Annotated in this window: 102 protein-coding genes (2 of these 102 running past the window's edge); 54 read left to right on the forward strand and 48 right to left on the reverse strand. The window is 71.3% G+C overall.

Features of this window, described 5'->3' with window-relative positions:
- The 3 genes from J5X86_RS12710 to J5X86_RS12720 form a co-directional block, all read left to right on the forward strand.
- On the forward strand, positions 1–174 hold the end of the coding sequence (locus J5X86_RS12710) for a dihydroxyacetone kinase subunit DhaK (RefSeq protein ID WP_208516846.1). The gene continues 825 nt to the left of window position 1, outside the view; 174 of the gene's 999 nt are visible here — the last part of the coding sequence; the start codon falls outside the window, past its left edge; the stop codon is at positions 172–174.
- Positions 175–236: 62 nt separating this feature from the next.
- A complete protein-coding gene (locus J5X86_RS12715; protein ID WP_208516847.1) occupies positions 237–938 on the forward strand; it encodes a DAK2 domain-containing protein in 702 nt (233 codons plus the stop codon).
- 171 nt (positions 939–1109) lie between these two features.
- Positions 1110–2195 (forward strand): acyltransferase family protein, encoded by a 1086-nt coding sequence (locus J5X86_RS12720; RefSeq protein WP_208516848.1) that lies wholly within the window; start codon positions 1110–1112, stop codon positions 2193–2195.
- Between the two features lie 67 nt (positions 2196–2262).
- Here J5X86_RS12720 and J5X86_RS12725 read toward each other — a convergent pair whose 3' ends face one another.
- Positions 2263–2910, reverse strand: coding sequence for a bifunctional 2-polyprenyl-6-hydroxyphenol methylase/3-demethylubiquinol 3-O-methyltransferase UbiG (locus tag J5X86_RS12725; protein WP_208516849.1), 648 nt, complete (start codon positions 2908–2910; stop codon positions 2263–2265).
- A 90-nt stretch (positions 2911–3000) separates the two neighbouring features.
- Between J5X86_RS12725 and J5X86_RS12730 the strand changes: the two genes are divergently transcribed.
- Positions 3001–3597, forward strand: a complete 597-nt coding sequence (locus J5X86_RS12730) for a helix-turn-helix domain-containing protein (protein ID WP_208516850.1) — start codon at positions 3001–3003, stop codon at positions 3595–3597.
- Positions 3598–3623: 26 nt separating this feature from the next.
- On the opposite strand, the gene J5X86_RS12735 is transcribed toward J5X86_RS12730, so the two are convergent.
- Together J5X86_RS12735 and J5X86_RS12740 are read right to left on the reverse strand one after the other, a co-directional pair.
- The gene (locus J5X86_RS12735; RefSeq protein ID WP_137963902.1) at positions 3624–3869 is read right to left on the reverse strand and encodes a hypothetical protein; all 246 of its coding nucleotides are present in this window, start codon (positions 3867–3869) and stop codon (positions 3624–3626) included.
- A 131-nt stretch (positions 3870–4000) separates the two neighbouring features.
- Complete coding sequence (locus tag J5X86_RS12740; protein ID WP_208516851.1) at positions 4001–4516, reverse strand: cupin domain-containing protein; 516 nt, start codon at positions 4514–4516, stop codon at positions 4001–4003.
- Positions 4517–4612: 96 nt separating this feature from the next.
- Between J5X86_RS12740 and J5X86_RS12745 the strand changes: the two genes are divergently transcribed.
- From J5X86_RS12745 to J5X86_RS12785, 9 genes are all read left to right on the forward strand, one after another.
- Complete coding sequence (locus J5X86_RS12745; RefSeq protein ID WP_078638440.1) at positions 4613–5023, forward strand: Rrf2 family transcriptional regulator; 411 nt, start codon at positions 4613–4615, stop codon at positions 5021–5023.
- Positions 5020–5976, forward strand: a complete 957-nt coding sequence (locus tag J5X86_RS12750; protein ID WP_208516852.1) for a DsbA family protein — start codon at positions 5020–5022, stop codon at positions 5974–5976. Before J5X86_RS12745 ends, J5X86_RS12750 begins: the two co-directional genes overlap by 4 nt.
- A 349-nt stretch (positions 5977–6325) precedes the next feature.
- Positions 6326–7903, forward strand: coding sequence for an ABC transporter substrate-binding protein (locus tag J5X86_RS12755; RefSeq protein WP_208516853.1), 1578 nt, complete (start codon positions 6326–6328; stop codon positions 7901–7903).
- The gene (locus J5X86_RS12760) at positions 7900–8919 is read left to right on the forward strand and encodes an ABC transporter permease (protein WP_208516854.1); all 1020 of its coding nucleotides are present in this window, start codon (positions 7900–7902) and stop codon (positions 8917–8919) included. Before J5X86_RS12755 ends, J5X86_RS12760 begins: the two co-directional genes overlap by 4 nt.
- A complete protein-coding gene (locus tag J5X86_RS12765) occupies positions 8916–9839 on the forward strand; it encodes an ABC transporter permease (protein ID WP_208516855.1) in 924 nt (307 codons plus the stop codon). Before J5X86_RS12760 ends, J5X86_RS12765 begins: the two co-directional genes overlap by 4 nt.
- On the forward strand, positions 9817–10893 hold the full coding sequence (locus J5X86_RS12770; protein ID WP_208516856.1) for an ABC transporter ATP-binding protein: 1077 nt from the start codon (positions 9817–9819) through the stop codon (positions 10891–10893). Before J5X86_RS12765 ends, J5X86_RS12770 begins: the two co-directional genes overlap by 23 nt.
- Complete coding sequence (locus J5X86_RS12775; RefSeq protein WP_208516857.1) at positions 10890–11942, forward strand: ABC transporter ATP-binding protein; 1053 nt, start codon at positions 10890–10892, stop codon at positions 11940–11942. Before J5X86_RS12770 ends, J5X86_RS12775 begins: the two co-directional genes overlap by 4 nt.
- Positions 11943–11985: 43 nt before the next feature.
- Positions 11986–13116 carry an LLM class flavin-dependent oxidoreductase gene (locus J5X86_RS12780; RefSeq protein WP_208516858.1) on the forward strand — a complete coding sequence of 377 codons (1131 nt, stop codon included), beginning with the start codon at positions 11986–11988 and terminating at the stop codon, positions 13114–13116.
- A gap of 110 nt (positions 13117–13226) precedes the next feature.
- Complete coding sequence (locus tag J5X86_RS12785) at positions 13227–14444, forward strand: S1 family peptidase (protein ID WP_078638448.1); 1218 nt, start codon at positions 13227–13229, stop codon at positions 14442–14444.
- Between the two features lie 356 nt (positions 14445–14800).
- On the opposite strand, the gene J5X86_RS12790 is transcribed toward J5X86_RS12785, so the two are convergent.
- Genes J5X86_RS12790 through J5X86_RS12805 form a run of 4 tightly spaced genes read right to left on the reverse strand, consistent with a single transcriptional unit; the run spans position 14801 to position 19606 of the window.
- On the reverse strand, positions 14801–16903 hold the full coding sequence (locus J5X86_RS12790) for a xanthine dehydrogenase family protein molybdopterin-binding subunit (RefSeq protein WP_208516859.1): 2103 nt from the start codon (positions 16901–16903) through the stop codon (positions 14801–14803).
- A complete protein-coding gene (locus tag J5X86_RS12795) occupies positions 16900–17898 on the reverse strand; it encodes a xanthine dehydrogenase family protein subunit M (protein ID WP_208516860.1) in 999 nt (332 codons plus the stop codon). The genes J5X86_RS12790 and J5X86_RS12795 overlap by 4 nt, the downstream gene beginning before the upstream one ends.
- On the reverse strand, positions 17895–18521 hold the full coding sequence (locus J5X86_RS12800; RefSeq protein ID WP_208517017.1) for a 2Fe-2S iron-sulfur cluster-binding protein: 627 nt from the start codon (positions 18519–18521) through the stop codon (positions 17895–17897). The genes J5X86_RS12795 and J5X86_RS12800 overlap by 4 nt, the downstream gene beginning before the upstream one ends.
- An 8-nt stretch (positions 18522–18529) precedes the next feature.
- Positions 18530–19606, reverse strand: coding sequence for an NAD(+)/NADH kinase (locus J5X86_RS12805; RefSeq protein ID WP_208516861.1), 1077 nt, complete (start codon positions 19604–19606; stop codon positions 18530–18532).
- A 191-nt stretch (positions 19607–19797) separates the two neighbouring features.
- Here J5X86_RS12805 and J5X86_RS12810 point away from each other — a divergent pair, with 191 nt between their 5' ends.
- A complete protein-coding gene (locus J5X86_RS12810; RefSeq protein WP_208516862.1) occupies positions 19798–21135 on the forward strand; it encodes a radical SAM protein in 1338 nt (445 codons plus the stop codon).
- Between the two features lie 33 nt (positions 21136–21168).
- Here the strand turns inward: J5X86_RS12810 and J5X86_RS12815 are convergent, their stop codons facing one another.
- Positions 21169–23178: an amino acid transporter gene (locus tag J5X86_RS12815; protein WP_243980161.1), complete on the reverse strand. Its 2010-nt coding sequence runs from the start codon at positions 23176–23178 to the stop codon at positions 21169–21171.
- 119 nt (positions 23179–23297) lie between these two features.
- On the opposite strand from J5X86_RS12815, the gene J5X86_RS12820 reads away from it, so the two are divergent.
- The 4 genes from J5X86_RS12820 (at position 23298) to J5X86_RS12835 (ending at position 28865) form a co-directional block, all read left to right on the forward strand.
- Positions 23298–23891 carry a hypothetical protein gene (locus J5X86_RS12820; protein ID WP_208516864.1) on the forward strand — a complete coding sequence of 198 codons (594 nt, stop codon included), beginning with the start codon at positions 23298–23300 and terminating at the stop codon, positions 23889–23891.
- Positions 23892–24085: 194 nt separating this feature from the next.
- A complete protein-coding gene (locus J5X86_RS12825) occupies positions 24086–25228 on the forward strand; it encodes a cation diffusion facilitator family transporter (protein ID WP_208516865.1) in 1143 nt (380 codons plus the stop codon).
- Positions 25229–25304: 76 nt separating this feature from the next.
- Positions 25305–25541, forward strand: a complete 237-nt coding sequence (locus tag J5X86_RS12830) for a hypothetical protein (RefSeq protein WP_208516866.1) — start codon at positions 25305–25307, stop codon at positions 25539–25541.
- Between the two features lie 213 nt (positions 25542–25754).
- Positions 25755–28865, forward strand: a complete 3111-nt coding sequence (locus J5X86_RS12835) for a glycoside hydrolase family 2 TIM barrel-domain containing protein (RefSeq protein ID WP_208516867.1) — start codon at positions 25755–25757, stop codon at positions 28863–28865.
- A 72-nt stretch (positions 28866–28937) separates the two neighbouring features.
- On the opposite strand, the gene J5X86_RS12840 is transcribed toward J5X86_RS12835, so the two are convergent.
- The 5 genes from J5X86_RS12840 to J5X86_RS12860 form a co-directional block, all read right to left on the reverse strand.
- Positions 28938–30269 carry a S1 family peptidase gene (locus tag J5X86_RS12840; RefSeq protein ID WP_308124543.1) on the reverse strand — a complete coding sequence of 444 codons (1332 nt, stop codon included), beginning with the start codon at positions 30267–30269 and terminating at the stop codon, positions 28938–28940.
- Positions 30270–30407: 138 nt separating this feature from the next.
- Complete coding sequence (locus J5X86_RS12845; protein ID WP_014058130.1) at positions 30408–30770, reverse strand: hypothetical protein; 363 nt, start codon at positions 30768–30770, stop codon at positions 30408–30410.
- Entirely contained in the window at positions 30767–32188 is a 1422-nt protein-coding gene (locus tag J5X86_RS12850) for a serine/threonine-protein kinase (protein WP_208516868.1), read from the reverse strand. Before J5X86_RS12850 ends, J5X86_RS12845 begins: the two co-directional genes overlap by 4 nt.
- A gap of 103 nt (positions 32189–32291) precedes the next feature.
- Complete coding sequence (locus J5X86_RS12855) at positions 32292–33773, reverse strand: VCBS repeat-containing protein (RefSeq protein ID WP_243980163.1); 1482 nt, start codon at positions 33771–33773, stop codon at positions 32292–32294.
- 118 nt (positions 33774–33891) lie between these two features.
- Positions 33892–34497 (reverse strand): histidine phosphatase family protein, encoded by a 606-nt coding sequence (locus J5X86_RS12860; protein WP_208516870.1) that lies wholly within the window; start codon positions 34495–34497, stop codon positions 33892–33894.
- A gap of 258 nt (positions 34498–34755) precedes the next feature.
- Between J5X86_RS12860 and J5X86_RS12865 the strand changes: the two genes are divergently transcribed.
- The 7 genes from J5X86_RS12865 (at position 34756) to htpG (ending at position 41301) form a co-directional block, all read left to right on the forward strand.
- Positions 34756–36294, forward strand: a complete 1539-nt coding sequence (locus J5X86_RS12865; RefSeq protein ID WP_208516871.1) for a Rieske 2Fe-2S domain-containing protein — start codon at positions 34756–34758, stop codon at positions 36292–36294.
- A gap of 70 nt (positions 36295–36364) precedes the next feature.
- The gene (locus J5X86_RS12870) at positions 36365–37072 is read left to right on the forward strand and encodes a dienelactone hydrolase family protein (protein WP_208516872.1); all 708 of its coding nucleotides are present in this window, start codon (positions 36365–36367) and stop codon (positions 37070–37072) included.
- A gap of 187 nt (positions 37073–37259) precedes the next feature.
- Positions 37260–37916: a hypothetical protein gene (locus J5X86_RS12875; RefSeq protein ID WP_208516873.1), complete on the forward strand. Its 657-nt coding sequence runs from the start codon at positions 37260–37262 to the stop codon at positions 37914–37916.
- A 172-nt stretch (positions 37917–38088) separates the two neighbouring features.
- Positions 38089–38283, forward strand: coding sequence for a hypothetical protein (locus J5X86_RS12880; RefSeq protein WP_208516874.1), 195 nt, complete (start codon positions 38089–38091; stop codon positions 38281–38283).
- A 168-nt stretch (positions 38284–38451) separates the two neighbouring features.
- Positions 38452–38898: a nitroreductase family deazaflavin-dependent oxidoreductase gene (locus tag J5X86_RS12885; protein ID WP_208516875.1), complete on the forward strand. Its 447-nt coding sequence runs from the start codon at positions 38452–38454 to the stop codon at positions 38896–38898.
- A gap of 143 nt (positions 38899–39041) precedes the next feature.
- Positions 39042–39197 carry a hypothetical protein gene (locus J5X86_RS12890; protein WP_208516876.1) on the forward strand — a complete coding sequence of 52 codons (156 nt, stop codon included), beginning with the start codon at positions 39042–39044 and terminating at the stop codon, positions 39195–39197.
- 157 nt (positions 39198–39354) lie between these two features.
- Positions 39355–41301, forward strand: coding sequence for a molecular chaperone HtpG (htpG, locus tag J5X86_RS12895; RefSeq protein WP_208516877.1), 1947 nt, complete (start codon positions 39355–39357; stop codon positions 41299–41301).
- Between the two features lie 57 nt (positions 41302–41358).
- On the opposite strand, the gene J5X86_RS12900 is transcribed toward htpG, so the two are convergent.
- Entirely contained in the window at positions 41359–42009 is a 651-nt protein-coding gene (locus J5X86_RS12900) for a TetR/AcrR family transcriptional regulator (RefSeq protein ID WP_208516878.1), read from the reverse strand.
- Between the two features lie 35 nt (positions 42010–42044).
- Here J5X86_RS12900 and J5X86_RS12905 point away from each other — a divergent pair, with 35 nt between their 5' ends.
- Positions 42045–42995, forward strand: coding sequence for a serine/threonine dehydratase (locus J5X86_RS12905; RefSeq protein WP_208516879.1), 951 nt, complete (start codon positions 42045–42047; stop codon positions 42993–42995).
- Positions 42996–43086: 91 nt separating this feature from the next.
- Here J5X86_RS12905 and J5X86_RS12910 read toward each other — a convergent pair whose 3' ends face one another.
- The gene (locus J5X86_RS12910) at positions 43087–43569 is read right to left on the reverse strand and encodes a VOC family protein (protein ID WP_208516880.1); all 483 of its coding nucleotides are present in this window, start codon (positions 43567–43569) and stop codon (positions 43087–43089) included.
- A gap of 57 nt (positions 43570–43626) precedes the next feature.
- Positions 43627–44361, reverse strand: a complete 735-nt coding sequence (locus tag J5X86_RS12915) for a MerR family transcriptional regulator (protein ID WP_208516881.1) — start codon at positions 44359–44361, stop codon at positions 43627–43629.
- Between the two features lie 134 nt (positions 44362–44495).
- On the opposite strand from J5X86_RS12915, the gene J5X86_RS12920 reads away from it, so the two are divergent.
- A complete protein-coding gene (locus J5X86_RS12920; RefSeq protein WP_208516882.1) occupies positions 44496–46745 on the forward strand; it encodes an excinuclease ABC subunit UvrA in 2250 nt (749 codons plus the stop codon).
- An 86-nt stretch (positions 46746–46831) separates the two neighbouring features.
- Here the strand turns inward: J5X86_RS12920 and J5X86_RS12925 are convergent, their stop codons facing one another.
- The 3 genes from J5X86_RS12925 to J5X86_RS12935 are packed head-to-tail and all read right to left on the reverse strand — an operon-like array spanning position 46832 to position 50467.
- Entirely contained in the window at positions 46832–48385 is a 1554-nt protein-coding gene (locus J5X86_RS12925; RefSeq protein WP_208516883.1) for a PTS ascorbate transporter subunit IIC, read from the reverse strand.
- Between the two features lie 23 nt (positions 48386–48408).
- Positions 48409–49230, reverse strand: a complete 822-nt coding sequence (locus J5X86_RS12930) for a PTS sugar transporter subunit IIA (RefSeq protein ID WP_208516884.1) — start codon at positions 49228–49230, stop codon at positions 48409–48411.
- Between the two features lie 28 nt (positions 49231–49258).
- Entirely contained in the window at positions 49259–50467 is a 1209-nt protein-coding gene (locus J5X86_RS12935; RefSeq protein ID WP_243980166.1) for an MFS transporter, read from the reverse strand.
- 56 nt (positions 50468–50523) lie between these two features.
- On the opposite strand from J5X86_RS12935, the gene J5X86_RS12940 reads away from it, so the two are divergent.
- Positions 50524–51099, forward strand: coding sequence for a CGNR zinc finger domain-containing protein (locus tag J5X86_RS12940; RefSeq protein ID WP_308124529.1), 576 nt, complete (start codon positions 50524–50526; stop codon positions 51097–51099).
- A 25-nt stretch (positions 51100–51124) separates the two neighbouring features.
- Here the strand turns inward: J5X86_RS12940 and J5X86_RS12945 are convergent, their stop codons facing one another.
- The 3 genes from J5X86_RS12945 to J5X86_RS12955 form a co-directional block, all read right to left on the reverse strand.
- A complete protein-coding gene (locus J5X86_RS12945) occupies positions 51125–52714 on the reverse strand; it encodes a cation acetate symporter (RefSeq protein ID WP_208516885.1) in 1590 nt (529 codons plus the stop codon).
- Entirely contained in the window at positions 52711–53061 is a 351-nt protein-coding gene (locus J5X86_RS12950) for a hypothetical protein (RefSeq protein ID WP_208516886.1), read from the reverse strand. The genes J5X86_RS12945 and J5X86_RS12950 overlap by 4 nt, the downstream gene beginning before the upstream one ends.
- Before the next feature lie 168 nt (positions 53062–53229).
- Complete coding sequence (locus J5X86_RS12955) at positions 53230–54531, reverse strand: CdaR family transcriptional regulator (RefSeq protein ID WP_208516887.1); 1302 nt, start codon at positions 54529–54531, stop codon at positions 53230–53232.
- 282 nt (positions 54532–54813) lie between these two features.
- Between J5X86_RS12955 and J5X86_RS12960 the strand changes: the two genes are divergently transcribed.
- Positions 54814–55257: a nuclear transport factor 2 family protein gene (locus tag J5X86_RS12960; RefSeq protein WP_208516888.1), complete on the forward strand. Its 444-nt coding sequence runs from the start codon at positions 54814–54816 to the stop codon at positions 55255–55257.
- Between the two features lie 97 nt (positions 55258–55354).
- Here the strand turns inward: J5X86_RS12960 and J5X86_RS12965 are convergent, their stop codons facing one another.
- Positions 55355–55783 (reverse strand): spore-associated protein A, encoded by a 429-nt coding sequence (locus J5X86_RS12965; RefSeq protein ID WP_374229249.1) that lies wholly within the window; start codon positions 55781–55783, stop codon positions 55355–55357.
- Between the two features lie 211 nt (positions 55784–55994).
- On the opposite strand from J5X86_RS12965, the gene J5X86_RS12970 reads away from it, so the two are divergent.
- Positions 55995–56915 carry a lytic polysaccharide monooxygenase gene (locus J5X86_RS12970; RefSeq protein WP_208516890.1) on the forward strand — a complete coding sequence of 307 codons (921 nt, stop codon included), beginning with the start codon at positions 55995–55997 and terminating at the stop codon, positions 56913–56915.
- 10 nt (positions 56916–56925) lie between these two features.
- Here J5X86_RS12970 and J5X86_RS12975 read toward each other — a convergent pair whose 3' ends face one another.
- Genes J5X86_RS12975 through J5X86_RS13000 form a run of 6 tightly spaced genes read right to left on the reverse strand, consistent with a single transcriptional unit; the run spans position 56926 to position 63951 of the window.
- On the reverse strand, positions 56926–57789 hold the full coding sequence (locus tag J5X86_RS12975; RefSeq protein WP_208516891.1) for a TauD/TfdA family dioxygenase: 864 nt from the start codon (positions 57787–57789) through the stop codon (positions 56926–56928).
- A 14-nt stretch (positions 57790–57803) separates the two neighbouring features.
- Positions 57804–59108: an NAD(P)/FAD-dependent oxidoreductase gene (locus J5X86_RS12980; RefSeq protein WP_208516892.1), complete on the reverse strand. Its 1305-nt coding sequence runs from the start codon at positions 59106–59108 to the stop codon at positions 57804–57806.
- A complete protein-coding gene (locus J5X86_RS12985; protein ID WP_208516893.1) occupies positions 59105–60868 on the reverse strand; it encodes a prenyltransferase/squalene oxidase repeat-containing protein in 1764 nt (587 codons plus the stop codon). The genes J5X86_RS12980 and J5X86_RS12985 overlap by 4 nt, the downstream gene beginning before the upstream one ends.
- 35 nt (positions 60869–60903) lie before the next feature.
- A complete protein-coding gene (locus tag J5X86_RS12990) occupies positions 60904–61902 on the reverse strand; it encodes a UbiA family prenyltransferase (protein ID WP_208516894.1) in 999 nt (332 codons plus the stop codon).
- Between the two features lie 4 nt (positions 61903–61906).
- On the reverse strand, positions 61907–62935 hold the full coding sequence (locus tag J5X86_RS12995; protein ID WP_208516895.1) for a polyprenyl synthetase family protein: 1029 nt from the start codon (positions 62933–62935) through the stop codon (positions 61907–61909).
- Positions 62932–63951, reverse strand: coding sequence for an aminotransferase class I/II-fold pyridoxal phosphate-dependent enzyme (locus tag J5X86_RS13000; RefSeq protein ID WP_243980168.1), 1020 nt, complete (start codon positions 63949–63951; stop codon positions 62932–62934). The genes J5X86_RS12995 and J5X86_RS13000 overlap by 4 nt, the downstream gene beginning before the upstream one ends.
- 297 nt (positions 63952–64248) lie before the next feature.
- Between J5X86_RS13000 and J5X86_RS13005 the strand changes: the two genes are divergently transcribed.
- Positions 64249–65175, forward strand: a complete 927-nt coding sequence (locus tag J5X86_RS13005) for a LysR family transcriptional regulator (protein ID WP_208516897.1) — start codon at positions 64249–64251, stop codon at positions 65173–65175.
- Positions 65176–65238: 63 nt separating this feature from the next.
- Here the strand turns inward: J5X86_RS13005 and J5X86_RS13010 are convergent, their stop codons facing one another.
- Complete coding sequence (locus J5X86_RS13010; protein WP_208516898.1) at positions 65239–66246, reverse strand: sulfotransferase; 1008 nt, start codon at positions 66244–66246, stop codon at positions 65239–65241.
- 242 nt (positions 66247–66488) lie between these two features.
- Between J5X86_RS13010 and J5X86_RS13015 the strand changes: the two genes are divergently transcribed.
- A complete protein-coding gene (locus J5X86_RS13015) occupies positions 66489–67397 on the forward strand; it encodes an endonuclease/exonuclease/phosphatase family protein (RefSeq protein WP_208516899.1) in 909 nt (302 codons plus the stop codon).
- Positions 67398–67510: 113 nt separating this feature from the next.
- Here the strand turns inward: J5X86_RS13015 and J5X86_RS13020 are convergent, their stop codons facing one another.
- The gene (locus J5X86_RS13020; protein ID WP_208516900.1) at positions 67511–68707 is read right to left on the reverse strand and encodes an MFS transporter; all 1197 of its coding nucleotides are present in this window, start codon (positions 68705–68707) and stop codon (positions 67511–67513) included.
- A 292-nt stretch (positions 68708–68999) separates the two neighbouring features.
- Here J5X86_RS13020 and J5X86_RS13025 point away from each other — a divergent pair, with 292 nt between their 5' ends.
- A complete protein-coding gene (locus J5X86_RS13025; protein WP_208516901.1) occupies positions 69000–70061 on the forward strand; it encodes a mechanosensitive ion channel family protein in 1062 nt (353 codons plus the stop codon).
- Between the two features lie 5 nt (positions 70062–70066).
- On the opposite strand, the gene J5X86_RS13030 is transcribed toward J5X86_RS13025, so the two are convergent.
- Together J5X86_RS13030 and J5X86_RS13035 are read right to left on the reverse strand one after the other, a co-directional pair.
- The gene (locus J5X86_RS13030; RefSeq protein WP_243980172.1) at positions 70067–70792 is read right to left on the reverse strand and encodes a response regulator transcription factor; all 726 of its coding nucleotides are present in this window, start codon (positions 70790–70792) and stop codon (positions 70067–70069) included.
- Entirely contained in the window at positions 70789–72054 is a 1266-nt protein-coding gene (locus tag J5X86_RS13035) for a sensor histidine kinase (protein ID WP_208517022.1), read from the reverse strand. The genes J5X86_RS13030 and J5X86_RS13035 overlap by 4 nt, the downstream gene beginning before the upstream one ends.
- A 330-nt stretch (positions 72055–72384) precedes the next feature.
- Between J5X86_RS13035 and J5X86_RS13040 the strand changes: the two genes are divergently transcribed.
- The 5 genes from J5X86_RS13040 (at position 72385) to J5X86_RS13060 (ending at position 77954) form a co-directional block, all read left to right on the forward strand.
- Entirely contained in the window at positions 72385–73176 is a 792-nt protein-coding gene (locus J5X86_RS13040) for a class I SAM-dependent methyltransferase (RefSeq protein ID WP_208516902.1), read from the forward strand.
- Positions 73177–73405: 229 nt separating this feature from the next.
- A complete protein-coding gene (gene tgmA / locus J5X86_RS13045; protein WP_014058169.1) occupies positions 73406–73597 on the forward strand; it encodes a putative ATP-grasp-modified RiPP in 192 nt (63 codons plus the stop codon).
- Positions 73598–73612: 15 nt separating this feature from the next.
- The gene (tgmB, locus tag J5X86_RS13050) at positions 73613–74551 is read left to right on the forward strand and encodes an ATP-grasp ribosomal peptide maturase (protein WP_208516903.1); all 939 of its coding nucleotides are present in this window, start codon (positions 73613–73615) and stop codon (positions 74549–74551) included.
- Positions 74552–74794: 243 nt separating this feature from the next.
- Positions 74795–76627 (forward strand): glycoside hydrolase family 15 protein, encoded by a 1833-nt coding sequence (locus J5X86_RS13055; protein WP_208516904.1) that lies wholly within the window; start codon positions 74795–74797, stop codon positions 76625–76627.
- A gap of 40 nt (positions 76628–76667) precedes the next feature.
- Complete coding sequence (locus tag J5X86_RS13060) at positions 76668–77954, forward strand: DUF1266 domain-containing protein (protein ID WP_208516905.1); 1287 nt, start codon at positions 76668–76670, stop codon at positions 77952–77954.
- An 18-nt stretch (positions 77955–77972) separates the two neighbouring features.
- Here J5X86_RS13060 and J5X86_RS13065 read toward each other — a convergent pair whose 3' ends face one another.
- Entirely contained in the window at positions 77973–79592 is a 1620-nt protein-coding gene (locus J5X86_RS13065) for a GMC oxidoreductase (protein ID WP_208516906.1), read from the reverse strand.
- A 361-nt stretch (positions 79593–79953) separates the two neighbouring features.
- Between J5X86_RS13065 and J5X86_RS13070 the strand changes: the two genes are divergently transcribed.
- A complete protein-coding gene (locus tag J5X86_RS13070) occupies positions 79954–83331 on the forward strand; it encodes a pyruvate carboxylase (RefSeq protein WP_208516907.1) in 3378 nt (1125 codons plus the stop codon).
- 46 nt (positions 83332–83377) lie between these two features.
- Here J5X86_RS13070 and J5X86_RS13075 read toward each other — a convergent pair whose 3' ends face one another.
- Entirely contained in the window at positions 83378–84040 is a 663-nt protein-coding gene (locus J5X86_RS13075; protein WP_208516908.1) for a TetR/AcrR family transcriptional regulator, read from the reverse strand.
- Between the two features lie 125 nt (positions 84041–84165).
- Between J5X86_RS13075 and J5X86_RS13080 the strand changes: the two genes are divergently transcribed.
- Entirely contained in the window at positions 84166–84585 is a 420-nt protein-coding gene (locus J5X86_RS13080) for a Dabb family protein (protein ID WP_208516909.1), read from the forward strand.
- On the opposite strand, the gene J5X86_RS13085 is transcribed toward J5X86_RS13080, so the two are convergent.
- Positions 84525–86006, reverse strand: coding sequence for an MFS transporter (locus J5X86_RS13085; RefSeq protein WP_208516910.1), 1482 nt, complete (start codon positions 86004–86006; stop codon positions 84525–84527). The genes J5X86_RS13080 and J5X86_RS13085 overlap by 61 nt on opposite strands.
- Positions 86003–86593 carry a TetR/AcrR family transcriptional regulator gene (locus J5X86_RS13090; RefSeq protein ID WP_208516911.1) on the reverse strand — a complete coding sequence of 197 codons (591 nt, stop codon included), beginning with the start codon at positions 86591–86593 and terminating at the stop codon, positions 86003–86005. The genes J5X86_RS13085 and J5X86_RS13090 overlap by 4 nt, the downstream gene beginning before the upstream one ends.
- Before the next feature lie 247 nt (positions 86594–86840).
- Here J5X86_RS13090 and J5X86_RS13095 point away from each other — a divergent pair, with 247 nt between their 5' ends.
- Positions 86841–87689 (forward strand): hypothetical protein, encoded by an 849-nt coding sequence (locus tag J5X86_RS13095; protein WP_208516912.1) that lies wholly within the window; start codon positions 86841–86843, stop codon positions 87687–87689.
- A 70-nt stretch (positions 87690–87759) separates the two neighbouring features.
- On the opposite strand, the gene J5X86_RS13100 is transcribed toward J5X86_RS13095, so the two are convergent.
- Positions 87760–88272, reverse strand: a complete 513-nt coding sequence (locus J5X86_RS13100; protein WP_208516913.1) for a MarR family winged helix-turn-helix transcriptional regulator — start codon at positions 88270–88272, stop codon at positions 87760–87762.
- Between the two features lie 169 nt (positions 88273–88441).
- Here J5X86_RS13100 and J5X86_RS13105 point away from each other — a divergent pair, with 169 nt between their 5' ends.
- Together J5X86_RS13105 and J5X86_RS13110 are read left to right on the forward strand one after the other, a co-directional pair.
- Positions 88442–90064, forward strand: a complete 1623-nt coding sequence (locus J5X86_RS13105) for a metallophosphoesterase family protein (protein ID WP_208516914.1) — start codon at positions 88442–88444, stop codon at positions 90062–90064.
- Between the two features lie 37 nt (positions 90065–90101).
- Complete coding sequence (locus J5X86_RS13110; RefSeq protein ID WP_208516915.1) at positions 90102–90503, forward strand: DUF3662 domain-containing protein; 402 nt, start codon at positions 90102–90104, stop codon at positions 90501–90503.
- 4 nt (positions 90504–90507) lie between these two features.
- Here J5X86_RS13110 and J5X86_RS13115 read toward each other — a convergent pair whose 3' ends face one another.
- Positions 90508–92964, reverse strand: a complete 2457-nt coding sequence (locus J5X86_RS13115) for a GH92 family glycosyl hydrolase (protein ID WP_208516916.1) — start codon at positions 92962–92964, stop codon at positions 90508–90510.
- Positions 92965–93094: 130 nt separating this feature from the next.
- On the opposite strand from J5X86_RS13115, the gene J5X86_RS13120 reads away from it, so the two are divergent.
- Positions 93095–94057 (forward strand): nitrous oxide reductase family maturation protein NosD, encoded by a 963-nt coding sequence (locus J5X86_RS13120; protein WP_208516917.1) that lies wholly within the window; start codon positions 93095–93097, stop codon positions 94055–94057.
- 76 nt (positions 94058–94133) lie between these two features.
- On the opposite strand, the gene J5X86_RS13125 is transcribed toward J5X86_RS13120, so the two are convergent.
- The 6 genes from J5X86_RS13125 to J5X86_RS13150 all read right to left on the reverse strand — a co-directional run bounded on the left by J5X86_RS13125 (position 94134) and on the right by J5X86_RS13150 (position 100294).
- Positions 94134–94928, reverse strand: a complete 795-nt coding sequence (locus tag J5X86_RS13125) for a sugar phosphate isomerase/epimerase (RefSeq protein ID WP_208516918.1) — start codon at positions 94926–94928, stop codon at positions 94134–94136.
- A gap of 4 nt (positions 94929–94932) precedes the next feature.
- Positions 94933–95793, reverse strand: a complete 861-nt coding sequence (locus tag J5X86_RS13130; protein WP_208516919.1) for a carbohydrate ABC transporter permease — start codon at positions 95791–95793, stop codon at positions 94933–94935.
- Positions 95783–96736: a carbohydrate ABC transporter permease gene (locus J5X86_RS13135; protein WP_208516920.1), complete on the reverse strand. Its 954-nt coding sequence runs from the start codon at positions 96734–96736 to the stop codon at positions 95783–95785. The genes J5X86_RS13130 and J5X86_RS13135 overlap by 11 nt, the downstream gene beginning before the upstream one ends.
- A 12-nt stretch (positions 96737–96748) precedes the next feature.
- On the reverse strand, positions 96749–98062 hold the full coding sequence (locus J5X86_RS13140) for a sugar ABC transporter substrate-binding protein (RefSeq protein WP_208516921.1): 1314 nt from the start codon (positions 98060–98062) through the stop codon (positions 96749–96751).
- Positions 98063–98100: 38 nt separating this feature from the next.
- On the reverse strand, positions 98101–99231 hold the full coding sequence (locus J5X86_RS13145; RefSeq protein WP_208516922.1) for a mandelate racemase/muconate lactonizing enzyme family protein: 1131 nt from the start codon (positions 99229–99231) through the stop codon (positions 98101–98103).
- 76 nt (positions 99232–99307) lie between these two features.
- A complete protein-coding gene (locus tag J5X86_RS13150; RefSeq protein WP_208516923.1) occupies positions 99308–100294 on the reverse strand; it encodes a hydroxyacid dehydrogenase in 987 nt (328 codons plus the stop codon).
- Between the two features lie 114 nt (positions 100295–100408).
- Between J5X86_RS13150 and J5X86_RS13155 the strand changes: the two genes are divergently transcribed.
- The 6 genes from J5X86_RS13155 to J5X86_RS13180 all read left to right on the forward strand — a co-directional run bounded on the left by J5X86_RS13155 (position 100409) and on the right by J5X86_RS13180 (position 105006).
- A complete protein-coding gene (locus J5X86_RS13155; protein ID WP_243980175.1) occupies positions 100409–101359 on the forward strand; it encodes a LysR substrate-binding domain-containing protein in 951 nt (316 codons plus the stop codon).
- A gap of 126 nt (positions 101360–101485) precedes the next feature.
- Positions 101486–102304, forward strand: a complete 819-nt coding sequence (locus J5X86_RS13160; RefSeq protein WP_208516925.1) for a DUF4142 domain-containing protein — start codon at positions 101486–101488, stop codon at positions 102302–102304.
- Positions 102305–102806: 502 nt separating this feature from the next.
- Positions 102807–103238, forward strand: coding sequence for a hypothetical protein (locus J5X86_RS13165; RefSeq protein ID WP_208516926.1), 432 nt, complete (start codon positions 102807–102809; stop codon positions 103236–103238).
- Positions 103235–104071, forward strand: coding sequence for a transcriptional regulator (locus tag J5X86_RS13170; RefSeq protein WP_208516927.1), 837 nt, complete (start codon positions 103235–103237; stop codon positions 104069–104071). Before J5X86_RS13165 ends, J5X86_RS13170 begins: the two co-directional genes overlap by 4 nt.
- Before the next feature lie 37 nt (positions 104072–104108).
- Positions 104109–104546, forward strand: coding sequence for a roadblock/LC7 domain-containing protein (locus J5X86_RS13175; protein WP_208516928.1), 438 nt, complete (start codon positions 104109–104111; stop codon positions 104544–104546).
- A gap of 85 nt (positions 104547–104631) precedes the next feature.
- Positions 104632–105006 carry a hypothetical protein gene (locus J5X86_RS13180; protein WP_208516929.1) on the forward strand — a complete coding sequence of 125 codons (375 nt, stop codon included), beginning with the start codon at positions 104632–104634 and terminating at the stop codon, positions 105004–105006.
- A gap of 98 nt (positions 105007–105104) precedes the next feature.
- Here J5X86_RS13180 and J5X86_RS13185 read toward each other — a convergent pair whose 3' ends face one another.
- The 3 genes from J5X86_RS13185 to J5X86_RS13195 form a co-directional block, all read right to left on the reverse strand.
- Positions 105105–106433, reverse strand: coding sequence for an enolase C-terminal domain-like protein (locus J5X86_RS13185; RefSeq protein WP_208516930.1), 1329 nt, complete (start codon positions 106431–106433; stop codon positions 105105–105107).
- Between the two features lie 45 nt (positions 106434–106478).
- Positions 106479–107801, reverse strand: coding sequence for a gluconate:H+ symporter (locus J5X86_RS13190; RefSeq protein WP_078638520.1), 1323 nt, complete (start codon positions 107799–107801; stop codon positions 106479–106481).
- A 181-nt stretch (positions 107802–107982) separates the two neighbouring features.
- Entirely contained in the window at positions 107983–109161 is a 1179-nt protein-coding gene (locus tag J5X86_RS13195; protein WP_208516931.1) for a mandelate racemase/muconate lactonizing enzyme family protein, read from the reverse strand.
- Positions 109162–109312: 151 nt separating this feature from the next.
- Between J5X86_RS13195 and J5X86_RS13200 the strand changes: the two genes are divergently transcribed.
- The 4 genes from J5X86_RS13200 to J5X86_RS13215 all read left to right on the forward strand — a co-directional run.
- Entirely contained in the window at positions 109313–110215 is a 903-nt protein-coding gene (locus tag J5X86_RS13200) for a LysR substrate-binding domain-containing protein (protein ID WP_208516932.1), read from the forward strand.
- 5 nt (positions 110216–110220) lie between these two features.
- Positions 110221–111507, forward strand: a complete 1287-nt coding sequence (locus tag J5X86_RS13205; RefSeq protein ID WP_208516933.1) for an MFS transporter — start codon at positions 110221–110223, stop codon at positions 111505–111507.
- Between the two features lie 52 nt (positions 111508–111559).
- On the forward strand, positions 111560–112087 hold the full coding sequence (locus J5X86_RS13210) for a DUF2867 domain-containing protein (RefSeq protein WP_208516934.1): 528 nt from the start codon (positions 111560–111562) through the stop codon (positions 112085–112087).
- Positions 112088–112171: 84 nt separating this feature from the next.
- Positions 112172–112674, forward strand: partial view of a cytochrome P450 gene (locus J5X86_RS13215; protein WP_208516935.1) — the 5' portion only. It continues 754 nt past the right edge of the window; the window shows 503 of its 1257 coding nt (coding positions 1–503); the start codon lies at positions 112172–112174; the stop codon falls past the right edge of the window.

Below are 112674 nucleotides of genomic sequence, written 5' to 3' on the forward strand. Positions count from 1 at the left end.
CACGCGGTCGCCAAGGCCCTCGACGACCGCGGTGTCGGCCTCGACCGGTCCCTGACCGGCACCTTCGTAAGCGCCCTGGACATGCGGGGCTTCTCGCTGACCCTGTTCGCCACCGACGCGGAGGCGCTGCGGCTGTGGGACGCCCCCGCCCACACCCCCGCCTGGCCCCTGTGATCCCGTCCGGCCCCATCGACCCGCCACTGACCCCGCCACCGCCCCGAGGAGTTGCCCCGCTCATGTCCGACCAGCCCGGCCCGAAGGGCCTTACGCACGCCGCCGTCATGGACTGGCTGACGCGGTTCGCCGCCACCGTACGCTCCGTGGAACCCGAGCTCACCGCGCTCGACCAGAAGGCGGGCGACGGGGACTTCGGCGGCAATCTGGTCACCGGGATGGACGGTGTCCGCCGTGCGCTGGACGCCCTGGCGGCGGGCGCGGGGAACGGCGAGAGGGGGCGGAGGGGCCCGGACGCGCCGCTCGACGCCGCCGCGCGGGTCTTCCTCGACGATGTCGGCGGCACCAGCGGTCCCCTGTTCGGGCTGCTCTTCCAGGAGCTCGCCGACGCGCTGGGGGTGGCCGCCGACCCGCCCGGGACCGCCGCGCTGGCCCTGGGCACCGCCGCGGGGACGGCCGCGATCCAGCGGGTCGGCGAGGCCGAGGTGGGCGACAAGACGATGGTGGACGCCCTCGTCCCCGCCGCGCGGGCCCTCGCCTCCTGTGAACCCACCGCCGACCCCGCGTACGCGCTCCATGTGGCCGCGGTGGCGGCCCATCGGGGCGCCCGGTCCACGACCGATCTGCGCGCCCGGCGCGGGCGTGCCAGCTATACCGGCGACCACGCCCGTGGCGTCCCGGACCCGGGCGCCCTGACCGTCGCTTTGCTGTTCGCCTCCGCACACGCCGAGCTGACCTCGCTGAGCCGGCTCCCCGTGTCCTGAGGAGGAAGGCCGAGCTCATGAGGGGATCCCCGCACGTGCCGCCCGCCGGTGAACGCCGCGGCCGGGCCGCACGTACTGGGATCCGAGTCCTGGGCCCGCATGGGACGGGCAGAGCGGGGCAGACGACCAGGATTCGACTGTCGGCTCGATCGAAGGGGTCCGGGAGAAGCTGTGCAGCAGGAGACCGACACCCGTGTGACCACACCCCCGGCCGTCGTCCCACGACCGCGCGAGGGCGGCGCGTCGGGCGGCCGGACGCGCGACCCGTACTTCGACAACGCGAAGTACCTCACCATCGTGCTGGTGGCATGTGGCCACGCATGGGAGCCGCTCACCTACGACAGCCGGGCGGCCACCGCGATCTACCTGCTGGTGTACGCGTTCCACATGCCCGCGTTCGCCCTCATATCGGGCTACTTCTCGCGGAGTTTCGATATGGCGCCGGGCCGGGTGAAACGGCTGCTCACGGGTGTCGTCGTGCCGTATGTGGTCTTCGAGGTCGCGTACACGCTCTTCTACCGCTGGGCACAGGACGATCCGGACTATCCGATCAGCCTGCTCGACCCCTGGTATGTGATGTGGTTCCTGGCCGCGCTGTTCATCTGGCGGATCACCACCCCGCTGTGGCTCGCGCTGCGCCACCCGGTGCCGGTCGCGCTTGCGGTGGCCGCGCTGGCATCCATTTCGCCCGAGGCCGGTGGGGATCTCGGCCTGCAGCGGGTGCTGGCGTTCCTGCCGTTCTTCGTGGTCGGACTCACCTTGCGACCGAGCCACTTCACCCGGCTGCGGACCCGGCGGACCCGGCTGATCGCCCTTCCGGTGGCGGCCTTCGCCCTGTGCACGGCGTACGCGGTGGCGCCCTGGCTGGACGCGGAGTGGTTCTACCACCGCAAGAGCGTGGCGGCGCTGGACGGCGTACCGTCCTGGGCCGGTCTGCTCACCACGCCCGCCCTCTTCGGTCTGGCGCTGGTGCTGACGGCCTGCTTCCTGGCCTGGGTGCCGGGGCGCCGGACCTGGTTCACCGCGCTCGGTTCGGGGACGCTGTACGGCTATCTGCTGCACGGCTTCATCATCAAGTCGTCCCGTTTCTGGGACTGGTACGACCATCCGTGGCTGCACACCCCGCTCGGGGAGCTCGCCGTCACCGCGGCCGCGGTGCTCATGATCACCGTGCTGTGCACGGGACCGGTGCGACGGGTCCTGCGCTCGCTGCTGGAGCCACGCATGGACTGGGCCTTCCGGCGCACCGGTTCCTGAGGCGGGCCGTTTCCTGGGGCCGGTTCCTGAGGGCGGGCCGGTTCCCGAGCCGGACGCGGTTCTGCCGTCAGCGGCGGCGGACCTTGAGGGTGTTGTCGGTGCGGGTGGCCGGCTGTCCGTCGGGAGCGGTCATGTTCTCCACATGGACATCGCTGACGAGGACGTCCCACTCCCCGTCCGCGAGGTCGAGCCCGGCGAGCACCTCCTCGGGCGTGGGGAAGTGGAACTCCGGACCGGGGTCCGGCGCCCAGGACGGGAATGCGGCGTGTCCGGTGATCAGCAGCACGCCGCCCGGTGCGACGGCCGCCGCCGCGGTGCGCAGGATCTGGTCCCGGGGCAGTTCCAGCCGGGAGTGGAAGAAGTAGGCGGAGACAAGGTCGAAGGTGCCGGCCGGGAAGGACTCGGACAGGTCGTGTCGCTGCCACTCGATGTGGTCGCCGACACCTTCCGACGCCGCGTGTCCGGCGGCGCGGTCCAACGCGACCTGTGAGACGTCGACGGCGGTGACCCGCCAGCCCTGCCGGGCGAGCCAGATCGCGTCGCCGCCCTCACCGCAGCCGAGGTCCAGCGCGCTGCCAGGAGTCAGCCCGGTGGTCTCGCGCACCAGAGCGGCGTTGGGCCTGCCGCTCCAGACGCGGTCCTCGGCACTGTAGAAGGTGTCCCAGAACTCCTCGGGCGAGGTGTCGGGCGAGATGGTGTGCGGGTCGGTGGTCATGTCAGATGCGCTCCCTTCTTTCCGGACAAGAGAGTGCACACGGCCGCGGCCACTTGACAAACTTCTTTGCCGGGGTAGCAAATGAAAGGTATGGCTGACGAAGACCTCACCGAGGTACTGACCGCCGTAGGACCCCGGCTGCGGGCGTTGCGGCGCACCCGTGGCACCACACTGGCCCAGCTCAGCGAAACGACCGGGATCTCGCTGAGCACCCTGTCGCGACTGGAATCGGGGCAGCGCAAGCCGACCCTGGAGCTGATGCTGCCGCTGGCCAAGGCGTACGGAGTGCAGCTGGACGAGCTGGTGGGGGCGCCCGCCACCGGAGATCCCCGGGTCCATCCGCGGCCGTTCACCCGACAGGGCCAGACGTTCGTTCCACTGACCCGCTATCTGGGCGGGCTGCACGCCTACAAGCAGATCATGCCGCCCCGGCCGCAGGGCGTGCGCGATGAGCCGCTGGAGCAGCGGGTGCACGAGGGCTATGAGTGGCTCTATGTGCTCTCGGGGCGGCTACGGCTGGCGCTGGGTGAGCACGACCTGGTGCTCACGTCCGGTGAGGCCGCCGAATTCGACACCCGTACGCCCCATGGCTTCGCCAACGCCGGGGACCAGCCGGTGGAGTTCCTCTCCCTGTTCGGGGCGCAGGGCGAGCGCATCCATGTCCGCGCCCGCCCTGCCGGTACCTGACCCGCCCCGTATCTCGCCGGGGGCGTTCACCCCGAGGGCTCGTCCGGGACGGGCCGCTCGGGGTGCACGCTTCCGGTCTGCGGCTTCCCCTGCCGTCCCGTGCCGGACTCGTCCGTCTCGGGGACGTCGTCCCCGAGATCCGGCTCCTGGCCGGCGCCCGCCACGTCCAGGTGGTCGGGGCCATCCTGCGCCTGCTGGTCGGGGAGGTCCCTGGGGATCCCGCCCCGGTCCTCGCGTTCCTCTCGTTCCTCCGGTCGCCGGTCGTCGCTCACGATGCCGCTCCTTTCGTCGATTCGTCGATGGAGGGGGCACAGCAGGGGCGATTACCCGCGAGCGTCGGCGGAATGCATGGTCAGCGCCGATGGGATGCGGCCACCTTTACGCCACGTGTCCGCGCGGGCGGCTACTCCCCCGGCTCCAGCACATACAGTTCCGGCAGGTTGACCACGATGGCCTCCTGGGTGCTGCGGGCGATGACCACCACCGCCTCGTCGTCGGGGTCCGGGTTCTCCTCCCGGTGCGGCACAAACGGCGGAACGAAGATGTAGTCGCCCGGGCGGGTGCGCAGCCGGACCTCCTCGACATGTCCGTCCCGCTCCTCGGCGAAGACGAACTCGGGGTGGCCCCGCACCACGAAGATGGCTGTCTCGGACTCGCCGTGGTGGTGGTTGGCGGAGGCGGTGTCCGGCGCCACATGAGTCTGGCCCATCCAGAGCCGCTCGGAGCCCACCGACTGACCGCTGATCGCGGCGAACCGCCGCATGCCCTCGGTCTGGGCGGTGCCGGGGTCGACGTCCTCGGTGCGGATGTGGTGCAGACGCATCCGCAACGGACTGTCGGGGGCGGTGGCCTTCAGATCCTCCAGATGCGGATGGAACGCGTCATGCTGCTGCGCGGGGTCGCCGCCGGGCGTCGTCATGACACCGACCGTAGAAAGCCCGGGTAATGGATGTCAACAGGTATCCTTTCCCCCACCAGGCACAACACCATGAAATCCACGCTGCATAATGGCCGTATGCAGATCTCGGCGAAGGCGGACTACGCGGTCCGGGCGCTGGCGGAGCTGGCCGCGGACGCGGGCAGGCCACTCACCTGTGAGGCGATAGCCACCTCCCAGGGCATCCCCTTCCGGTTCCTCAAGGCGGTCTTCCGTGATCTGCGCCAGGCCGGTCTGGTGCGCAGTCAGCGCGGTTGCGAGGGTGGCTACTGGCTCGCCCGCGACCCCGCCGAGATAACCCTCGCGGACATCGTGCTCGCCGTGGACGGGGCGTTCCTGACGCTGCGCGGTGAGCGGCTGGACGACCTCGGCTACCACGGCCCGGCGGCCGGACTGCCCGGGGTGTGGCGCGGGATGGAGGACCATGTGCGCCAGGTGCTGACCGCCACCGCCCTGAGCGATCTGGTCCGCGAGCGGCTGGCGGCATGACGCCGCCCACGAGCCCGGACCGGTCCCGGAGCACCGGGGCGGACGGCGGCGGGGCCGTCGAGATCGTGGAGTACACCGATCCGGCCTGCCCGTGGGCGTGGGGTTCCGAGCCCGCGTTCCGCCACCTGCGGGCCCTCACCGCGGGGCGGGCCCGCTGGCGCCGGGTGTTCGGCATCCTCTTCGACGACGGCGACGATCCGGCGCCGGACCCCGCGGCCGAGACCGCCTGGTACAGCCGCTATATCGCCGATATCGCCCGCCATACGCGGGCGCCCTACGCTCATCGGCTGCGATGGGTGGCGGCCACCAGCCGGCCGGCCTCGCTCGCCGCGAAGGCGGCCGAGCGGCAGGGCGCGATCGCCGCGGAGCGGGTGCTGCGGCGACTGCGCGAGACCACGTTCGTACTGGGCACTCCGGCCGATACGGCCGAGCGGGTGCTCGGCGCCCTGACGGGGCTCGACGGTGTCGATGTGGGGCGGCTGGGCGCGGAGATGGGCGAGCCGTCGGTGGTGGCGGCCGTCCGGCAGGACCACGCCGAGGCCCGCGACCCGATCCCGGAGGCGTATGCCTTCCACGCCCCGGGGCCGCATGGCACGGGCGTCAAGGAAACCGACGACGGGGTGCGCTACGCGCTGCCCACGCTGGTGTTCTCCGGCCCCGGCGGGCGCATGGCCGCCCCAGGGTGGCGGAGCATGGCCGAGTACACGGCGGCGCTGCGCACGGTGGCTCCCGGTCATCTCTGGCAGGCGGCCCTCATCGGCGCCGAGGAGGCCCTGGCGGAGTACCGCAGCCTGACCGGGCCCGACCTGTCCCTGCTGACGGGCCGGGCCACTCCCCCGCCCACGGCCGTACGGGTGGAGACGGCGGGCGGGCCGCTGTGGCTGCACCCTGACGAGGCCGCCACCCATCCGGCGCTCGCCGCCCCGTCAGAACTCAAAAGCCCCAGGTCGTAGCCGTCTTACCCCATGAGACACCTAAAGGTGTCCATTGACTTCGCCGCCCCTCGCCCCGCACCATGGGCACATGCTGACGACGCACCCCGGTGTGGTGTGCCGATACGTGGACTTCCGGCGCACCGCCAGCGCCATCTGTCGCTGATCGCCCCCTTTCGCCGACGCGATCTGCCACGTCCCGAGCGCCTCGCCCCGCTCGTTCCCTTCGCTTTCCTCCCCGGGCCCCACCGCCTCCGGCCTTCATGACCGCTGCCCGTCCGCGTGTCCTCGCTGTCGTGTGCGGCCGTGTACGGCCGTGTGCTCACGGCCGTCCGGGGGCAGTTGACACCACGAAAGGCGACGTCCCGTCATGACTTCCGCCGCCCCGCCACTTCCCGTCCGCCGTCCGCCCGATCCACCACCGCGCCCCGCTCCGGACCGGCGCTCCGTGCTCGGGCTCGCCCTGGGGGCGGGGGGCTCCTTGCTGCTGTCCGCCTGCGGCGGGGTGGCGACGACCGGGGCGGGCGGCGGGGGCGAGACCCTGCGCTGGGGCTGGGATCTGCCCTCCAGCTGGGACCCGGTGTTCTCGTCCAAGGGCTGGGATGTCCACCTGCTGTCGCTCGTCTACTCCGGGCTGACCCAACTCGATGCCAAGGGAGGCGCCAAGCCCGCGCTCGCCTCCTCCTGGCGCTACTCCCACGACGGCCGGCGCCTCACCTTCACCCTCCGCCGTGGCCTGCGGTTCGCCGACGGCACCCCGGTGAACGCCGAGGCCGTCAAGAAGAGCGTCGAGCGCGGCAAGAACCACCCCAAGTCCCTGATCGCCTCCCAACTGACCAGCATCGACACGGTACGGGCCCCCGACGCGCACACCGTGGTCCTCGAACTCACCGAGGCCGACTACCAGTTGCCCGCACTCCTGGCAGGGAAGACCGGCATGGTGGTCAGCCCCACCGCGTTCGGGAAGGACGAGGAGCGGCTGGCCACCAGGCCGGTCGGCCACGGCCCGTTCCGGCTGGTGTCCTACACCCAGAACTCGATGGCGAGCCTGCGCCGCGACCCCGCCTACTGGAACGCCGAACACATCGCCGTCGAGCGCTTCGAGGCGTATCCGAAGCCCGATGAGACCACGGCGCTCGCCGCGCTCCAGTCCGGGCGGCTCAATGTGGCCCAGATCCCGTTCAGCCAGGTCGAGGCGGCACGTGAGGCCGGTTTCACGGTGCAGCTCATCCCGTCGATGGTGGTGCGCGTCCTGGATGTGAACACCGCCATGAAGCCCTTCGACGACCCCGCCGTCCTCAAGGCCCTGAAGTACGCCGTGGACCGCCAAGCCCTGCTGGACAGCGAGCAGTTCGGCCATGGCGAGGTGGACCACCAGCCCTTCCCGCCCGGCTATACGGGCTTCGACCCGGCGCTCGGCGCGGTGTACCGGCACGACCCGGAGCGGGCGCGCGCACTGCTGCGGGAGGCCGGACACCACGACGGCGTCGAGGTGACCATCACCACCGCCCAGCCGCAGGGCGCTCCCGAGCAGTTGCAGGCGCAGCTCAACCGGGCCGGGTTCCGGGCCCGGATCGAGGTCATCCCCGAGGCGCGGGCGTCCCAGGTGGTGTACGTCCAGCACTCCCGTGCCCTGTACCTCGACCAGTTCGCCGGGCGGGAGTCGCCGGTGCAGGCCATGCAGGTGCTCTTCGGCGCGGAGGGGCTGATGAACCCCTCCCGCCGTACGACGCCCGAACTGGACGCGGCCGTGGCCGCGGTGCGCCGCACCCCCCTGGAGTCGCCGCGCTATCCGGAGGTGCTGCGGGCGGCCACCGCGGTGGCGGTGCGCACGATGCCGAATGTGTTCCTCTACACGGTGCCGCGCGCCCTCGCCCGTACACCCTCCGTCTCCGCCATCCCCTCGCTCCCGGTGGTGCAGCGGTTCGAGGGGGTGACGGCCGGATGACCGCGCTCGCTCCGCATCTCGCGGACACCCGGCGGAAGCCCGTACGGGCGGGCCGTCTCCCGCGCTCGCTCGGCCGCGTCCTCGCCACGGCGGGCACGGTGTTCCTGCTGTCCTCCGCGCTCACCTTCGGTCTCGGCGCGCTCTCCGGGGCCAATCCGGCGGCGGCGGTGCTCGGGGAGACGGCGACCCCCGCCGACATCGCCCGGATGAACCATCAGTTCGGCCTCGACCGGCCGCTGTGGGAGCAGTACGTGTCGTGGCTGGGGCATGCCTTCACCGGGGACCTGGGCCGCTCGTGGTTCACCACGGTCCCGGTGGCCGACAGCATCCGGCAGGCGATGCCGGTGGATCTGTCCATCGCCGGGCTCGCGCTGCTGATGGCCGTGGTGCTGGGCGGAACCGCCGGTGTCGCCGCCGCGCTCCGGGCCGGCGGACGGCTGGACCGCGCCGTCACCGCGCTGTGCGCGCTGCTCGGCACCCTGCCCGGTTTCGTCGTGGCCATCGCGCTGGTCACGGTGTTCTCGCTGAAGCTGGGTTGGCTGCCGTCCGGTGGCTATGTGCCGCTGGACATGGACCCCGCGCAGTGGCTGCGGTACACCGTGATGCCCGCGCTCGCACTGAGCCTGGAGGCCGCTGCCGCCATCGCCCGTCAACTGCGCACCTCGCTGGTGGGGACGTTGCGGGAGAACTATGTGACGGGTGCGGTGATGCGCGGACTGCCCGCCCGGCGCGTGGTGTTCGGCCATGCCCTGCGCAACGCCGCGGGACCGGCGCTGACGGCGCTCGGGATGAGCGTGCCGATGCTGCTCGGCGGTGCGGTGGTCACCCAGCAGATCTTCGCGCTGCCCGGTCTCGCCCAGCTCACCCTGCAGTCGGCCGAGCAGCACGACATCCCGGTGATCCAGGGGACGCTGCTGGTGACCATCGCGGTGGTCCTGGTCGTCAACGTGGCCGTCAACGCGGCGCTGCTCGCGCTGAATCCCGCCGCCCGGCGCCGGGAGGTGACGCCCCGATGAGGACGTTGCGACGGGCATGGGGACATCCGTCCGCCAAGGTGGCGTTGCTGGTGCTGCTGGCCATCGCGCTGCTGGCGGCGTTCGGCGGCCGGCTCGCGCCGCATGACCCGCTGGCCCAGCACCCCCGGAACATGCTGCGCGGCCCCGGCCCCGGCCATCTTCTGGGCACCGACTATCTGGGCCGCGATGTGCTCAGCCGGCTGCTGGAGGGCAGTGGCCGCTCGGTGGCGGGCGCCGTGGAGGCGGTCGCTGCCGCGATGGCAGTGGGGGTGCCGACCGGACTGGCCTCGCTGTGGATGGGGCGCGTGGGCGAGTGGATCGCGCAGCGCGCGGTCGACGCGCTGATGACGCTGCCGTTCACCGTGTTCGCCATCGCGGTCGTGGGCGCGCTGGGCAACGGGATGCACCAGGCCATGCTGGCGCTCGGGGTGCTCTACGCCCCGCTGTTCTTCCGGATGACCCGCGCCGCCGCGCTGAGCCTGCGGCACGCCCAGTACGTGGAGTCGGCCGAGCTGTTCGGCGCCTCGGTCGGGCGGGTGCTGCGCACCCACATCTGGAGCAAGGTCCTGCCGACGGTCATCGTCACCGCCGCCCACGCGCTGGCCACCTGTCTGCTGGTGGTCTCCTCGCTGACCTTCCTCGGGGTCGGTGTGCAGCCCCCCGCAGCCACCTGGGGCGGCATGCTCGCCACCGACCTGGGCTTCCTCACCCAGCAGATCTGGGCACCGCTGTTCCCGGCCGCGCTGATCGTCGTCACCGCCGGTGCGCTCAACCTGCTGGCCGACGCCGTACGGGACGCCGGGGCGGACGAGTTGCTGCCCGGCGGCGCACCGGAGACGGCCACCGGCTCCCTGGGCGCCACCGCCGACACCCCCGACACCTCCAAGGAGCAGGCCGATGCCGCACTCCCCGCCGCCTGACCCCGCCACGCCCGGCGGCCCCGGCGGCCCCGGCGCCCTGAGCCAACGGCCCGCCGCGCTGGCGGTCGAGGGGCTCGGCGTCACCGTCGCGTCCGGACGGCTGACGGCCGTACGCGATGTGTCGTTCACCGTGGGCCGCGGTGAGGCCGTCGGCCTGGTCGGCGAATCCGGCAGCGGCAAGACCCTCATCTGCCGGTCGGTGCTCGGACTGCTGCCGCCGGGCTGCGCGGTGTCCGAGGGCGAGATCACCCTGTCCGGTGAGGCGCTGACCGGGCTGTCGCGCCGGGAGTGGGACCGCGTACGCGGCACTCGGGTGGGCGCCGTCTTCCAGGACCCCGCCTCGTATCTCAACCCCGCGCTGACCGTGGGGCGTCAGCTGACCGAGGTGCTGCGGGTGAAGCTGGGGCTGGACCGCGCGCGGGCCGGTGAGCGGGCCGTCGAGCTGTTCACCGCGGTCGGGTTGCACGACCCCGCCGAGGTCGCCCGGCGCCATCCGCACGAGCTGTCCGGCGGGATGCTGCAGCGTGTGCTGATCGCCGTCGCGGTGGCCTGCGCCCCGGATCTGCTGGTGGCCGACGAGGCGACCACCGCGCTGGATGTGGTGGTCCAGGCCGAGGTCCTGGAGCTGCTGGCCCGGATGCGCGCCGAGCAGGATCTGGCGTTGCTGCTGGTCAGCCACGATCTGGCGGTGATCGCCGAGGTGTGCGACCGCATCCTGGTGGCGTACGCCGGGGAGCTGGTCGAGGACGGCCCGGCCGAGCGGGTGCTGAACGACCCCCTGCATCCGTACACCGAGGCGCTGTTGCGCGTGGCCACGGTCGGCGACTGGGAACGGCGCGAGCTGGAGGTGATCCCCGGCGCGCCGCCCGAGGTGGGCGCGCGGCTGCCGGGCTGCCGGTTCGCCGACCGCTGCGCGTTCGCCGCGCCCGAGTGCCTCAGCGGTCCGGTGCCGCTGCGCGAGACGGCCGACGGGCGGCGGGTGCGGTGTGTCCGCGGCGAGGAGATCGAACGGTCGCGGGCCGGTGCGCGCGGCGCCCGGGAGGTGGCGGTATGAGCGGGCTGCTGGAGATCTCCGGCCTGACCGTGGCCTTCGGCCGGCGGGACGCGCGGCCGGTGCTGGACGGTGTGGAGCTGTCCGTGGGCGAGGGGGAGATCGTCGGGGTCATCGGGGAGACCGGCTCCGGCAAGACCACGCTGGCCCGTACGGCCGTGGGCCTGGTCCCGCCGCGCTCGGGCCGGGTGGTCTTCGACGGGCGCGAGATCTCCGGGCTGCGAGGGCGCGCGCTGCGGGCGTTCCGCCGTTCGGGGCGGCTGAGTTACGCGTTCCAGGATCCACTGCGGGCCCTGGACCCGGAGCTGACGGTCCGGCGGGCGGTGGCCGAGCCGCTCGCGGTCGCGGGGGATCTCGGCGGCACGGAGATCGCCGCACGGGTGGACGAGGTGCTGGAGACGGTGGGCCTGGACCCGGCGCGCCTCGGCGATCGGCTGCCGGGCGCGATCTCCGGCGGTCAGCGCCAGCGGGTGCTGCTCGCGCGGGCGATCGTCACCCGGCCCCGGCTGCTGATCGCCGATGAGCCGGTGAGCGCCCTGGACGCCTCCAACCGCAACCGGGTGCTGCGGCTGCTGGACCGGCTGCGCACCGAGCGCGGGATGGCCGTCGTCGTCATCTCGCACGACCTCAGCTCGCTGGCGGGCATCGCCGACCGGGTGGCGGTGCTGTACCGCGGCCGGGTGGTGGAACAGGGGCCCGTACGGGAGGTGTTCGGTCGGCCGCTGCATCCGTACACCGCGCTGCTGATCGCCTCCGCGCCGAGCGTACGCGCCGGGGGCGGGCCGGGCGCGGCGGCGCTGCGCCCGGCGGCGGAACCGCCCGCCTGGACGGCGCGGGAGGGCTGTGTCTTCGGCCACCGCTGCCCGTTCGTCATCGGCTCCTGCCGCACCGCGCCCGCGCCGGCCCCGGTGGGCCAAGGGCGCACCGCCGCCTGCCACCGGGTGCCCCAGTGGCGTGAGCTGGTGGCCGGGGCGGCTCCCCCGGTCACCGCGAAGGGGCCGCCGGAGCTGGTGGCGGCCGCCGGAGAAACAGACAAGGAAGCCGGGCGGTGACCATCCCCCCGGCCACATCCCGCCCCTCGGAGAAAGGCTGACGATGTCCGTCGAGTTCATCGGAATGATCGGCACCCATGAGGTGTCCGAGATCCACCCGGCCCGTGGCCCCGTCGTGGACGCCGAGTACACCCTGCGGTTCGCCCGCGCCCATGAGGACGCGGGCTTCGACCGGGTGCTGATCGGCTATGGCTCCGCCACCCCGGACGGCGCCCAGGTGGCCGCGTATGTCGCCGCGCGCACCGAGCGGCTCGGGCTGCTGGTGGCCCATCGGCCCGGCTTCGTGGCGCCCACCCTGGCCGCCCGTACGTTCGCCACCCTCGACCAGTTCTCCGGCGGGCGGGTGGCCGTGCACATCATCAGCGGCGGGCGCGACGCCGAGCAGCGGCGGGACGGCGACTATCTGGGCAAGGACGACCGTTACGCCCGCACCGATGAGTATCTGGAGATCCTGAAGCGGGCGTGGACGGATGAGGAGCCGTTCGGACACGACGGCCGCTTCTACCGCTTCGAGGACTTCCACGCCGAGGTCCGCCCCCATCAACGGCCGTGCATCCCGCTGTACTTCGGGGGCTCCTCCGAGGCGGCGTACGCCGTGGGCGGCAGGCACGCGGACACCTTCGCGCTGTGGGGCGAGCCGCTGGCCGAGACGGCGGAGCAGATCGCCTCCGTGCACCGGGCCGCCAAGGCCGCGGGCCGGACCGAGCCGCCCGGTATCAGCGTGTCCTTCCGGCCCATCCTCGGCGCGACCGAGGAACAGGCGTGGGAGCGGGCGCACCGGATCCTCGACACCATCAGGGCCCATGGCCCGGCGGGCTCCTTCACCTCCTCCCGGTGGGGCCGCGAGGCGCTCGGCTCACCCACGACCGGGGGCACCGACCCGCAGAACGTCGGTTCCCAGCGGCTGCTGGCCGCCGCCGCCCGGGGTGAGCTCCACGACCGGGCGCTGTGGACGGCGACCGCGGCGGCCACCGGGGCCGCCGGGAACTCCACGGCGCTGGTCGGCACCCCGGAGACGGTCGCGAAGGCGCTGCTGGACTACGTGGACATCGGCGTCACGACCCTGCTGATCCGCGGTTACGACCCGCTGGACGACGCCGTCGGCTACGGCCGTGAGCTGCTGCCGCTGGTCCGCCAGGAGCTGGCCCACCGGGCCGGTGGGGGCGCCGCGTAAAGATCTCCTCAATCTCTCTGAACACAACTCGTGCGCCGCCCGTATCCACTGCCGGGTCGTGCTCGTCGCGGATGAGCGGATCCCGTAACCCCCCAACAGGAGGTCATGAGTTGAGCCATAAACGCGTACCCAAGCGAAAGATCGTGTTCGCGGGGGCCGGGGCCGCCGCCGTCGCGGCGGCCGCGATACTGCTGCCCAACGCCAACGCCTCACAGGACGACAAGACCGAGGCCGCCCAGCCCAAGAAGGTGGACGCCGCCTCGGCGGCGGACATCGCGGCGCAGCTCGCGTCACAACTGGGCGAGGCGTTCGGCGGGGCCTACTACGACAAGGACAAGCAGCAGGTCATCGTCAATGTCGTCGGCGACAACAACAATGTGAACGTCGAGGTCAAGAGCGCCGGCGCGGTGGCCAGAAGCGTTGACAACAGCACCAAGGCGCTGCAGACCGCCGCGAAGACGCTCAAGACCAAGGCCACCATCCCGGGCACCGCCTGGTCGGTGGACCCCAAGACCAATGAGCTGCGGGTCACGGCTGACTCCACCGTCACCGGGGCGAAGTGGGACACCCTCGAGTCCACCGTGAAGTCGCTGGGCGATGGCATGGCCACCCTCAAGAAGTCCACGGGCGAGTTCAAGCCCTTCGTCGCGGGCGGCGACGCCATCTTCGGCGGCGGCGCGCGCTGCTCGCTGGGCTTCAACGTCACCACGGACAGCGGCGCCCCGGCGTTCCTCACCGCCGGCCACTGCGGCGTCGCCGCCGAGCAGTGGTCGGACTCCCAGAACGGCGCGCCGATCGGCACCGTGCAGGACGCCACCTTCCCCGGTGACGGTGACTTCGCGCTGGTCACCTATGACGACGCCAACACCGAGGCCCCGTCCACGGTGAACACCGGCGACCAGAACGTGGACATCGTCGGGGCCGCCGAGGCCGCGGTGGGCCAGCAGGTACAGCGCATGGGCAGCACCACCGGGCTCAACGACGGCTCGGTCACCGGTCTGGACGCGACGGTCAACTACCCCGAGGGCACGGTCAGCGGGCTCATCCAGACCGATGTCTGCGCGGAGCCCGGCGACAGCGGCGGCCCGCTGTTCAGCGCGGACGGCAACGCCATCGGCCTGACCTCCGGCGGCAGCGGTGACTGCACCTCCGGCGGTGAGACCTTCTTCCAGCCGGTGACGACCGCGCTGGAGGCGGTCGGTGCGCAGATCGGGGACGGCGGCGCGGCCGGAGGCGGCGGCGCGGCGGACGGCGGCGCCGATGACGGCGGGGCCGCCGGGGACGGCGCGGGCGCGGACGGCGCCGGTGGGGCTGCCGAGAACGGCTGACCCCACGCGACCCGGGGTGTCCCGCGCCGTCACCGCGGGACACGCCGGGAGCCGCGATGGGGCCGGGCGGCCCCGGGAGCGGCGACAGGCCGGGGCCCGGAGCGGCGACAAGCCGGACAGCCCCAGGAGCGGCGACAGGCCCGGGCCCCGGAGCGGCGACAGGCCGGGCAGCGCCCGGAACCACTGGCCGGGCGGCCCCGGAAGCCCCGCCCGCCCGGACAGCCCCAGGAGCGGCGACAGGCCCGGGCCCCGGAGCGGCGACAGGCCGGGCAGCCCCCGAGCCACTGGCCGCCGGGCGGCCCCGGAAGCCCCGCCCGCCCGGACAGCCCCGGGAGCCACGACGGCCGCGCGGCCGCTCAGTGGGCGGGCAGCCCCGCGCGCACCCGTTCCAGCGTGATCGGCAGATCGCGGACCCGCACCCCCGTGGCGTGGTACACCGCGTTGGCGATCGCCGCCGCCGTGCCGACGATGCCCAGCTCCCCGACGCCCTTGCTGCCCATCGGGTTGAGCTCGCCATCGTGCTCATCGATCCAGTGCGCCTGGATGTCCCGCACATCGGCGTGGGCGGCGATGTGGTATGAGGCCAGGTCGTGGTTGGCGAAGTCGCCGAACCGCGGATCCACTTCGAGCCCTTCGTGCAGCGCCATCGAAAGCCCCATGCACATGGCGCCGCGCAGCTGCGCACCGGCCGTCCGGGGGTTGATGATGCGTCCGGCGGCGAACATCCCCAGCAGCCGGTCGACCCGCACCTGACCGGTGACGGCGTCCACCCGCACCTCCGCGAATTCGGTGCCGTAGGCGTGGCGCGAGAACTCCCGGCGCGCCGCGACGTCCTCGGCGGTGTCCGCCCGTTCCTCCAGGCCGCCGGGCGGGATCGCGCCGGCGGACTCCTCCAGCCGCTTGGCCAGCGCCCGGCACGCCTTGGACACCGCCCATCCCCAGGAGCTCGTGCCCATCGAGCCACCCGCGAACGGCGCCTGGCCGTAGGCGCTGCGGCCGATGTCGAGGGTAACCCGGCCGATCTCCACACCGAGTTCGTCCGCCGCCACCTGGGTCAGCGCGGTACGGGCCCCGGTGCCGATGTCGGCCGCGGCGATCCGTACCGTGAACGCGCCGTCGGGCTCGACACGGGCGGTCGCGGTGGCGGGCCAGGTGATGGCGGGGAAGAGGGACGCCGCCACTCCGGTGCCGACCAGCCAGCGCCCCTCCCGGCGGCGCCCCGGGGCCGGGTCGCGGCCCGCCCAGCCGAAGCGCGCCGCGCCCTCCCGCAGACATGCCACCAGGTTGCGGCTGCTGAACGGATGGCCGGTCTCGGGGTCCACGGACGGCTCGTTGACCACCCTCAGCTCGATGGGGTCCATGCCCAGCCGCACGGCCAGTTCGTCCATCGCGCTCTCCAGCCCGAACATCCCGGGTGCCTCGCCGGGGGCCCGCATCCACGACGGCGTGGGCACGTCCAGCCGCGCCAGGCGATGGGTGGTGCGGCGGTGGGGCGCGGCGTACATCGTGCGGGCGGGGGTGGCCGTCTGCTCGCAGTACGGGGCGAGGGTGGAGCTCTGCTGCAGCGCGTCATGCCAGACGGCGGTGAGCCGGCCGTCCCGTTCGGCGCCGAGCCGGACGCGCTGCAGGGTGGGTGTGCGGTACGAGACCATGGTGAACATCTGCTGCCGGGTGGCCGCCACCTTGACCGGCCTGCCCACCGCGCGGGCGGCCAGCGCGGCGAGCACCGCGGGCGGGCGGGGCACCGCCTTGGAGCCGAAACCACCACCCGTGTGGTCGGCGACGACCCGTACCGCGCCCTCGGGCAGGCCGAACAGCCCGGCCAGTTTGGTGGCCGTCATCCAGGGGCCCTGATCGCCGTTGTAGAGAGTGAGCGAGTCCCCGTCCCAGACCGCGATGGTGGCGTGCGGTTCCATCGCGCAGGTGTGCTCCGGGGGCGTGGTGTACGTGGCGTCGAGGACGACCGGCGCCGCGGCGAGGGCGGCCTCCACATCGCCGGTCTCGGTGTGCCCCGGATAGCCGCCGTTGACCGTGTCGGGGACGACGATGCGCGGATCGCCGTCCGTCAGCTCGGAGTCGTGGTCGTCCACGTCGTACTCGATCCGCACCGCCGCCGCGGCCTGACGGGCCGTCTCGAAGGTGTCCGCCACCACGGCCGCCACGATCTGCCCCCGGTAGGCGACGTCGGCGGATTGCAGAACCGCGAGTTCGGGATCGTCGGTCGGGTGCAGCCGGGGCGCGTTGCGACTGTCGAGCACGGCGATCACCCCGGGCAGGGTCCGGGCCGCTCCGGCGTCGACGGCGCGCACCCTGCCGCGCGGGATGGTGGACTGCACCGCCCACGCGTACAGGGCGTCCGGCACCGGGTACTCATAGGCGTAGAGCGCCGTGCCGGTGACCTTCTCGCGTCCTTCGACACGGGTCACCTCCGCGCCCACGGTCCGCTGGAGCGTGGTCATCGACGCTGCCCTCCCACGAGGTCGCGCACGGCCGAGGTGATGACATCCACGGCGAGGTCGATCTTGAACGCGTTCTGTGGCAGCGGGCGCGCCGAGGCGAACTCGGCCCGTGCCGCCTCCCGCAGGGTCTCCTCGGTCGGCCGCCGGCCGAGGAGCAGCCGCTCGGTCCCGCGGGCCCGCCAGGGGCGGGTGCCCACACCGCCGAGCCCCAGCCGGATCTCCCGCAGTGTGCCGTCGGGGTCCGTGGCGGCCACGGCGGCCACCGACACCACCGCGAACGCGTAGGACCAGCGGTCGCGGACCTTGCGGTAGGACATGACGGCGCCCTCGGGGGGCGGTGGCAGCTCGACACCGGTGATCAGATCACCCGGTTGCAGCACCGTCTCGCGGTCCGGTGTGTCACCGGGGAGCAGATAGAAGTCGTTCAGCGGCACCGCACGGGGGCTGCCGTTCACCCGCCGCAGATGGATGACCGCGTCGAGCGCGGCCATCGCCACCGCCATGTCCGAGGGGTGGCTCGCCACGCAGAAGTCGGAGGTGCCGAGCACGGCCAGGTCGCGGTGGAGGCCCTGGATGGCCGAACAGCCGGTTTCCGGCTGCCGCTTGTTGCAGGGTTTGGTGACGTCCTGGAAGTACACACAGCGGGTGCGCTGCAACAGATTGCCCCCGGTGGTGGCCACCGTCCGCAGTTGCCCGGAGGCCCCGGACAGCAGCGATTCGGCCAGTGCCGGGAAGCGCTCGCGGACGCCGGGGTCTCCGGCGAGCCGGCTGCCCGATACCAGCGCGCCGATGAGCACGCCGCCGTCGGGGCGGTGCTCGATGGTGTCGTACGGGAGCTGGGTGATGTCGACGAGCATGGCGGGCTCGGTCACCCCCAGCTTCATCAGGTCCACCAGGTTGGTGCCCCCGGCCAGATACACCGTCTCGGTGGAGTCGGCCACGAGCGTGGCGGCGGCCTGGGGGTCGGTGGCGCGCTCGTAGGCGAACGGCTTCATCGCGTGCCTCCCGCCGCGCCGGCGCGCGCCGGGGTCCCGTCGCCGTCGGCCCCGGCGACCTCGCGGATGGCGGCCACGATGCCGGGGTAGGCCCCGCAGCGGCACAGGTTGCCGCTCATCCGCTCCCGGATCTCGTCGGCGTCCAGGTCGCCCGGCGCGCCGACCCCGGCCGCCACGTCCTCGGTGACATGGCTGGGCCAGCCGCGCGCGGCCTCGGTGAGCGCGCCGATCGCCGAACAGATCTGCCCCGGTGTGCAGTAGCCGCACTGGAAACCGTCGTGTTCCAGGAACGCCCGCTGCAGCGGGTGGAGTTCCTCCGGGGCGGCGAGCCCCGCGACGCCCTCGATGGTGGTGATGTCGCGGCCCTGGGCGGCCACGGCGAACACCAGGCAGCTGTTGACCCGCTCCCCGTCGATCAGGACGGTGCAGGCCCCGCACTGCCCGTGGTCGCACCCCTTTTTGACCCCGGTCAGTGCCAGGTGTTCGCGCAGGGCGTCCAGCAGGGTCACCCGGTGGTCGAGGGTGAGGGGGCGGTCAGCACCGTTGATACGCAGCGTGAGATCGCTGTGAAACGCGTGAGCTGTCACATCACTCAGCCTGGCATCGGGGTGGGCGCCCCGCATCTTCGGCGTCACTCCCCGTGTTCCGCCTCCGGAGGCAGGGGCTCCAGGGCCAGCCGCAGATGCGCCAGGTCCGGGGGGACCGGGGAGCGGGGGTGGTAGAACGGCGGGGCCGCGTCGGCGGCGGGCGAGTCGGCCAGCCGGAAGCGGTCCCGCAGCCGGTGGTAGAAGCGCGTCGGCGCGAGCCGCACCAGCCGCAGCCGGTTCGGTGCCCGGTAGGCGGCCACCCAGTCGCCCGGATCCAGCACCCCGCGCAACTGCCCGTCGAGGCTGACCGCCACCTGCCCCGAGGTCGGCAGGACCCGCACGGCGATGGCCTCGTCCACCGCGGCCACCACGGTGCGGTCGAAGGCGATGTGCGGGGCGACCGGGGTGAAGACCACCGCGTCCATATGCGGGGAGACCACCGGGCCGCCGGCGGCGAAGCTGTAGGCGGTGGAGCCGGTCGGGGTGGCCACGATGATCGCGTCGGCCGAGTACGAGGCGAGCAACTGCCCGGACACATACACCCCCAGCCCGGCCTGGCGGTCGCGGGCGAGCTTTTCGAAGACCACGTCGTTGACGGCGATGACATCCAGCGGAATGCCCCAGCCGACCTCCTCGGGCCCGCGGCCGGGGCGGACCCTGGGGGGCGGCGGCACGGGGCCCCGCCCGTACCGCAGCAGCGCCTCCATGCCCTCGGGCATCTCCAGCGGCCGGGACGCCCGCAGGGTGAGCAGCATCCGCTCTTCGATCGTGGCACGGCCGTCGTGGACGGCGTCCAGCGCGTCCTCCACCTGATCGACGGTGATCTCGGTGAGGAAGCCGACCCGCCCCACGTTCACTCCCAGCGCCGCGGCCCCGTTCACGGCGGCGAGCCGGGCGCCGCGCAGAAAGGTGCCGTCGCCGCCGAAGGTGACGATCAGGTCGGGGTGGCCCGCGGCCGCGGCCTCCTCCTTGGCGCTGCGCCGGGGCTGGTCGCCACGCCAGACGTCCAGTTCGAAGCAGGAGATGCCGTGGGCAGCGGCCCATGCGCGGGCGGTGTGCGCCGCCGCGACAGCGGTGGGGCGGGCCTGGTGGACGACCATGCCGAGCCGGTTGACAGCCATGGCCCTTCCACCGTAGATCGGCCGGCCCCGAGGCGCCCGCCAGGCCGGCAGGCGGTCATGGCGACCGGCCGAACGTGGCGAGGCCAGGCACCCTGGAGCTGAACATCCACGCTGATCTATGGTGTTGACCGGCAGATGGCCTGCAGGGGGAACCACACCGCATCCATACGGAGCCAGGGATGGTGCAGCAGATGGCGAGCCAGAGACGAACCGAGCTGGTCGAGGGCCTGATGGCGAACTTCCCCCAGGTGCCCCGGGAAGCCGTGATCAAGGAGGACCTGCTGCGCGGCGGCATGGCCTTCGACGAGTCCGCGCTCAGCGGCAACGGGGACGGCGACGTCAAGCCGAAGTCGTATTTCATCTTCTCGTTCGACCACCGCACCCTTCCGGAGCTGGGCGCCGCGGCCCTCAACCGGCCGCCCGAGGAGATCGTGCTCACCGGCGGGCCGTACGACCTGCGCCGCACCGTGGTGTCCGTCCGCGTCAACCCCGCGTCGCCGTATGTGGTCCGGGCCGGGGAGGACGGTGCGCTGGGCCTGTATCTGGACGGTGCGCGCATCGCCGATGTCGGGCTGCCCCCGATGCCGGACTACTACCGCCACACCCTGTCGAACGGGAAGTCGGTGATGGAGGTCGCGCCGACCATCCAGTGGGGCTATCTGGTCTATCTGACGGTCTTCCGGGTGTGCCAGTACTTCGGCGCCAAGGAGGAGTGCCAGTACTGCGACATCAACCACAACTGGCGTCAGCACAAGGCGGCGGGCCGCCCGTACACGGGAGTGAAGCCGGTCGAGGAGGTGCTGGAGGCGCTGGAGATCATCGACCGCCATGACACCGCCCGCACCTCCCAGGCGTACACCCTCACCGGCGGCGCGATCACCTCGCATATCGGCGGCCGGGACGAGGCCGACTTCTACGGCCAGTACGCGAAGGCCATCGAGGAGCGCTTCCCGGGCCGGTGGATCGGCAAGGTGGTGGCGCAGGCGCTGCCCAAGGACGACGTCCAGCGGTTCCACGACTACGGGGTGCGGATCTACCACCCCAACTTCGAGGTGTGGGACCGGCGGCTGTTCGAGCTGTACTGCCCGGGCAAGGAGCGCTACATCGGCCGCGACGAGTGGCACCGCCGGATCCTGGACTCGACCGAGGTGTTCGGCGCGCGAAATGTGATTCCCAACTTCGTCGCGGGCGTGGAGATGGCCGAGCCGTTCGGCTTCTCCTCCGTGGCCGAGGCGATCGACTCCACCGCCGAGGGGCTGCGGTTCTTCATGTCGCACGGTGTCGTGCCCCGGTTCACCACGTGGTGTCCCGAGCCGACGACACCGCTGGGCAAGGCCAATCCGCAGGGCGCCCCGCTGGAATACCACATCCGGCTGCTGGAGACCTACCGGGCGACGCTCGAGGACTTCGGGCTGGCCTCGCCGCCCGGGTACGGCCCGCCGGGGCCGGGGCGGGCGGTGTTCTCGGTGAGCTCGTTCATGGACAGCCTGCCGGCCGCGGAGCCGGAGCAGGAGCCGGTGGCGCCCTGACGCCTACGGCCGCCCCCGGCTCGGGGAACCTCGTCAGCCGACGTGGACGTGGGGGCGGCGGCCCCGGTCGGGTTCGGCCTCGCGGAGGACCTCACGGGTGACGGGGGCGACCTCTCCCTGGCCGAAGAGGAAGAAGCGCAGGAAGTGGGCCAGTGGATGACCCTCCGTCCACTCGAAGTAGATGTGCGGGCGCTGCCCGGTGGCGTCCCGCACCCACAGCAACAGCGCCGCCAGCGCGTTGGGGATGGTGGCGCTCTGCAGGGTCAGCACCCGGTAGCGGCCGTGCACCACCTCTCCGCACACCTGCAGCTCGCTTTCGAACTCGGACGGGTCGGCGACGGTGACCTCGACGAAGATGATGTCGTCCTCGGGCGGGATGTCGTTGTCCGCGCGGATCTGGTGCTGCTTCTCCCGGTATTCGGCCAGGTCGCGGCGTTCCGGCTTATTGGCGATGAAGCGGATCCTGCGATGGGCGGTGTCGCGCATGAACCGCTCGGCCAGGGGGTCGAACGTCACGCTGGTGACACGTAGCTCGAACGCCCTGGCGACCCGGGACAGCAGCGATACGGCCAGGATGCCCGCGATGAAGCAGGCGCCGATCTTGACGCCGTCGGGCCGTTCGATGACGTTGACCGCGGTGGTGTACAGGAAGATCACCGCGATGACGCCGAAGCCGATGGTCCAGCCGCGCTGCCGGGCGCGCCGGGCGGCGATGGTCACGGCGATGGCGGCAGAGGTGATGAGCACGAGCACACCGGTGGCGTAGGCGCCGCCCTGGGCGTCCACATCCGCCTTGAAGAGCCAGGTCACCAGGAACGCGACGGCGATGAACACCAGCACCATCGGGCGGACCGCGCGCGCCCAGTGGGGTGCCATGCCGTAGCGCGGCAGATAGCGGGGCATCAGGTTGAGCAGTCCGGCCATGGCCGAGGCGCCGGCGAACCAGAGGATGGCGATGGTGGAGGCGTCATAGACGCTGCCGAACGCCGAGCCCAGGTGCTCATGGGCGAGATAGGCCAGGGCGCGCCCATTGGCCTCGCCGCCCGGTTCGAACTCCCGCTGCGGGATCAGCAGGGTCGTGATGAAGCTGGAGGTGATGAGGAAGATGCTCATGATCACCGCGGCGGTGGTCAGCAGCTTCCTGGCGCCCTGGATGCGTCCGGCGGGGCGCTCCGGGGTGTCGCCCGGCTTGCCCTCGATATGCGGCATGACGGCCACGCCCGTCTCGAACCCGGACAGGCCGAGGGCCAGCTTCGGGAAGATCACCAGCGCCACGCCGATCATCACCAGGGGACTGCCGCGCTCGGCGACCAGCGCCTGGGACCAGTCGGGGATCACATGGGGCGCGGTGCAGATATTCCACAGCCCGACCGCCACCACGACGGCGTTGAGCAGCAGATAGGCCGCGACCAGCACCACGGCGATCCCGATGGCCTCGGTGAACCCCTTGAGGAACACCGCGCCGAGCAGTCCCACCAGGATCAGGGTGACGGCCACCTCATGACCGTGCAGGGTCGAGGTGAGATGCGGATTCTCCACCAGGTGGGCGGTGGCGTCGGCGGCGGAGAGGGTGATGGTGATGAGGAAGTCGGTGGCCGCGAAGCCCAGCAGGGTGAGGACGAACAGCTTGCCCTTCCAGAAGGTCAGCAGCCGCTCCAGCATCGCGATCGAGCCCTGGCCGTGCGGGCTCTCCTCGGCCACCCTGCGGTACACCGGCAGCGCGCCCACCAGGGTCACCACCACCAGCACGACGGTGGCCACCGGGGAGAGCAGCCCGGCCGCCAGGGCGGCGATACCGGGCTGGTAGCCGAGGGTGGAGAAGTAGTCCAGACCGGTCAGGCACATGACCCGCCACCACGGCCGGCCGTGGTGTGCGCTTTCCGGCTCGGCGTACGGGCCGGGCTGGCGCTTGGCGATGTCGGTCAGGCCCGCCAGCAGCCATCCGCGCAACCGGTGCCGTGCCCCGCCGTCGGAGGCGCCGCCGCCAGAGGTGGACGAGACCACGGGGTACTCCCGTCGTACAGCGAAGAGGTCCCCCGCCATCGGTGAGACCCTTCGGTCAGCGTATGCGGGCCGGCCGGCCACCACCCGGCCGGTGCCGCCGGCCGAAGGACATCGCTTTCTCAGTGGGTTTTCATCTTCGGTCCGTACGGTTGCGGCACATGGACACCACCAAGACCGACCAACCGACCGACACCGCTGTGCAGCCCGCAGAAGGCGAGGAAGAAGCCACGGCGGAGGGTGCCCCGAACGCTGTTCCGGACCCGCAGGAAACTTCGGACCCGCACGAAGCACCGGACCTCGAGGAAGATTCCGACGACATCGGAACCCCTTCCCCGGCCACCACGCCGAGCGTCGTCCCCGGCGCCGCCTCGGTCGTCGCCGCCGGCCTCGGGCTCGCCTCGCTCTCCGGCACCTGGCTCGGCACCATGCTGCAGGAGCGCAAGCAGCTGACCGGCCAGATCAAGGCCCAGTCCGGGGCGGCCGCCGATCAGATCGCCACGGTGTACGGCACTCCGTGGCACACCACGGCCCTCGTCAACGGGCTCTTCGCGCTGGCCGCCGTGGTGATCGCCGGTGTGGTGCTGCTGCGGCAGCGGCGGCCCGTCACGACCGGGGCACCCTGGGTGACCGCGGTGGCCTGGGGAGCGGTGGCGCTCGGCGTGATCGGTCTGCTGATCGCCGCCGCCATGGGGCTGGACATCTTCAGCGAGCTGCCGAAGGTGCCCGCCTCCCCCAACGCTCCGGCCGGCTGACCCGATCCGAGCGCGCCCCGTGGTCCGGATGGCTCACGCGGGGCGCGCTCCGTCGGCGGGGCGTGTCGCGATGTGCATGTCACGATTGAGCTCCCGGCATCGGGACACCCGCGAGAGGGACAGGCCGTCCGGCCGCCCCCGGCAGAGAGCGCCACCAGGACGGCACGGACTTCCGCCTACGGAGTTTCCCGCCGATGAGCCGTTCCTCAACGTCCCCCTCCGACCGGCACGGGACACCGCGCACACCGCATACGCCGGACCCACCGGAGCCCTCGCGCGCACCGGAGGCACCGGACAGCCGACCTGAGCCGGACGGGCCCAACGCACAGGGGGACAAGGACGCCCGGACCGCGGTCACCGTCTTCGTCGCGCTCGGCGCCAATCTGGTCATCGCGCTGGCCAAGGCCATCGGCGGTGTCTTCGCCGGTTCCCCCGCGCTGCTGTCCGAGGCCGCCCACTCCGTCGCGGACAGCCTCAACGAGGTGTTTCTGCTCGCCTCCCTCAAACGCAGCAAGCGGGCGCCCGACGACCAGCACCCCTTCGGCTACGGCAAGGAGCGCTATTTCTGGGCGCTGCTGGCCGCCGTCGGCATCTTCGTCATGGGCGGCTGCTTCTCCTTCTTCCAGGGCGCCGAGGCGCTGAGCGCGGGCAGTTCCGAGGACCACAGCGGCTATCTGGTGGGCCTCGCGGTCCTGGGCCTGGCGCTCCTCGCGGAGGGCTCCTCGCTGGTCCGGGCGCTGTTCCAGGTCCGCGGGCACGCCCGGGAAGCGGGCCGTGGCATGGCGGCCGAACTGCGCAGGGGCGACGACCCCACGCTGCGCACCGTCCTGGCCGAGGATTCCACCGCCTGTCTCGGTGTGGTGTTCGCCCTGCTCGGCATGTGGCTGCACATGGTCACCGGCGAGGTGGCCTACGAGGCCACGGCCTCCTTCCTGATCGGGGCGCTGCTGGTCTATGTGGCCTACCGGCTGGCCAGGGAGTCGCGCGCGCAGCTCATCGGCGAGGCGATCGACCCGGTCCAGCGCCGGGAGCTCCGCCGGTTCCTCGAGGGACAGCCGGAAATCGACACCGTGACCAGTCTGCTGACGATGCGTCTGGGCAACGATTCGACGCTGGTGGCGGCCCGGGTCGATCTCTTCCCCGGTCTCGACAGCGAGGAGGTCGAGGAGGTCCTGGTACGCGTCAAGACGGCGATGGCGGAGATCTGGCCGCACGCCGACCAGATCTTTCTCGATGTCACCGACGCCTCGGCCAGGGACCGGGCGAAGGCGCGCGAGGACCGCCAGGCGCTCGATGAGACGGTGGCGGCCGTGGAGCGGGAGGACCGCGGGGCGTGAGATTGGCCCCGGCGGGCCTGGGTACCCGGGTGAAGACCAGCCCACAACAGCGAACTCATGTACGGAGGCAGAACTGATGGGCCTCGGCGGTTGCATATTGATGATCGCGGTGGGAGGGATTCTCACCTTCGCCACCGACTGGAACGCCAGCGGCTTCAACGTCCACTTGGTCGGCCTGATCCTGATGGCCGTCGGCATCATCGGCACGTCGGCGTATGTGAGTGTGTACAAGCGCCGACGCGTCGTCGAACCGACCGCAGTGGCGCCTCCCGTGGTCCAGGAGACCGACCACCACCGGCACCACCACTACTGAGTACCGGTCAGCCCCTTTCCGACGAGGTGGCCACCGCCGTGGGCGGTGGCCACCTCGTCGTCGCACAACTCCCCGGGCGCGGCTGGGCGTTGAGCCCTCTGCGGGACCCTTGACAGTTCCCTGTTTGAAACTGTCAGAATCTGTTGCGCGAAGGGTCGTTGTGGTCGGTCACGTGCCCTTCGCCACCACACAATCGAAGAAAAGGGGATCGCGATGGCGGTCACGCGCAGATCGATATTGATCGCAGGCACCGCCGCCCCGATGGCCGGGGCACTTGTCACGGCCAGTCCCGCGCAGGGCGCCACCGCGTCCCGCGCCATGGGAGGACGGACGATCCCGCTCACGGACGACTGGCGCTTCGCCCTCGTCAACCCCGGTGGGATCACGGACCCGACCGGCGCGTACGAGACCGCCCATGACCCGGCCTACGACGACTCGGCCTGGCGCGAGGTCGCCGTCCCGCACGACTGGAGCATCGAGCTCTCCCCCACCACCGACCACGGCACCAGCGGCGGCACCGGATTCCTGCCCGGCGGCCTCGGCTGGTACCGCACCGCCTTCACCCTGCCGCGCACCCTCGAGGGCAAGCGGATCTCCGTCGAATTCGACGGCGTCTATATGGACTCGTCCGTGTACTGCAACGGACGGCTCATCGGTGAACACCCCTACGGATACACCGGCTTCGCCCTCGACCTCACCGAGGTGGCCCACACCGACGGCGCCACCCCCAACGTCCTCGCCGTCAAGGTGCGCAACCGCCTTCCCAGCAGCCGCTGGTACTCGGGCAGCGGCATCTACCGCCACGCCCGGCTCGTCGTCACCGACCCGGTCCATGTGGCCCGGTGGGGCACGTACCTCACCACCCCCGGCCTGGCCACCGACCTGCGCGCCGGACATGCCACGGTGCGGGCGCGGACCCTCGTCGTCAATGAGTCGGACGTCCGGAAGCCGGTGACCGTGGTCTCCACCGTCAAGGACCCCGACGGGCGCATGGTGGTCCAGGCGCACTCCACCGTCACCGTCGGGGCGGGTGACACCCGTACCGCCACCCAGGAGCTCAGAATCGACCGGCCGCGGCTGTGGTCGTTCGAGACCCCGGAGCGCTATGTCCTGGAGACCGAACTGCGGGTCGGCCAGGACACCACCGACCGGTACCGCACCCCCTTCGGGCTCCGCCATGTCACCCTCGACCCCGACCGCGGATTCTCGCTGAACGGCGAGTACGCCAAGCTCCAGGGCGTCGATCTCCACCATGACCTGGGCGCGCTCGGCGCCGCCGTCAACACCGACGCCGTGCTGCGCCAGATGACCATCATGAAGAGCATGGGCGTCAACGCCCTGCGCACCTCGCACAATCCGCCCTCACCGGAGCTGATCGAGGTCTGCGAGCGGCTCGGCATCGTGATGCTGGTGGAGGCGTTCGACTGCTGGCGCACCGGCAAGAACACGTACGACTACGGGCGCTTCTTCGACGAGCACTGCGAGGCGGACATCACCGAGATGGTGCGCGCCGCCCGCAACTCCCCCGCCGTCGTCATGTGGTCCATCGGCAACGAGATCCCCGACTCCACCAGCGCCGCGGGGCTGGGCATGGCCCAGCGGCTCATCGACGCCGTCCGCGCGGCCGATGACACCAGACCCGTCGTGATCGGCTCGGACAAGTACCGCGGTCTGCCCGCCGAGGGCTCCCCGGCCGACCTGATGCTCGCCAAGCTGGACGGGCTCGGCCTCAACTACAACACCGCCGCCTCGGTGGACGCCCTGCACGCCCGCTACCCGCGGCTGTTCCTCTTCGAGTCCGAGTCCTCCTCGGAGACCTCCACCCGCGGGGCCTATCAGGAGCCCGAGCACCTCAACACGGGCGAGAACCACACCCCCGGCAGGCGCGAGACCTCCAGCTACGACAACAACCTCGCCTCCTGGACGATGAGCGGCGAGTACGGGCTGAAGAAGGACCGGGACCGGAGGTTCTTCGCCGGGCAGTTCCTGTGGTCGGGCATCGACTACATCGGCGAGCCCACGCCGTACGACGTGTTCCCGGTGAAGGCGTCGTTCTTCGGCGCGGTGGACACCGCCGGCTTCCCCAAGGACATGTACTACCTGTTCAAGAGCCAGTGGACCAGCGAACCGATGGTCCATCTGGTCCCCATGGACTGGACCGGCCACCGGCCGGGCGAGACCGTGGAGGTGTGGGCCTACTCCAACGTCGGCACGGTGGAGCTGTTCCTGGGCGGCCGGTCGCTGGGAGTCCGCGAGTTCGACGCCAAGAAGACCACCGACAGCCGCGCCTACCTGGAGACCACCGAGCCCACCGGCGACGACAAGACCGTCACCTCCGGCCCCTACCCCGGCAGCTACACCAGTCCGGGCGGCAGCGCCGGAAAGCTCCACCTCACCTGGAAGGTGCCGTTCGCACCGGGTGAGCTGAAGGCCGTGGCCCGGCGCGGCGGCCGGGTCGTGGCCACCGATGTGCTGCGCACGGCGGGACGCCCGCACGCCGTACGGCTGACCCCCGACCGCGAGACCGTCGACGCCGACGGCCGCTCACTGTGCTTCGTGACCGCCGAAGTCGTCGACGCCCACGGTGTGGTGGTGCCCGACGCCGGCCATCCGATCGCCTTCAAGGTCACCGGAGGCTCCCTGGCCGGGGTCGACAACGGCCGCCAGGAGAGCGCCGAGCGCTACCAGGCGAGCACCCGCACCGCCTTCCACGGCAAGGCCCTGGCCATCGTCCGCTCCGGTACCAAGGCCGGGCCGCTGACCATCACCGCCCGGTCGGCGGGGCTGCGCACCGCTACCACCACCGTCCGCGCCACCGGCGGGACATCGGAACCGGTCACCCGCCCGGTGTCCTTCGCACCCGACCCCGGCCCCGGCGCCCCGGACGAGCCACGCGCCGACGCGAGCTATTCGGGTGCGCCGACGACCCTGCCCTCGGCCATGCTGGACGGCGATCCGGCCACCGGCTGGTCCAACGCCTTCCACAAGCCCGCCACGGCGCTGCTTCCCGCCTTCGACGGCGCCCGGAAGGCCGACTGGGTCTCGGTGACCTGGAGCGGGAGGCGGCGGCTGCGCCGCGTCGAGGTGTCCTTCACCGTCGACGCCACGCACACCCTGCCTGCCTCGATCGAGGTCTCCGCATGGGACGGCCACGCCTACGTCCCGGTGCGCGGGGCGTCCGTCGACTGGGCCACCGCCTCCGGCACCCCGACGGTCATCACTTTCGACCCGGTCCGCACCTCCCGGCTCCGGCTGGACCTCACCAGCCGTCATCCGGGCGTGGCCGACGGCGCCCAGCGCATCGTCGCCTTCGAGGCCCGGTGACGGCCGGGTGAGCCGCTGAATCCGACGGCGCCATGCCGAAGGGGCCACGAGCGGGGCCGCCACCTCACCGGCTCATCCCCAGCCGGCGGGGTAGCGGCGGTAGCGGCGGCTCCGGGGCCGGATGGCCAGCGTGGACAGCAGGCCGACGAACCCCACCACGATGACCACCAGGCCGGGGCCGAAGCTCTGGGCGTACGCCACGACGTCGTCGAGCGTCGAGACACCGTCGTCGACCCCGGAGGTGCCGGGCGCGGCGCCCGTCTGGCCGCCGGACGCGATGGACGGGTTGGCGCTCTGGGCCTTGGCGCCCGGGATGCTCACCCCGAGCGCGGTCAGCGCCTTGGTCACGGGCTGGAAGAAGGTCACTCCGCCCTTGGTGCAGTCGCCGCTGCCGCCGGAGGTGACGCCGAGCGCCACGCCCTGGGCGAAGAGCGGCCCGCCGCTGTCGCCGGGCTCGGCGCACACGGTGGCCTGGACCAGCCCGGTGACCGTGCCCTCGGGGTAGTTGACCGTCGCGTTGAGCCCGGTCACCTTGCCCGAGCGCAGCCCGGTGGTGCTGCCGCTGCGGAACACCTCCTGGCCCACGACGGGGTCGGCCACGCCGGTGACCCGCACCACCTGGCCGCCACCGACGTTGAGCACGCTGCTCTGGTCCAGCGAGGTGTTGTCGTACCGCACCAGCGAGAAGTCATTGCCGGGGAAGCTGGTCTGGGCCGTAGTGCCGATTTTGGTGCGGCCGGTGGCGTCGGTGAACCAGGGGGTGCCGGGGGGACCGCAGTGCCCCGCCGTCAGGATGAAGCCGGTCTGGCCGTTGGTGACATTGAAACCGGCCGAGCAGCGGCTGCCGTTGGTGAACATCGGGGAGGCGCCCGCGGTTCTGGTGGTGAAGGAGTCCGTAGTCCGCTGCGTGCGCACCTCGTCGCCCACCTCCGCCGCGAGGTCCTTCATCCTCGACCAGCGGGCGGTGGAGACGGTGCTGTCGCCGACCAGCACGACCTGGTTGGACTTGGGGTCCACCATCCACGCGGTGCCCGCCACCCGGGGCGCCGAGCGCAGCTTCTCGGTCGCGGAGGCCAGCTGCTCCATGCTGTACCGCACCCGTTTGGCGGTGGCACCGGCCCGGCTGACCTCGCCCGCCGCCGTATCGTCCGTCACCGCGACCACCGGACGGCCGTCGGCGCCGATCCAGTTGCCCGCCGTACGGGAGGTGCCGAGCGCGGACACCAGCCGTCCGCCCACATCGTCCGTCTGGCGCGCGGTCAGGGCTCGCGAACCGTCGCTTCCGGTCGTCCCGTGGGCCGATCCGCCCGGCACGGCCTGCGAGACCATCACCCCGCCACAGACCAGCGCCCCGACAGCCGCGAACCGCACGACCCGGCGCACGCCTCGCCGCATGTGCTTCACCACCCTGTCTCCTTACGTCGATCCAGCCGGGGCCTCGGACGGCGAAGGCCCTCCCCCTCATACGTAAGGAAGCGGCGTCCTGCTCACTCCCCGGACGGAGCGGCGGCCACGGCTGCCGCGGCCCGCGGGAACCGGGGATCAGCGCCGGTCGCCGTAGCGCTTGCCGAGGAACCCCCCGACCAGCGCGGCCGTGCCGCCGCCGAGGATGGCCGCACCTTGCGTGGCGGCATCATGGGCGAGGAAATACGTGGCCACCCAGATGTACGCCACGACCGTGCCCGCACCGAGCAGCGAGCCGAATGCCTGCAGTCCCGTGTGGACCCAGTCCATGCGGCGGCGGTGCTCGCGTTCCCGCTGGAGTTCGGTGAGCATCCACTCCACCGTGCCGGGCCTGACCGCCTCCCACTCCTTGGCCTGTTCCACCGGCAGCCGGTCGCCCCAGGGCACCGCCGTCTCCGGAGGGCTGCCCGGGGCGGGGTTCTCACTCGCGTTCTCGGTCATGGCGCCTCCCCCGGACGGTTCGGACGGGATGGGGGATCCGCGGCCGCGGACCGTGGCGGAGGCGGACCGAGCGCGGTGAGGAAGTCGGCCATGTCCCGCTCCATCTCTCGCTCCACCGGACGTCGCGCGCGCCGCGCCGGGGGCTGAGGGATCGCCAGGGACGCCAGATATCCCTCGCGCAGCGCCTGCCAGGGCGCGGTGGGCCGGTGGGCCGCCTCCCCGACATCCGGGCGCAGGGCGTCGAGCCACCGGGCCTGCCGGTCCTGCTGTCTGGCCCACGCGAAGCCGCGCGCCGCGAGCGCCAGCCACAGCAGGCCGAGACACCCGGGCCCCACCCATCCGGGAACGTCGTCCAGGGAGCCGGGGCGCAGCGAGGGCAGGGCCACCGCCCCCGACACGGCTAGGAGGATCCCCAGCACGATGACGATCGGGGCGAGCGCTCCGGCGCCCACAGTTCTCGCACGGGGAGGAGCCGACCACGTGGCTTCCGCGGCCCGCGCGGGGGCGGGTAGGGCCGCTGCCTCGATCCTCGGGGTGGACATGGCCTCTCCTCGGGCCACGGTGCGCAGCAGCGCCTCGGCCTGCTCGGCCGTCAGCCGCCGTTCCGGGTCCTTGACCAGCAGACCCTCGATCAGCGGTCGCAACGGGCCCGCGTATCTCATGGGCGGCGGCGGGTCGTTGAGCACCGCGCTCATCAGCTCGCCCACGCTCTCCCCCTGGAACGGCACGACGCCTTCGACGGCCTCGTACAGGGTCACGCCCAGTGACCACAGATCGGCCTTGAGCATCGCTTCCGCGGTCGCCTGATACGGCGAGAGCGTGAAGCGCTCCGGCGCCATGTAAGGGGGCGTTCCGACCACCGTGTCCTCGTCCACGAAGGTCAGGCCGAGATGGTCCACCAGTACCGCGGGGCCGTCCGGGCGGAAGAGAATATTGCGCGGTTTGACGTCCCGATGGGCGACCCCCGCCGCGTACAGGGCCCGTAACCCGCGCAGCGCCTCCAGGCCGATCCGGGCGATCTCGGGCGCGTACGGCCGTCTGTCCCACTCACGCATCCGGTCCGCCAGCGAACGCGGATCGAGGCGCTCCATGACGATCCAGACCCGGCCGTCTCTCTCGCCCAGGTCATAGATGGCGGCCAGATGCGGATGCACGGTCGCGGCGAGGACGCGGACCTCACGGCGCAGCCGATCGAGCCACCGCCGGTACGCCTCCGGGCCCGGATCGCCGCCCGGGCGCAGTTCCTTGACGACGACGGGGCGACCGCTCGCCACGTCGTAGGCGTCCCAGACCAGGCTCATACCGCCCGCGCCCAGGCGCCCGCGTAACTCGTACCGGCCGCCGAGCACGCTCCCGTGGGGCGATCCCCCCTCGGAGCCGTGCTCGTGCCGATCGCCGCCGGATGTACCCCCGGTCATCCCCATCCGCCACCCCCTCACCAGCCGACTGATGCCCACAGTAGGGCGTCGGCCGGGCCCGGCGAAGGGGGCCACGGACACGAGTGCGGTGGCGCACCGCGGCTCAGGAGGCGCCCTTCTCGTACGGCGCGCTGGTGAACACCACCTTGTCGCGGGTGCCGTCGGTCACCCAGAACCGTTGCGGCTTCTCCCCGTAGAGCGCGAAGAGCGGGTCCGGTCCCCAGGCCAGCACGACCTCGTCCTTGCCGTCGTGGTCGAAGTCCGCGGCGTCGAAGAGCTTGACGGCGCGCTGCTTCTTCGGCACCTTGCGGCCGTCCGCGCGGGCCTGGACGGTGCGGTCGAGGGTGCGGCGGTGGGCGATCTCGCCGGGGGCGTCCGGGCGGATCGTCAGCAGTTCGGTGCCGCCGGTGCGCAGCGAGACGGCCAGCTCGTCGGTGCCGTCTCCGTCGGTGTCGGCCGCGGCGAGGACATCGCCGCCCAGGGCGGGGATTTTGATCGGCGAAGGCGTCGATCCGGCCGTGCGCTTGGTGTACACGCTCACCGACTGGTTGACGTCCGCGGGTTCGGTCTCGTAGCCCGGTTCGTCGTTGCGGCTGCCGGTGTCGGCGACCGCGACATCCCGCTTTCTGTCGCCGTCGAAGTCGCCGAAGGCGATGGCGTTGCCCTTGCGGAGGGTGCGGCCGGTGGTGGCGAGGCCGTCCGGGCCCGCCGTGAGGAGCGCGGACTCCATCTGGTCGTCGTCGCCCTGCGCGTGCACCACCAGGTCGGTGGGCCGGTCGCCGTCGATGGCGTCGGCATACAGCTCCGCGATCTGACCGCTGGGCCCGAGCGGATTGGCGTACGTCTCGGTGCGGGCGGGCTTGCCATCGCGGCCGAACGGGCCGTACATCACGTGGAAGTCCTTGCCGCTCTGGCGCACGGCGGCCAGATCGTGGTGTCCGTCCCCGTTGAAGTCACCCGCCGCCAGAGGCCGCGGGATCTCCAGGCCGTCGTCGGCGTCGGCCAGCCGCACCGGAGTGGCGGAGGCTCCCCGGGGCGGCCCCTCGGGGCCACCCCAGGCGATGTAGGGGAGCGTCTGGGTGGAGATGTGGGTGCGCTCGCTGCCGGCCGGGTCGCGCTCCTTGGTGGCGGCGGCGATCACATCGGCGAAGCCGTCGCCGTCGAGGTCCGCGGTGGTCACGGAGTGCATCTCGCCCGCGGTGCGCTCCTGCCACCCGGCGCCGGTGGGCAGACCGAGGTCCGCACGGCCGAGCACGGTGCGGACGGCGGGGTCGACGCCCTTCGCCGCGCCGTACACGTAGGCGATATGCCGCAGGCTGCCGAGTTCCTGCCCGGAGGCGAGGGGAATTCTGAGCTCGGGGCGGCCGTCGCCGTTGAGGTCGTCCGGCAGCGCGCTGCCCTTGCCCCGGGCGACGGGAGCGGTCGCGGTGGGGGTGACGACGGGTGAGGCCGTGCTCTTCCCGGTCCCGTCGCCGCCCTTCTTCGCGTCGTCTCCGCCGCCACCGCCGCACGCGGTGAGCAGCGCCAGCGCGGCGGCGCAGAGGGTGGCGGGGACGGGGCGGAGCCTGGTGGTGGGGGATGCCATCAGGCCACGACAGCGTATTCGGGGGAGCCACGCCATCGGAGAGATCATTTCGTTACGGCACGCCCACCCTTAGGGCTCGCCCACCGTTAGGGCACGCGACCCGTCACGGCGCCCCCCGTTACGACACGCTCCCCGCCAGCGGGTATCCGCAGCGCAGATTCCACCGGCCCGCACGGCCGCTGAGCTCCGTCGCGGTCAGCGGGGCGACGTCCAGCCGCCAGAACGCGGGCGCGGGGAAGCCGAGAGCGTGGACGAGCGCGGCCCGGACCACGGCCGGTTCCACGACGGCGAGCAGCCGCCCCTCACGGGCGGAGGCGGGCGGCGCGGCCGGTGACGGGCTCTCCCGGTGCGCCTCCAGCCAGGCTCCGATCCGCTCCACCAGCTCCAGCAGCGACTCGCCGCCGTGCGGCGCCGCGGCCGGATCGGACAGCCACGCGGCGACCTCCTCCGGCGCCTCCTGCCCCACCTCGTCCAGCGAACGGCCCCGCCAACGGCCCACGTCGAGATCGCCCAGCTCAGGCGCCACGGCAACGTCGAGCCCCAGGGCCCGGGCGGTACCGCGGCAGCGCGCGGAGGGCGCGGTGAACGCCGTGTCGTGGTGGGGCAGCGCCGCGGCCGCCGTCTCGGCCCGGCGCACCCCGGCCGGGTCCGGCGGCGCGTCGTCGAACCGCACTTGCCGCAGCGCCGCGTTGACGGCGGGCGCGACCAACGTGATCCGCACCACCCAACCCCCTCATCCGCACCATTCGCCCACGTAGAGGCGCACCTTCCGGCATCCGCGCCGTAGCGGCGGACGACCGTCGCGCTACGGTCTCATGACAAGACGGCGGCGTGCCGGAAGCCCGGTGAGATTCCGGCACACCGGGCGTGACCCGGGTGGCGGATCCCGCCACCCGGCAAGCGCAGCCGCGGATGCGCATCACCACGAACCCCCACACGGTGGAGATATTGGACATCACCGACCGGGTTGGGGTGCTGTGGTATGCGCGTGACCGGACTTGGACATGCTGGGCTGTTCATCGAAACCGCGGCGGGGTCGGTGCTCTGCGACCCATGGGTGAATCCCGCCTTCTTCGGCTCGTGGTTCCCGTTCCCGGACAACACCGATCTGGACTGGGCGCACTATGGGCGCGCGGCGGACTATCTGTATGTCTCCCATCTGCACCGCGACCACTTCGACGCGGAGAATCTGCGCCGGAACGTGCGCAAGGACATCACCGTGCTGCTTCCGGCCTTCGCCACCGATGAGCTGGAACGCGAGCTGAGCACGCTCGGCTTCACGAACTTCCTCCACACCCGCGCGGGCACACCGGTCGAGCGCGACGGCCTGCGCATCATGATCACCGCACTGACCGGCCCCGGGGACGGCCCCATCGGCGACTCGGCGCTCTCGCTGGACGACGGCGAGACGGTGCTGCTCAACCAGAACGACGCGCATCCGCTGGACATCGCGGCGATCCGGGAGTTCGGCGAGGTGGACGCGTACTTCGTCCAGTTCTCCGGGGCGATCTGGTATCCGATGGTGTACCAGCTGCCGGACTCCGCCAAGAAGGAGTTCGCCGCGCGCAAGCGGCAGGGGCAGTTCGACCGGGCGCTGCGCTATATCGAAGCGGTGGAGGCCAAGCATGTGTTCCCCAACGCGGGTCCGCCGTGCTTCCTCGACGACGAGCTCTTCGAGCACAACGGCACCGGCCGGGACGGCGAGAGCATCTTCGTGGACCAGCTGGAGTTTCTGCGCCAACTGGGCCGGGCGCGCCCGGGGGTGCGGGCGCATCTGCTGCTGCCGGGGACGGTGGCGGAGCCGGAGGACACCGCGTGCAAGCTCACCCACCGCTACACCGAGTCGGAGATCGAGCACATCTTCGGCGAGAAGCGCGCGTATCTGCGGGACTTCGCCCGGCGGCAGCAGCCCGTGCTCGCCGCCGAGCGCGCCTCGCGGGCCCCGGCGCTGCCGCGCGAGCGGCTGCTGGCCGAGCTGAAGCAGTGGTGGGAACCGCTGTTGACGCGGGCCGACCGGATCTGTGCGGGCGTCGGCGGCCCGGCGCGGCTGGACGTGGGCGAGGTGCCGATCGTGATCGACTTCCCGGCGCGGGAGGTCCGCCTCTGGGACGGTGAGCGCTGCCGCTACACGCTGTCCACTTCGGCCGATCTGGTGGCCACCAACATCGACCGGCGCGAGGTGGACTGGTCCAACAGCCTGCTGCTGTCGCTGCGGTTCACCGCCAGCCGGATCGGGCCCTACAACGAGTTCCTGTATGTGTTCTTCAAGTGCCTGTCCATGGAGCGCATCGAGTACGTGGAGAACTACTACGACTCATGCCAGGACGACGGCCAGGACATCGTGCTGGACGGCTGGCGGGTGCAGCGGCGCTGCCCCCATCTGCGCGCCGACCTCGGCCGGTTCGGACAGATCGAGGGCGAGGTGCTCACCTGCACCCTGCACGGCTGGCGCTACGACCTGACCACGGGCCGCTGTCTGACCTCGGACGGACACGACATCCGCGCGTCGGCCACGTCGTAACCCGTGGCCGGACCCTGACCCGCGGCCGGAGTGGGACCGGCGACAATCGGTATGACAGGAGCAATGCCGCATGCCCGAGGCCCCGAGGCCGACCGGCTCGCCCGCCCGTCGACACGTCACCTTCCCCAGCGCGGACACCACCGCCCACGGCTATCTGGCGCTGCCGCCCTCCGGGCAGGGGCCCGGGGTGATCGTCATTCAGGAGTGGTGGGGGCTGGACCACCACATCGCCGATGTCACCGACCGGCTGGCCCGCGAGGGCTTCGTCGCGCTGGCACCCGATCTGTACGGGGGCAGCGTCGCCCATGACGCCGAAGAGGCCCACCGGTTGATGGCGGATCTGCCGGTGGAGCGCGGCGTGGAGCTGCTCTCCGGGGCGGTCGGCCATCTCCTCGGCCGGCCCGAGGTCACCTCCGCCACCCTGGGGGCGGTCGGGTTCTGCATGGGCGGCGGCTTCGTGCTGTATCTGGCCGCCACCGATGCGCGGGTCGGCGCGGCGGTGCCCTTCTACGGCGTCATTCAGGGCGATCTGCCGGACTTCTCGGGGCTGCGGGCCGACATCCTGGGCCATTTCGGGGAGAACGACAGCACTGTGCCGCTGGACGGTCTGGAGCGGCTGCGCCTGGCCATCCGGGAGCAGTCCGGGGTGGAGCCGGATTTCCGGCTCTATCCCGCCGGTCACGCCTTCTTCAATGACGAGCGGCCGTCCTATCACGCGGAATCCGCCGCGTCGGCCTGGCGGAGCACGGTGGACTTCCTGCACCGGCGGCTGGGCTGAGGAAATCGGCTTACGCCCGAAAGGGCCTTAAGGCTTCATGAAGCCTTAAGGCCCTTTTAAGGTGAGGCCCGGAAGGCTCCCCCACCGTTCAACCCTCAATCACATTCGTCAAAAAAATTCCGCAGGTCATGAGACGACTTCGGCATCCGCCCGTATGGGATGACGGACAGCCCGAAAAGGAGTCGAAATGACACGCAAAAGGACACTCAGCGGCAAGAAGAAGCTCGGCCTGCTGGTCGGTGCGCTGGCGCTGGCGGGCACCGGCGCCGGGGTCCTGGCGGCCACCAGCAACGCCAGCACGGACGGCACGGCACAGTCCTCCACGGCCTGCACCGGACTGGAGCAGGCGCTGGCCAACAACCAGAAGTTCATCGCGGACCAGCAGGCCAACCCGGACGCACAGTCGGAGGCGCGGATAGCCAATCGTCAGGCCGTCATCGAGGAGATCAGGCGAAAGCAGCAGGCGTCGGGGTGCGCCGTCGACGAGGCGGCCGGCCAGGGGGAGGCGGCGGCCCCGGCCGACGGCGGCGCCTCGGCCTCGGCTCCCGCTTCGGCCACCCCCTCGGACTCCGGTGCCGGTGATTCCGGCGCCTCCGGCGAGGTCGTCTGCGCGGGGTCGACCGTCACCCTGTCCGGTGAGGGCGGGGCCCCGGCCGCCTCCAGCAATCAATTCCCGGTCGGCACGAAACTCAAGGTGACCAATCTGGACAACGACAAGTCGACAACGGTCTCCGTCGCCTCGACCTCGGGAAGCTGTGCCCTGCTCAACAACGCCGCTTTCGAACAGGTTCGCGAGCCGGGCAAATTCCTGATCCGCAACGCGCGCATCGAACGCGTGGGCTGAGCCGGCGGCACCGAGGGCAGGCCGTGGACGCGTCGCAGATCGCCGACGTCTCCACGGCCTGCCCTCACCCGGGTGTGAACCGCGCCGAGGCGTGAACCGCCGATCTGACCGCCATGTCCGACTGTGACCGGTATCGCAGGGTGAGCCAGCGGCGCCGGGGTACCCGCCGCCTATGAACAGAAATGAGCAGCCTCTGCTCACTCCCGATCTGCCGCCGGTCGTCGACGTACCGGACCTGACCTTCCCTGCTCGTGGACGTCAGTCCGATGAGGCGAAGCGCGCGGCGGAGCGGAACGGTGACAAGGAAACTCCCACCTCTGCCCCCACCCCCACTTCCTCCCCGGACCAGCGCCGCATGGCGGCGTAACGGACGTCTTCCACGTCGCCGCCCCGACGGCCGGAGCCCATCGGGATGATCTCGCGTACTCCCCGTGTTGTCGGGATGATCTCGCGTACTCGCCGTGTTGAGGATGAGCACGGGGAGACGTCAGGCGAGTCTTCGCATCAGGGACAACGCAGCAAGGGGACGGACATCATGCCGTTGCAGGGTGAGTACGAGCCGAGCCCGACGAAGTTCGTACGGGATCAGGTCGAGCTGTTCGAGAGCTCCGGTGGCACCGAGGGAACGACCATGCGGGGCATGCCCGTGGTCCTCCTGACCACGCGGGGCGCGAAGAGCGGAAAGATCCGCAAGACCCCGCTGATGCGGGTGGAGTACAACGGCGCCTATGCCGTCGTCGCCTCGCTGGGCGGCTCCCCCAAACATCCGGTCTGGTACTACAACGTCCAGGGCGACCCGCGGGTCGAGCTGCAGGACGGCCCGGTGCGGCAGGACATGACCGCGCGCGAGGTCACGGGCGAGGAGAAGGCCCTGTGGTGGGAGCGCGCGGTCGAGGCGTACCCGGACTATGCCGATTACCAGACGAAGACCGACCGCCAGATCCCGGTCTTCATCCTGGAGCCGACGCCCGCCGGGCACTGACCTGCGGGGCCCGGCGCCTCCCACCGCGCCGGGCCTCTGTGGATCGCCGGGAACCCCTGTGTGATCTACGCCAAAGCATGACTGTTTGATAGATCGGGTAGCCGGGGGCTGACCCGGAATCCGCAGCCAAGGAAGTGCGCCACATGACCGCGACCGACAAACCCGACTTCGTGCCGATCTACGACAGCCTCGTGGCGGAGCACGGCGACGTCCCCGCCGAGGCCCGGGAGGCGGCCGAGGTCATCCAGCGGGAGGCCGCCGAGGCCCTGGACTGGAGCAGGGTGCGCGCCGGCGGCTGACGCACCCCGGCCCCCTCGCCCGGGCCACCGTATCCGTGTCCCGTGAGCGGCCGTCCGTCATCTACCCGGAAGGCCGCTCGGCACCCCTCACCTTCGATAAGCTGCTGATGACGCAGGTGCTTGATGGCGTCGACACTTATCTCATGAGGGGAAACAGTTGACTACAGGGGTCGAGACTTTCGAGTTTCAGGTCGAGGCGCGGCAGCTTCTGCAGTTGATGATCCATTCGATCTACTCGAACAAGGACGTCTTCCTGCGCGAGCTCATCTCCAACGCTTCCGACGCGCTGGACAGACTGCGGCTCGAATCGCTCCGCGACGGAAACCTTCAGGCGGACATCTCTGATCTCCATATCACCGTTGAGGTCGACAAGGAGTCCCGCACACTGACCGTCCGCGACAATGGCATCGGCATGTCGCATGACGGAGTCGTGGAGCTCATCGGCACGATCGCGAACTCCGGCACCGCCACATTCCTCAAGGAGCTGCGGGAGTCGAAGGACGCGGCCGCTTCCGCGGACCTCATCGGGCAGTTCGGGGTGGGTTTCTACTCCAGCTTCATGGTGGCCGACGAGGTGACCATGCTGACCCGTCACGCCGGGGAGAGCCAGGGCACCCGCTGGGTTTCCAGCGGCGAGGGCACTTACACGCTCGAAGCGGCCGACGACGCCCCCCAGGGCACCTCCGTCACGCTGAAGCTCAAGCCGGAGGACACCGAGGACCATCTCTACGACTACGCCTCGCCCTGGAAGATCCGGGAAATCATCAAGCAGCACTCGGATTTCATCACCTGGCCCATCAGGATGGCCCCCGCCCAGGCCCCGGTCACGACGGACGAGACGGACGAGGCCGAGCAGGGCGAGGAGAAGGCGCCCGAGCTCGAGACCGTCAACTCGATGAAGGCGCTGTGGGCCCGCCCCAAGGACGAGGTCACCGACGAGGAATACCACGAGTTCTACAAGCACATCAGCCACGACTGGGTCGATCCGCTCGAGACCATCCGCATGCAGGCGGAGGGCACCTTCGAATACCAGTCGCTGCTCTTCATTCCGGCCCGCGCACCGCAGGACCTGTATATGCAGGACCGCAAGCGGGGTGTGCAGCTCTATGTCAAGCGCGTCTTCATCATGGATGACTGCGAAGCGCTGATGCCGGAATATCTCCGCTTCGTCAAGGGCGTGGTGGACGCCGCGGACCTCTCACTGAACGTCTCGCGGGAAACCCTTCAGCAGGACCGCCAGATTCAGCTGATGCGGCGTCGCCTGGTGAAGAAGGTGCTCTCGACGGTGAAGGACATCATGTCCTCCGACGCGGAGCGCTACGCGACCTTCTGGACGGAATTCGGCCGCGTTCTCAAGGAAGGTCTCCTCAGCGACCTGGAGAACCGCGAGGCGATCCTCGAGGTGTGTTCGTTCGCCTCGACACATGACGCCGAGCAGCCGACCACCCTGCGCGGTTACACCGAGCGCATGAAGGACGGGCAGGAGCACATCTACTACATGACGGGCGAGTCCCGCTCGATCGTGGAGAGCTCGCCCCATATGGAGGCGTTCCGGGACAAGGGCTTCGAGGTGCTCCTCCTCACCGACCCCATCGACGAGCTGTGGGTCGACGCCGTGCCGGAGTTCGAGGGCAAGCAACTGCGTTCCATCGCCAAGGGGCAGGTCGACCTCGACTCCCAGGACGAGAAGGACGAGGAGGCGGAGGCCGAGCGCGAGCAGCGACAGAAGGACTTCGCCGAGCTGCTCTCCTGGATGACGACGTCGCTGAGCGAGCAGGTCAAGGAGGTGCGGCTGTCCACGCGGCTGACCACCTCCCCGGCCTGCATCGTGGGTGACACCTTCGATGTCACCCCGGCCCTGGAGAACATCTATCGCTCCATGGGCCAGAACCTGCCCCAGATCAAGCGCATTCTGGAGCTGAACCCCACCCATCCGCTGGTCAGCGGGTTGCGCAAGGCCCACGGTGAGCGCAAGGACGACAGTGGTCTCGCGGAGACGGCCGAGCTGCTCTACAGCATGGCGCTGCTCGCCGAGGGCGGTGAGCTGAGCGATCCGTCGCGTTTCATCAAGCTGGTGGCGGAGCGGGTGCAGCAGACGCTGTAACCACGCCGCGGCGCGAAGCGGGGCGGGCCCTGTCGGGGCCCGCCCCGCGGGCGCCGGTCACCGTCCGGCGCAGACCGTCGCGGAGGCGTCGATCAGCTGCCGCAGCGCGCCGCGGTAGACCTCGTGGTCGGTCAGCGCGGGCACGACGACGCCGAGGTTCCCGGTGAGGGCCGGGAATTCCTCGGGGTCCAGGGCGGCGAGCGCCGTGCGCGCGGCGGTACGCACCTTCTTCGCGTCGCGGTGGTCGACGAAGGCGACGGCGCCGAGGGTGAGCAGATACAGCCGCCGGTAGACCCGGACCGCCGCCTCGGGCGCCATTCCGGCGGCGATGCTGTGCGCCAGCTGCGGCTCCACGAGGCGGCTCAGCAGATGCGGGCCCCACCAGGCGCGGCCCGACCGCAGCGCCACCAGCCCGGGATGCTCGATCAGCACCTCGTAGAACGCGGAGAAGCGGGCCTCGGTGGCGGTGGCCCAGTCCAGGTCCTGCCCCACCCGCGGCATCCGCGCGGCCAGCCGGTCCGCGCACGCGTTCACCAGACCGTCGAAGTCGCCGCAGCGGCGGAAGACCGTGGCATGGGAGACGCCCAGCAACTGCGCCACCCTGCGGAAGCTCAGCGCCTCGGGCCCCTCGTCGTCGACGACGGACAGGGCGGCCTCGGCGATGGCCTCCAGGGTGGGCTGATCGGCTCGGTCCCGATTGCTTCGCACAGGCCGAGCGTACCAGTGGTTGTTACAGTGTTTCAGTGACTCTTTCCATCGAGGACGTACGAGCCGCGACCCAACGGGTCGCGGGACATATCCGGCCGGTGGCGCTCGCTCCGGTGGAGCAGGGGGGATGGGGCGCCGCCGAGGGCTGGCTGGCCCTGGAGTTCCTGCAGTACACGGGCACCTTCAAGGCGCGCGGCGCGTTCAACTTCGTCAGGGCCCACCGGGAGGCGGGCACCCTGCCGGACACGGGCGTCACCATCGCCTCCGGCGGAAACGCCGGGCTCGCGTGTGCGTGGGCGGCGGCGCAGCACTCCGTGCCCGCCACGGTGTTCGTGCCCGAGACCGCGCCCCCGGTGAAGGTCGGCCGGCTGCGCCGGCTCGGCGCCGAGGTCCATCAGATCGGCACCGAGTACGACGAAGCGCGGGAGGCCGCGCAGAAGCACGCCGCCGAGACCGGTGCGCTGCTGTCGCATGCGTACGACCACCCGCTGATCGCCGCCGGGGCGGGCACCGTGCTGGAGGAGATCCTCCAGGCCCGGCCCGACCTGGACACCGTGGTGGTGGCGGTCGGGGGCGGCGGGCTGTTCACCGGTGTCGCGGTGTCCGCCTTGGAGCACGGGGTGGGGGTCGTCGCCGTGGAGCCGTACGGGTGCCGGGCCCTGAACGCCGCGCTGGAGGCCGGTGCGGTGGTCGATGTCCCGGTGGACTCGGTCGCGGCGGACTCGCTGGGGGCGCGCCATGTGTCCTCGGACGCGCTGGAGTGGGCCCGCAAGGACGGAGTGCGGTCCGTCCTGGTGTCCGACGAGGCGATCGTCTCCGCGCGGCAGGCCCTGTGGGACGACCGCAGGATCGCGGTCGAGCACGCGGCGGCCACGGCGCTTTCGGCCCTCACCTCCGGCGGGTACCGGCCGCGGCCCGGGGAGAAGGTCGCCGTACTCCTCTGCGGCGCCAACACCGACCCCGCGGACCTCACGCACGGCCACTAGCGGCACGCTCGCGGGCCGGGCCCGTACGACTGCGGACCGGGCCCGTACGGCAGCCTGACCGCATGCCGTACGGGCCCGCTCCCAGGGCCGGCTACGCGCCGTCGTACGCCGCCTGCAGCGCGGCGATGTCGAGCTTGCCCATCTTCATCATCACGTCGGTGGCCCGCTTGGCCTTCTGCGGGTCGGAGCCGGTCACCATGTCGAGGAGCACGGTGGGGACGACCTGCCAGGACACCCCGAACTTGTCCTTCACCCAGCCGCAGGGCCCCTCCTCGCCGCCCTCGGAGAGCCTGCTCCAGTAGTAGTCCACCTCGTCCTGGTCCGCGCAGTGCACCTGGAAGGAGATGGCCTCGCTGAAGGTGAACTCCGGCCCGCCGTTGAGCCCCACGAACTTCTGTCCGTTGGCCTCGAACTCGACGGTCATCACGGATCCCGCCGCGCCGCCGGGCTCGCCCCCGGTGTAGTGCGCGATCCGTCCGAGCCTGGAGTTCTTGAAGATCGAGATGTAGTGCTGCGCGGCCTCTTCGGCGTTGCCGTCGAACCACAGGCATGTGGTGAATCCGTCGGTGGCCATCGGTTCCTCCTGGGCTGGGGAGCGTTTACCCCTATCGACCGCTCCCGCGCCGGGAACTCATCGGTCCTCGGCCGGCCGATTCTCCGTGAGGTAGTGGTGCAGCCGGCAGGAGCCTTCGAGCATGGCCGCGGCGCGCTGGGCGAGCCCCTCGTGACGCCGGGTGATGACCGTGCGCAGGGCGTCGCTGCTGCCGGTGCGGCGCAGGCCATCGATGACGGGCCGGATCTGGGGCAGGGGATAGCGGACCTGGCGCAGCAGGTCGATCATCCGGGCGTCCCGGACGTCCGACGGGCCGTAGACGCGGTAGCCGGTGCCCCGGTCGCGGCGCGGGCGCAGCAGACCGGCGGACTCCCAGACCCGGAGGGCCGAGGTGCGCACCCCGATCCGGGCGGCCACCTCGCCGATGCGCAGTGGCCCGGAGCGTGCGGGCGCCGAGGTGTCCGGGGTCTGCCCGGCGACCGTCTCCAGCGCCTCCCCCGCGGCCTGGAGGGAGAGTCGTTGGTCGTGGAGCGCGGCATGGCCTGCGTTGACGAGGGTGAGCGCGAGGGCGATGTCCTCGGCATGGACGGCCCGCATGACCGCGCGGGCGGTCTCCGCGCCGTATCCGGGCAGCAGGGCCCGGTAGGTCACCAGGGCTCTGCGGTGCCGGTCCTCGAACCTGCGGTAGCCGACGGGGGTGCGGGCGGCCGGGGGCAGGATGCCCGCGTCGACGTAGTTGCGGATCTGCTGGGTGGAGACACCCGCCATCCGGGCCAGATCGACGGGGCGCAGCGCGGCATCCGTACGGCTCACGGTTCGTCACCTTCCCGGCAAGGGTTCACGGACGAGTTGAAGGTTAGCGTGGCTCTGCCGCACCGCATCCGGCGGGTGTTGGGAGGAAATCCGCGAAAAGTCTCAACGTGCACTTCAATGAAACACTTGAAGGCATGGATGTCAGCGAAATCAAGGTCCGTGGCGCCAGGGAGAACAATCTCCAGGGCGTGAGTGTGGACATTCCCAAGCGAAGCCTTACGGTCTTCACCGGCGTCTCCGGCTCCGGTAAGTCCTCGCTCGTCTTCGACACCATCGCCGCGGAGTCGAGGCGGCTGATCAATGAGACCTATACGGCGTTCGTCCAGAACTTCATGCCGACGCTCGGCCGCCCGGATGTCGACTCGCTGCGGAATCTGAGCGCGGCGATCATCGTGGACCAGGAGCCGATGGGCTCCAACTCCCGTTCCACGGTGGGCACCGCCACCGATGCCCACACCCTGCTGCGGATCCTGTTCAGCCGGATCGGCAGCCCCTATGTCGGCCCTCCCCTCGCCTTCAGCTTCAACACGGCCGAGGGCATGTGTCCGCGATGCGAGGGGCTCGGCAGGGTCACCGACATCGACATCGCCCAACTCAGCGACAGGGAGAAGTCGTTGAAGGAGGGCGCCATCACCGTCCCCGGATTCGAGGTGGACAGCTGGCACTGGCAGGTTATGGCGGCCTCCGGCCTTTTCGACCCCGATATCAGGCTCCAGGACTACTCCCCCGCCCAGTGGGAGGACTTCCTCCACAAACCGGCCACCAAGATCAAGGTGGGGAAGAACAACCTCACCTACGAGGGGCTGGTGACCAAGGTCCGCCGGCTGTACCTGGCGAAGGACCGGGAGACGATGCAGCCGCGGATGCGCGCGTTCGCCGACCGGGCCATGGCCCTGGCCGAGTGCGCCGAGTGTGAGGGCGCCCGGCTGTGCGAGGCCGTCCGGTCCTGCCGGATCGACGGCCGCTCCATCACGGAGTGCTCGGCCCTGCAGATCAGCGATCTGGCGGAGTTCGTGGGCGGGATCCGGCACGATTCCGTCGGACCGGTGCTGGAGAGCCTGCGGGCGCTCCTCGACTCACTGGTCGAGATCGGCCTGGGATATCTGAGCCTGGACCGGGAGTCCTCGACCCTGTCCGGTGGCGAGGCCCAGCGGGTGCGGATGGTCCGGCATCTGGGCTCCAGTCTGACCGATGTCACCTATGTCTTCGACGAGCCCACGGTGGGCCTGCATCCGCATGACATCGAGCGCATGAACCGGCTGCTGCTCCAGTTGCGGGACAAGGGCAACACGGTGCTGGTCGTGGAGCACAAACCGGAGACCATCCGGATCGCGGACCATGTGGTGGACCTGGGGCCCGGCGCGGGGGTGGCGGGCGGGCGGATCTGCTACCAGGGCGACCTGGCCGGGCTGCGCGCCTCGGACACCCTGACCGGGCGCCATCTGGACCACCGGGTGCGGCTGCGGGAGACGGTGCGGCAGCCCAGTGGGCAACTGCCGGTCAGGGGCGCGCGGCTGCACAATCTGCGGGATGTGAGCGTCGACATCCCCCTCGGTGTGCTCACCGTCGTCACGGGTGTCGCCGGATCGGGCAAGAGCTCCCTGATCCATGGGTCGCTGTCCGGGCGGGAGGAGGTGATCGTCGCCGACCAGTCGGCGATCCGTGGCTCCCGCCGCAGCAACCCGGCCACGTATACGGGGCTCCTCGATCCGATCCGGGCGGCGTTCGCCAAGGCGAACCACGTCAAACCGGGTCTGTTCAGCGCCAATTCCGAGGGTGCCTGCCCCCGATGCAAGGGCATCGGGCTCATCTACACCGATCTCGCGATGATGGCCGAGGTGGCCTCGGTGTGCGAGGACTGCGAGGGGAAGCGGTTCCGGCCCGAGGTGCTGACGTACCGGCTGCGCGGGCGGAACATCAGCGATGTCCTGGGCATGCCGGTGGCCGAGGCGCGGGAGTTCTTCACAGGCGGTCAGGCCCGGCTGATCCTGGACCGGCTGGCCGCGGTGGGGCTGGGCTATCTGGGTCTCGGCCAGCCGCTCACCACACTCTCCGGGGGTGAGCGCCAGCGGCTGAAGCTGGCCATCCATATGGCGCGGAGCGGCACGACCTACGTCCTGGACGAGCCGACCACCGGACTGCATCTCGCCGATGTGGACCAACTGCTCGCCCTGCTCGACCGCCTTGTCGACGCGGGCAACACGGTCGTCGTCATCGAGCACCACCAGGCCGTGATGGCCCATGCGGACTGGATCATCGACATGGGCCCGGGGGCGGGTCATGACGGCGGTCAGGTGGTGTTCACCGGCACCCCCGCCGACCTCGTGGACACCGGCGGCTCCCTCACCGCCGTCCACTTGCGCGACTACGTCAAGCGGGCGTGAACCCCCTCGCCCCGGTGGTCCCGTCCCCGTCCCGTCCCGTCCCGGGCCGAGGGCTCGGGACGGGACCAGCGGGGCGCCGCGCCGCGTCAGGCGGCGGGCGGAGGTGCGGGAGCGCCCGCGGGCGGCGGGATCTTGGCGTAGGCGGCCGTGGTGGCGCCCGCCTCGGCGGGCGCCACCACGCTCTCGCGCGGCATCACGGCGTCGCGCGCCGCGCCCGGGTCCCAGCCGGTGTCCACCACGCGCTTCTGCACCAGGATCGCGCCCCCGAGGACGGCGAGGCCGAGCAGCACGATGATGACGAGTCCGGCGGCGCCACCCGCCTTGCCCGCGTTGCCGATGAGCGCGCCGAACCAGCCGAAGTCGGCGTCGCCGAACGTGGTGTTCTGGTCGCCGAACGCGCCGAGCACCTTGAGCAGCAGGGCGGGGAGGAAGGTGATGAGCAGCCCGTTGAGGAACGCCCCCACGACCGCGCCGCGCCTGCCGCCGGTCGCGTTGCCGTAGACCCCGGCCGCGCCGCCGGTGAAGAAGTGCGGCACCAGACCGGGCAGCACCAGGGCGAGACCGAAGGCCGGGTTGAAGACCCAGGTCAGCAGGGCCAGGCCGATCAGGCCGCCGGTGAAGCTGGAGATGAAACCGATCAGCACCGCGTTCTGCGCGTACGGGAAGACGATGGGCGCGTCCAGCGCGGGCAGGGCGCCGGGGACGACCTTCTGGGCGATCCCCTGGAAGGCGGGGACGAGCTCGCCGAGGATCGTACGGACCCCGAAGAGGATCACCGCGACCGCGATGCCGAACTGCAGCCCCTGCATCACGGACTGCATCAGGTAGTTCCCGGTGCCGGTGGCCACCGTGCCGGTGCCCGTGGCGAACGCCTTGAAGGCGGTCTTCTGCCCCTCCTTGACGAGGAGGAGGACGGCCATGACCAGGTAGATCAGCAGCATCGACAGGGCGGTGGCCACCATCGAGTCGCGCAGGAACCGCAGCCCCTCGGGGAGCTTCATCTCCTCGGTGGAGCGGCTGCGCTTGCCGACCACCCGTCCGGTCACGCCCGCCACGATGTATCCGGCCGTGCCGAAGTGGCCGATGGCGACGGTGTCGCTGCCGGTGACACGCTTGGTCCAGGGGTGGGCGAAGGCGGGCATCGCGACCAGCATGATGCCCAGCAGCACACCGCCGACGGCCACCACGGCGACGGTCGAGCGGCCGCCGTTGGCCAGGACCACGGTCAGCAGCGTGGCCATGAAGAGCATGTGGTGCCCGGTCAGGAAGACATAGCGGAGCGGGGTGAACCGGGCCAGCAGCAGGCTGACCACGAAGCCCAGGATCATCAGCCAGGCGACCCGTGAGCCGAACTGGTCCTGGGCGATGCCGACGATGGCCTCGTTGGTGGGGATGACACCGTGGGCGCCGGTGACGCCCTGGATCATGGTGCCCAGCGGGGCGAGGGAGGCGGTGACCAGTCCCGCTCCCGCGCCGATCAGCAGAAAGCCGAGGGTCGCCTTGATGGCGCCGCCGATGATCTGCCCGGTGCTCTTCTTCATCGCGATGAGTCCGACGGCGGTGATGATGCCGATCAGATACGCGGGCTCGCTCAGAATCTCATTGACGAGAAACGTGGCAAGGGTGACAAACCAGCCCATGGTGCTTCCTCTGTCCCCGTCGTTCAGACGTCGTACGTGTCCCGGAGCACCGCGTCCACCTCGGCGGTGCTGGTGAAGTCCTGGACGACCTTCACGGGCCGTCCCACGTCCCCCAGAGTCCTGGCGATCTCACGGGAGGTGAGCAGGGCCATGGCCTCGGACGCCTTGCCCTTCGCGGAGATGGTGTCCGTGGCCTCCACGGTGACGAACCTCGACCACCCCCAGCGGTCCAGCACCTGCTCCAGGGTGTTCTTGAGGAACAGGCTGGTGCCCACGCCGTTGCCGCAGACCGTGAGGATCTTGTGCAGCGAGGCCGCACGGGGCGCGGAGGCGGTGTGCGGCTCGGGGGTGGCGGACGCTTCAGGAGCGGTGGACGCCTCGGAGCCGTCCGTCGGCCGTTCCCCGGCGAGTACGGCGTGCAGCGCCTTCGGGGTGGGCGCCTCCGCCAGGGCGGCCGCGGTGGCGGGATCGCCCAGGAGCCGCGCCAGGCTCGCCATCGCGGAGGTGTGCGCGGCGGAGTCCTGGGCGGCCAGGGCGACGACGAGGGTGACGGGGTCGTTGGACTCATGCCCGAATTCCACGGGCTCGGCGAGCCGGACCCAGGACATCCCGGTCCTGAGCACTGCCGGGGACGGCCGGGAGTGGGCGAATGCCACCCCCGGAGCGATGACGATGTACGGCCCGTTCTCCTCGACGTTGGCGACCATCTCGCCGGTGTACTCGTCGGTGGTGGCGCCCGTTTCCACCATGAGCCGGCCGGCCGCGCCTATCGCCTCACGCCAGTCGGCCGCCCGGACGTCGAGCCGGACGGCTTCGACGGGCAGCAGGTCTTTCAGGTCTTCCATGCAGGTCATCATGCCTGACATGCCTCCGTCACACAGCCCCCGGGGGCAGATCCGGAACGACAGCCTCCGCATCGTCCGGCAAGCATACGAACACGAGGACCGCGAGCGCCTCGCACCCCCCTGCGGCCATCAGAGCGCCGGGCAGCGACCAGGTGGCGAGTGGACCGGCGAAGGCCGCGCCCACGGCGAAGCCGCTGATCTTCAGGCTGGCGCCGGTGGTGAACACCTGGCCGCGCAGCCGCTCGGGGGCCTCCCGGTGGCGCACCGCGAACAGGGCCGTGAGCTGGGGGCCCTCGGCGGCCCCGGCGAGCAACACGGCGGTGATCAGCGCGACCGGGTGTCCGGTGGCCGCGAGCAGCGGCGCGAGGACGAGCAGCAGAGCTCCGCCGAGGAGCACGGTGTCCGGACGCGGCGGGCGGGGGCGGCGGGCGAGCACCGCGTTGGCCACGAGGGCGGATGCGGCGGTGGCGGACAGCAGCAGGGCGCCGCGGTCGGCGCCGCCGAGCACGGCCGCGCCGAGGAGCGGACAGCAGGTGAGCAGCGCGCCCTGGCCGACGCAGGAGACGACGGAGGTGGCGGTGGCACGGGCCAGGGGCCGGTTGCGGACGATGGCACGCAGTCCGGCGGTGAGATCGGCGACGACCGACGTGGCCGGTGGCCGGACCCGGGCGGGCGGCGGAGGCGCGGGGAGCGCCCAGGCGGCGGGCAGCGCGAGGCCGATCAGCGCGATGGACACCGCCACGGCGGCCGGAGCCCCGGCCGCCCCCGCGACGGTCCCGGCGAGTGCGGGTCCCACCAGCGCGGCGAGGCTGAATGTCATCGCGTCGAGTGCGTTGGCCCGGGGCAGGGCCCGCGGCGGTGCCACCCGCGGTAGCTGGGAGGTCCAGCCGCCGGACAGGGCCGGCCCCAGCAGCCCCGCGCCCACCGCGAGAAGGACCGTGAGGGCGAACGGCAGCCGCCCCAGGCCCAGGAGGATCGCGGTCAGCGCCACCGCGTAGAGGGCGAGTGCCGCGGCCAGCAGCCGGCCCGGCCGGGCGGAGCGGTCGAGCAGCACCCCGAAGAGCGGTCCGCCGACCGCCGCCGCGATCATGATGCCCGCCAGCAGCGACGAGCCCGAGGAGGCCGAACCGGTGAGCGCCGGTCCGGCCAGCAGCAGCGCGGGCCCGGACATCTCGTCCCCCGCGCGGGCGGCGGCCGCCCCGCCCAGATAGCACCCCATCGCGTAACGCCCTGGCATGCAGATCACGTTACGGAGGTAACGTAAAACTTCACCAGGTGCGTTACATTGGTCTCGTGTCACCACCCTCGAACGACGACCGGTCGCCCCGGCTTTCGGTGCGGGACACCGCCCGGCGCACCGCCGCCCTCGTCAACGCCCTGACCGCGGAGCCGAGTCCGGATCCCCGCGCGATCGCCGGGATCCTGCTCGACCACGGTGAGCCCGGCCCGGTCGAGCTCACCACCGGTGATGTCGCGGGCATGCGCACCGCCGCGCTGCGGCTGCGTGAGGTGTTCGCCGCCGAGCATGTCGACGCCGCCGCCGGGGTGCTGAACCGGCTGCTGCGGGAGGGCACGGGTCCGCTCCGGCTCAGCTCACACGACGGCTGTTCGCCCTGGCATCCGCACCTGGACAGCGATGACGAGGCGCCCTGGGGCGAATGGTTTCTCGCCTCCTCGTGCATGGCGCTGACCGTGCTGATCTGGGACGGTCAGCGCCCGCCCGGCGGCCTGTGCTCCTCCCCCGGCTGCGGCGATGTCTTCCTCACGGTGGGCAGCGGACCGGAGCGCCGCTACTGCTCACGCCGGTGCGCGACCCGTGAGCGGGTGGCCGCCCACCGGCGCGCCAAGGCCGGGCCCCGATCCCCGTAAGAGGCCCGGGGCGGCACTGGTCGGGTCAGCCGGTGGGCATCGCGTACGGCATGTCCCCCCGCGTGGGGTCCTGGGCATGCCGTGCCCGCCGTCCGGTACGGGAGCCGAGCCAGCCGAGCAGAAAACCGGCGGGAATGGTGACCAGGCCCGGGTTGCGGAGCGGGAACCAGTGGAAGTCGCGCTCAGGGAAGACCGCGAGCGGGTTGCCGGAGATCGCCGGGGAGAAGGCCATGGTCACGGCGGTGAGGAGGAGTCCTCCGTACAGCGCCCAGCGCAGTCCGTTCACCGTGAAGCCGCGCCACAGGGTGCCGTAGAGCACGATCGGCAGCAGGGCCGAGGCGGCGGCCGCGAAGGTGAAGGAGATCAGGACCTGCCGGTTCCAGTGCTGGGTCACGATGGCGAGGACGACGGCCACGACGCCGACCACCACGATGGCCGTACGGGCGGCGGCCAGCTCCCGGTTCGCCGAGAGCCTGCCCTTGAAGACGACCTTGGCCAGGACGTCATGGGCGAGGGAGGCCGCGGCGGCCAGGGTAAGTCCTGCGACCGCCGCGAGGGTGGTGGCGACGACCGCGCAGGCCACGACGGAGAAGAGCAGGCTACGGTGGGCCTCCTGCGCCGCCGGGTCCAGGGCGAGGGTCAGCAGCAGCAGCGAGTCGCTGCCGGTGGGGTCGGAGGCGCGCAGGGCGGGGGCGCCGACGACGGCGGTGGCTCCGGCGCCCACGATCACGATCAGCCCGAGAATGGTGGTGACCGCGCCCACCGCCCAGGTGGTGGCGGCGCGGGCGGCCCGCATACCGCGGATGGGGTGGAGCCGCATGGTGAGATGCGGCATGCAGGCCGCGCCGACGGCGAGGGTGAGCTGGACGCTGATGACATCCAGGCGGCCGCTGAAGGAGTCGCCGTACTGGCGGCCGGACTGCCAGAAGCCGTCGCCGTAGCCGCTGGCGTCGGCCGCGGCGTCGAAGAGGGTGAACGGGTTCCATGAGAAGCGCTTCAGCACCAGACAGGCGAGCAGGACGAACGCGGCGAGCAGCAGCACCGTCTTGAGGATCTGGATGAATCCGGTGCCCTTCATCCCGCCGAGGGCGGCGTAGCAGACCATGAGCGAGCCGATGAAGACGGTGCAGCCGGTGACCGCGCCACTTCCCGGGATGCCGAGCAGCACCGCCAGCATGGCGCCGGCGCCGTTGAGCTGGACCAGCAGCAGCGGCATGACGACCACCAGCACCACGACGGCGGTGCCGATGCGGGCGGGGCGTTCGCTCAGCCGCTCGGAGAGGACGTCGCCGAGGGTGAACCGCCCCCGTCCGCACAGCGGTCCGGAGAGGACGAGCATGAACAGCAGGATGGAGAGCACGGTGGACGAGGCGATGAGCACCCCGTCGAATCCGGCCAGGGCGATGGTGCCGGTGGTGCTGAGCACGGTGGCGGCGGAGATGTAGTCACCCGCGATGGCCAGGCCGTTCTGCATCGGGCTGAGCCCGCCGGTGCCGAGGTAGAACTCGGTGGGGTCGTCATTGCCGGTGGCCGCGAGGATGCACAGCAGGAACGAGATGGCCATGAAGCCCGCGAAGAGCACGAACGCGAGCGTTCTGGGATCGAGGAAGCTCACCCCTCCCCCTCCCCCGTCGTGGCGGTGGACCGGCGGTGGGCCCGGGCCAGGACGGTGAGCAGCACCGCCGTGTCCAGGCCGATCAGCATGGCGCCCACGGTGAACCCGCCGCCCGCGCCGAGGTTGACGACGCCTTCGGCGGCACAGTTCACCACCACGGCGGCCACATGACAGGCGAGCGCGGTGCAGGCCGCCCGCGCCGGCCAGGGCCACGGCCGCTGCCACGGTGTGCGCCGCGCGGGCGGAGGCGGTGCCGTGGGGCGGGGCGGCATGGTGATGGTGCGGCGCGTGGTGCGGGGCTCGACGGGCGGTACGGACGCGCGCCAGGGCTGGTCGTAGTCGGACATGTCGCGGCTCCTTGTGCGGGTTCCGCCCCATGTCACAGGGGCGGAATCGCCACGACAGCAGGTCAGCGCGGTCGCGTACAGCCCAACCGGCGGACCGTGTGACGGGTGCACATGATCGGTCGAGGGCCGTTGTGCACGCCCACATCACCTCAGGCCGAGGGGTGCTGCTCAGGGTGTCAGCAGCCGGTGCGCGGACAGCGCGAGCGACAACTCCATGACCTCTCGGGGGTGGTCCAGCGAACGCCCGGTCAACTGCTCATAGCGGCGCAGCCGGTTGAACACCGTGTTGCGGTGGCAGAACAGCAGCTCGCCCGCGCGGCGCGCCGATCCCCCGCCCTCCAGCCAGGCGGCCAGCGTCGTCAGCAGCATCTCCCGGTCGGCGGACTCCAGCGCCAGGACGGGTCCGAGCATCCGGTCGGCGAGCGCGGCGCCGAGGTCCGGGGAGGACACCACCAGCGCCTCCGGATAGCGCTCATCCAGCAGCGCCGCCTCCCCGGCGGCCGGGCGGGTGCGCAGCGCCGTATCGGCGAACCGGCGGGCCGTGTTCACCGCGGCGAGACCGGACACGGCGGGGCTGACCCCGGCCCGTGCGCCGGGCGGCACCTCCAGCCCGCGCACCAGCCGCTCCGCGCCGACGTCGCCGAGCAGCACGATGGCGTGGGCGGTGCCCTCCGCCGCATGCCAGACCGTGCGAAGTCCCGCGCACACCGTGGCGGGGTGCGGCGCCCGGGACGAGGCGTCGGCGTCCTCCAGCGCCACGACCGCGTAACGCCCCTGCTCGGGAAGGCCGAGGGCCTCCTCCGCCTCGGGGAAGTCGCTCACCCGGGCGGTGCCGTCGAGCAGGGCCGCGACGATGATCCGGTGGCGATTCTCCCGGTGCCAGGAGAGCTGCCGCTCGACCTCCTGATACGCCGTGGCGACGAGGGTGCAGTGCTCGTCGACGAAGTTCCATACGTCGGCGGCGACGTGGACCAGCGACTGGGCGCCGAGCGGGTCCTCCTTCGAGGCGGTCTCCAGAAGCTGCTCCCACACGACGGTGCAGCCGATGCGATACGCGTGCAGCAGCGCGTCCAGCGGAAAGCCCTGGGCGGCGCGGTCGGTGCCGATCCGCCACGCGCAGGACCTGGCGGATTCGCGCGTCTCCTTGGGGTGCACCAGCGAACGCACATTGTTGCTGAGCGAGTCGTGGACCTCCCGCCACACCTCATGCGGATCGAGGGAGGGCGACCGGTAGGCGGGCTCCCGCTCCTTCATCAGCGCGACGATACGGTCCGCCAGCCGGGGCACCTCCTCGATGAGCACCCGGGCGGCGCGGTGCAGCAGCGCCACGGTCTCGGCATCGGCCCGCGACCGGATCGGCGGACGGGCGGCGGGCATCCGGGGCGGCGTCCGCCCCCGGTCGGCGGATAGGCGGGGGACGGGGCGGCCCATGGCGGGGACGGAAGCGCGGGAGCCGGTGACTGGGTGCATGAACGTTCCTCCACCTGTGACGGGCAATGCGCAGCTCGACGCGGCAGCGTGAGGCCACGGCCAGGTTAGATACCAGAGCCTGCCCCGCTATTGCACCATCGACATACCGGCGGGTCGGTGGCTTCCGCGAATTCTCCTGCGCGCCCGGCCGGTGGCGGCGCGCAGCCGCAGCGCGGTAGCGCGGTGTGGGCACGACGCGGACCGGCACCGAGAGGGAGCCACCGTACTGGCGCTCGCGGGATATGCTGTCGATCACTTGAATCTTCGGGGGGAGAGTTCCGCATGCTCGATCGTCTGGCGGTCCATGAGCTGATCCACCGCTGGTGGTTCGCCTTCGACGAAGGGCAGTTCGACGTCTGGCCCGAGCTGCTGACCGAGGATGTCCACATCACCTCCCGCTCGGACACCGGGAAGTCCCCGTACGAGGAGTTCATCGCCTCCGACAACCGGGGCCGCGAGCAGGTGATCGCCTGGCAGCGGCAGCACCGCGAGGCGGCCGGCTACCCGCTGCGCCACAACGCCTCGAACATCCACATCGAGCGGGTCGACGGCGATGACATCTCGGTGGTGTCGTATATGTACGCCACCAACCTCACCGAGGGTCAGGTGACTCCGATCGCCAGCGGTGTGGTCCGCTGCGTGGTCCGGTCCGACGGCGCCGCCTACCGTCTCGCGGAGCTCCATACCGTGCTGGACACCCACGCGGTGGCGTTCACCGAGCGCTAGGGGTCGACACGACGATCGCGGCGGCCACCCTCCTAGAAGGTGGCCGCCGCTCCCCCGTGTGTTCCCCCGTCGGTGTGCCGACGCGTGGTTTTCGGGCTTACCAGCCCTTGGTCACGCGGTGGGCCTTGAGGGATCCGCAGTTCGATTCGTACGTCCAGGTGGACTGGTTGTCGATGCCCCCGGCCCAGTCCACGCACTTACCGCGCCCGTCGCCGTACACCGGGCCCGCGTACGAGGTGTACGCGCCGCCGTCCTCGGCCGACTCGTCGGCGCCCTGAACGTACAGGTAGGCGAACATCGGAACCGGCTTGCCCGTGGCGTTCCGGACGGTGACCACGCAGTTCTTGCCCTTGGCGGAGTTGTAGGTGAGGAAGACGGTGCCCTTGGAGCCGATGGGCGCCGAGTTCACCACCTTGTACCCGCTGCCGCACACCCCGTTGTACGCGGCCTTGGTGGCGGCCGATGCCTGCGGCGTCAGGGCCACGGTGCCCGCGATGGCGGTGGCGAGCACTGCGGTGGCGGCCATACGGCGAGAAAGATTCATTTGTCCCCCTTAATGATTCTTCATGGGCGTAGGCGCTGTTTGCGTCTGCCTAGGGAGACATGTTGGGGTCGCGGATGGTTGTACGGCATTTCACGACGGCTTCCGGCGGGCCGTTGAACGCCCGGCCCGGGCTTCCCGTATTCGACGGGACGGGCGACGCGCCCGTCGTCGCACCGACCCGGAGGGCCGCCGGATGACCTCGTATCGCACCGCCGCCGTGGGCGCTCTTCTCGGGGCCCTCCCCTGCCTGTTCACGGCGCTGGCCGCACAGCCCGCCCAGGCGCACGGGGCGCCGACGGACCCGGTGAGCAGGACGTTCGCCTGCTCCCCCGAGGGCAGGGGCGCGGCGCGGTCGGCGGCGTGCCGGGCGGCTCGGGCCGCCAATGGTCCGGAGGCGGCGGACTGGGACAACCTGCGTATCGCGGGCGTGGCGGGCAGGGACCGGGAGCGGGTCCCGGACGGGAAGCTGTGCAGCGGCGGTCTGGAAGCGTACCGGGGGCTGGACCTGGCGCGCGCCGACTGGCCTTCGACGCGGCTGTCGGCCGGGGCCGATCTCACGCTCACCTACCGGTCGACGATCCCGCACACGGGGACCTTCGAGCTGTATCTCACCAAGGAGGGATACGATCCCGCGCGACCGCTGAAGTGGTCGGACCTGGAAGCGAAGCCGTTCGCCACGGCCAAGGACCCCGCGCTGGTCGACGACGCGTACCGCATCAAGGCCACGCTGCCCGCCGACCGGACCGGCCGTCAGCTGCTCTATACGATCTGGCGGAACACCAGCACTCCGGACACCTACTACTCCTGCTCCGATGTGGTGCTGGGCGCCGGGGCCCGCTCGTCGGAGGCCCCCTCGTCGGAGGCCGCCGCGGCGCCGTCCCGGGCCGCCGCGGCGCCGTCCCGGGCCGCCGCGGCGCCGTCCCGGGCCGCCGCCTCGCCGTCCCAGGACGCCTCAGCGGCCTCCCGCGCCGCCTCCGCCACTTCCGCCACCTCCGCCACCTCCGAGGAGGACGACGGCGGCAGCACTCCGGTGCTGCTCGCCGGTGGTGCGTCCGTGCTGGTGCTCGGCGCGGGTGTCGCCGCCACCGTACGGCGGCGACGCCCGAGCCGCTGACGAGCTGCTGTCACCGGTAGCCGTGGCGGGCCGTGACATGGCGCGGGTAGTAGCGCTCGTCGGGCGCGGGCCGGTACTCCTTCCAGCGCGGGGTGTCGCCGGTGGGCTGGTCGCCGAGGACGGTCACCCGCTGTCCCCTGCGGGGTTCGGTGTAGTCGTTGACGGCCAGGTGCTGGGTGGCACGGTTGTCCCACATCGCGACGGCGCCGGGCTGCCAGCGGTAGCGGCAGTTGAACCGGGGCGACTCGGAGTGCTCGAAGAGGTACTGCAACAGGGCGTCGCTCTCCGGGCGGCTGAGCTGCGGAATGTGCGAGGTCCACATACGCGTCACGTACAGGGAGCGCCTGCCGGTCTCGGGGTGGACCCGCACCACCGGGTGTTCGGCGGAGTGCTCGCCGGTCTGCGGTGTGTTGAGGACATGGACGGCGGTGAGCCCGTCGAGGAGTTCGCGCATCGGCTCGGAGAGCGTCTCGTAGACCAGGTACTGGTTGCTCCACATGGTGTCGCCGCCGGAGGCGGGACACACCTGCAGATGGAGGATGGAGGCGACCGGCGGATTGGGCTGGAAGGTCACGTCGATATGCCACTCGTCGGCCTTGGCACCCTGGTCCGCGTCCAGGACGACGATCTCGGGATGGCCCTCGACCTTCGGCAGGAACGGATGGACCTCCAGCTCCCCCAGCCGCCGCCCCAGGGCGATATGCGCCTCGGGGGTGAGGTGTTCCTGGTCCGGGAAGAAGACCACGAGGTGCTTGAGCAGCAACTCGTGGACGCGCTCGAAGAGTTCATCGGTGAGCTCGGTCAGATCGACACCGCGGATCTCCGCGCCGAGTGCTCCGGAGACGGGGGTCACCATCAATTCGGAAGTGGGCATGCGGTAAACCGTCCTCACATGGGTTGCGGTCGGCCGGCCGGGGCGGTCGGCACTCGGTGGGCGCGCGGATCGGGGAGGAGACCGAGCTGCTGCAGCCGGTCCAGCGGGGTCAGCGGGCGCGGGCCGAGGCCCGACATGTTGTGGGTGACGGTGTGCAGCAGCCGGGGGTTGGCGCCGGTGTGACGGACGGCCCGGCGTCCGAGGACCCGGCCGCGCCACGACAGATCGGTGACCATCCGCGCCGCGTTGCCGCTGGTCCTGGCCGCCTGGGTGAGAAGGGGCAACTGCCGCTCGTGGTAGTCGCGCAGGGCGGCGTCCACCACCGCGGCCGACATCCCGCCCATACGCTCCAGCTGGCCCGACAGCCGCTCGGCGAGGGCACCGGCGCTGGTGATGGCGGTGTTCATGCCCTGCGCTGCCATCGGATGGACGGCGTACGCGGCCTCGCCGACCAGCGCCAGTCCGCGGCCGGCCAGCCGGGGCGACAGCAGCCGTCCGACGGGCAGCGTCTGGCGGCTGTCGAGATGGGCGAGCAGGGACGCGGTGAGCGGCTCCAGGGCGGGCACCTGGGACAGCGCCCGGGCGGCCCAGTCGGCCAGTCCCCCACGTGCCGTGACGCCGCGCAGCTCATCGGGCCCGGCCTGGAGGTAGAGCCGCAACCGGCCGCCCGGCAGCGGATAGAGCAGCCGCAGCCCCCGGTCGGTGACATACGCGGAGAAGTCGTCGGCCCGCGCGGCCGCGTCGGCGTCGCCGATGTCGAAGGAGACCAGCCGGTGCGGATAGTCGGCCCGTTTGGCCTCGATACCCGCCCAGGACCGCAGCCGTGAGGAGATGCCGTCGGCGGCGACCACGAGCGGTGCCCGCTGCTCGTAGACCCTGCCGCCTTCGGCCAGCCGCAGCCCGGTGATCCGGCCGGAGTCGTCGCGCAGCGGCGCCTCCGCGCGGACGCCCCGGCGCAGTTCGACACCCGGCCCGAGGCTCTCGGCCAGGGCGGCGAGGATGACGGTGTGGTCATGGGCCAGCAACCACTGGTCGGGGGCGGGCAGTTGGCCGTAGTCGAGGGACATCAGCGCGGTGCCTCGCGGATCGCGGACGACCAGCCGTCCGAGCCGGACCGCGCCCTGCGCGTCGAGCCGCTTCTCCACGCCCCAGGAGCGCAGCAGGCGCAGCGCGCCCGGCTGGAGCACCTCTCCCTTGGCGATCGGGCGGACCTTCGGCTGCTTGTCGACCACCAGGACGTCCAGCCCGAGGCCGCCGAGCGCGCGGGCCGCCGCCAGACCGCCAACGCCCGCCCCGCACACGAGCACATCGGGGCTCATTTCCGGCCTCCTTCGCCGATGCCGGGGGTGCCGGGTGTGCCAGGGGTGCCGGGGGTTGTGCCCGTTGGGCCGGCTGCGCCCGTGGCTTCCGCCGCTTCCGCGGAGCGGTAGTGGGCGAGGGCCCGCAGTGCCAGGCCCGCCGCGATGCCGTCGTCGGCGTAGCGGGCACAGCCGCGGACGTACTCGTTGACCGGGCCCGGGGTCCAGCCGCCGTCCGCCCGCTGGGCGTCGACGAGCCATCGGGCCGCCGCCGCGAGGGCCGGGTCGGCCGGGCTCAGCCCGGCGGCCAGCAGCCCGCGCAGCGCCCAGGCGGTCTCCTCGACGGTGCCCGGCCGGGTGCCCTCGCCCGTGCTCCACGAGCCGTCGGGGTGGCGGGTGCGCAGCAGCCAGTCCCTGGCCCGGGCCGCCGCCCGGTGGTGTTCCCCGGTGCGGCCCGCCCGGCTGAGCGCCTCCAGCGCCGCGGCGGTGCCGGGGGTGCCGCCGCGGTACCACATGGCCTCGAACGATCCGTCGGGGCGCTGGCGACCGAGCAGCCAGCGCACCGCCTTGGCCACGCGCGGGTCGTCGGCCCCGGCCCCGGAGTCGAGCAGGGCGCCCACGACCTTCGCGGTCATCTGGGGGCAGGGTCCGAAGCCGCCGGGTTTGCTGTTCCGTACGGCGAGGCTCCAGGACCCGGCCGCGTCCTGGGTGGCGGTCAGCCACCCCAGTCCGGCACGGACATGACGGTCGTCCGCGCCGCCGGGCAGCTTCAGCAGGATGGCGCTGGACTCGGCCGTCTCCAGGGCCATCGGCCAGCTACGGGGGCTGGAGAACCCCCAGTAGCCCGCTGGGCAGCCAAGGGCGTCGAACGGCTCGGGCTGCTGGTGGCGTTGGAGCATCTCGCGGGTGCCGATCAGCTGCGGGTCGTCGGCGTGACCGGCTTCGATCAGCGCGGCGGTGGCGAAGTTCGTCCAGGTCACGTCGAGGGGCATCAGATCCCAGGAGCCGTCGGGGTTCGCCGCCGAGCGGAGCCAGCGGGCGGCGGCGCGGACCAGGCCCGGCGCCTGGCCGGAGCGGGCGAGGCCGAGGCAGATGAGTCCGGTGAGCCAGGGGTCGGTGCTGAACCCGCCGGTGGCGCCCTCTCGTTCGTACGCGTCGTGGACGATCGCCAAAGCCCTGGGCCGGGCCAGCCGGTCCAGGGCGCGGCCGGCCGGGCCGCGGCGTCGGTGAGCGGACTGGGCGAGCGCCTGGCTCGCGTAGATCGGCAACCGCAGGCTCAGCAGGCGGCGGCTGAGGCCGGGGAAGAGCAGCAGTTCCAGGGGGAGCCGTCGCTGAGCACCCTCGTGGGGCAGTCCGGCGAAGGTGTGGAACTGGCGGATGAGGGCGGTCATCGCGGGTTCCGGGACGGCCCCGGAGCCGCCGAGCTCGTCGAACCGGGCCCGTGCGGCGTGTACGGCCGACGCCGCCCGGCGGGGGGCGAGCAGGTGGAGCGCCGCGGCGGCGAGCGCGGTGGTGAGGGGTTCGGTGGGCACCCCGCGCATGGCCCAGCCGCCGTCGTCCCGCTGGGTCTCGCACAGCCAGGTGACACCGCGCTCGATGGTCTCGGCCGAGCCCTCCGGATCGGCGAAGTGGAGTGCGGTGAGGGCTCCGGCGGTGTTCAGCGGGGAGGCGTGGTGCGCGCCGAAGACGAAGGCGCCGTCGTCGCGCCGGTGGGCGAGGAGCGCCTCGGTACCGGCGGTGACGGCCGTGCCGACGCTCTCGGTCAAGGCGGAAGCGGGCATGGGAGCGGACCCTTCTGCTGGTGGCGCGCGGTGTTTCAGGGGCGTGGACCGGGGAGGGTGGGCCCGCCGTCGGCCAGGGGGGCGGGGAATTCATGCCGGGACCGCATCCGGCTCTGGGTGATGACGCTGACCGTGAGGAGCGGCGTCAGCAGCGCCAGGGCGGGCGCCGTGCCGGCGCCCGCGGCCACCACCGCCGCGGCCAGCACCAGGCGTTCGGCGACGAGGACGGCGTGGGCGCGCAGGGCCAGCGCGGGGGCGAGGTGCCCCGGTGACCGCAGCAGCAGCCCGAAGGCGCCCGCGCCGCACAGCGCCGCCGCCGACAGCAGCACGAGATAGCCGGCCGTGTCCCCCGGCACCAGCCCGGTGGCGGCGCAGGCCACCGCCACGGCGGCCAGATACAGTGCGGCCGCGGTGTGGGTGGCGCGCCGGACACCCTGGCGTACCGGCACGGTGGCGTAGCCGCCCTCGCGGTCGCCGTCGACGTCGCGGAGGGTGCCGACGAGGTTGGACGCGGTGTCATGGGCCAGGAAGACCAGGGCGAAGGGCAGCGCCCGCCACGGTGGCCACGGCTGGACGGCCATCGCGCCGAAGAGCACGGTGAGCGCGGTCAGCACGCCCCGTATGAGATTGCCCGACAGGCCACGTCCCTTGAGGACCCGGCTGTAGGCCACGATGCCCGCCATGGCGGCGGCGGCCACGGCCACGGCGCGCCAGTTGGCCCACAGGGCCAGCGCGGCCACGGCGATGGCGCAGCCGATGCCCGTGGCCACGGCGGCTCGTGGGCTCAACCGGCCGGAGGGGATGGGTCGTTGGGGCTTGCTGAGCGCGTCGAGGTCACGGTCGTAGTAGTCGCCGAGATAGTGGCCGGCGACCCAGCCGAGGGTCGGCGCGGCCCAGGCCACCAGCAACTGCCCCGTGGTGGGGTGTGATCCGGCGAGGGTGGCTCCGGCGAGGCCGACCAGCCCGGGATACCACAGGGTGTACGGGCGCCAGGTCTGCAGATGGGCCAGGAGTGCGGTGCGCGGGGCCGCCACGGTGTCACCGGTCCCGGCTGACCGACAGATCGGCCACCGCCGCGAGTACGGCGGTGGCCCGGGAGCGGGGCAGCTCCGCCAGACAGGACTTGGCCCGGTCCGCCTGGGCGGTGGCCTGGTCCCGCGCGGCGTCGAGCGCACCGGTGGTCTCCAGCAGTTCGTGCACCGTCCGCAGCGCGTCGGCGGCGGGCAGGGCGCCGCCGAGCGCCGCCTCCAGCCGGGCACGGCCCGGGGCGCCGGCCATGGCGTGGCAGAGCAGGACGGGGAAGGTGGGGCGGGCGGCCGCGATGTCGCTGAGGGCGGACTTGCCGGTGGTACGGGGGTCGCTGGTGTACGGCAGCAGGTCGTCGTGCATCTGGAAGGCCAGCCCCAGATGTTCGGCGTAGGCGGTGAGCGCGTGCTGCTGGGCGGGGGTTCCGCCGCCCAGGATCGCCCCGCCCCGGCAGGCGGCCCGGAACAGCGCCCCGGTCTTCAGGGAGCTCATGGTGAGATACCGGTCGAGTCCGCAGCCGAGGTCGCCGCGGAGTTCGCCCTCCATCGCCTGGCCGCGGCACAGGTCGACGCCCGCCCGGGCGAAGACCCGCACGGCGCCGAGGACCCGGCCCGGCGGCAGCCCGCCGGCCTCTTCGGCGCCGTCGGTGAGCACGCCGAACATGCCCAGCATCAGGGCGTCCCCGGTCACGATGGCGTCGGCGGTGCCGTAGCGCGCCACGACGGACGGACGGCCCCGCCGCATGCTGTCACCGTCGATGACATCGTCGTGGACGAGGGATCCCACATGGAGGTACTCCACGCTCAGCGCGGCCGGGACGACGGCCGGTCCGCCGCCGCCCACCGCCTCGGCCGACTCCATGAGCAGCAGCGGGCGCAGCAGCTTCCCCGCCGGGAGCAGGGCGTACCGGGAGATCTGGTGGAGGCGTTCGGCCTCCGGCGGCCAGCGCCGGTCGAGCTCGCGCAGCAGGAGCTCCATGGTCGGCGCGGCCTCCGCCAGCGGGTCGGCCACATCGGTGACCGCGACGTCGGGCGGCGTCATACGGACGCCTCCCGGTACTTCCCGGCAAGCTCCGCGAACGCCTGGTTGGCGGCGGGCTCGGCGACGGTCACCCGTACCCCTTCGCCCGGTTTGCCGCACACCACCACGCCGTGGTCCGCGCAGAACTGGGTGAAGCGCTCCACACCGGAGGTCATGGGCAGCCACAGGAAGTTGCCCTGGCTCGCGGGCGCCTCCCAGCCCTGGTCGAGCAGGGTCCGATGGAGCCGGTCGCGCTCCTCGGCGGTCTCGGCGCACTGCCGGAGCACCTGCTCGTGGGCGCCGAGCGCGGCGATGGCGGCCTCCTGCGCCACGGCGCTCACCCGGTAGAAGGGCAGCACCGAACGGAGCGGGGCGAGCACGGGCTCATGCGCCACGAGATAGCCGACCCGCAGGCTGAGCAGCCCGTACGACTTGGAGAACGTCCGCACCACACAGACCCGTTCATCGGCGCGGTGCAGTGCGATGCCGTCGGCGACGGCGCCGGGGTCGGCGAAGTCCCGGTATGCCTCGTCGATGACGACGGTGACATGTGCGGGGAGCCGGTCGAGGAAGCGCAGGATGCGCTCCTGGTCCAGCGCGGTGCCGGTGGGGTTGTTGGGGGTGCACAGCAGGACCATGCGGGTGCGGTCGGTGACGGCGTCGGCCATCGCCTTCAGATCGTGGTCGTATCCGGCGAGCGGCACCCGGACGGTGGTGGATCCGGCGTTGGCCGCCATCATCGGGTACGCCTCCCACGAGGGCCAGGCGTGCACCGTGTCCGTATCCGGTCCGGTGAGGGTGGAGAACAGCTGCTGGAGCAGCGCGCCGGAACCCGGTCCGGCCAGCACATGTTCCGGGCGCACTCCCAGATGTCCGGCGAGGGCCTGACAGAGCCCGGTGCCGAGGGCATCCAGGGTACGGTGGGCGGTCCGCGCGGTGCGCAGGACGGCGTCCACCACTTCGGGGAGCGGGGGGTGAACGGTTTCGTTGAGCGACATCTGGTGGAAGGGATTGTTCTCCGCGACCACCGGAGTCATGCGATTCCAGCCATCATGCATCGGGCACCATCCATCCATTCCAGCGGGGGATTCGGGCGGAGGGAGGAATGTCACCGCGCCCGGTTCCCCTGGCCGGTCCGGCCGGATTGGTGGGGAGGAAACCGTCGTGGGCGGGCTGTGACCGTACGGTCAGCCAGTGCGGGTGGGGCCGTGTCCGATCGGTCAGTTCAATGAGCGGGTGCGGGCGAAATCCGTCACCATGATTTTGACGGCCTCTCGATCACGCGTCCAATTAGAGTCTTACGGGAATTGATAAACGATTTTTATCGTCCTGTAGTGATCGATCTTCGCCAGCTCACCGTACTCGCTGAGGTCTGTCGCGCCGGCTCGTACAGCGCCGCGGCGGACCGTCTCGGTTACACCCAACCGGCCATCAGCTATCACATGCGCGCGCTGGAACGTGCCGTGGGCGTGCCGCTCACGGTCAAGGCGGGACGGGGGGTACGGCTCACGCCCGCGGGTCACAGACTCGCCGAGCGCGCCCAGGACGTGCTGGCCGGGCTGCGGGATGTGGAGAACGAGTTCGAGGCGCTCGCCGCGCGCACCCGTGGCCGGGTGCGGATGTCCTCGGTGCAGAGCGTCTGTGTCGCCGTGCTGCCCGCGGCGCTGGCCAGGCTGGGCGCCTCCCGTATCGAGGTGGAGGTGGAGCTGGGCCAGACCGACTCCCATGACGCGTACCGGCTGCTGGACACGGGCGAGACCGATCTGGCGATCGTCGCCGACGATGAGACCGGCGACGCCTCGGGGACCGCGCACACCCCGCTGCGCCGGGTCCCGCTGCTGGTCGACCGCCGCCATGTGCTGCTGCCGCGGGGTCATGCGCTCGCGGGGCGGCGCAGCGTCCGCCTGGCCGATCTGTCGCGGGAGCGGTGGATCCTGGAGCGGGACCGCGAGCGGCTGCTGCGGCGCTGCGCGGAGGCGGGGTTCGAGCCCCGGGTGGTGACCACGACCGATGACCAGGCGACGACCCTCGGCCTGGTGGGCGACGGGGTGGGCATCGCCCTGATGGACGGCCTCGGTCTGCTCCCCCGGCCCGATCCGCGGGTCGAGCCGCGTCCGCTGGACGACTGGCCCCGGCGCCATGTCTGCGCGCTGCTGCGACCGGAGGCCGCGCGGGTGCCCGCGGTGGCCGCCTTGCTGGAGGCGCTGCGGGCGGTGGCCGTCGAGCAGTCGGGGGAGGTCGCCGAAGCGGCGACGGTCTGATGCCGGAGCTATCTCATCCGCACGCCGGATTTACCTCATTATCCGCGCACCGGAGCAGCTCTCTCATCCGGGGCCGGCCAGGCTCAGGGCCCGGGCGCCGGGGGCGCAGCTCTCGCGGAGGGCGGCCAGTTCGGCGGGCGGCAGGGTCGCGGCGGCCGTGCCCCGGCGGTCGCCGTCGAGCAGGGCGCTTCCGGCCGCCAGCCACTCCGGGAGGGGTTCCACGCCGAGGTGGTGGGCCAGCCGGGTGAGCTCGCGCTCGGGCGCGTCGAGCAGGCTCTCGTACGACAGGGACATCCGGATCGCGGCGGGGAGCTGGGACAGCTGCGCCAGCCCCTCCACGATCGTGTGCGACCACAGTCGGCCGAACTCGGCGACGGGTACGGACCGTTCGTACAGCGGACGCAGATCGGCGTCATCGTCGCTGAGCAGCGCCTCGAGACCGGCCGGAAGGTCCTCGGTGGTCTCGGCGCGCTCCGTCATCAGCTGGATCAGCCGGAATCCGGGGTGGCGGCTCATGGAGAGCGCGCAGTCGGCGCCGTCCCGGTGCAGGTGGACGAACCGGGCCTCGGGAAAGACCTCCCGCAGCCGGGACACCGACCGCAGCGAGTAGCCGGAGCGCTCCACGACGGCCCGCCCGCCGAACCGCTCCCCCAGCAGGCCGAACAGCGCCCGGTAGTGATCGGCCACCGGGGCGGCGGGCCGCCGGGACAGCTCCGGCTCCAGCGCGTCGAACAGCGCGTCGGGGTCGTCGGTGAGATGCGGCAGCGTCATCATGCACAGGGCCGGAATGCCACCGCCCGCCACCGAGAACCGCCCCTTGACATGCGGATACCGATACTCCGGCAGCGCGATGCCATCGCGGATGACGCGGTTGGCGAACGACCTGGGGGTGGCGAGGATCCGCCAGAACTCCGCCCCGGTCAGCGGCGCCTCGGGAAGCGCGTCCGGCTCCAGTGCGGCGATCAGCTCGCTCACGCTGAGCAGATCCGGGTGCAGCCGCAGGACCCGGGACAGAGCGGTCGAACCGCATCGTCCGGTCCCCACGACGAAGGTCAGCGGCCGTAACGTCACCCCAGGTGCCCCTTCCGTCTCGACAACTACCGGCCTTCTCTACCCATCGCCGCCACCGCGCATCCCCGGCCACTTTCGTCGTCACGGGTGGGTCCGCCGTCACGGGTGAGGTCCGCCCGCACTCTTGAGGTCGGCTCTGCGTGGCCGTACGTTCCACCGGACGGCCACCGCAGGACACACCCCCCACACCGCGGGGTCCGACACTGGGTCCGTCACCGCACCTTCAAGACCTTGGAGGAGCCATGCCCGCACCTGTGTTCAGCCGCCGTCACGGTATGCGCGTCGCGGCCGCGACGGCCGCCGCGCTTCCGCTCGCCTCCCAGCCGCAGTACGTGGCCACGGCGGCCGCCGCCCCGGTCGCCCCCGCCGACGGTTCGCGGCTGGCCGTCATGACCTTCAATCTGCGCTACGCCGGCGACAGCGAGCCCAACTCCTGGGGCCGGCGCCGCCCGGTCATGCGGGAGCTGCTGCGCCGGGCCCGGCCCCATCTGCTGGGCACTCAGGAGGGGCTGTACGGCCAGCTACGCGATATCGCCCACGACCTCGGACAGCGCTACGCGTGGATCGGCACCGGACGGATGGGGGGCAGCCGCGACGAGTTCATGGCCGTCTTCTACGACACCGGGCGGCTCGAGCCCGTGGAGTACGACCACTTCTGGCTGTCCGACACCCCGAATGTGATCGGCTCCAACACCTGGGGCGGGGCCGTGGTCCGGATGGTCACCTGGGTGCGCTTCCACGACCGGCGGACCGGCAAGGAGTTCTACGCCCTCAACACCCATCTGGACCACCGCAGCCAGAACGCCCGTGAGCGCGCCGCCGCTCTGATCACCGAGCGGCTCGGCGGGCTGGACTCCGCGCTCCCGCGCATCGTGACCGGTGACTTCAATGTGGCGGCCCATGGCAACCCGGTCTACGACGCCATGCTGAACGGCGACACGCTGGTGGACTCGTGGGACACCGCCGAGCGGCGCGGCCCGCTGTACGGGACGTTCCACGGCTTTGGCCCGCTGGTCCCGGACGGCGACCGGATCGACTGGATCCTGACCTCACCCGGTGTGCGCACCCACCACGCCGTCATCGACACCTACTCCGGGGACGGCCAGTACCCCAGCGACCATCTGCCGGTGCGGACCATCCTGGAGTTGTGACGCGAGGCGCCCGCGCCGAATGCCGTGATGCCGTCGATCCGCTCCCTCTCCCGGGGGCGGATCGAGCGGTTCGCCGCGCGGCGCGCCGTCCCCGCCGCGTTCGCAGGCCGTGCTCAGCGGCTGGATGCCGCGTCGGAGATCCCCCGCAGCCGCAGCAGGGCGGCCACGGCCAGCAGGGCCACACAGCCCGTGAAGATGAGCCCGGCGGAGCGCAGCCCGACCGCGAGCGACAGCGCCCCCACGCCGATCACCGGAATCGAGATCCCCAGATACATCAGCACGAACAGGGCGGAGGTGACCTCGGCGCGCCGGTCGGCCGGGCTGCGCTCGGTCACCACTCGTACGGCGGCGAGGAACGACAGCCCCTGCCCCGTCCCCGCGATCACGGCGCCCAGCACCAGCAGCGCCAGCGACGCGATCGCCAGCGAGACCGCGATGGCCGCCATACCGGCCACCAGCACCGCGCACCCGCCGGGCAGCGACCGCCCCGGGCCCAGCCGCCGCCCCAGCACCTGCCCGGCGACCGAGGCGGCGAACACGGAGAACACCACGGCACCGGCCACCGCGAGATTGTTCTCCCCCTCCACCTCACTCAGGAACGTGGGCGACACGGAGGTGAACAGGCCCAGCGTGGAGAAGCCCGCGAACCCCGCCATGGCCGCGGCCGCGAACGTCGCGCGCATCTCCTTGGGCACCCGCAGCCGCTGCGGCCTCAGCGGCGGACGTCCCCGGGTCCGTACGGTCTCCGGGAGAGCGAGCACCACGGCGGCGGCCACCGCCACCAGCACCAGGTCCACCACGAACACCAGCTTCAGCGGCGCCGGGGCGTACTGCGCCAACAGGCCCGCCAGCAACGGGCCCACACCGAGACCGCCCAGGTTGGCCCCGGTCGCGAGGAGGGTGGCGGCACGGCGCCGGCGCTCGGGGGCCAGCTCGATCACCATCACGGTGGCGGTGCCGGTGGCCAGACCGGCGGACAGCCCCGACAGGGTGCGGCCCGTGAACAGCTCCGGCAGTCCGCCGGCGAGGAGGAAGCACACCGCGCTCAGGCCCGACAGCGCCAGCGCGGCCAGCAGGACGGGCCGCCGCCCGATGAAGTCGGACATACGTCCGAGCAGCAGTAGCGCGACGATGACCCCCGCCGCGTACACGGCGAAGATCACCGTGACCATGAACGAGGAGAAGCCGAACTCCCGCTGATAGAGCGAGTAGAGCGGGGTGGGCAGCGTCGTACCGCACATCGTGACCACGAAGGCGTAGGCGGCCGCGAGGAACGGCCATCCCCTCTCCACGTCGCTGCGGCTTTCCATACGACCCGATTTCACCACAAATCACACGTCCGTCAAATGCGGTGGCGCGCCGCCGCCTTCCTGGCGGGTTACGTGCGGTAGCGGGGCATCCCGTCATTCGGCCCTGATCGCATGCGGCAGGATGGCACCTCACGCCGGAGCCGTACACATGTACGCCCGGCACAGCCCGTACAACCCAGGCACGAGCAGGTGACAACGTGATCCCACAGAACTCCAGACCGGAGGCCGCGCCGACGACCGCGGGCCACACGGCCGGTTCTGACGCGCTTTCCGGCATAGCGGACGGTGGCCGATGAACCGGGGCCTGACGTTGCACGATGTCATCGTCGTCGGGGCGGCACTGGTCTGCGGCGCGGCCGGTGGTGTGCTGTTGCGCGTGGCACTTCGCTGGCTGGGTGAGCGGGCCCGCTCCACCCGGTGGAGCGGCGACGACATCATCGTCGACACACTGCGCACACTGGCGCCGTGGGCGTCGATGGCCGCGGGTGTCGCCGCCGCGGCCGCCGCGCTGCCGCTGACCGCCACGGTCGGCCATGACGTCAATCAGACGCTGAAGGCCGTGTTGATCCTGGTCAGCACGGTCACCGCGGCGCGGGTGGTGGCCGGTATGGTGCGCTCGCTGGCGCTGTCCCGCTCCGGGGTGGCGGGAACGGCCACCATCTTCGTCAACATCACGCGGATCGCGGTCCTGGCGATGGGCGTGCTGATCCTGCTGGAGACGCTGGGCGTCTCGATCGCACCGCTGCTCACCGCCCTGGGCGTGGGCGGTCTGGCGGTCGCCCTGGCCCTGCAGGACACCCTGGCCAATCTCTTCGCGGGGGTGCACATCCTGGCCTCCAAGACGGTGCAGCCCGGCCACTACATCCGGCTCAGCAGCGGGGAGGAGGGCTATGTGGTCGACATCAACTGGCGCAACACGGCGGTGCGGCAACTGTCGGACAATCTCGTCATCATTCCGAACGCCAAGCTGGGCAACACCATCATGACCAACTTTCACCAGCCCGAGCAGCAGATGTCGGTCATGGTCCAGGCAAGGGTCGGCTACGGAAGCGATCTGGACCATGTCGAGCGGGTGACCATCGAGGTCGCCGGGAAGGTGATGTCCGGGGTCGAGGGCGGGGTCGTCGACCACGAGACGAGCGTGCGCTTCCACACCTTCGGAGAGTCCGGCATCGACTTCTCGGTGTTTCTGCGGGCCCTGGAGTTCAGCGACCAGTACCTCATCAAGCATGAGTTCATGAAGGAGCTGCACCGTCGGTTCCGCGCCGAGGGCATCGAGATCCCGCTGCCCACGCGTACGCTCGTCCTGCCCGACCAGGACCGGCTGCCGCTGCCGGACCGTACGGCGATCTGACGCCGTCAGGGCAGCAGCCGCCGCTCGGTGGCCACCGCCACCGCCCCGGCCCGGGTCTCTACCCCCAATTTCCCGTAGATCCGACCCAGATGGGTCTTGACCGTGGCCTCGCTGATGAACAGGGCCCGGGCGATCTCCCGGTTGCCCAGGCCACGGGCCAGTTGCCGGAGGATGTCGCGCTCCCGCTCGGACAGTCCGGGGCGCGGGCTGCGCATCCGGGCCAGCACCCGGTCGGCGACCGGGGCGGACAGGGCGGTACGGCCGGAGGCGGCGTTGCGGATCGCCGCGAACAGCTCCTCCGGCCGCTCGGCCTTGAGCAGATAGCCGGTGGCCCCGGCCTCGATGGCACGGGTGATGTCGGCGTCGGTGTCGAACATGGTGAGCACCAGGACACGGGGCGCGGGCGGGCCGCCGGAGACCAGCCGCCGGGTGGCGGTCACCCCGTCCATGCCCTCCCCGAGCTGCAGATCCATCAGCACCACATCGGGCCGGAGCGGGGCGGCCATGGCGAGGGCCTCCTCGCCACTGCCCGCCTCGCCGACCACCTCGATGCCGTCGGTGCTGGCCAGCAGCGCCCGCAGCCCGGCCCGCACCACGGCGTGGTCGTCGCAGAGCAGCAGCCGGATGGCGGGAGCGGGCGGGACCGGGCTCGCCGCGGGGCCGGACGACGGGGACGGGGCCGCGTCCCCGCTCGCGGCGGCGCCGGACGACGGGGATGGGATCGGGCTCATGCCGTGGCCTCCACGGGACGGTCGGGGACGAGGACGGGAAGGGGCTCGACGGGGATCGCGGCCGAGACGACGGTCCCCTCGCCCGGTGCGGACTCGACGGTGAGCGTGCCACCCAGTTGCCGCACGCGGACCCGCATGGCCGGCAGCCCGTGTCCGCGCGACCGGTCGGCTCCGGGGTCGGGGACGGCGTCGGTGTCGAAGCCGCGGCCGTCATCGGCGATGTCCAGACAGATCTGGTCGCCCATGCAGGTCAGGGTGAGCGCGGCCCGGCTCGCCCCGGCGTGCTCCCGCACATTGGCCAGCGCGCCCTGGGCGATGCGCAGCAGCGCCGCCGCCACCCGCTCGGGCAGCGGCCCGAGGGGTCCGTCGAGGTGGAAGTCCACCGTCTGCCCCGCGCCGCTCTCCCGCTCGGCGAGCGCGCCGAGCGCCTGGGCCAGGGAGCGCTCGGCGAGGTCGGCCGGGGCCAGGTCCTGGACGAACCGACGGGCCTCGGCGAGGCTGCGGGAGGCGATCTCCGCCGCGTCGCGCATATGGCCTCGGGCCGCCTCCGGGTCCGTCTCCCAGGTGCGGTCGGCGGCCTGCAGCAGCATCCGCTGGCTGGACAGGCCCTGGGCGAGGGTGTCATGGATCTCCGAGGACAGCCGCTGACGCTCGGCCAGGATTCCGGCCCGCCGCTCGGTTGCGGCCAGATCGCGGCGGGTGCGGACCAGATCGTCGATCAGCACCCGCTGCCGCGCCGACTGGCGCCGCAGATGAATGAGGACGGCGGCGGCCACGGCGGCGATGGCGGGCGGCGCGATCAGCGCGTTGGGGTCGAAGCCGTCGTGCATGAACCGCAGTTTCGAGGCGACGACGAGCGCGGTGAGCACGGCGGCCAAGGGCACCGCGAACCGGGTGGGCAGCGTGTGCAGACCGGTGAAGAAGAGCGGCATGGCGCACCATGCGGCGCTCGGCGCGAGGACCAGCAGCGCGACCCATGCGGCCAGCACCGCTGTCAGCCAGACCAGATAGCGGCCGGAGGGCCGGCCGCCAGGGCTCGGCGCGGGCGCCGGCCACCGGCCGGGCAGATAGAGCGTGCCGAAGGCCACGAAGAGGGCGACGACCCAGCCGTTCGGCGAGGTGCCGGTGTCCCGGATCAGATAGCGGACCAGCGAGGCGCCCAGCAGCAGGAAGAACGCGATGTGCAGAACCGCCGTCAGCCACCGCTCATCCGGATCGTCCGGCCCGTCGGTCCCGGACCGCCCGGACCATGCCGACCACATCGCCGACCACGGCGCCCATCCTGACCGCCCGACCGCCCTGACCGCCGACCGCACCCCGGCCCCTCCCTGCTCTCCGGATTCGCTCCGGACCTCTTCGCTTCGCTCCGGACTCTCCGGTTCTTCTGGGATCACTCCCTCAGCCAGTCCTAACGCGCCCGGCCGGACGCCGCATCATCCGATCGGTTGATACGGCGATCACCCGGACCGCGTCCGGACCGGGACCGCTCCGCCGATCCGCGCCGCCGCCACGGCGCCGAGGCTGGTACCGACAACAGCGACGCGGGAACGCATGGTCCGCCGCGTCCGTACCACGACCACGAGAGAGTCCACATGCCCGCCAAGAACCTCGGCGTCAACCGCTCCGCCCTCGGCCACCGGGTCTCCTACGCGCTGCGCCACCCGCACCGCGTACCGCGCCATCTGATCCGCGCCACCCGGGACGCCTGGCTGCGCTACCGCTACCCCGACCACGTCGCGTACTACCGCGCGGTGATGCGGTCCGACACCCGCACCAGCCCGGAAGCGGCGGTCGGCAGCCGCAGCCATGAACGGTGGCTGGCGCTGGGCGCGATGCAGTTCGACTATCTCCTCGGCCACGGTCTGCGGCCGGAACACCGGATGCTGGAGATCGGCTGCGGCAATCTGCGGGCGGGCTGGCGGTTCATCAGCCATCTGCAGCCGGGCCACTACTACGGCGTCGACATCTCGCCCGAGATCCTCACGGCCGCACAGGACACATTGGTGCGCGAGGGACTGCAGGGCCGCCGTCCCACCCTCACCCCCGTCCGCGATCTGACGCTGCGTTTCCTGCCCGACGCCCACTTCGACGTGGTGCACGCGCACAGTGTCTTCTCGCACTCGCCGCTGCCCGTCATCGAGGAGTGCCTGGCCCATGTCGGCCGCGTCATGGCGCCCGGCGGCTGGTTCGACTTCACCTTCGACCGCACCGAGGGCGTCGAACACCAGGTACTGCGGGAGGACTTCTACTACCGCACCGAGACGCTCATCGCGCTGGCGGAGAAACACGGTCTGGCGGCCCGGTTCATGACGGACTGGGAGGAGCTGCCGCACGGCCAGTCGAAGATCCGTATCACCCACCGCGAGGCCGCGCAGACGTCCTGACCCGCCGTTCCTCAGCTGGTGCTCCCTCAGTGGTGGCCGACTATTCGGTGACGCAATACCTGAGGCATATGTTGACGTTCAATCGGGCCTTGAGGTTCCACTGGGATCCTGTGACACACTTCATATCGCAACACAGAGGACAAAATCGTTGCTAGGGAGTGCCGTAGACTTTTAGTACGTACTGTTGCGTGGTGGATAGACGAATACATGGAGCACCAAGAGGTCACTCATGCAGCCCTTCGTACTGAAGCACGCAATCCCTGCCGAGCGGTCGTCGGTCAGCGTTACCTACGCCTATGACGCCGCCCTGCAGTTGAATGTCCTCTCCGACGGGCGTCCGGCCATCGCCGACCGTGCGGTGCTGCTGGCCACCGGCACAACCACGTCCACAGCTGGTTCGAAGACGCACTTCGACGACTGACCTGCGCATACGTCGATGACGGTACTCATCCTGACCTGTCGCCAGGATGTCACCGCCGACTTGGTGGTGGCAGAGCTGCGCGAACAAGGCGTCCCTCTGGTGCGTTTCGATCCCGCCGACCTTCCGGATCAGGCCGGGCTGTCGGTCGAATTCGATCGCGGTGACTTCACGGGATATCTGTCGACCGAGGGACGCCTCGTCAGCATCCACGGTGTGCGGTCCATCTGGGTGCGCAGACCGGGGCGGCCCGCGGCCCACGCGGCGAATCCATCGGAGTGGCTGACGGCCGAGTGCGGACAGGCGCTCTACGGGATGCTCTACGCGACAACGGCCCGCTGGATGAACCATCCGGCGGCCGCCGAACCGGCCCGGCACAAACCGTTCCAGTTGCGGGTCGCCCAGCACAGCGGTTTCGCCGTGCCCTCGACTCTGGTCACCACCTATCCGCGCGCGGCGCGCGATTTCGCCGTCCAGTGCACGGACATCGTGGTGAAATCCGCGTCCGGTCCGCCGACCGCCGATCCGCCGGTCGCACTGCCTACTACCCGTATCGGACCGGACACGGATTTCTCCGATGTCGCGGCCGGGGCGACCCTTCTTCAGCGGTACATTCCCAAAGCGGCCGACATCCGGCTGATCTGCGTCGGCAGCGAGTTATTCGCCGCACGCAAGACCGCCGCCTCGGGGCAGGTGGACGGGCGCTATGGATGTCATGGACACCGCTGGGAAGCGGTGGATGTGCCCGCCAGAATCGTGCGCGCCGTTCATGAGTACATGGCTCTCACCGGTCTCGCCTATGGGGCCTTCGACTTCGCCGAGGACGCAGATGGCCTTTGGTGGTTCCTGGAGTGCAACCAGGGCGGCCAATTCGGCTTTGTCGAGCTGGAGACCGGTCAGCCCATCGCGGCGGCGGTCGCGTCCTGGCTGGCGGCGCCCGGGGCCGCCCACCGGTGACGACCGGGCCGGAGCACCGTGCCTCCGGAGGCGGCGCGGGTGATCACCGAGCCGGCGTGCGACGGCGGTCCCGTCCCCGTTCGCGCCGGCCCGGGGCGCCCACGAGCACCCCCGCGCACAGACCGTGACGGCCGGCTACGCGGAGGGGCGGCACTGCGCCGGACCGGCCCGTCGGTCGTATGCTGAAGCGAGAGTCCGCGCTACCCAGGGTTTCCCGCCCCTCCCTCAGCGTGGGAGGTTCCGATGACCGTCGCCGACAGCATCCGCCGCCCGACGGACGCGTCCCGCTATGTGCCGATCGCCGAGCACGGTCTGATCGGCGATCTGCGTACCGCCGCGCTCGTCGATACCCGCGGCACCATCGACTGGTACTGCCCGGTCCGGTTCGACGCACCCAGTGTGTTCGCGTCGATCCTGGACGCCGACCGCGGCGGTTCGTTCGGGCTCACACCGGATGTGCCCGCCCGGACGAAGCAGTTCTACTTCCCCGACACCAACATCCTCATCACCCGCTTCTTCGCGGACGACGGGGTCGCCGAGGTCCAGGACTTCATGCCGATCGTGGACGACTCACGCGAGGCGGACCGGCACCGGCTGATCCGCCGGGTGCTGTGCGTGCGCGGATCGCTGCCCTTCACCGCACGGGTGGCGCCCCGGTTCGACTACGCCCGGCAGTCGCATACGGTGCGCACCGAGGAGGGGCTCACGATCTTCGAGTCCCCGGAGCTGTCGCTTGCGCTGACGTCCAGCGTCACGGTGGAGACCGACGGGGCCGATGTGGTGTCCACGTTCAAGCTGGTCGAGGGCGAGGCCGCGGTCTTCGCACTCGACCGGATCGGCGGCACGGTGCAGCCGCGGCACTGTCCGCAGGCGGAGGCGGAGGAGCTGTTCGACGCCACCGTGCGCTACTGGCGGCGCTGGCTCTCGCAGTCCCGCTACCGCGGGCGGTGGCGGGAGATGGTGCACCGCTCGGCGCTCACCCTCAAGCTGCTCACCTACGCGCCGACCGGCGCCATCGTGGCGGCCCCGACGACCAGCCTGCCCGAGCAGATCGGCGGCGAGCGCAACTGGGACTACCGGTATGTGTGGGTCCGCGATGCCGCGTTCTGCATCTACGCGCTGCTGAGGCTGGGCTTCACCCAGGAGGCCGAGGCGTTCGTCCGGTTCCTGTCCGAGGACATCAGCTTCGATGACGGCCCCGGCGGCCCGATGCAGATCATGTACGGCATCGACGGCCGCAGCGAGATCCCCGAGCAGATGCTCCCCCATCTGGAGGGCCATCAGGGCTCCGCCCCGGTCCGGGTCGGCAACGCGGCGGTCCACCAGCTCCAGCTGGACATCTACGGAGCGCTGGTGGACTCCCTCTACCTCTACGACAAATGGGGGCAGCCGCTGGCCAGCGACCACTGGGACACCGTCAGCGAGATGGTCGGCTGGGTCTGTGACAACTGGGACCGGCCCGATATGAGCGTCTGGGAGACCCGCGCCGGCCCGCAGTACTTCCTGTACTCGCAGCTGATGTGCTGGGTCGCGATCGAGCGGGGGATGCGCATCGCCCGCCACCGCGGCCTGCCCGCGGACATGGGCCGCTGGTCGAAGGCGCGCGATGACATCTACCGCCGGATCATGCGCTGCGGCTGGTCGCCGCGGCGGCGCGCCTTCGTGCAGCGCGAGGGCGAGGAGGTGCTCGACGCCTCGGTGCTGATGATGCCGCTGTCCAAGTTCATCTCCCCCACCGACCCCAAATGGCTGTCCACGCTGGACGCGCTGGGCGAGGAGCTGGTGTCCGATTCGCTGGTCTACCGCTACGACCCGACGGTCAGCCCGGACGGGCTGCGCGGTGAGGAGGGCACCTTCTCGATCTGCTCGTTCTGGTACGTCGAGGCGCTGTCCCGGGCCGGACGGGTGGATGATGCACGGCTGGCCTTCGAGAAGATGCTCACCTACGCCAACCATGTCGGGCTGTACGCGGAGGAGATCGGCCGCACCGGTGAGCAGATCGGCAACTTCCCGCAGGCGTTCACCCATCTCGCGCTCATCAGCGCCGCGTTCAACCTGGACCGGGCCCTGGGCTGATCACGCGGGCACGGAGGACCGCTGGATAGAGTGGTCGGCCATGGGGAACGGGGAGGTGCCCGCCGCCGTGCCGGAACACGGCGTCCAGGGCGGCACACAGACCACATGGCAGGCGCCGAGCGCGATCGAGCGGGAGCTGTACGAGGCGAAGGCCCGCGGCGACTGGTCGGCGTACTTCGATGTGCTGGCGCGCGCCGAACTGTTCGTCGCCGATGCCTACTCCCGCCTCCAGGCGCGCCCCGGGACGGTGCTGTTCACCCCGTACTGGTATCCCCAGGTGCAGGCCAACTGCCTGCCCATCTTCACCGAGGGCATGCTCCCCGCGCCCCATCCGGAGACCGTCTATCTCTCCTACTCCCTGGGGTGGTTCGCCACGGAGTGGGAGCCCGGCGACCCGCCGTGGATCGTGGTCAACCCCGGCAGTCCGTGTGAGACGTTCTTCCCGACCTCCCCGGCGCACCGCGCCCTGTGGAGCGGCCACGCCGAGCATGCCGCCGACGGCGAAGGCCGCGCACACGCGCCCATGGAACTGCGCGGGCTGCGGGTGGGCGGGCCGACACAGGGCCCGGTGGCCCATGGACTGGCCTGCGGGGCACTGCTGTTCGTCAAGAACGGCGAGCTGTGGAACGCCATGGCCTACCACGGCGGCGGATACACCCGTGAGCGGAGCCGGCTCAAGGAGTGGTGGGGCATCACCGGCCGGGAGGAGTGGCAGCGCATCCAGGAGCTGCTGCTGGGCGCCGAAATGATCAGCGGTGTCTGGGAGTTCGCGCTCGGGGTGCGCCGCTCCCTGGCCCTGGACTTCGCCGGCCCGGTCGGGGTGGACCACTGGCGGACGGTGGCCGAGCGGGTGCTGCGGCGCACCGCCGCCGAGCCCGGCGAGGTCCGGATCACCCCCGACGGGGTCACCAAGGCGGAGCCCCGGGACAGCGCGGAGGTGGAGGCGCAGGTGGCGGGCGTGCAGCGGCTCATCGGCCGGATCGCCCGCTATGAGGCCAGGTTCCGTGCGGACGGCCTCCTCGCCGAGGGGAAGTTCGTCCGCACGATGGAGGCGTGGGACTACGGGCGGGCCTCGGGGATGGCCCGCTGGGGGCTCGCCGCACGTTTCTGCTCCCTCGACGAGGCCGAGCACGCGGTGCTGCGCGCGGGACGGTCGGCGCAGGCCAATTACCGCTCCTGGGAGGAGTTCTCCGCCGCGTACATCCTCGGGCGGTGTCTCCACTTCGACGACGAGGAGTTCGGTGAGTGGTACGAGGACATGCTCACCGCGCATCGCATCCTCACCACCGATCCGGAGAGCCCCTGGCTCACCCTTCCCTGGAAGTGACCCCGGCGGGACCGGGCGTCACCGGCCGCCGACGCGGTCCTCGGCCAGCACCCGGGCCATGGTGCGCTCGGCCAGGGCGGTGATGGTGACGAACGGGTTGACGCCGATGGAGCCCGGAATGAGGGATCCGTCGGTCACATAGAGGCCGTCGTAGCCGGTCACCCGGCCGTACGCGTCGGTGGCCCGGCCCAGGACACAGCCGCCCAGTGGGTGGTAGCAGAAGTCGTCGGCGATGGCCCGGGTGTCGCCGAAGAGGTCATAGCGGTAGATGGTGGCGTTGGCGGAGTTGACGCGGTCGAAGAGCGCCTTGGCCGCGGCGACCGAGGGCGCGCTCTGGGCGCGGGTCCAGTTGAGCACGGTGGTGTCCTTGGCCGCGTCATAGGTGAAGGTGGCACGCTCGGGGTTCCGGGTGATGGCGAGGTAGAGGCTGACCCAGGTCTCGAGGCCGGCGGGCAGCGGGGCGATCTCGGCGAAGACCGGGTTGGCGGTGTTGGACCAGTCGTCGATCGCCATCACCGGGATGGTGGACTGACGGGCACCGGTCGGGTGCCACACATGGTTGGCGCGGCCGAGCATGACGTTCCCGTTGCCGCCCCAGCCCCGGCCGACCTCCGCACTCAGCTCGGGCAGGGCGCCGGTCTCGCGGGCGCGCAGCAGGAGCTCGGTGGTGCCGAGGCTGCCCGCGCCGAGGAACAGCGAACCGCAGGTGATCTCGTCGGTGGAGACGACGGTGCCGGTGGTGTCGATGCGCTCCACGGTCAGGACATAGCTGCCGTCGGGCGCCCGCCGCAGGGCCCGGGCGCGGCTGAGGGTATGCAGGGTGACCTGGCCGGTGCCGAGCGCGGCGGCGAGATAGGTCTTGTCGAGGCTGCGCTTGCCGAAGTTGTTGCCGTAGATGACCTCCTGGGCGAGCGCGGACTTGGTCGCCGTTCCGTCGGCCTCGCGCCGCATGTAGTCGAAGTCGTAGACATTGGGCATGAAGACGGTCCTCAGGCCCGCCCTGGCCGCCTGGTCGCGGGCGACGCGGGCGTAGGTGTACCACTCCGTGGCCTCGAACCATGCGGAGGGCACGGTGGTGGCCCCGAGCATGCGGTTGGCCAGCGGGAAGTAGGTGTCGTACATGGGGTCCGCGGCCACCTGCGGCAGCATCTGCTGGAAGTACGAGCGCGACGGGGTGACCGCGATACCGCCGTTGACCAGCGAACCGCCACCGACCCCGCGCCCCACGTAGACGGACATGCCGGGGAAGCGGACGCGGTCCAGGACGCCGGGGTAGGGGGTGATGTCCTTGTTGATGACGTCCAGCCACAGAAAGGTGGACAGGGGCGCCTCGGTTCTGGTCTTGAACCACATGGAGCGCTGATCGGGGGCGGTCATCGAACAGTGGACCCGGCCGTCGGGACCCGGAGTGTCCCATAACCGTCCCATCTCCACGACGAGGGTTCTGATGCCCGCCTCGCCGAGCCGGAGCGCGGCCACGGCCGCGCCGTAGCCCGAGCCGACGACGACGGCGGGGAAGTGGTCGGCGCGCTCGGCGGCAGCCGCCGGGGCGAGGCCGATGCGGGTGAGTCCGAGAGCCGCCGCGCTCTGCAGGGCGGCCAGACCGAGAATATGACGACGCGTCAGATTTGCTGTCATGGCGGCATGATGGGCGGAATCGCCAGATCTCGCCATGACATGGCGCAAGGTCCTTTTCGGCGGCCCTTCTCGACATCGGAGGGCTTGCGCGAATTCTCGTTATTTATCAATTACTGTCGCACCCGCATTCCTCGATCCCGGCGCTCGGAACGGCGTTCCGGGGCCAGGTACAGCACCACCCGGCGCGGCCGCAGGGCCACTCTCCGTATCCGCTGCGACGATGGATGACAAGGACCGGGTGCCATCCCGCACGCCATCCACGAGAACTCGATCACACCCCGGGCGTCCTGCGTGGTAGGCGGCAGTAGTGTTCGCCGACAAGCGTGTGTTGTAGGTACCGGGCAGGTAGAAGGGATCGGGCATGTTCCGCAAGGTGCTGGTCGCCAATCGTGGAGAGATCGCCATTCGCGCCTTCCGCGCCGGCTATGAGCTGGGCGCGAGAACCGTAGCCGTGTTCCCGCATGAGGACCGCAACTCGCTGCATCGGCTCAAGGCCGATGAGGCGTATGAGATCGGTGAGCCGGGCCATCCGGTGCGGGCCTATCTCTCCGTCGAGGAGATCGTCCGCGCGGCGCGCAGCGCGGGCGCGGACGCTGTGTATCCCGGATATGGCTTTCTGTCCGAGAACCCCGATCTCGCACGTGCGTGCGAAGAGGCGGGGATCACGTTCGTGGGGCCCAGCGCGCAGATCCTGGAGCTCACCGGGAACAAGGCGCGCGCGGTGGCCGCGGCCCGTGCGGCCGGGGTGCCGGTGCTCGGTTCCTCCGAGCCGTCGACCGATGTGGACGAGCTGGTCCGGGCCGCGGACGAGCTCGGCTTCCCGGTGTTCGTCAAGGCCGTCGCCGGTGGTGGCGGGCGCGGGATGCGCAGGGTAGAGAACCGGGAGACGCTGCGTGAGTCCATCGAGGCGGCGGCGCGGGAGGCCGAGTCCGCCTTCGGTGATTCCACGGTCTTCCTGGAGAAGGCGGTGGTGGAGCCCCGCCATATCGAGGTGCAGATCCTCGCCGACGGGCAGGGCGATGTCATCCATCTGTTCGAGCGCGATTGTTCGGTGCAGCGGCGCCACCAGAAGGTGATCGAGCTGGCGCCGGCACCCAACCTCGATCCGGAGCTACGGGCGCGGATCTGCGAGGACGCGGTGAAGTTCGCCCGGCAGATCGGCTATCGCAACGCCGGCACGGTGGAGTTCCTGCTCGACCGCGAGGGCCGCCATGTGTTCATCGAGATGAATCCGCGGATCCAGGTCGAGCACACGGTGACCGAGGAGATCACCGATGTCGATCTGGTCCAGTCGCAGCTGCGGATCGCCGCCGGCCAGACGCTGGCCGACCTCGGCCTCGCCCAGGACACCGTGTATCTGCGGGGTGCGGCGCTGCAGTGCCGGATCACCACCGAGGACCCGGCCAACGGCTTCCGCCCGGACACCGGGATGATCAGCGCGTATCGCTCACCGGGCGGCTCGGGCATCCGGCTGGACGGTGGCACCACCCACTCCGGTGCGGAGATCAGCGCCCACTTCGACTCGATGCTGGTCAAGCTGACCTGCCGGGGGCGGGACTTCGCGACCGCGGTCGGCCGCGCACGGCGTGCGGTCGCCGAGTTCCGCATCCGCGGCGTCTCCACGAACATCCCCTTCCTCCAGGCGGTGCTGGACGATCCGGACTTCCGGGCCGGGCAGGTCACCACGTCTTTCATCGAGCAGCGGCCACATCTGCTGACCGCGCGGCACTCCGCCGACCGCGGTACCAAGCTGCTCACCTATCTCGCCGATGTCACGGTGAACAAGCCCCACGGCGAGCGGCCCCATCTGATCAACGCGAGCACCAAGCTGCCCCCGGTGCCGGCCACCGAGCCGCCCGCCGGCTCCAAGCAGCGGCTCACCGAGCTGGGCCCGGAGGGTTTCGCGCGATGGCTGCGCGAGTCGCCCACGATCGGGGTCACCGACACCACCTTCCGGGACGCGCATCAGTCGCTGCTGGCCACCCGGGTCCGCACCAGGGACCTGCTGGCCGTGGCCCCGGTGGTGGCGCGGAGCGTGCCGCAGCTGCTGTCGCTGGAATGCTGGGGCGGGGCCACCTACGACGTGGCGCTGCGCTTCCTCGCCGAGGACCCGTGGGAGCGGCTGGCCAAGCTGCGCGAGGCGGTGCCCAACATCTGTCTGCAGATGCTGCTGCGCGGCCGTAACACGGTGGGCTACACGCCGTATCCGACCGAGGTGACCACCGCCTTCGTACAGGAGGCCACGGCCACCGGGATCGACATCTTCCGGATCTTCGACGCGCTGAACGACATCGGGCAGATGCGGCCCGCGATCGACGCGGTACGGGAGACGGGCTCGGCGATCGCCGAGGTGGCGCTCTGCTACACCTCCGACCTGTCCGATCCCTCGGAGCAGCTCTACACCCTCGACTACTATCTGCGGCTCGCCGAGCAGATCGTGGACGCGGGCGCGCATGTGCTGGCCATCAAGGACATGGCGGGGCTGCTGCGCGCCCCGGCCGCCGCCACGCTGGTCTCGGCGCTGCGCAGGGAGTTCGACCTGCCGGTGCACATCCACACCCATGACACCGCGGGCGGCCAGCTCGCCACCTATCTCGCGGCGGTCCAGGCCGGTGCGGACGCGGTGGACGGCGCGGTGGCCTCCATGGCGGGCACCACCTCCCAGCCGTCGCTGTCGGCGATCGTGGCCGCCACCGACCACTCCGACCGGCCGACCGGGCTCGACCTCGAGGCGATCGGCGGCCTGGAGCCGTACTGGGAGGCCGTGCGCAAGATCTACGCACCGTTCGAGGCGGGCCTCGCCTCGCCGACCGGGCGGGTGTACCACCATGAGATCCCCGGCGGTCAGCTCTCCAATCTGCGCACCCAGGCCATCGCGCTCGGCCTCGGCGACCGCTTCGAGGAGATCGAGGCGATGTACACCGCCGCGGACCGGATGCTGGGCCATCTGGTGAAGGTCACCCCGTCGTCGAAGGTGGTCGGCGATCTCGCGCTGCACCTGGTGGGGGCGGGAGTGTCGCCGGAGGACTTCGAGGCGGATCCGGGCCGGTACGACATCCCGGACTCGGTCATCGGGTTCCTCCGCGGCGAGCTGGGCAATCCGCCGGGCGGCTGGCCCGAGCCGTTCCGCAGCAAGGCGCTGGAGGGCCGCGCGGCCGCCAAGCCGACGGCCGCGGAGCTGTCCACGGAGGACCGGGAGCTGCTGGAGAAGGATCCGCGGGCGACGCTGAACCGGCTGCTGTTCCCCGGTCCGACCAAGGAGTTCGAGGCGCATCGGCAGGCCCACGGCGACACCAGCGTGCTGGACAGCAAGGACTTCTTCTACGGGCTGCGCCCGCGGCAGGAGTACACGGTGGACCTCGAGCCCGGGGTCCGGCTGCTGATCGAGCTGGAGGCCATCGGCGACGCCGACGAGCGCGGCATGCGCACGGTGATGGCCTCGCTGAACGGGCAGTTGCGCCCGGTCCAGGTGCGGGACAACTCGGCGGCCTCCGACGTACCGGCCACCGAGAAGGCCGACCGGAGCAACCCCGGCCATGTGGCGGCGCCCTTCGCGGGTGTGGTGACACTGGCGGTGACCGAGGGCGATCAGGTGGAGGCCGGTGCCACCGTGGCGACGATCGAGGCGATGAAGATGGAGGCCACCATCGCGGCCCCGAAGAGCGGGACGGTGGCGCGCATCGCCATCAGCGCGATCCAGCAGGTGGAAGGCGGCGATCTGCTGGTCGCCCTCGGCTGAGCCGACAGCGTCGACGAGCCGCCGCCACCGGTCCCCGGCCCTCGGGTCAGGGGTGCTCGGTGGCGGCGGCTTCGTATGCCCGCAGAAAGGTGTCCACCGCGGACCGGGCGACCGTGCGCGTCTCGGCCGCGGAGACCTTGCGGGTGCCCAGCCGGGACCGCGCCTCCATGGGGCCGGTGAGCAGCGCGAGCAACTGCTCCGCGGCCTGCGCCGGATCACCCGGCCGCAGCCGCCCGGCCAGCGACAGCCGGGCCAGCCGGTCCGCCAGCGCCTCACCGAGCCGGATGGCCGTACGCCCCTGGACGATCTCGATCAGATCGGGGAAGTCGGCCGCCTGGGCGTAGGTGAGCCGCCGCAGCGCACGGGAACGCTCCCCGCAGCACACCTGGAGCATCCGGTACGCCATGTCCTCCAGGGCGGCGCGCAGATCGTCCCCGGGGTCGCGCAGCCGCTCGACGACGGCGAGGTTCTCCGCCATCACGGCGTCGGCCGCGGCCTCCATGGCGTGGCGGAACAGGGTCTCCTTGTCGGTGAGGTGGTTGTACACCGTGGGCTTGGCGACACCCGCCTCGTTCGCGATGTCCTGGACACACGCCTGTCCGTAGCCCCGGCGGGCGAAGACGGTGAAGGCAGCGTCAAGGATCGCCTGCCGCTTGTCGATACGCCCTCGCGAGACCTTCCGCCCGGACGAGGCTGTCACTGCCGTCATCGGCGCATCGTATCTCACAACACTCCGCACTGAACTCATCGGTTCAGATTTCCCAACTCCCTTGCCCATTGACGGGCCTGGACATTAATTTGAACCAGCCAGTTCATCTACGAGGGGAACTCCCCATGCTGCTCAACGTGTTGCGGTTCAGCTTCAAGGACGGCACGACCGAGGAGGACAAGGCCAGGGTTCTGGCGGCGATGCGCCGTACCGGCGCGCTGGAGCCGGTCGCGTTCTCCACCGTCGGCCAGTTCCTCGGCGACTCGACCGAGGGCTTCACCCATGCCTACTGCGCGGCGGTGGCCGATCTGGCGGCACTGGACCGGTATCTGCATGACCCGTTGCATATCGCGGGCGACGACGAGATCCTTCCTCATCTCGCGAAGCTCTCGGCGTTCCAGCTCTCGGACGACATGGACCCCGCGCTCGGCGAACAGGTCATGGGGATGCATCTGAAGAAGGTGGCGATGTACCCGCAGTGGGGTCAGGCGCTCGACGCGATCTCCGACCTCGGGGACCCGTCCGGGAGCTCCTCCACCGGCTGACCCTCGGGTGGCCGCACCGCCGCACGGCCCGGCAGTCTGGTGGCCAGCAGGGCACCGGCCGCGGCCACGGCCGCGAGGGCCGTCAGCGCCGGCCCCATCGCCGAGAGGAAGACGTCGGCCGCCCAGCCCGGCCCGTCGCCGGACGGCCGTCCGGTGCCGCCGCCCGGTCCGGCCACGCTCATCAGCGTGGTCGCGGCCGCGACCCCCAGCGCGGGGCCGATGTTCATGGCGGTCTGCTGGAGCCCGCCCGCCACCCCGGCGGTGTCCATGGACGCGTCGCGCACGATGACGGTGGTCGCGGTGACCATCACGGTGGCGAAACCCGTGCCCAGCACGAGAAAGCATCCACCGATCGCCTCGGCGCCCGAGCCCCGGCCGAGACGGGACATCAGCAGCACACCGGCCGCCACCAGAACCATCCCCGCAACCGAAGTCCGGCGGGGCCCCTGACGGCGCATCAGCAGCGCCGCCACCGGCGCGCCCAGCACCATCATCACCGCCAGCGGAAGCGCCCTCAGCCCGCTGGCGAGCGGATCCAGCGCGAGCACGTCCTGCAGATAGTAGGTGCCGAGGAAGAGCGCCCCGAACAGTGCGGCCGAGGCGGACACCAGCACGCCGAGCGCCGGGCCGACGGTGGCCGACCGCAGCAGACCCGGCGGCACCAGCGGATGTTCCGTACGGCGCTCATGCCATACGAAGACGCCTCCGGCCACCACGGCACTCGCCGGTCCGAGCGCGGTCACCGCGGTCCAGCCGGTTCCGGGGACGCCGACGAGCGTGTGCACCAGCCCGGCCAGCGCCACCGCGAGCAGAGCGGCACCGGGCAGATCGAGCCGCGGCCGGGCGGTCTCACGGGGCGCCATCGGGGCCCGGATGGCGAGCGCCGTCAGGCCCAGCGCAAGGGCGGGCGCGACATTGAGGAAGAACACCGCCCGCCACCCCAGCTGGGTGGTCAGCGCCCCGCCGACCAGGGGGCCCGCCGCGGCCGCCAGCCCGATGGCGCCGGTGCGCACCGCGAGGGGCCCGGCGAGCCGGTCGGGCGGATACGCGGCGCGCAGCATCCCGAGGGTGGCGGGTTGCAGCAGCGCCCCGAAGACCCCCTGGGCGACCCGCAGCCCGATCACCCAGCCGATGCCGCCCGCGAGCCCGATGCCCGCCGAGGCGGCGCCGAAGCCCAGCATCCCGATGGCGAAGACGCGCCGATGCCCGTAGCGGTCGCCGAGGCGGCCGGCGAACACCAGCAGACTCGCCACGGCGATCAGATATCCGGTACTGGTCCACTGGACCTGGGCGAACGTGGCGTGGAGGTCCCGCTGCAGACGGGGCTGGGCGACGGTCAGCACGGTGCCGTCCAGGGCGACGATCACGGCCCCGGTGACGCTGCCGACGAGGGTGAGGCGTCGTGCGCGCGGGGCGCTCATCGGGGCTCCGGGCCGAGGTGTGCGTCGAGCGCGGCACGCAGCAGCGGCTCGGCGTCATCCACTCCCACCGCGAGCTGAAGGCTGCCCCAGCCCCACAGTTGGGCGATGCCGTGCAGATTCGCCCACAGCGCGCCCGCGACGATCCGTGGCTCCGCGCCGGAGTCCGGCCGCACCCTGGCCACCAGGTCGACGAGGGTGGCGAAGAGCGGCAGGCTCGTCTCCCGCAGCCCGAGCTGGTTGCTCTCCAGGAGATCGTGGCGGAACATCAGCTCGAACATGCCGCGGTTGGTCAGCGCGAAGTCGAGACAGCTCCGTGCCAGAGCCGTCAACTGCCCGCGTGGATCGCCCTCATGAGCGGCGATGGCCTCACCCGCCTGGTCGGCCAGGCGCTCGAAGCCGCGGCGCGCGATGGCGGACAGCAGGGCCAGATGCGTCGGGAAGTAGCGCCGCGGCGCCCCGTGGGACACCCCGGCCCGACGGGCGATCTCCCGCAGCGAAAGGGCCTGCACCCCCTCCGCCTCCACCAGCCCCACTCCGACGTCCACCAATCGGGACCGGAGACCCGAGTCCTGCTCACGCTCATCCATAGACACTGTCTACCAGAGAGGAGTAGACAGTGTCTATGCGTTCAGAATGGCGAATAGAGGGCCATCATCAGAGACGATGGGACCTGTGAAGCACCCAAAAAGGGGCATGCCTGTTCATCTATGTGAATGCCATTCTGAGGTAAAGAACCACCCGTGAGCCTTGACGGTCCATTTGGTCCGGTCCAATGTGCGTGGTGCGCCATGAGCACGCCGCTCCTTTACCGGATCAGGAAGGAAGTCAACGACCATGGCAGAACCCCTCGTTCCCCGCTCGTTAAGCCGCCGCCGGGTCCTCGGCTCGATGGCCGCGGCCGCCGTCGGAACACCGATCGCCCTCGAGCAACTGACCTCGGGGGCCACCCCGGCCTCCGCCGCCTCCCGGGCCGCGGCCGCGCAGTTGCTCTGGCATCCGAACCCGTCCAGCGCCGGGCTCAAGGCGTTCGAGGGCATCGAGGCCGACCGCGGCAACGCACACCCCGACCGGGACTATGTGGTCGTCGAGGGCGGTGACCACTACCGCTTCAACATCTGGAAGGACGACCGGGACACCACAGGTGGCGGCGACCGCCAGCGCACCGAGTCCAAGGGCATGGTGCAGGACGGCACCACCCTGAAGATGCACGACGGTGAGACATGGACCATCAGCTACGAGATGTTCATGCCCACCTCGCTGCACGGCACCAGCAAGTTCACGCACATCTTCCAGACCAAGACCCCGGCGGACAACGGCGGTCCGTACATCACCCTGGACCTGGGCCGCAGCGGCAGCACGGAAACGCTGCGGGCCCGTGCGTACGCCAACTCCGGATCACCGGACATCGCCTCGACCAATCTGTCGCCGCTGCGCAACAAGTGGATCACCATCGAGTGGACGCTCACCATCGGCTCGAAGGGCAAGGCGGCCTTCGTGGCCCGCAACGGCACCGGGTCGGGCGCCCCGGTCGCGGTCCAGGGCAGCATGTCCAATGTGAAGATGCCGGACCAGGACGACTACCAGCGGCCCAAGTGGGGCATCTACCGCTCGGTCGAGAGCGCCTCGTCGGACATCCTCGACACCTATCTGCTGTTCCGGAACTTCCAGGCGTCCAAGGCTTAGCCGGCGGCCACTCCCGCGGCGAGACACACCCGCGGCGGTGACGCGGGGCCGGTGGCGCCCCGGTCCCGCGTCACCGGCCGTCGGACACGCCGGATGCGCCGGACGCGCCGGACACCGGCAGATGGCGCGCCACGGAGGCGTTGAGCCGCTCCAGGAACTCCGTCAGCCGGGCGAGGTCCTCGTCCGGCCAGTCCGCGACGGCCTCGCCCAGCAGCCGTGTCCGCCGCTCGGCCGCCAGCGCGACATGGCGGCGCCCGGCGTCGGTCAGCTCCACCCTCCGTATCCGCCCGTCCACGGTGTCCCGCACCCGGGTCACCAGCCCTGCCGCCGTCAGCCGGTCGACGACGCGCACGGCGCGGGCCCGGTCGGACAGCAGCAGGGCGGCGATGTCGGACACGGCTGGCCCCGGCGGGGAGCTGGCCTCGACGAAGCGCAGCACCCGGTAGCCGGTCGGGGTGACATCCCCGGGCAGCCCGCCCAGGAAGCGCTCCCGTACCAGCGGTCCGTACAGCCCGAACCGGGAGTGCCGCAGCTCCCGCAGCACCGCGTCCAGCCCGCGCAGCTCTTCGTCCCGATCGTTCACAGGAAACAGCGTGCTGCGCCGCCACCGCCTCTGGCAACGCACATCCGCCACCGTCCACCGAGATGGTTGTCCGGGTTCGCCGTCCGGTCGTCCGACGGTAGCCCGCCGTGCCGTGGTGTTCACGGCGCCACGGTGTCAGGCGGCGGCGAGCCCATGGGAGCTTCGCCCCATGACGACGACACCGAAGACCACGGGCACCACATCGACGGAGTCCCGGGTGAGCCGCCGGGGGCTGCTGGGCGCGGCCGGCGCGGCGGCGGCCGGTGCGGGCACCTTGATGTCCCAGCAGCAGGCGGTGGCGGCCTCGCCGGTGCTGTGGACCCGGCCGGAGGGCTCCGGGATGCCGCCGGTGAGCGGGCTGCATCTGCAGTTCGGGGCCGACGCCGCCCGGGAGGTCGTGGTGTCCTGGCAGACACCGGTCCCGGTGAGACGGCCACATGTCATGTTCGGCACCCCGGCCCATGGCATGGGCTCCGAGGTCACCGCGCGGACCACTTCCTACCAGGACGCCACATCCCAGCAGCGCATCTACGTCCATCACGCCCGGCTGAGCCGGCTGCGCCCCGGCACCGGCTACGTCTACGCCGCCGTCCACGACGGGGCGACACCGGAGGCGGGGTCGTTCCACACCGGGCCGAGTGGCCGGGCACCGTTCACCTTCACCAGCTTCGGCGACCAGGGCACACCCACGGTGGGCAAGCTGAACGGCCCCAAGCCGCCGAAGATCACCGAGAAGCTCACCTATCTCAACGACAACCTGGGCTCGCCGTACGCCAACGACGTGACCACCGCCGTCGAGCGGGTCGCGCCGTTGTTCCATCTCATCAACGGCGATCTGTGCTACGCCAACCTGGCCGAGGACCGGCTGCGCACCTGGTCGGACTGGTTCGACATGACCAGCCGGTCCTCGCGGTTCAGGCCGTGGATGCCCGCGGCCGGCAACCACGAGAACGAGCTGGGCAACGGGCCGATCGGGTTCGCCGCCTACCAGGCGTACTTCTCGCTGCCCGGCAACGGAGGCGACGCCGAGACCCAGGGGCTGTGGTACGCCTTCACCGTCGGCTCGGTGCGCGTCGTGAGCCTGGCCAATGACGACGTGGCCTATCAGGACGCCGGGAACACCTATGTGCGGGGCTATTCCGGCGGGGCCCAGCGGCGCTGGCTGGAGGCCGAGCTCGCACGGGCGCGGGCCGACCGGGACATCGACTGGATCGTGGTCGTCATGCACCAGGTGGTCGTCTCCACGGCCGACCACCCGGGCAACGGCGCCGACCTCGGCATCCGGCAGGAGTGGCTGCCGCTCTTCGACACCTACGGCGTCGACCTGGTCGTCTGCGGCCATGAACACCACTACGAGCGCTCCCACCCGATCCGTGGCCGGGAGCCCAACGACACGATGACGCCGACCCCCGCCGCCACCCGCACCGATCTGGTGGACACCACCGAGGGAACCGTCCATATGGTCATCGGTGGCGGTGGCACCTCGGTCCCGTCGATGGACGTCCTGTTCGACACCCCGCGGTGCAATGTCATCACCGGTGTCGGAGCCACCGGTGCGAATGGCCATAAGACCCCGGTCTATGTGACGGAGGCGGCCCCGTGGTCGGCGGTGCGCGACCGGGTGAACCCCTACGGCTTCGCCGCGTTCTCCGTCGACCCCGGCACCGAACCGGGCGGCCTCACCACGATGTCGGTGACCTATTACGCGGTCACCGGGCTCTACGGCCGTATCGAACCCGTGGACACCTTCACGCTCCGGCGGACCCGCGGGGACGGTGAGCGGCGCCGATGAGGGCATGAGGTGATCCGTATCGGGAACGCGGGAGGGCATGCAGACGCTGAACCGATGGGAACGGGCGATAGCGCGCTGGGAGGAATCGCTGCTGGCCAAGGTGGTCCGCAGCGAGCCCGTCGAACTCCTCGGCGCGCTCAAACGTGAATGCGACAGCCACGCCGTGGTGTGCGGACCGACCCGGGTGGTCGTGCCCAACGTCTATGACGTCGAGCTCGCCGACGCGGTCCATGAGGAGCTCACCCGGCGTGGCTGTCAGGTGGGACAGGAGCTGACGGACTGCCTGGCGCGTCATGCGGAGGACAAGGGCTATGAGTGGGCCGGCCCGCTCACCGTGCATGTGTCCCGGTCCGGCCGGGTGCCCAACGGCAGGTACCGGGTGGCGGGCCGGCCCATGGCCCATATCCGCGCGGACACGTTCGCCGACGCGCCGGGCTAGTGCGTCAGCGGGGCAGCCCGCCCGGGTCGGTGGCCCAGGTGGTGTCGGGCCGGTCGGCCAGGTCGAAGGAGAGCGATCCGCCCTGGCGCAGGAACGAGCCGTCGAGCCATGAGGTGTCGTGTGGTGTGCCGTTCACCCGCACCGCATGCACATAGAGGTGGCTGTCGGACGCCTCCGGGGCGCCGATGGTCAGGGCGCGCCGCTGCCCCGCCGGGGCGATCACCGCACGGGGGAAGAGCGGTCCGGTGAGCAGGGCCTCGGCACGCCCCGGTGCCTGGGGATAGATGCCGAGCGCCGCGAACACGTACCACGCGGACATGGTGCCCAGGTCGTCGTTGCCGGGCAGCCCCTTCGGCCCGGTGCCGTACACGGTGGCGACGATCTGGCGCACCGTCTCCTGGGTCTTCCAGGGCTGCCCGAGCGCGTTGTAGAGCCAGGGGGCGTGGATGCCCGGTTCGTTGGTGGGGTCGTAGCGGAGCGGATCGCCGCCGCGGACCGACCAGGAGCCGTCGGGCTTGTGGAAGAAGCCGTCCAGCCGGGCCGCCGCGCTTTCGCGTCCGCCCATGGCCTCGGCGAGCCCCTGTACGTCCTGCGGCACCATCCAGGTGTACGTGGCCGCGCTGCCCTGGGCGAATCCCCGGTCGGACGCCGGGTCGAAGGGGGTCACCCAGGAGCCGTCCCGGTTTCTGGCCTGGATGTAGCCCGCCGTGCCGGTGGCCTCGGGGTTGAACACATGGCGCCAGTAGCCGCCGCGCGCGCCGAGTTCATCGGCCTCCTTCTCCCGGCCGAGCAGCCGGGCCCAGCGGGCGAGCGCGTCATCGGCGACGGAGTCCTCCAGGGTTTCCGCGGCGCCGCCCCAGCAGTGGCAGGCGTCCTGCGCCGCGTACCCCGAGTCCAGGTATTGGGCGAGGTTCGGGCGCTGGCCCTCGCACTGTCCCGGGCAGCCCCTGTCGGAGAGCCCGTCGGGGTGGGGGACGGTGGCCTGGCGGTAGAGGGAGTCGAAGGCGCCCTTGGCGTCGAAGTTCCGTACCCCCATGGCGTAGAAGGTGGCGAGCGTGGCGGCGGAGGGGTCGCCCGTCATCACATGGGTGGCGCCGCTGATGTGCACCCAGCGGTCCCACACCCCGCCGTTCTGCCGGGCGAAGTTGAACAGCGACTGGGCGAAGTCCCCGGCGACCCGGGGCTGGAGCAGGGCGAGCAGCTGCACCTGGGCGCGGTACTGGTCCCAGCCGGAGAAGTTGCTGTACTGCGCCGTCTGCCCGCGCTCGAGGCGGTGCGGTGTGCCGTCCATGCCCGGGTAGCGGCCGTCGGTGTCGCTGATCAGGTTGGGCTGCTGCAGCGCGTGGTAGAGGGCGGTGTAGAACGCGGTGCGGCGCGGCTCGCTGCCGCCGCTGATCCGGATGGCGCGCAGCCGGCGGTCCCAGGCGGCCCGTCCGGCCGCCGCCACGTCGGCGACGCTCGCCCGGGGCGCTATCTCGGCGCGGAGGTTGGCCTCGGCGCCCGCGAGGGAGACGTACGAGATGCCGAGCCGCATCCGGACATCGTTGTCCCGCGTGGTGTCGAAGCCGACGTATCCGCCGGAGCCACGCCCGGCCCGGTCGGCGCCGGTGAGATAGCCCTCGCCGCCGTCGGCGGTGGTGGCACCGGGTGTGAGCCGGTCGTTCTCCCAGGTGCCCACGGTGGAGAAGGCGCGGTCGAACGAGGCGCTGAAGTAGAGGCGGTAGTAGGTGGTGCGGTTGTTCTCACCGCCGTTGGCGCGCCGTCCGCAGAACGCGCCGGTCAGCACCCAGCCGGTGACCTTGCGCCGCTCGGCGTCGATCTCGATATGCGCGTTCTCGCTGCCGTTGAGGGAGTTGGAGGTGCGGAACAGCAGACGGGCCGGAGCGTCCTTGGGAAAGGAGAAGTCGGCGACACCGGCCCGCTCGCTCACCGCGAGATCGGCGGCCGCGCCCGAGTCGAGCCCCACCCGGTAGCGACCGGGCTCGGCCTTCTCGTGGTCGTGCGAGAAACCGGCGGCGTACTTCTGGTCCTTGGTGTCGGCGGTGGGCGAGCTGTCGACCTCACCCACGAACGGCATGATCGGCACATCGCCCGCGGCTCCGGGGTGGCAGCCCGCGCCGTTGACATGGGTGAGGCTGAAGCCCCGGACCCGGGTGGTGTCGTAGGAATAGCCGTTGGCCGCCGCGGTGTTGGTCTGGTCGCCCGCGGTGCTGGTCGGCGACCAGGCGATCATGCCGAACGGCAGATTGGCGCCGGGGTAGGTGTTGCCGCCGCCCGCGGAGCCGATCAGCGGGTCCACGTAATCGACGGGGTGACGTACCTCGTCGGCCCGTGGCGCCGCGCTCGCCGCGGGGGCCTCGACGAGCGGGGCGAGCAGTGCGCCGATCGCCACCGCCACTCCCCCGCCGACCAGCGCCGATCGGCGTCTGAATCTCTTTCGCTGTGCTCCGTGCGTCTCCATCGGGGATCACGCCCTTCCGTGTGTCGATGTGAACCTAGAGGCGCACGGTGACGGTGGAGTGAACCGTGCAACAGCGATGCGCGGTTGACGGCGGGACCGGTCCCCGGGACCCGGGTCTACGGTTCCCGCCATGCGGATCACATGGAGACTCGTCCTCGGCTTCCTCGCCGTCTCGGTCCTCGCACTCCTGGCCGCCCTGGCCAGTCCGTCGTGGCCCCGGGAGCGGGACGCGGACGGCGGCTCGGGCGCCGCCGCGCCGACGGGGTCAGCCACCACCGTGCGGGGGGCCGCGCCCTGCACCCTGCACGCCGCCACCCCACGGGAGGCCGCGCGCCGGGCGAAGCCGGGCGACACCGTCTGCTTCGACGGCGATCTGTCCCGGCAGCGGCTGGTCATCACCAGGGGCGGAAGCCGGGAGCACCCGATCACCTACGCCGGGGGCGGGGACGCCGTGGACGGGGACGCCGTGGACGGCATCACCATCGAGGCCGACGATGTGATCGTCGAGGGGTTCCGGTCCATCCGCCCGGAGGCGCCCGGGATCGAGCTGACCGGCCACCGCGTCACCGTGCGGAACAACACCGTGATCGGCCCGAGGGGCGGGGACGGCGACGGTATCCGGTTCTTCGGCGACGACCTGACCATCACGCACAACACCGTCCGCGACACCGACAACAGCCACGGCCGGCACGCCGACTGCATGCAGACGTTCGCCAGCGACACCCCGCCCAGCCATCGCGTGCGGATCGAGAACAACCGCTGCGAGAAGGTGGACAACATGTGCCTGATGGCCGAGGGCCCGAACGACGGCGAGGGCGACGGCCGGGGCACCACCTCCGACTTCACCATCAGGGGCAACCACTGCGAGACGCTGCGCGCCTCCCAGGCCCTGATGTTCGAGGACGTGCAGAACGCCACCATCACCGGCAATGTGTTCGCCGCCCCCACCGACCACGCCATCGGCCTCGCCTACCACTCGACCGGCGCCCGGGTCGACGGCAACACCCTCCACTCCGGTATCGGCTACGAGGTGGGCATCGACGATTCGTCCAGGGCGGGCTACCGGGGCCCCGAGCCGGGTGGCCTGCCGTAGGAGCCTCTGGGAGGAGGGGCCGGGGGGAGCGGGGGCGCGGGGTTCTCCCGCTCCCCCTGGTGAGCGGGACGCCCGGTCAGGCGGCGCCCGCCGCGTCGCGTGCCGCCGCCAGATCGGCCATCAGGCGTTCCTCGACCGGGACGCCGGAGTCGGAGTACTGCCCGGACAGACACACCGGGCCCGTGTAGCCGAGCTCCGCCAACTGGCCGAGCGCCGCCGACCAGTCGGCCAGCCCGTCGGGGCCCGGCACGAACCAGGGTTTCCAGTGCCCGCCGACGGCTCCGGCGGCCGGTTCGGTGCGCACATGGATGACGTTCTTGAGGTTGACGATGCCGAGCCGCTCGGCGACCAGGGGCAGGGTGACCCGCGGCTCGTCGCCCGCCAGCGCGTCGTGGGCGGCGTCCCAGATCACCCGGAAATGCTGGGCCGGCAGGCCGTCGAGGAGGTCCATCACCCCCAGCGCGGAGGACACATAGCGCCCGTGGTGCGGCTGCACCCCGACCTGGACGCCGTACCGCTCCGCGAGGGGCGCCGCGTCCTCCAGCCGCCGCCGTACGCGGCGGACCGAGGCGGCATAGCCGTCGGGGCCCAGCTCGGCCATGACCCGGATCATCGGCACGCCGGCCTCCCGGCAGGCCGCGAAGACGGGTTCGCTGAGATCGCCGGCCACGCTGATCACCTCGACCCCCTCGGCTCGCAGCCGCGCGGTGAACTCCGGCAGCAGCCGTCCGGCTTCGGCCGGGGTGACGTAGGCGGTGTCCCGGACCGGGATCTCGGCGCCGGCGAAACCGAGGCCGGACACCAGCGGGCCCAGGGTTTCGCCGGGCAGTGCGGACCACGGTTTGGTGAAGACGGACCAGAGAAATGTCATGGTGTCAGCGGCCTCCGAGCCCGCTCATGGTGATGCCTTTGACGAACCAGCGCTGGGTGAGGAAGAAGAGCACGATGAGCGGCACGGTGGTGATGGCGGCCGCCATCAGCAGCAGATTCCACTGGGTTCCGTTGGTGGACTGGAACACCTGGAGGCCGACCGCCGCGGTCCTGGTGGAGTCGCTGTTGGATATCACCAGCGGCCAGAGCAGGTTGTTCCACTGGCTGATGAACTTGAACACCGCCAGGGTGGCGATGGCCGGGACGGCGAGCGGGATGATGACCCGGATGAAGGTCTGCCAGCGGTTCGCCCCATCCAGGCGGGCGGCCTCCTCGTAGTCGCGGGGGACGCCCAGGAAGAACTGGCGGAGCAGGAACACCCCGAGCGCGGTGAAGGCGTGCGGCAGGATCATCCCGGGCCAGGTGTCCACCCCGTGCATCTTCGCCACCAGGATGAACTGCGGGATCAGCGTGACCTGCGAGGGGATCATCAAGGTGGTCAGATACACGCCGAACAGCACGCTGCGGCCACGGAAGCGGAGCCGGGCGAAGGCGTACGCGGCCAGCGCCGCGGTGGCCGTCTCCAGGAGCGCCGTACCGCCGGCGAAGATGATGGTGTTCAGCAGATAGCGGCCCAGGGGGACGAGGTCGAAGGCGCGGCCGATGTTCTCCGGATGCCAGCTGCCGGGCCACAGCGACGGCCGCGCCGCCATCGACTCGGTGTCGGACTGGAAGGCCACCAGCACCATCATCACGATGGGGGTGAGGGTGACCGCGGTGACCAGGAAACAGGTGAACACCAGCAGCCGCCGGGCCGCCACGGGCGAGCGGCGCAGCGCCGCGAGCGCGGGAACGTCAGAGGTCATAGTGCACCAGCCTCCGCTGGAGCAGGAACTGCGCCGCGGTGATGACCACGATGAACGCGAACAGCACCATCGATTGCGCGGCCGCGTAGCCCTGCTCGTAGTTCTCGAATCCGGTCCGGTAGATGTACATCACGAGCGTGGTGGTGCTGGTTCCCGGCCCGCCGTCGGTCATCACCAGGGCCTGGTCGAAGACCTGGAAGGAACCGATGATCGAGGTGACGACGGTGAAGAACACCGAGGGCGACAGCAGGGGCAGCGTCACCTCGCGGAAGGTCCGCCAGGGCGAGGCCCCGTCCACCTTGGCGGCCTCGTAGAGCTGTTGCGGAATGGCCTGCAGCCCGGCGAGGAAGATCACCATGCCGAAGCCGAAGCTCTTCCAGACACTCATCACGATCAGGGCGGGCATGGCCCAGTCGTCCGAGATCAGCCAGGCCGGTCCGTCGATGCCGAAGACACCGAGCACCGCGTTGATCAGCCCGTCGTGCGGGATGTAGAGCCAGACCCAGACGAAGGCCACCGCCACGGTGATCGTCGCGTAGGGCAGCAGAAGCAGCGACCGGAACACCGCCATGCGCCGCAGCCCCTGATTGAGCAGCAGTGCCAGTCCCAGGCTGACCAGCAGCGTCAGCGGCACACTGACGAAGGTGAAGTACGCGGTGTTGCCGAGCGCCGACCAGAAGGTGTCGTCCGGTCCGAGCCGGGCGAAGTTGTCCAGTCCGATGAAGCGGGGCGGGCTGAACAGATTCCAGTCCAGCAGTGAGATCACCCCGGCCGCGATGACCGGTCCTGCGGTGAAGACCAGGAATCCGGCCAGGCTCGGCAGGAGGAACAGCCAGGCGGCGAGCGTCTCCGAGCCGTGCCGCCGGGACCGGCGGCCACGCAGCGGGCCACGCGGTGTTCGCCGTGGGGCCGCGGTCGCCGCGGTGTGGGTTGGGGCAGCCATCGTGATCCTCCCTCAGGTGGCCTGGCGGACGGCGTCCCGGTGCTGGCGCATCAGGGCGTTCAGCCGTGGCATGACACCGTCGATCGCGTCGCCGGAGCTCTTTTGGCCGAGGAAGGCCCGGGGCAGGTCCTGGGCCAACAGCAGCCGGACGCGGTTCCAGTTGGTGGTGACGTCGAAGGGATGGCCACCGGCCACCTCGCCCTTGAGGATCCGCTGGACGATGCCGAGGTTGGCGGGCGGCGGTTCGAAGGCGCTCGCGGCCGAGAGCCGCGCCGGGTTGTTGCGCCCGGCCCGTGCGTAGATGTCCAGCGCCCCCGTGCTGGTGAGGGTCTTCAGCAGCCGCCACGCCAGGTCGAGATCGTCGCCTTTGACCCCCGAGGGGATGGCGAAGCTGGAGCCCGACACCCGCGGCTTGCTTCCCGCCGGGCCCGCGGGGAAGGGGACGATGTCCCATTCGAAGGACGCCTTGCGGACGTTGAGCACCTGCCAGGGGCCGTTCTGCATGAAGGCCACGTTGCCCTGGAGGAAGTTGGCGAGGGAGGCGCCGGAGGCGTTCTGGGTGACCAGGTTGTCGATCGGCGGGGTGGCCCGGTCCTTGGTGAACAGGTCGACGACGTAGTGGATGGCCTGCATTGCCTCGGGGGCGTCCAGGGGGCTGGTGTCACGGTCCCCGTCGACGACATTGCCACCGGCGCAGTAGATCCAGGACACCAGGTCGTCGATGGTCGGCGAGCAGGTGAAGCCGTACTGGTCCTTCGGCTTGCTCAGCTCGATGGCCAGTTGCCGGAAGGTGTCCCAGCTCATGGGCTCGGTCGGGGACGGCGGATCGACACCGTTCCGCTCCAGCAGCGTCTTGTTGTAGTAGAGCACGGTCGGCGCCACATCGAAGCCGATGGCGTAGGTGCGGCCGGCGAACGAGGAGATGGAGCGAATAGCGGGGTAGAAGTCGTCGAGGTCGAAGTCGGGGTCCGCGGCGATGAGATCGTCGAGCGGCCGGTGCGCGCCGCGTGAGGCGTAGGTGGGGATCAGCCAGCCGTTCAGGGCGGTGACCATGCTTGCCGTTCCGCTGACGAGCTGCAGGTCGAGTTTGGTGGGGTAGCCGTCGGAGGGGGTGAGCGTCGAGGCCGATCTGATGTGCATCCGCCGCTCGACGTAATGTCCGAAGTCGCTCCAGACCCGCTGCTCCTCGGGGCTGCTGGACCACATGGACCAGGTGGCCGTGCCGGGCGGCGGGCCGGAGGAGCAGCCGCTGAGGGCTCCCGTGGTGGCGAGCCCGCCGAAGGCCGCCCCCTTGAGCAGGGCACGACGGGAAAAGCTGGAAGACATCGTCGTCTCCTCGCTGCTGGGTCGGAGTGCGGCCGAGTTCAGAGAAAGGCCAGGTCCAGGGATTCGGCGCGGATGCGTTCCTCGTCGACCTCGACGCCGAGGCCGGGACCGGAGGGGACGGTGGCGGTGGCCGCGACGATGTCCAGGTTCGCCACGTAGAGATCGGTCAGCAGTTCCGGTCCGTTCAGTTCGGCGGGCAGGGCCAGTTCCAGCTGACTGAAGAGGTGCAGCGCGGCCGCGAAGCCGATACCGCAGTCGGTCAGCCCACTGGCCAGCACCTCCAGTCCGCCCGCCAGCGCCACCTGGGCGGTCTTCAGGGCGTTGCGCAGTCCGCCGGACTTGCAGATCTTGACGACCACCAGATCGGCGGCGTCCAGGCGCAGCGTGCGGGCCAGGTCCTGGGCGGTGAAGCTGCCCTCGTCGATGGCGACCGGCAGGCCGATCAGATCCCGCACCCGGCGCAGGGCGAGGGTGTCGGTGCCCGGCACGGGCTGTTCCACGCAGTGGAGGTGCGGCACCTCGCGTACCGCGTCCATGAGCCGGGTCAGGGCGGTCGGCCGGTAGGACTGATTGGCGTCCAGCCACAGGGGTTTGCCCGCGGCGACCTCCGCGACCGCGGTGATGGCCGCGGTGTCCGCGACGGGATCGCCGCCGATCTTCACCTTGTAGGCGGTGTAGTGCGAGGACTGGAGCGCGTGCTCGCGGACGGCGGAGGGCTCGCCCACGCCGATGGCCGAGCAGAGCGGAACCGTGTCCCGGAGCTTGCCGCCCAGCAGGGCGTGGACGGGCAGCCCGGCCAGTTTGCCGGCCGCGTCGTGCAGGGCGATGTCCACCGCGGCCCGGGCGAACGGAAAGCCGTTGGACACCGCGGGGCTCAGTCGGCGACTCGCCCGGGCGTGGAACAACTCCACGTCGAACGGGGTGAGTTCGAGCAGGATGGGGGCCAGATGGCGCTTGATGACCACGGCGATCGTCTCGGCGGTCTCATAGCTCCAGCTGGGCAGGGCCCGCTGTTCGCCCCAGCCGACGACCCCGTCCTCGGTGGTCAGCTTGACGAAGACGACCGCACCCGCCTGATCGGGGGTGCCGACGGCGCCGCTGCCCAGCACGAACCGCCGGGCGAACGGCACGGCCACGGGGAAGACCTCGACCGCCGTGATACGCGACATGGTGAGTGACTCCTGTCAATAAGGTCGATGACGCGAACGGTCGGGTACGGAGTGCGAAGGTGGCTCAGGAGGTGGCTCAGGCGGCGATGGGCCAGGAGGCGGGGTCGACGAAACTGGGACCGCGGACACCCTTGTCCAGCCAGTCGGCGACGTCCGCCATCACATAGCCGGCCAGCGCCAGATGCCCGTCCACGGTGTCCCCGGCGATATGCGGGGTGAGCAGCAGATTGGGGCAGCTCAGCACGGACTCGCCGAGGTGCGGCGGCTCGGGGTCGAAGACGTCCAGCGCGGCGAACAGCCGCCCCGCCAGCACCTGTTCGAGCAGCGCGCCCTGGTCGACGGCCGGGCCCCGCGCGGAGTTGACGACCACGGCGTGGTCGGGGATCCGCTCGATGAGCCGGGCGCTCACCAGGCCGCGGGTGTCGGCGACATCGGGCACATGGACGGAGACGAACGGGCAGCCGAGCGCCTCCTCGAGCGCGGCGGTCCGTACCCCCAGCGCGGCGGCCCGCTCCTCGTCCAGATACGGGTCGTACACCACCACCTCGCAGCCGAACGGCCGGAGCAGGGTGATCAGGGCGCGGGCCGTGGAGCTCGCGCCGAGGATGCCCACCCGGTGGCCGGTGAGTTCACCGCCCCGGAAACCGCTCTGCTTCCAGCCACCGGCCCGTATCGCGGTGTCGAACAGCGGCAGCCGGCGGGCCAGGGTGAGCATCGCCGCCAGGCAGTACTCCCCCACGGACCAGGCGATCCGCCCGGCTGCCGAGAAGACCGTGACGCCCTGGTCGAGCACCTCGCGGTCGATGAGCTTCTTCACCGTCCCGGCGGCGTGCGCCACCACCTGGGGGCCACCGCCGCCGGACCAGATCGCCCGGTCCAGACGGGGCGTGCCCCAACTGGTCAGCAGTACGTCACTGCCGGCGGCGAGCCGGGCCACCACATCCTCGGTCAGCGGCTCATCGGCCCAGGTCACTTCGTAACGTTTCTCGATCAGCTGCCGGGCCTCGGCGCTGATCACATCGGCGGCACGCTGGGGGGTCATGGCGACGGCGAGTCTGGACAACCTGGCTCCTCGGACGGGATCGGCGCGGATCTGCCCTGGCGGTCGTCATGACCGTAGAGGCGGGCCGCCATGCCCGTCCAAGCCCACTTTCGCATCGCCCCATACTCTGAGGGTATGAACCTCTCCCTGCAGCAGCTCCGCGGCTTCGTGGCGGTGGCGGAGGAGCAGCACTTCGGCCGGGCCGCCGCGCGCCTGAACATGACCCAGCCCCCGCTGACCCGTCAGATCCAGGCCCTGGAACGCGCCCTGGACGTCGTCCTGTTCGAGCGCACCGGGCGGGGCGCCCGGATCACCGCCGCGGGCCAGGTCTTCCTCGACCACTGCCACCGGGTCCTGGCCCTGCTGGACGCCGCGCCGACCGCCACCCGTCGCGCCGCCGACGGCCGCACCGGCACCCTGCGGCTCGCCTTCACCGCGATCGGCGCGTACGCCATCCTGGCCGATGTCCTGGACCTGGTGAACCGCCACCTCCCCGACGTCACCGTCGAGCTGACCGAACTGGTCAGCCCCGACCAGTTCGCCGCCCTCTCGGAGCTGCGCATCGACCTGGGCCTGGTGCGGCCGCCCATCCCCGAGGGGTACGCGTCGCTGCTGGTCCACTCCGAGGACCTGGTCCTCGCGGTCCCCGCCGGCCACCCGCTGGCCCATTCCGGCGACGACACCCCCGTCGCCCTGACGGACGTGGCCGATGACTACATCGGGTACAGCCCCGAGGGCTCCCGCTATCTGCACGACATCTGCGCCGCCATGATCGGCGTGGACCGCTACGCCGTAAGCCAGTTGACCTCCCAGGTACCCACCATGCTCGCCCTGGTCCGCGCGGGCCTCGGCTGCGCCCTGATACCTCGTTCGATCATGACCATGGGCGTCCACGGCGTCCGCTACCGCGAACTGGCCCCCGCCGACGCCCACTCCGTCACCCTCCACGCCTGCTGGAGCCCCGACAGCCCCAACCCGGCCCTCCAGCGGCTGGTGGACGTCCTCACCCGGGAACGCCTGGGGAACGGCGCCGTGACGCATGAGACCGAAGGTGGCTGTGAGATAGGCCATACGCGGCCGAAGTAACGACTCAAAGACGCATAAACAACCGCTGCGCCATTGAGCACAGACCCTCCGCGGTCCGTATTCGCCGGTGCAAGCACGGGCAGACACTGCTCTGCACAACGACCGGCGTCCCCGCCAGGAGGCTCTATGCGATCCCGGTACTTCGTGACAGGTACCTCCCTCCTCATAGGTTCCGTGGTGGTCACCCTCGGCGTGATCATGTCGCCCGCGCTGACGGGTGTGCAGCAGGAGAACCAGACGAACCTGGCGAAGACGAACTCGACGCAGTACGGACCGCTCACCGGGGCCGACAAGGAGTTCGTGGTCAAGGTCCGGCTCGCCGGGCTGTGGGAGTACCCCGTCGGTGAACTGGCCCTCAAGAAGGGCACCACGGCGGCGGTGAAGACAGCCGGTGAACATCTGATCGTGGGGCATGCGCAACTGGACGACGCATCACGGGACATCGCACCCAAACTCGGCATCACCCTGCCCAACAAGCCCACACCGCAGCAGCAGGGGTTCCTGGACACCCTCACGGCCGCCACGGGCAAGAACTTCGACAGCGAGATGGCCCAGATCCTGCGCATCACCCACGGCCAGATCTTCAGCTCCATCGCCAAGATCCGGGCGACCAGCAAGAACACCCTGGTGCGTCAGCTCGCCACCCAGGCCAACAACACGGTGTTGGACCACATCACGCAGATGGAGAACACCGGGATGGTCGACTACGAGCGGCTTCCCGCGCAGATCACCGAGACTCCGACCCAGGGCCCGGACTTCACCAAGCCGGTGATGCCCAAGCCCGGGGAGCCGATGGTGGTCCTGAAGAAGCCGGCCTCGCTCGAGGGCAAGGGCGAACCGCCCACACCGTCCCCGCCCGCTCCGGTCGACGACGCCCCGGGCTCCTCGGCCTCCCCCTCCACTCCGGGCGCCACCGCCTCCCCCTCCGCACCCGCCGTTCGGTAACGCACCGTCAGGACAGCGCAGACAAGCCGGGTGAAACGCGGGCGGTTTCCGCCACATCGGTACCGTCAAATCTCGCCACTCTGTGCGGCACAGGGGTGTGAAACGACCCTGGGAAAGCCTTGTGGGCGCCCCTGTCGGGCACCGCGCCGCGTTCCGGCTCCCTGCGAATGCGTACTCGACCATCGCACGACCGTCTACTGACCCATCCACCACGCCTGCAATAGGACGGTGGAATATGCGCCCGCCCGTCTGTGGCCCGGTGGGCCCCGAAACGGCTATGAATCCGTTCAGAGGGCCGATGACCGGGCCCGGCGTGGCGCCCGGCAGGGCTGCCGAGGCATACGGGGCCCATGGGGCGGCGGACCCTACTACACGCCCCCCACCATTTCCGAGCATTACCGGATTTAACCCCCAACCGCTGAACCCTGCGTAACCTCTCCGTCACTGGCGAAGCGCCCCCGGTGGGCGCCCGCCACGGGCGACGCAGGGAAGGGGAGGCCGCATGCCCGGAATCGACGAGTGCTTGCTGGAAGCGATGACCGTGAACGGCGCGCGCGGAGCCGCCGTGATCGAGTGGACCAGCGGACTCGCGCTCGGCATGGTCGGCGAGGTGCGGGACGAGGACCCCGAGGCCACGGCGGCGGAGACGGCCGAGCTGGCCCGGATGGCCGCCGAGCAGCGGGCGTTCGCCGCGCTGGGCCCCGGCGGCGCGATGGGCGGCTCCGGGAGCGACCCCGACGGGGATACGGACGGGGAGCCCGCCGTCGAGGACGTCATCGTCACCACCCGCACCTGCTACCACCTGCTGCGTTTCGTCGACACGGCCTTCGACAGCGGCGTCTTCTTCTATCTCTGGCTCGACCGCCGGGAGGGGAATCTGGCGCTCGCCCGGATGCGGCTGCGCGATATGTGCGGGCGTCTGGCGCTGATATGAACATGCCTCGCAGGGCCGGTGGGCGAGCCGGCCACGCGCCCAGCCTCACCGGTCTCGCCGCCGAGCGGGCCAGCGGCGCCCTGCTGTGCGACGCGGGCACCGTCTACCTCCGCGACGGCCAGGTGGTGCACGCCGAAAGCCCCGAGGCCCCCGGGATCGAGGTGCTGCTCACCACCGGTGGGCGGCTGACCGCCGACACCTGGCGGGAGGCGGTGGGCCGGACGGGCCCGGCCGGCGGGGTCGGGCGGTTCCTCGTCGACAGCGGCCGGCTGTCGGACGCGGAGCTGGAGATCTGCCATCTGGGCGCGCTGTTCGACGCGGCGTACTTCGCACTCGGGCACGGCAGCGGCCCCCGCGGCTTCCAGCGGGGCGCGGCCCACTGGCTCGGACCGGTGCGCGCGGTGGGCGCGGTCGCCGTCGAGCGCGAGACCCGGCGCCGCGGCAAGCTGCTGGACTCCCTGTGGCCGTATCCGCAGGTGGACACCGAGCCGGTGGTGCTTCGCCGCCCCGATGGCCGCGCCCCGGCGGTGACCGCCCGTCAGCGCGCGGTGCTGGCGCTGGCGGATGGGGTACGCACCCCCGCCGGTATCGCGCGGGAGCTGGGCCGTCCCGCCTTCCACACGCTGATCGACATTCGGCGGCTGGCGGCGGCGGGCCATGTCGCCACACCGCGGCCCGCCCGTCCGGGACATCCGGGCGGCCCCGATCTGCCCGCCCGGTCCGGCGCCTCCGCGCCGCCCGCCGCGGACCGCGGTCCCGCCGCGGCCGTCTTCACCGATCCCGATATCGACCTGCTGCGCCGGCTCCGCGACGCCTTGGAGGCAACGCTGTGATTCCCCTGACCGACCCGCCCGCCCCGTGCGCGGCGTCATGAGACTCGGCCTGCGGCAGCGCACGGAGCGGAAGTGGCTGCTGGCCGCCGAGCCCGACGTACTGGAGGAGCTGCGCCGGCTGCGGGCCCGGGTGACCCATGTGACCGGCGCCCTGGCCGCCACCAGCGACGGCGTGGTGCTGGCGCATGACACGGCCGTCGAAGCCGAGGGGGTGGCGGCGCTGACCGCCGCGGCCCTCGGGGTGGCGCAGTCGCTGGCCGGCGCCACCGGGCGGGGCGCCTTCCGTGAGCTGCTGGTCCGCGGCGAGAACGGCTATGTGGCCACCTATGCCGCGGGTTCCACGGCCGTGCTGACCGTTCTGGCCGGTGACCGCACCAACGTCGGCCGCCTCCATATGGAGGCCCGCCGCTCGGGCGCCCGGCTCGCCGATCTGGTGGGCGTCGCCCTCAGCAGGGCCGAGCAGCCGCAGCCCTGACCACCACGACCTTTCCCGCCCGGCGCGTACACCCGCGTCGGCACCCGACCGGACATCACTGACATCGAAAGGAACAGCCACGATCATGGCGAACACCCAGACCGCGCTCAAAGAGGCGATGACGTCCATAGAGGGCGCCCTCGGCGCCGCGCTGGTCGACTACTCCAGCGGGATGGCCCTCGGCACCGTGGGTGGCGGAAAAGAACTCGACCTGACGGTGGCGGCCGCGGGCAACACCGATGTGGTGCGCGCCAAGGTGCGGACCATGGAACAGCTCGGTCTGCAGGACTCCATCGAGGACATCCTCATCACCCTCGGCAGCCAGTACCACCTGATCCGGCTGCTGAAGGGCCGGGACAGCCAGGGCCTCTTCCTCTATCTGGCGCTGGACAAGAACCGGGCCAACCTGGCGATGGCACGGCACCAGCTCCGCAGGATCGAGGCCGGTCTGGAGGTCTGAGTCCGGGCCGTACGGCCCCCGATACGGGCACGGGGGGCCGCTCGATGGGCGGCCCCACCGTCTGACCGGGCCGGTCGGCATGCGCGGGGTCACCGCACTCAACGCACCAGGCAGGGACGCTTGTTGTCGAAGGTCCAGCCCGGAATGAGATAGCGCATGCCGACCGCGTCGTCCCGCGCCCCCAGCGCCTTCTCCTGGTAGAGGGCGTGGGCGGCGAGGAGCCGGTCGCGGTCGAGCCGGATGCCGAGCCCGGGGGCGTCCGGGATGGCGATCTCACCGCCGGTGATCCGCGGCGGCTCGACGGTGAGCCGCTCCAGTCCCTCCTGCCAGATCCAGTGAGTGTCCAGGGCGTTGTACTCGCCCGGGGCGGCGGCTCCGCAGTGAGCCACCATCGCCAGGGAGATGTCGAAGTGGTTGTTGGAGTGGCATCCCCAGGTCAGGCCCATCTCGTGGCAGAGCTGGGCCACCCGCACCGACCCCTGCATGGTCCAGAAGTGGGGGTCGGCCAGCGGAATGGAGACGGACTGCAGCGCCAGTGCGTGAGTCATCTGCCGCCAGTCCGTGGCGATCATGTTGGTGGCCGTGGGCAGTCCGGTGGCGCGCCGGAACTCGGCCAGGATCTCCCGGCCCGAGTAGCCGTCCTCGGCCCCGCAGGGGTCCTCGGCGTAGGCGAGCGTGCCGAGCAGCGGCCGGCACAGCTCGATCGCCTCGCGCAGCGACCAGGCGCCGTTGGGGTCGAGGGTGATGCGGGCGTCGGGGAACCGGTCCTTGAGCGCCCGTACCGCCTTGACCTCCTCGTTTCCCTCCAGGACGCCGCCCTTGAGCTTGAAGTCCTTGAAACCGTAGAGGTCGTAGGTGGCCTCCGCCTGGCGGACGATCGCCTCGGGGGTCAGCGCCTCCTCGTGGCGGATGCGGTACCACTCCGCTTCGGCGCCGGGTTCGCGGACGTACTCCAGGTCGGTCCGGTCGGGGTCGCCGACGTAGAACAGATAGCCCAGGACCCGTACCGCGTCGCGCTGCTGACCGTCGCCCAGGAGCGCCGCCACGGGCACCTCCAGATGCTGGCCCAACAGGTCCAGCAGGGCCGACTCGACGGCGGTGACGGCGTGCACGGTGGTGCGCAGATCGAAGGTCTGGGTGCCCCGGCCCCCGGCGTCGCGGTCGCGGAACCGCCGCCCGATCTCGCCCAGCACCCGCTTGTAGTCGCCCACCCGCGCCCCGACGACGAGGGATTCGGCGTCGCGCAGCGTCTGGGTGATCTTCTCACCGCCGGGGACCTCCCCCAGTCCGGTACGGCCCTCGGAGTCCTCGAGGACGACCACGTTGCGGGTGAAGTAGGGGCCGTGGGCACCGGAGAGGTTCAGCTCCATGCTGTCCCGGCCGGCGACCGGATAGACGGCGAACGAGGTGACGGTCGGCTGGCTCATCGTGGCGTCCTTGGGTCGGTGTCGGAGGGGTCGCACAGGGAGGGTTCAGATAATGGCCTCGATGGCCAGCACGCCGCCGAGGCCGAGGACCGCGAGCACGGTGGTGTAGGTGGTGCGCGCCTTGATGGCGTCGATGACGGAGAGGTTGAAGTACTCCTTGAACATCCAGAAGCCGGGGTCGTTCACATGGCTGAAGGCGATCGATCCGCAGGAGACGGCGAGGACCATCAGCTCGGGGTGGACTCCACTGTTCTCCAGGAGCGGCTGCACCACACCGGCGGCGGTGACCACGGCGACCGTAGCCGATCCGAGCGCCACCCGCAGGACGACGGCGATGAGCCAGGCGAGGATGATCGGCGAGATGGACCAGTCGTCGGTGAGGTCCTTGATGTAGTCGGATATCCCGCCCTCGACCAGGACCTCCTTGAAGGCGCCGCCGGCCCCGATGACCAGCAGGATCATCGCCATCGCCTGGGCCGCCGAGTTGCAGGAGGCGCTGACCTCGGCCAGGCTCCGGCCGATCCGGGGGCCGAACGCCCACACCGCCAGCAGCAGGGTCAGCAGCAGGGCGATCGGGGCGGAGCCGATGAAGGTGATGACGTGCAGGGCGGGACTGTCGCCGGACACGGCCATGTCGGTCACCGCGGCACCGGCGATCAGCACCACCGGGACCAGGGCCACCGACAGCGACCAGCCGAGGCCCGGCATCTCCTCCTCGGTGAAGGTGCGCTCGCTGACCAGGCCCTTGGGGATCTCGGGGTCCATCCGCCGGACGAACGGGAGCCGCGGCCACACCAGGGCGATCAGCGCACCGGCCGGAACGGCGATGAACAGCCCGTAGAACAGGGTCAGACCGACGGAGGCGTGGAAGCTCGAGGCCACCGCGGTGGGCCCGGGGTGCGGCGGCAGAAAGCTGTGCATGGTCGACAGGGCGATCGACATCGGAAGCCCGACCCACAGCAGGTTCTTCCGGGTGACCCGGACGATGGTGAACGCCACCGGCACGATGATGACGAAGGCGACCTCGTAGAACATGGTCACGCCGATGAGCATGGCGGTGACCACCATCGCCACCTGGACCCAGCGCAGTCCGAAGGTGTCGATGAGGGTGTTGGCTATCCGCTGGGCCGCGCCGCAGTCGCCCATGACCCGGCCGACCATGGCGCCGAGACCGACGACGAGCATGGTGTCGCCGATCTGACCCCCGACGCCCTCTCCGAGCACATCGGGGATCTTCTCCACCTCGACCCCCTGCACCAGCGCGACGCCGACGGCCACGAGGAGCAGGGCGATGAAGCCGTTGAGCTTCAGCTTGGTCATGAGGAACAGCAGGATCACCACGCTGATTCCGACGACGACGAGAGGCATGTCTTCAGTTCCCCTTTGAACTGCGGCCGGTGAGCTGGAGGCTCGAGCGGATCGCCACACGGGCCAAGGAGTCCACGTACATGCACTCCGTCTATATATGAAGATGGAGGCTAGAGGGGTGAACACCGCTGGTCAATGGGTGTGCCCGTGGATTCGCGATCGGCGCCGGTGTGAACCGGACTTACCGGGCACCGAATTCGGCCTCGGCGCGCATCCAGGCGCGGGCCTGCTCGCTGAGGGTGATCCCGAGGCCGGGCCGTGCGGACACCCGCATCCGGCCGTCGCTGATCTGCAGCCGCTCGTTGAACAGCGGCTCCAGCCAGTCGAAATGCTCCACCCACGGCTCCTGCGGATACGCGGCCGCCAGATGGAGGTGGATCTCCATCGCGAAGTGCGGGGCGAGTTGCAGATGGTGCTGATCGGCGAGGGTGGCCAGCTTGAGGAACTGGGTGATGCCACCGATGCGCGGTGCGTCGGGCTGAATGACGTCCGCCGCGTTGTGGCGTATCAGCTCCCAGTGTTCGGCGACGCTGGCCAGCATCTCCCCGGTGGCCACGGGGGTGTCCAGCGAGGCGGCGAGGGCCGCGTGGCCCGGTGCGTCATAGGCGTCCAGCGGCTCCTCGATCCAGACCAGGCCGAACTCCTCCAAGGCGCGCCCCATGCGCTGTGCGGTGGGCCGGTCCCACTGCTGATTGGCGTCGACCATCAGCGGCACATCGTCGCCCAGGTGCTCCCGTACGGCGGTCAGCCGGCGCAGGTCCTCCTTGCCGTCCGGCTGCCCCACCTTGATCTTGATGCCGCCGATTCCGCTGGCCAGGGAGGCCGTCGCGTTCTCCAGAACCTGCTCGGTCGGCGTGTGCAGAAAGCCGCCCGAGGTGTTGTAGCAGCGGACGGTGTCGCGGTGTGCGCCCAGCAGCTTGGCCAGCGGCAGCCCGGCCCGCTTGGCCTTGAGGTCCCACAGGGCGATGTCGAAGGCCGCCACCGCCTGGGTGGACAGCCCGCTGCGGCCCACGGAGGCGCCGGCCCACACCAGCTTGGTCCAGATCTTGCCGATGTCGCTGGGGTCCTCGCCGAGGAGGGTGGGCGCGATCTCCTGGGCATGGGCGAACTGGCCGGGGCCTCCCGCGCGCTTGGAGTAGCTGAAGCCGATCCCCTGGTGTCCCTCCGCGGTGGCGAGTTCGACGAAGAGGAAGGCCACCTCCGTCATCGGCTTCTGGCGCCCGGTGAGAACCTTGGCGTCGCTGATGGGCGTGGCCAGGGGAAGGACGACCGAGGACACTCGGATCCAGGAGACCCGGTCGAGGGTTGCCTCACCTGCCTGCTGCGCGGTGTGCGTTGCCGTATGCGATGTGGTCACCACGTGTTGTCCCTGTGTGTGGGCCCGTATGCGGGGCGAGTGGATATCGCCGGATCCGCCCCGGGGCGGCCGGCGAGCTCCTTTGCAAGCTAAGGTCGCCAGACGATCTACGTCTAACTTAAAATTGGCATGCGTTGATACCGGGAGAGCATCGTTGTTCACGCTCATGCAACTCATCAGCTTTGTGACGGTCGCCGAGGAGCTGCACTTCACCCGGGCCGCGGAGCGGCTGAAGATGACCCAGCCGCCGCTGAGCCGCCAGATCCAGCTGCTGGAGACCGAGTTGCGGGTCCAGTTGCTGGAGCGCACCAACCGCTCGGTGCGGCTCACCCCCGCGGGACGCGCCTTCCTCACCGAGGCCCGCCGTATCCTGCGCCAGTCCGAGCACGCCGTCCTCGCCGTCCGGCAGGTGGCGACGGGCGAGGCGGGGAGCATCGCCATCGGCTTCACGGCGGCCAGCGCCCACTCCGTACTCGGCACTCTCCTGGAGATCGCCCGTGCGACCATGCCGGGCGCGGAGATCACCCTGCGCGAGATGGTCACCCGGGACCAGTTGGAGGCCGTCACCGAGCGGAGCCTGGACCTGGGCCTGGTGCGGCCCTCGGTCACCGGACCGGATCTGCGGTCCCGGCCCGCGGCCCGGGAGCGGCTGCTCGCCGCCCTGCCGACGGGACATCCGCTGGCGGCGGGCGAAGGGCCGCTTCAAGTGGCCGACTTCGACGGGCAGGACCTGCTGATGTACTCGCCGATCGAGGCGCGCTACTTCAACGAGCTGCTCATCAGCATCTTCCGCGCCGCACACGCCACCCCGGTCTTCTCCCAGTATCTGAGCCAGGTCCACACCATCCTGGCCCTGGTGAACGGCGGCTGGGGCGTGGCCCTGGTCCCGGAGACCGCCGCCCGGCCGCGCTACCCGAACATCGTCTTCAAATCGGTGGAGCTGACCACTCCTGAGCCGGTAGAACTCAACCTCGTGTGGCGTAAGAACAATGACAACCCGGCCCTGCACGCACTGCTCCGCCATGCGGCCGCCCTTCTTCCCGCTCAAGGAGCCTGACCGTCGTGACACCCAGAACCTCCGGTGGCCTGCTGCGTCGCCACCGTGACTTCCGGCTGCTGTGGTGCGGTGAGACCGCCGGGAAGTACGGTGCGGCCGTCACCGGAGTGGCGATGCCGCTGATCGCGGTCACCACCTTGCACGCGGACACCTTCGAGGTCGGTCTGCTGACCGCCGCGAGCTGGGCCCCTTGGCTGGTCATCGGCCTTCCGGCGGGGGCCTGGGTGGACCGGTGGCGCCGAAGGCCGGTCATGCTGGCCGCCGCCGCGGTCTCGCTGGTGCTGTTCGCGAGTGTTCCGGTGGCCGCCCGGTGCGGCCTGCTGAGCATCGGACTGCTGCTGACCGTCGCCCTGTTGACGGGTACGGCGGCGGTGTTCTTCCAGACCGCCTACAGCGCGTATCTCGCCCGCCTCCTGAACCCCGAGGACCAGCCCGAGGGCAACGCCAAACTGCACGGCAGCGCGTCCGCGGCGCAGATCGGCGGCCAGGGCTCCGCCGGTCTGATCGCACAGGTGGCGGGCGCGGTGAACGGGATGTTCGTCAACGCCGCGACCTTTCTGGTCTCCCTTGCCTGCCTGACCGGCATCGGCTTCCGCGAACCGCGCGTCCCCCGGGCCGAGCGCCCGCCCCGGGCGCTGGCCCGCGAGGTGGCCGAGGGGCTGCGGCTGATCGCCCACGACCGGTGGCTGCGCACCCTGACGCTCTTCGCGGCCGCGTCCAACCTGGCGCTGATGGGCTACCAGTCGATCCGGGTGGTCTTCCTGGTCCGGACCGTCGGGCTGTCCCCCGGGCTGGTCGGTGGGCTCATCGCGGCCGTCAGCCTCGGCGGCGTCGTCGGGGCGTTCTGCGCACGCCGTGTCGCCGCCCGGGTCGGCGACGCGCGGGCGACGCTCCTGTTCGAGCTGGGGCTGGCCGTGGGCGCGCTGCTCATGCCGATGACCGCCGAGGGACCGTGGGTCGTGCTGTTCGTGGCGGGCGGCTTCTGCGTCACCGCCGGTGTGGTGGCCGGCAATGTGATCAAGGCGAGCTTCCAGCAGCGCTACTGCCCGCCGGAGCTGCTCGGCCGACTCACCGCGTCATCGGCGTTCGTCAGCTACGGAACGCTGCCCCTCGGAGCGCTGCTCGGCGGCGCGCTCGGCACCGCGCTGGGCCTCCGGGCCGCCATGTGGATCACCACGGCGGGCATTCCGCTCGCCGGGCTGATCCTGCTCTTCTCCCCCATCCGGCGCTCCCGGGACCTTCCTGCGTCCGCGCCGGCCCAGCCACGTCATGAAGCCCCGGCCACGTCGTGATCGCCGGTCACGTCATGAAGCCCCGGCCACGTCATGAAAAGGAGTTCTTCCCATGACCACTCCCCCGGCCACTCCTCGCGCACGACGCGTCGCGGTGCCCGGGGCGCTGGCGGCCCGTGACGACCTCGCGGGTGCCCACTACGCCTCGGCGTTCGCCTTACCGGTCCCGCGGGCAGGGGCCCTGATGACCGCCGAGCAATGGGCGCGGGCCGTCTTCGAGGGCGCTCCGGCTCCCCTGCGGCGGTTCCTCATGCTGGGCTGGACGCTGGGGCTCGGCCTCCGGCTGGGCCCCAGGACGTCGCCGCGCCATGTCCTGGGGTGGGCCGTCTCGGACGCGGCGGATCACTCGCTGACCCTCACCGCGCGCTCCCCGCTGATGCTCACGCACAACGTCGTGGCCGTCGAGGACGCGAGGGTCCTGTGGGCGACCTTCGTACGGTTCGACCGGCCCGTCGGCCGCCCGCTGTGGGCCCTGGCCGCGCCGATCCACCACCGGACGGTTCCCCGTCTCCTCCAGCGCGCGGCGCGCGATGCCGCGTCGGCCGGGGAAACCACCCGCGGTGACGGCCGGTTGCCTTGAGGCCCCGGTCGCGTCGCCCGGCCCAGCGGCCCGAGCTACGCTCAAAAGGGAGGGACTCGGTTCGCCTTCGAAGGGAGCGTTTCCGTGTCCGTCACATCACGCGCGTCGACTCCGGCGCCGCTGCCCAGACATCGCGACTGCCCCTTCGACCCGCCCGGTGCCTACGAGGCGCTGCGCGAGGAGGGCGGAGCCAGTCGTCTGGCCTTTCCGGACGGCAAGGCGGGCTGGCTGCTCACCCGGCACGAGGACGTGGCGCAGTTGCTGGCGGATGACCGGTTCAGCTCGGACCGCCGCCGGACCTCCTCGCCGGTGCACGCGTTTCCGGTCCGCCCGGACGATCGCCGCATGCTGGGCTCGTTCATCGGCATGGATCCACCCGAGCACACCCGCTACCGGCGGCTGCTGAGCAAGTGGTTCACCGCCCGGGGGATGCGGCGGCTGCAGCCCCGGATCGAGGAGATCGTCGACGGCCACCTGGCCGCGATGGAGCGCGCCGGTCCGCCGGCCGACCTCGTGACGTCCTTCGCCCAGCCGGTCCCGTCGCTGGTGATCTGCGAGCTGCTCGGGGTGCCGTACGAGGACCGGGC

The organism is Streptomyces sp. NEAU-YJ-81, assembly GCF_017592595.1.
Classification (GTDB): Bacteria; Actinomycetota; Actinomycetes; order Streptomycetales; family Streptomycetaceae; genus Streptomyces; species Streptomyces hygroscopicus_B.

What these genes read in the sequence shown, in the direction of transcription:
- J5X86_RS12865 (WP_208516871.1), top strand. Translation starts at nt 34,756, where the DNA reads ATGCGCGTGACCGGACTTGGACATGCTGGGCTGTTCATCGAAACCGCG.
- J5X86_RS12820 (WP_208516864.1), top strand. Translation starts at nt 23,298, where the DNA reads ATGGACACCACCAAGACCGACCAACCGACCGACACCGCTGTGCAGCCC.
- J5X86_RS13180 (WP_208516929.1), top strand. Translation starts at nt 104,632, where the DNA reads ATGGCGAACACCCAGACCGCGCTCAAAGAGGCGATGACGTCCATAGAG.
- J5X86_RS13040 (WP_208516902.1), top strand. Translation starts at nt 72,385, where the DNA reads ATGCCCGCCAAGAACCTCGGCGTCAACCGCTCCGCCCTCGGCCACCGG.
- J5X86_RS12760 (WP_208516854.1), top strand. Translation starts at nt 7,900, where the DNA reads ATGACCGCGCTCGCTCCGCATCTCGCGGACACCCGGCGGAAGCCCGTA.
- J5X86_RS13105 (WP_208516914.1), top strand. Translation starts at nt 88,442, where the DNA reads ATGACGACGACACCGAAGACCACGGGCACCACATCGACGGAGTCCCGG.
- J5X86_RS13020 (WP_208516900.1), bottom strand. Translation starts at nt 68,707, where the DNA reads ATGGAAAGCCGCAGCGACGTGGAGAGGGGATGGCCGTTCCTCGCGGCC.
- J5X86_RS13035 (WP_208517022.1), bottom strand. Translation starts at nt 72,054, where the DNA reads ATGTGGTCGGCATGGTCCGGGCGGTCCGGGACCGACGGGCCGGACGAT.
- tgmA (WP_014058169.1), top strand. Translation starts at nt 73,406, where the DNA reads ATGCAGCCCTTCGTACTGAAGCACGCAATCCCTGCCGAGCGGTCGTCG.
- J5X86_RS12980 (WP_208516892.1), bottom strand. Translation starts at nt 59,108, where the DNA reads ATGAGCCCCGATGTGCTCGTGTGCGGGGCGGGCGTTGGCGGTCTGGCG.
- J5X86_RS13015 (WP_208516899.1), top strand. Translation starts at nt 66,489, where the DNA reads ATGCCCGCACCTGTGTTCAGCCGCCGTCACGGTATGCGCGTCGCGGCC.
- J5X86_RS12775 (WP_208516857.1), top strand. Translation starts at nt 10,890, where the DNA reads ATGAGCGGGCTGCTGGAGATCTCCGGCCTGACCGTGGCCTTCGGCCGG.
- J5X86_RS13085 (WP_208516910.1), bottom strand. Translation starts at nt 86,006, where the DNA reads ATGAGCGCCCCGCGCGCACGACGCCTCACCCTCGTCGGCAGCGTCACC.
- J5X86_RS13165 (WP_208516926.1), top strand. Translation starts at nt 102,807, where the DNA reads ATGCCCGGAATCGACGAGTGCTTGCTGGAAGCGATGACCGTGAACGGC.
- J5X86_RS12925 (WP_208516883.1), bottom strand. Translation starts at nt 48,385, where the DNA reads ATGGGCTGGTTTGTCACCCTTGCCACGTTTCTCGTCAATGAGATTCTG.
- J5X86_RS12870 (WP_208516872.1), top strand. Translation starts at nt 36,365, where the DNA reads ATGCCCGAGGCCCCGAGGCCGACCGGCTCGCCCGCCCGTCGACACGTC.
- J5X86_RS12765 (WP_208516855.1), top strand. Translation starts at nt 8,916, where the DNA reads ATGAGGACGTTGCGACGGGCATGGGGACATCCGTCCGCCAAGGTGGCG.
- J5X86_RS13025 (WP_208516901.1), top strand. Translation starts at nt 69,000, where the DNA reads ATGAACCGGGGCCTGACGTTGCACGATGTCATCGTCGTCGGGGCGGCA.
- J5X86_RS13125 (WP_208516918.1), bottom strand. Translation starts at nt 94,928, where the DNA reads ATGACATTTCTCTGGTCCGTCTTCACCAAACCGTGGTCCGCACTGCCC.
- J5X86_RS12920 (WP_208516882.1), top strand. Translation starts at nt 44,496, where the DNA reads ATGGATGTCAGCGAAATCAAGGTCCGTGGCGCCAGGGAGAACAATCTC.
- J5X86_RS13115 (WP_208516916.1), bottom strand. Translation starts at nt 92,964, where the DNA reads ATGGAGACGCACGGAGCACAGCGAAAGAGATTCAGACGCCGATCGGCG.
- J5X86_RS12750 (WP_208516852.1), top strand. Translation starts at nt 5,020, where the DNA reads ATGACGCCGCCCACGAGCCCGGACCGGTCCCGGAGCACCGGGGCGGAC.
- J5X86_RS12725 (WP_208516849.1), bottom strand. Translation starts at nt 2,910, where the DNA reads ATGACCACCGACCCGCACACCATCTCGCCCGACACCTCGCCCGAGGAG.
- J5X86_RS12875 (WP_208516873.1), top strand. Translation starts at nt 37,260, where the DNA reads ATGACACGCAAAAGGACACTCAGCGGCAAGAAGAAGCTCGGCCTGCTG.
- J5X86_RS13185 (WP_208516930.1), bottom strand. Translation starts at nt 106,433, where the DNA reads ATGAGCCAGCCGACCGTCACCTCGTTCGCCGTCTATCCGGTCGCCGGC.
- J5X86_RS12805 (WP_208516861.1), bottom strand. Translation starts at nt 19,606, where the DNA reads ATGGCTGTCAACCGGCTCGGCATGGTCGTCCACCAGGCCCGCCCCACC.
- J5X86_RS12830 (WP_208516866.1), top strand. Translation starts at nt 25,305, where the DNA reads ATGGGCCTCGGCGGTTGCATATTGATGATCGCGGTGGGAGGGATTCTC.
- J5X86_RS13095 (WP_208516912.1), top strand. Translation starts at nt 86,841, where the DNA reads ATGGCAGAACCCCTCGTTCCCCGCTCGTTAAGCCGCCGCCGGGTCCTC.
- J5X86_RS13065 (WP_208516906.1), bottom strand. Translation starts at nt 79,592, where the DNA reads ATGACAGCAAATCTGACGCGTCGTCATATTCTCGGTCTGGCCGCCCTG.
- J5X86_RS12880 (WP_208516874.1), top strand. Translation starts at nt 38,089, where the DNA reads ATGAACAGAAATGAGCAGCCTCTGCTCACTCCCGATCTGCCGCCGGTC.
- J5X86_RS12885 (WP_208516875.1), top strand. Translation starts at nt 38,452, where the DNA reads ATGCCGTTGCAGGGTGAGTACGAGCCGAGCCCGACGAAGTTCGTACGG.
- J5X86_RS12835 (WP_208516867.1), top strand. Translation starts at nt 25,755, where the DNA reads ATGGCGGTCACGCGCAGATCGATATTGATCGCAGGCACCGCCGCCCCG.
- J5X86_RS12910 (WP_208516880.1), bottom strand. Translation starts at nt 43,569, where the DNA reads ATGGCCACCGACGGATTCACCACATGCCTGTGGTTCGACGGCAACGCC.
- J5X86_RS13070 (WP_208516907.1), top strand. Translation starts at nt 79,954, where the DNA reads ATGTTCCGCAAGGTGCTGGTCGCCAATCGTGGAGAGATCGCCATTCGC.
- J5X86_RS12850 (WP_208516868.1), bottom strand. Translation starts at nt 32,188, where the DNA reads ATGACCGGGGGTACATCCGGCGGCGATCGGCACGAGCACGGCTCCGAG.
- J5X86_RS12855 (WP_243980163.1), bottom strand. Translation starts at nt 33,773, where the DNA reads ATGGCATCCCCCACCACCAGGCTCCGCCCCGTCCCCGCCACCCTCTGC.
- J5X86_RS13030 (WP_243980172.1), bottom strand. Translation starts at nt 70,792, where the DNA reads ATGAGCCCGATCCCATCCCCGTCGTCCGGCGCCGCCGCGAGCGGGGAC.
- J5X86_RS12950 (WP_208516886.1), bottom strand. Translation starts at nt 53,061, where the DNA reads ATGTCCGACTACGACCAGCCCTGGCGCGCGTCCGTACCGCCCGTCGAG.
- J5X86_RS13145 (WP_208516922.1), bottom strand. Translation starts at nt 99,231, where the DNA reads ATGTCGCGTATCACGGCGGTCGAGGTCTTCCCCGTGGCCGTGCCGTTC.
- J5X86_RS12755 (WP_208516853.1), top strand. Translation starts at nt 6,326, where the DNA reads ATGACTTCCGCCGCCCCGCCACTTCCCGTCCGCCGTCCGCCCGATCCA.
- J5X86_RS13055 (WP_208516904.1), top strand. Translation starts at nt 74,795, where the DNA reads ATGACCGTCGCCGACAGCATCCGCCGCCCGACGGACGCGTCCCGCTAT.
- J5X86_RS12800 (WP_208517017.1), bottom strand. Translation starts at nt 18,521, where the DNA reads ATGCGGGGCGCCCACCCCGATGCCAGGCTGAGTGATGTGACAGCTCAC.
- J5X86_RS12780 (WP_208516858.1), top strand. Translation starts at nt 11,986, where the DNA reads ATGTCCGTCGAGTTCATCGGAATGATCGGCACCCATGAGGTGTCCGAG.
- J5X86_RS12815 (WP_243980161.1), bottom strand. Translation starts at nt 23,178, where the DNA reads ATGGCGGGGGACCTCTTCGCTGTACGACGGGAGTACCCCGTGGTCTCG.
- J5X86_RS13060 (WP_208516905.1), top strand. Translation starts at nt 76,668, where the DNA reads ATGGGGAACGGGGAGGTGCCCGCCGCCGTGCCGGAACACGGCGTCCAG.
- J5X86_RS12745 (WP_078638440.1), top strand. Translation starts at nt 4,613, where the DNA reads ATGCAGATCTCGGCGAAGGCGGACTACGCGGTCCGGGCGCTGGCGGAG.
- J5X86_RS13120 (WP_208516917.1), top strand. Translation starts at nt 93,095, where the DNA reads ATGCGGATCACATGGAGACTCGTCCTCGGCTTCCTCGCCGTCTCGGTC.
- J5X86_RS13190 (WP_078638520.1), bottom strand. Translation starts at nt 107,801, where the DNA reads ATGCCTCTCGTCGTCGTCGGAATCAGCGTGGTGATCCTGCTGTTCCTC.
- J5X86_RS13130 (WP_208516919.1), bottom strand. Translation starts at nt 95,793, where the DNA reads ATGACCTCTGACGTTCCCGCGCTCGCGGCGCTGCGCCGCTCGCCCGTG.
- J5X86_RS12985 (WP_208516893.1), bottom strand. Translation starts at nt 60,868, where the DNA reads ATGCCCGCTTCCGCCTTGACCGAGAGCGTCGGCACGGCCGTCACCGCC.
- J5X86_RS13135 (WP_208516920.1), bottom strand. Translation starts at nt 96,736, where the DNA reads ATGGCTGCCCCAACCCACACCGCGGCGACCGCGGCCCCACGGCGAACA.
- J5X86_RS13155 (WP_243980175.1), top strand. Translation starts at nt 100,409, where the DNA reads ATGAACCTCTCCCTGCAGCAGCTCCGCGGCTTCGTGGCGGTGGCGGAG.
- J5X86_RS12795 (WP_208516860.1), bottom strand. Translation starts at nt 17,898, where the DNA reads ATGAAGCCGTTCGCCTACGAGCGCGCCACCGACCCCCAGGCCGCCGCC.
- J5X86_RS12890 (WP_208516876.1), top strand. Translation starts at nt 39,042, where the DNA reads ATGACCGCGACCGACAAACCCGACTTCGTGCCGATCTACGACAGCCTC.
- J5X86_RS13170 (WP_208516927.1), top strand. Translation starts at nt 103,235, where the DNA reads ATGAACATGCCTCGCAGGGCCGGTGGGCGAGCCGGCCACGCGCCCAGC.
- J5X86_RS12955 (WP_208516887.1), bottom strand. Translation starts at nt 54,531, where the DNA reads ATGCACCCAGTCACCGGCTCCCGCGCTTCCGTCCCCGCCATGGGCCGC.
- J5X86_RS13000 (WP_243980168.1), bottom strand. Translation starts at nt 63,951, where the DNA reads ATGACTCCGGTGGTCGCGGAGAACAATCCCTTCCACCAGATGTCGCTC.
- J5X86_RS12965 (WP_374229249.1), bottom strand. Translation starts at nt 55,783, where the DNA reads ATGGCCGCCACCGCAGTGCTCGCCACCGCCATCGCGGGCACCGTGGCC.
- J5X86_RS13140 (WP_208516921.1), bottom strand. Translation starts at nt 98,062, where the DNA reads ATGTCTTCCAGCTTTTCCCGTCGTGCCCTGCTCAAGGGGGCGGCCTTC.
- J5X86_RS12845 (WP_014058130.1), bottom strand. Translation starts at nt 30,770, where the DNA reads ATGACCGAGAACGCGAGTGAGAACCCCGCCCCGGGCAGCCCTCCGGAG.
- J5X86_RS12770 (WP_208516856.1), top strand. Translation starts at nt 9,817, where the DNA reads ATGCCGCACTCCCCGCCGCCTGACCCCGCCACGCCCGGCGGCCCCGGC.
- J5X86_RS12935 (WP_243980166.1), bottom strand. Translation starts at nt 50,467, where the DNA reads ATGCCAGGGCGTTACGCGATGGGGTGCTATCTGGGCGGGGCGGCCGCC.
- J5X86_RS13075 (WP_208516908.1), bottom strand. Translation starts at nt 84,040, where the DNA reads ATGACGGCAGTGACAGCCTCGTCCGGGCGGAAGGTCTCGCGAGGGCGT.
- J5X86_RS13160 (WP_208516925.1), top strand. Translation starts at nt 101,486, where the DNA reads ATGCGATCCCGGTACTTCGTGACAGGTACCTCCCTCCTCATAGGTTCC.
- J5X86_RS12790 (WP_208516859.1), bottom strand. Translation starts at nt 16,903, where the DNA reads ATGACCACGCTCCAGCGGACCGTGGGCGCGGAGGTGACCCGTGTCGAA.
- J5X86_RS12970 (WP_208516890.1), top strand. Translation starts at nt 55,995, where the DNA reads ATGACCTCGTATCGCACCGCCGCCGTGGGCGCTCTTCTCGGGGCCCTC.
- J5X86_RS12930 (WP_208516884.1), bottom strand. Translation starts at nt 49,230, where the DNA reads ATGGAAGACCTGAAAGACCTGCTGCCCGTCGAAGCCGTCCGGCTCGAC.
- J5X86_RS12740 (WP_208516851.1), bottom strand. Translation starts at nt 4,516, where the DNA reads ATGACGACGCCCGGCGGCGACCCCGCGCAGCAGCATGACGCGTTCCAT.
- J5X86_RS13175 (WP_208516928.1), top strand. Translation starts at nt 104,109, where the DNA reads ATGAGACTCGGCCTGCGGCAGCGCACGGAGCGGAAGTGGCTGCTGGCC.
- J5X86_RS12730 (WP_208516850.1), top strand. Translation starts at nt 3,001, where the DNA reads ATGGCTGACGAAGACCTCACCGAGGTACTGACCGCCGTAGGACCCCGG.
- J5X86_RS13080 (WP_208516909.1), top strand. Translation starts at nt 84,166, where the DNA reads ATGCTGCTCAACGTGTTGCGGTTCAGCTTCAAGGACGGCACGACCGAG.
- J5X86_RS12715 (WP_208516847.1), top strand. Translation starts at nt 237, where the DNA reads ATGTCCGACCAGCCCGGCCCGAAGGGCCTTACGCACGCCGCCGTCATG.
- J5X86_RS13110 (WP_208516915.1), top strand. Translation starts at nt 90,102, where the DNA reads ATGCAGACGCTGAACCGATGGGAACGGGCGATAGCGCGCTGGGAGGAA.
- J5X86_RS12810 (WP_208516862.1), top strand. Translation starts at nt 19,798, where the DNA reads ATGGCGAGCCAGAGACGAACCGAGCTGGTCGAGGGCCTGATGGCGAAC.
- J5X86_RS12995 (WP_208516895.1), bottom strand. Translation starts at nt 62,935, where the DNA reads ATGACGCCGCCCGACGTCGCGGTCACCGATGTGGCCGACCCGCTGGCG.
- J5X86_RS13210 (WP_208516934.1), top strand. Translation starts at nt 111,560, where the DNA reads ATGACCACTCCCCCGGCCACTCCTCGCGCACGACGCGTCGCGGTGCCC.
- tgmB (WP_208516903.1), top strand. Translation starts at nt 73,613, where the DNA reads ATGACGGTACTCATCCTGACCTGTCGCCAGGATGTCACCGCCGACTTG.
- J5X86_RS12825 (WP_208516865.1), top strand. Translation starts at nt 24,086, where the DNA reads ATGAGCCGTTCCTCAACGTCCCCCTCCGACCGGCACGGGACACCGCGC.
- J5X86_RS13090 (WP_208516911.1), bottom strand. Translation starts at nt 86,593, where the DNA reads ATGGATGAGCGTGAGCAGGACTCGGGTCTCCGGTCCCGATTGGTGGAC.
- J5X86_RS12975 (WP_208516891.1), bottom strand. Translation starts at nt 57,789, where the DNA reads ATGCCCACTTCCGAATTGATGGTGACCCCCGTCTCCGGAGCACTCGGC.
- J5X86_RS12960 (WP_208516888.1), top strand. Translation starts at nt 54,814, where the DNA reads ATGCTCGATCGTCTGGCGGTCCATGAGCTGATCCACCGCTGGTGGTTC.